This is a genomic window from Pseudomonas sp. GW823-FHT02E01 (assembly GCF_058797535.1).
Genome location: NZ_JBXAJS010000014.1, coordinates 1 through 109,244, shown reverse-complemented (window position 1 = coordinate 109,244; position 109,244 = coordinate 1). Strand labels below are relative to the sequence as shown.

Below are 109,244 nucleotides of genomic sequence, written 5' to 3'. Positions count from 1 at the left end.
ACTTACGCCCAACCGGTCCTGGCCGGCATCGACCTGACGCTCATGCGCGGGGAAGTGCTGGCGCTGACCGGCGAGAACGGTGCGGGCAAAAGCACGCTTTCGAAGATTATTGGCGGGTTGGTCACGCCGACCACCGGCCAGATGCAGTATCAGGGGCAGGACTACCGTCCGGGTAGCCGGGCTCAGGCTGAAGCGCTGGGTATCCGCATGGTCATGCAGGAACTCAATCTGCTGCCGACCCTGTCGGTGGCGGAAAACCTGTTTCTCGACAACTTGCCCGGCAAAGGCGGCTGGATCAGTCGCAAGCAGTTGCGCAAGGCCGCCATCGAGGCCATGGCTCATGTCGGGCTAGACGCCATCGACCCGGACACCCTGGTCGGCGAGCTTGGCATCGGCCACCAGCAAATGGTGGAGATCGCCCGCAACCTGATTGGCGATTGTCATGTGCTGATTCTCGACGAGCCGACCGCGATGCTCACTGCCCGCGAAGTCGAAATGCTGTTCGAGCAGATCACCCGCCTGCAGGCTCGCGGCGTATCGATCATCTACATCTCCCATCGTCTCGAAGAGTTGGCGCGGGTCGCGCAACGCATTGCCGTGCTGCGCGACGGCAACCTGGTCTGTGTCGAGCCGATGGCCAACTACAACAGCGAGCAATTGGTCACGCTGATGGTCGGCCGCGAACTCGGCGAACATATCGATATGGGGGCGCGCAAGATCGGCGCTCCGGTGTTGACGGTCAAGGGCCTGAGCCGGTCCGACAAGGTTCGCGACGTGTCGTTCGAAGTCCGTGCCGGAGAGATTTTCGGGATTTCCGGTTTGATCGGCGCGGGGCGCACTGAATTGCTGCGTCTGATCTTCGGTGCGGATATCGCCGACAGCGGCACGATTGCCCTGGGTGCACCGGCGCAGGTCATCAATGTGCGTTCGCCAGTGGATGCGGTCGGGCATGGCATCGCGTTGATCACTGAAGATCGCAAGGGCGAAGGTCTTTTGTTGACGCAGTCGATCGGCGCCAATATCGCCTTGGGCAACATGCCCGGCATCTCCGGCGCGGGCTTTGTCGACAACGATAAGGAGCGCGCCTTGGCCCAGCGTCAGATTGACGCCATGCGCATCCGCAGTTCCGGTCCGGCACAACTGGTGTCCGAGTTGTCCGGCGGCAATCAGCAGAAAGTCGTTATCGGCCGTTGGCTGGAGCGCGATTGCTCGGTGTTGCTGTTCGACGAGCCGACCCGCGGCATCGACGTCGGCGCCAAGTTCGATATCTACAACCTGCTCGGTGAATTGACCCGCCAGGGCAAGGCGCTGGTGGTGGTCTCCAGCGACTTGCGCGAGCTGATGCTGATCTGCGACCGGATCGGCGTGCTGTCGGCAGGAAGCCTGATCGATACCTTCGATCGCGACAGCTGGACCCAGGATGAGTTGCTCGCCGCTGCTTTTGCCGGCTACCAAAAACGTGATGCGCAGCTCGTTGAAGCCGCGCCTAGGGATCTTCCATGAATACCGCTTCTTATGCCGGCAAACGCAGTGGCAATTTCTACGGCCTGGGCACCTATCTGGGGCTGGCGGGTGCCTTGTTGGCGATGATCGTGCTGTTCTCGGTGCTGAGCAGTCACTTCCTGTCGTACGATACTTTTAGCACCCTGGCCAACCAGATTCCGGACCTGATGGTGCTGGCGGTCGGCATGACCTTTGTGTTGATCATCGGTGGCATCGACCTGTCGGTAGGCTCGGTGCTGGCGCTGGCGGCCTCGACCGTGAGCGTGGCGATTCTTGGGTGGGGCTGGGGCGTGCTGCCGGCGGCGTTGCTGGGCATGGCCGTCGCGGCGCTTGCCGGTACCATCACCGGCTCGATCACTGTGGCGTGGCGGATACCATCATTCATCGTGTCCCTGGGCGTGCTGGAAATGGCTCGCGGTGTGGCGTACCAGATGACCGGTTCGCGTACGGCCTACATCGGCGATGCGTTCGCCTGGCTGTCCAATCCGATTGCCTTCGGCATTTCGCCGTCGTTCATCATTGCGTTGCTGATCATTTTCGTCGCCCAGGCCGTGTTGACTCGCACGGTCTTCGGTCGCTACCTGATCGGTATCGGCACCAACGAAGAGGCCGTGCGGCTGGCGGGGATCAATCCAAAGCCTTACAAAATCCTGGTCTTCAGCCTGATGGGGTTGCTGGCCGGCGTTGCCGCGTTGTTCCAGATTTCTCGCCTGGAAGCCGCCGACCCGAATGCTGGCTCCGGTCTTGAATTGCAGGTGATCGCGGCCGTCGTGATCGGCGGGACCAGCCTGATGGGCGGGCGCGGCTCGGTGATCAGCACGTTTTTTGGCGTCCTGATTATTTCCGTGCTGGCCGCGGGGCTGGCGCAGATCGGGGCAACCGAACCGACCAAGCGCATCATTACCGGTGCGGTGATCGTGGTGGCGGTGGTGCTGGATACTTATCGCAGTCAACGCGCAAGCCGGCGGACCTGAGTCATGGCGACTATCAAAGATGTGGCAGCCCTTGCCGGCATTTCCTACACCACGGTTTCCCATGTGGTGAACAAGACCCGCCCGGTCAGTGAAGAGGTGCGGATCAAGGTCGAGGCGGCGATCAAGACCCTCGACTACGTTCCCAGCGCCGTGGCCCGCTCACTCAAGGCCAAGACCACGGCAACCATCGGCCTGTTGGTTCCGAACAGCCTCAACCCGTATTTCGCCGAACTGGCCCGGGGTATCGAGGATTACTGCGAGCGAAACGGTTACTGCGTCATCCTGTGCAATTCCGACGACAATCCGGACAAGCAGCGCAGCTACCTGCGTGTGCTGCTGGAAAAACGCATCGACGGCCTGATCGTCGCCTCGGCCGGCGGCGACAGTGGCCTGGCACAAGGCCTGAAAGGCGTCCGCACGCCCATGGTGATCGTCGACCGCGGACTGGGCGGTGTCGATGCGGACCTGGTGCGCATCGACCATGAATACGGCGCGTATCTGGCGACCCGGCACCTGTTGGAGTTGGGGCACCGGGATATCGCCACGATCAGCGGGCCGCAAAGCACCAGTGTGGCGCAGATGCGTCTGGCGGGTTATCGCAGGGCCTTGAAGGAGGCGGGCGTCGAAGTCTCTCCCGGGCGCATGCTGGAAAGCGATTTCACCAGCACCGGCGGTTACAGCGCTGCCGCGATTCTGCTGGAAAGCAATCCGCCTACCGCCGTTTTTGCGGCCAACGACATGATCGGCATCGGTGTGCTGAGGGCCGCCGCCGAGCGCAATATTCGCGTACCGAGCGAGTTGTCGGTGATCGGCTTCGACGATATCCAGATGAGTCGGTATGTCTACCCGTCGCTGACCACGGTCGGGCAATCGATCCTGCAGCTCGGCGAAATGGCTGCCGAAGTGCTTTTACGCCGAATCGCCACGCCGGGTCTGGCGACCGATCAGCGGATCGTGACGCCGAGTATCGTCATGCGTGAATCGACGGCGCCGCTGGCCGGCGTGTTTGCCCAATTCCGTTGAAACAAAAAGCCGTTGAAAACAGAAAGCCGCTGAATCAAAAGCGCCGCCGAAACAGAATCGATGAGTAGCAATGTATGTCAGCAAAAGTAGTGGTAATTGGCAGTTTGAACATGGACCTGGTGACCCGGGCCCCGCGCTTGCCCAAGGGCGGTGAAACGCTGATTGGTCAATCGTTTACCACCGTCTCCGGTGGCAAGGGTGCCAATCAGGCCGTAGCTGCGGCGCGGCTGGGAGCCCAGGTGTCGATGATCGGCTGCGTGGGCAATGACGCTTATGGTGAGGCACTGCGCGGGGCGCTGTTGGCCGAGCAGATCGATTGCCGGGCGGTGAGCACCGTTGACGGTTCCAGCGGCGTGGCGTTGATTGTGGTCGACGACAGCAGTCAGAACTCCATCGTGATCGTCCCCGGTGCCAACGGTGCATTGACCGCAGAAACCATTGACCGTTTTGATTCGGTGATCCGTGCGGCGGACGTGCTCATCTGTCAGCTGGAAGTGCCCGATGCGTCTGTTGGCCATGCGCTCAAGCGCGGCCGCGAGCTGGGCAAGACAGTCATCCTCAACCCGGCTCCGGCCAGTCGTCCACTGCCATCGGACTGGTACGCGTCCATCGATTACCTGATTCCCAACGAAAGCGAAGCGTCGGCCCTGAGCGGACTGTCAGTGGACTCCCTGGACACCGCACAAGCCGCGGCAACCCGCCTGATTGCCCTGGGCGCCGGCAAGGTGATCATCACTCTCGGTGCACAAGGTTCGCTGTTTGCCGATGGCCAACGCTTCGAACATTTCCCCGCGCCCGTGGTAAAGGCTGTGGATACCACGGCGGCCGGCGATACGTTCGTCGGCGGTTTCGCTGCGGCACTGGCCGCGGGTAACGATGAGGCGCAGGCGATCCGCTTCGGACAGGTGGCCGCGGCGCTGTCGGTCACCCGTGCCGGCGCGCAGCCTTCAATTCCCGCCTTGAGCGATGTACAGGCGTTTAAAACCCCATGAAAAAGACACCTCTGCTCAACATTGCGCTGTCGCGACTGATCGCTTCATTGGGACATGGCGACAGGGTCGTCATCGGGGATGCGGGGCTGCCGGTTCCTCCGGGCGTTGAATTGATCGACCTGGCCCTGACCCATGGCATTCCGGACTTTGTCAGCACCTTGAAGGTCGTGCTCAGTGAAATGCAGGTCGAAAGCCATGTGCTGGCTCAGGAAATCTTCGATAAAAAGCCGTCGGCCCTGGTCACGCTGGAAGCGCTGGATGGCGAAGGCGCGTTGGGTCGGCGTGAGTTGCTCACCCATGAACAATTCAAGGTCCTGAGCCGACAAGCCAGGGCGATTGTTCGTACAGGCGAATGCCAGCCGTACTGCAACATTGTGCTGGTCGCCGGGGTTACGTTTTGACTGGCTGGCCGCGTTTTGATGTCCCTGGCACAAGGCGTGCGCCCCGCATCGCTATGCTCAGTAACTGCACCCACTGCTCCGGAGCCTGCTGCTTTTGACCCTGACGACCGCAACCAACGCCCAGGCGGCACCAAAGATCGACCTGATCATCGACACCGATCCGGGGGCTGACGACGTCGTTGCCCTGTTGTTCGCCCTGGCGTCGCCGGACGAACTGAATGTCCGGGCATTGACCACCGTTGCCGGCAACGTTCGCCTGGACAAGACCTCACGCAATGCGCGGCTGGCCCGGGAGTGGGCGGGGCGCGAAGAGGTGCCGGTCTATGCGGGGGCGCCCAGACCCCTGATGCGCACACCCATCTACGCCGAGGACATTCATGGCAAGGAAGGGTTGTCGGGCATTGACGTGCATGAGCCCAGGAAGGGGCTGGCCAAGGGCAGCGCCATCACCTATCTGATCGATACCTTGAAATCTGCCGAGCCCCACAGCATTACCATCGCCATGCTTGGCCCGCAGACCAACCTGGCCCTGGCGTTGATCCTGGAGCCGGGTATCGTTCAGGGCATCAAGGAAGTGGTGGTCATGGGTGGTGCGCACTTCAACGGCGGCAACATCACGCCGGTGGCCGAGTTCAACCTGTTCGCCGATCCGCAAGCGGCCGAAGTGGTGCTCAACAGTGGCGTGAAGCTGACCTACCTGCCGCTGGATGTGACCCACAAGATCCTTACCAGCGAAGCGCGCCTGAACCAGATTGCCGCGCTGAACAACAACGCCAGTCGTCTGGTGGGCAGTATTCTCAATGAGTACATCAAGGGCGACATGGAACACTACGGCCTTCCGGGCGGCCCGGTGCATGACGCCACGGTTGTCGCTTATCTGCTCAAGCCGCAATTGTTCAGCGGTCGTTCGGTCAACGTGGTGGTCGACAGCCGCGAAGGACCGACCTTTGGACAAACCATCGTCGACTGGTATGACGGCTTGAAAGCGCCAAAGAACGCCTTCTGGGTAGAAAGCGGCGACGCCCAGGGCTTCTTCGATCTGCTGACCGAGCGCCTGGCCCGCCTGAAGTAAGCTTCATCTCCCGCAGGTGCTTGCCTGCGGGTTTTACTCCCTCGTACTAACCGCTTCGGTCTTTTGGTCCGATAGATGTTTCTCGAAAATCTGCTCGATGAACGATTGGGCGGCTTCGGTTCCAAGGTCCCTGACCAGAAGGTCGATACCGATAATGGCGAGCTCTTCCGTGCTGCTTGGGCTGTAGGAGCTGTGGCCGTCTTGCCACTTGGCCTTGATGGCAGCGTCGATGCTTACGGTGGTCATGATGGCACTCGGGAGGTCGGGGAAGTCTGAGTGCCGAGTTAACCATTTTGCGGGGCTTTTGACACGTCGACTTAGGCATGAAAGGAGGGCTGTGCGACACTTGGTCTCTGACGAATATTCAAGGAACGCGCTGTGCAGATCGATTTGAACTCCCCGGATGGCCTGACCCTCGAGGCGGTGCGTCAGTTGCTGGCCGGCGCCAGTGACGATGAGCACACCCAGTTGCGGGTCACCAAGGGAGGCATTGCCTACATCTCCTCGGGTGTCGTGGGCGGTACCGATATCGACGGGTTGTTGTTCCGGCTCGAAACCTGGGCCAAGGGCTCCGGTTATGTCGGGCGGGTCGCGGCCAGCGATGAAGTCTGGGTCATGCAAATCTTCAATGCCTTGAAAGAGAACTGGCCCAATCCTCCTTACGACTACATCGACGTCTATTGAGCGTCGTTCATATTCAGTCACGATTCAGTGATTAAGGGCAGGGCGACGCTCAGGCAGAATCGCGGCTCGTCCGGATCATGGGCAGGGTGCCAGCGCTCCCTGTGAAACCAAACGCCAGTCTGGTTGTCGCACGATCTCAGCTTAATCATTGAATAAGGAGGCTTCATGCCTTGGAAGCTCGCGTCATTGGGTACTTTGTTGGCCGTTGCCACGCTGGCCGGTTGCAGCACTCCCTCTACGGAGTCGGCAACAACGGATGTTGCGACGACTGACACGGGTCACAGTCGCTGTGAGGCAAAGGCTGCCGAGTTCACCATCGGCAAACAGGCATCGCCGCAGCTGCTCGAGCAGGCGCGTACCCGCGCCGGGGCGCAAAGTGCACGGTTCCTGCTGCCAACCGATATGGTGACGCTGGAGTACCGTTCCGATCGCCTGAACCTGAACACCGATGCCAGCCGGGTAGTGACCCGCGTCAACTGCGGCTGATCGTTCGACTTTTGTTTCACCCATAAAAAACCCCGTCACATGGACGGGGTTTTTTTAGTGCGCCTGGAAATTACTCTGGGCGGACTTGAGCAGCTTGCATACCCTTTTGGCCTTTCTCAGCCACGAAGGAAACAGTCTGGCCTTCTTTCAGGCTTTTGAAACCGTCGCTTTCGATAGCTTTGAAGTGTACGAACAGGTCGTCACCGCCACCTTGAGGAGTGATGAAGCCGAAGCCTTTTTCATCGTTGAACCATTTAACGGTGCCGGTTTGGCGATTAGACATGGTGTATCTCCAAGAAACATATATTTTCAGTAGTACTGTGCTGCTCAGGCCAACTGGGCACACCCGAGTATCATAGTCGAAATGTTCGGTTTGGGAGCCCCCCGGACGCACTGTTTGCCAATCAGACGTTTTTTCTTTGTGTCCTTTAGCGGCTGAAAGCCCCGTTCTATAAGGCTTTCGGCCGAAAGTTAAGGCAATAAAAAAAGCTGAAAAACCTGAATAAATTGTACGAAAGGTCCTGTTTCAGCGGCTTTTTAACAGTATTTCAGGGGCTGAAAGCGTGGGGGCGGGCTTATTTTTGCTCTGTTTTGGTGGCCTTGCAGGCTGCAATTTTGCTCAGTGCCTGCTGCTTCAATGTGTCGCTGGCCGTGTTGTTCATCAGGGCCTGAATGTCGGCGGCAGGGTACGATTTGATGGCATCGGCACCGCAGGCGCAGTGGGATTTTGCTGCCGGCGTACCAATCTTCTCGGCAGCGGCAGGAACGCACTGAGCCATGTATTTCTCTCGTTCGCCTTTTGGCCATTCTGCATGGGCGGCAAGTGGCAGGAGGAGAATGACGGGGGCGACTACGGCGAATAAACGATTCAGACGCATGCTGAGATACTCCTTGTGGGTCAGATATCTTGTTATCTGAGGGCGATAGTGCGCTTCAAGTTCAGCACTCTGGCATAAAAACAGCCAATTTACCCTGCTGCAAAACCTGCGCACCGTGGCAACCGTTCATCTGTGCTAGCATGCGTGGCTCGGGCGTTTGCAAGCTCCGATGGACCTTCAGTCCCGGTGGCGGCAGATGCACGATTAACCCTGATTTGAATCCCAGTCACTCTGGTTCGGTTTCCCGGTTGGCCGCAAGGCTCCTGCCGCTGTAAGGCAGGCGTTCGTCATTGAATGGCCTGGACCGGATCTTGTACTGGCTCATCCCAACCCACGTGACCTTTGGTAGGGGTCACCACTAGGAGAGGAGGCGCCATGCCAACTATTACTCTTCCCGACGGCAGTCAACGTTCATTCGATCATCCGGTTTCCGTAGCCGAGGTCGCCGCATCCATCGGTGCAGGCCTGGCCAAGGCCACCGTTGCCGGCAAGGTCGATGGCAAGCTGGTCGACGCCAGCGACATCATCGACAGCGACGCGTCGCTGCAAATCATCACGCCAAAGGATGAAGAGGGGCTGGAGATCATTCGCCACTCTTGCGCCCACCTGGTTGGCCACGCGGTCAAACAGTTGTACCCGACCGCCAAAATGGTCATCGGTCCGGTCATCGATGAAGGTTTCTATTACGACATCGCCTTCGAGCGTCCTTTCACTCCGGACGACCTGGCGGCCATCGAACAGCGCATGCAGCAGCTGATCGAGAAAGATTACGACGTGATCAAGAAAGTCACTCCGCGCGCCGAAGTGATCGAAGTGTTCAAGGCCCGTGGCGAAGACTACAAGTTGCGCCTGGTCGAAGACATGCCGAACGAGCAGGCCATGGGCCTGTACTACCACGAAGAATACGTCGACATGTGCCGCGGTCCGCACGTGCCGAACACCCGCTTCCTGAAATCCTTCAAGCTGACCAAACTGTCCGGTGCCTACTGGCGCGGCGATGCCAAGAACGAGCAATTGCAGCGCGTCTACGGCACCGCATGGGCGGACAAGAAGCAACTGGCGGCTTACATCCAGCGCATTGAAGAAGCCGAAAAGCGCGACCACCGCAAGATCGGCAAGCGCCTGGGCCTGTTCCACACCCAGGAAGAGTCGCCGGGCATGGTGTTCTGGCATCCGAACGGCTGGACTTTGTACCAGGTGCTCGAGCAGTACATGCGCAAGGTTCAGCGCGACAATGGCTACCTGGAAATCAAGACGCCGCAAGTCGTTGACCGCAGCCTGTGGGAGAAATCCGGGCACTGGGCCAACTACGCCGACAACATGTTCACCACCCAGTCGGAAAACCGCGACTACGCGATCAAGCCAATGAACTGCCCTTGCCACGTGCAAGTGTTCAACCAGGGCCTGAAAAGCTACCGCGAACTGCCAATGCGCCTGGCAGAGTTTGGTGCGTGCCACCGTAACGAGCCATCGGGTGCCTTGCACGGCATCATGCGCGTGCGCGCGTTCACTCAGGACGACGCTCACATCTTCTGCACCGAAGAGCAGATGCAGGCCGAGTCCGCCGCGTTTATCAAGCTGACCATGGATGTCTACGCCGATTTCGGCTTTAAAGATGTCGAGATGAAGCTGTCCACTCGTCCGGAAAAACGCGTCGGGTCCGACGAGCTTTGGGATCGCGCCGAAGCTGCGCTGGCCGCAGCCCTTGATAGCGCGGGCCTGCCGTACGATCTGCAGCCGGGCGAGGGTGCGTTCTACGGTCCGAAGATCGAATTCTCGTTGAAAGATTGTCTCGGTCGCGTCTGGCAGTGTGGTACCCTGCAGCTCGATTTTAACCTGCCGGTCCGTCTGGGAGCCGAATTCGTCTCCGAAGACAACAGTCGCAAGCACCCGGTGATGTTGCACCGGGCGATCCTGGGGTCCTTCGAGCGTTTCGTCGGAATCCTGATCGAGCACTACGAGGGTGCATTCCCGGCGTGGCTTGCTCCGACCCAGGCAGTGGTGATGAATATCACTGACAAACAGGCTGATTTCGCCGCCGAGGTTGAAAAAACCCTCAACGAAAGCGGATTTCGTGCCAAGTCTGACTTGAGAAATGAAAAAATCGGCTTTAAAATCCGCGAGCATACTTTGCTCAAGGTTCCTTATCTCTTGGTTATCGGAGATCGGGAAGTCGAGATGCAGACTGTCGCTGTGCGTACTCGTGAAGGTGCTGACCTGGGCTCGATGCCCGTCGCCCAGTTCGCTGAGTTCCTCGCCCAAGCGGTTTCCCGGCGTGGTCGCCAAGATTCGGAGTAATTATTATTAAGCGTGAAATGAGACAAGATAAACGAACTGCACCGAAAGCCCCGATCAACGAGAATATCTCGGCACGCGAGGTTCGGTTAATTGGGGCTGAAGGTGAACAGCTCGGGATTGTGTCAATTGAAGACGCGCTTCTTAAGGCTGAAGAGGCCAAGCTGGATCTGGTGGAGATTTCCGCCGATGCAGTACCACCTGTTTGCAAACTGATGGACTACGGCAAATCGATCTTCGAAAAGAAGAAGCAGATTGCTGCGGCCAAGAAAAACCAGAAGCAGATTCAGGTTAAAGAAATCAAGTTTCGTCCAGGGACGGAGGAAGGGGATTACCAGGTAAAACTGCGCAACCTGGTACGTTTCCTGAGTGACGGGGACAGGGCCAAGGTATCCTTGCGATTCCGCGGCCGTGAGATGGCCCACCAGGAGCTGGGGATGGAACTCCTCAAGCGAGTTGAAGGTGACTTGCTCGAGTACGGTTCGGTCGAACAGCATCCTAAGATGGAAGGACGCCAGCTGATCATGGTCATCGCCCCGAAAAAGAAGAAGTAATCAACAGGGCACGGCAGGCCTTCTGATTATGTTTATCAACTGAATGCGGAGTATCCGAACATGCCAAAAATGAAGACCAAAAGTGGTGCTGCTAAGCGGTTTCTGAAAACTGCTAACGGTATCAAGCACAAGCACGCTTTCAAGAGCCACATCCTGACCAAAATGTCGACCAAGCGTAAGCGTCAACTGCGCGGTAGCAGCTTGCTGCATCCGTCTGACGTGGCAAAAGTCGAGCGCATGCTGCGCCTTCGTTAATTTTAGTCAAGAATAGAGGAAGTAACTCATGGCTCGTGTAAAGCGTGGCGTCATTGCCCGTAAGCGTCACAAAAAAATTCTGAAACTTGCTAAAGGCTACTACGGCGCACGCTCCCGCGTATTCCGTGTTGCCAAGCAAGCGGTAATCAAGGCAGGCCAATACGCCTACCGTGACCGTCGTCAGAAAAAACGTCAGTTCCGCGCTCTGTGGATCGCTCGTATCAACGCTGGTGCTCGTATCAACGGTCTGTCCTACAGCCGTTTCATCGCCGGCCTGAAAAAAGCGTCCATCGAGATCGACCGTAAGGTTCTGGCTGATCTGGCAGTGAACGAAAAAGCGGCGTTTGCTGCGATTGTCGAGAAAGCTAAAGCCACCTTGGCTTAAGTACCCCCGACAGTCACCCGGCCTCGCATCTGTGGGGTCAGGTGTTAAACGTCATAAATAGGGGAAGAGCCTTCAAGCTCTTCCCCTATTTTGTATCTGGAGTCTGTACATGGAAAACCTGGATGCGCTCGTCTCTCAAGCTCTAGAGGCTGTGCAAAGCGCTGAAGATATCAATGCCCTGGAGCAAATCCGGGTTCACTACCTTGGCAAGAAGGGTGAATTGACTCAGGTGATGAAGACCCTGGGGAATTTGCCGGCAGAAGAGCGTCCGCAGGTCGGTGCGCTGATCAACGTTGCCAAGGAGCGTGTCACAGAGGTCCTTAATGCGCGCAAGGCATTGTTTGAAGAAGCCGATCTGGCTGCCAAACTCTCCGCCGAGTCCATTGACGTGACCCTGCCTGGCCGTGGTCAGACCTCCGGTGGTCTGCATCCGGTTACCCGTACTCTGGAACGCGTCGAACAGTTCTTCACCCGTATTGGCTACGGCATCGCCGAAGGCCCTGAGGTCGAAGACGACTATCACAACTTCGAAGCGCTCAACATCCCCGGCCACCACCCGGCCCGGTCGATGCATGACACCTTCTATTTCAATGCGAACATGTTGTTGCGCACCCATACCTCGCCGGTACAGGTCCGCACCATGGAGTCGAAACAGCCGCCGATCCGCATCGTCTGCCCAGGCCGTGTATACCGCAGCGACTCCGATATCACCCACTCGCCGATGTTCCACCAGGTCGAAGGCCTGCTGATCGATCGCGACATCAATTTCGCCGACCTCAAAGGCACCATCGAAGAGTTCCTGCGGGTGTTCTTCGAAAAGGAACTGGCGGTGCGTTTCCGTCCTTCGTACTTCCCGTTCACCGAGCCGTCCGCTGAAGTCGACATGGAATGCGTGATGTGCAGCGGTAAAGGCTGCCGCGTCTGCAAGCAGACCGGCTGGCTGGAAGTGATGGGTTGCGGCATGGTTCACCCGAACGTGCTGCGCATGTCCGGGATCGACCCGGAAGAGTTCTCGGGCTTTGCCTTCGGCATGGGCGTAGAGCGTCTGGCCATGCTGCGTTACGGCGTGAACGACTTGCGTCTGTTCTTCGACAACGACTTGCGGTTCCTCGCGCAATTTCGCTAGTCGTAACGAATTCTTAGGAGAGCAGGATGAAATTCAGTGAACAATGGCTGCGTGGCTGGGTTAGCCCGCAGGTAAGTCGCGACGAGCTGGTTGCTCGTCTGTCGATGGCCGGTCTTGAGGTCGATAGCGTTACGCCGGCCGCCGGTGTTTTCAGTGGCGTGGTCGTTGGCGAGGTGCTGAGCACCGAGCAGCACCCGGACGCCGACAAACTGCGCGTGTGCCAGGTCAGCAACGGTTCGGAAACCTTCCAGGTTGTTTGCGGTGCGCCAAACGTGCGCCCGGGCCTGAAGATTCCTTTCGCCATGATCGGCGCCGAGCTGCCAGGCGACTTCAAGATCAAGAAAGCCAAGCTGCGTGGCGTCGAGTCCAACGGCATGCTGTGCTCGCAAACCGAGCTGCAGGTCGGTGAAGGTAATGACGGCCTGATGGAGCTGCCGGCCGATGCGCCGGTGGGCGAGGATTTCCGCGTTTACCTGGACCTGGAAGACGCCAGTATCGAGGTCGATCTGACCCCGAACCGTGGTGACTGCCTGTCCCTGGCCGGTCTGGCCCGTGAAGTGGGTGCCCTGTACGCCGCTGCGGTGGTCCGTCCGGTGGTGGCTTCGGTTCCTGCCGCCCACGACGAAGTGCGCTCGGTAGAAGTGCTGGCGCCCGCCGCGTGCCCACGTTACCTGGGGCGTGTGATCCGTAACGTCGACCTGTCCAAAGCAACGCCGCTGTGGATGGTCGAGCGTCTGCGTCGTGCCGACGTGCGCAGCATCGACGCTGCCGTCGACATCACCAACTATGTGATGCTGGAACTGGGTCAGCCGCTGCACGCCTTCGATCTCGCTGAAATCAACGGTGGCATCCGTGTGCGCATGGCTGAAGAGGGCGAGAAGCTGGTGCTGCTCGACGGCCAGGAAGTCAGCCTGCGTAGCGATACGCTGGTGATTGCCGACCACTCCCGCGCACTGGCAATTGCCGGCGTCATGGGTGGCGAGCACAGCGGTGTTTCCGCGACCACACGTGATGTGTTCCTGGAAAGCGCCTTCTTCGACCAGATCGCCGTTGCAGGCAAGGCCCGTTCCTATGGCCTGCACACCGATGCATCCCATCGCTATGAGCGTGGCGTGGACTGGCAGCTGGCCCGCGAAGCCATGGAGCGCGCGACTGGTTTGCTGCTGGAAATCACCGGTGGTGAAGCGGGTCCGATCATCGAGACCGTCAGCGAACAGCACCTGCCGAAAATTGCTCCGATCACCCTGCGTGCCCAGCGTATTACCCAGATGCTGGGTATGGAAATGGATTCGGCTGAGGTGGAGCGTCTGCTCAACGCCTTGGGCCTGACCATTACTGCCGATGGGGCAGGGCAGTGGCGTGTAGAAGTTCCAAGCCATCGCTTCGATATCAGCCTGGAAGTAGACCTGATCGAAGAACTGGCACGCCTGTATGGCTACAACCGTTTGCCGGTTCGTTATCCGCAAGCGCGTCTGGCGCCGCAAGCCAAGGCAGAAGCTCGTAGCGACCTGCCTGAACTGCGGCGCCTGCTGGTTGCCCGTGGATATCAGGAAGCAATTACCTATAGCTTCATCGATCCGAAACAGTTCGAACTGTTTAATCCGGGTGTGGAGCCGTTGCTGCTGGCCAATCCGATCTCCAATGACATGGCTGCCATGCGTTCGTCGCTGTGGCCGGGTCTGGTCAAGGCGCTTCAGCACAACCTGAACCGTCAGCAGGATCGCGTGCGTCTGTTCGAAAGCGGCCTGCGTTTCGTTGGCCAGCTTGAAGGTCTGAAGCAAGAGCCGATGTTGGCGGGTGTCGTTTGCGGTAGTCGCCTGCCGGAAGGCTGGGCGCAGGGTCGCGATACCGTCGACTTCTTTGACGTCAAGGCAGACGTGGAAGCGGTGCTGGGTTTTGCCGGTGCCCTGGATTCGTTCACTTTCGTGCCAGGCAAGCACCCAGCGCTGCACCCGGGTCAAACCGCGCGCATCGAACGTGACGGTCGTCTGGTCGGCTTCATTGGCGCTATCCACCCTGAATTGTCGAAAACCCTCGGTCTCGACCGTCCGGTCTTCGTCTTCGAGTTGGTTCTGGCGGAAGTGGCGTCGGGCAAAATGCCAAAATTCCACGAGTTATCGCGCTTTCCTGAAGTGCGTCGTGACCTTGCACTGATTGCGCACAAAGACGTTGCAGCCACGGCTGTACTGGACGTAATCCGTGAAAATGCAGGCGAATGGCTGACAGACCTCAGGCTATTTGACGTGTATCAGGGTAAAGGCATTGATCCTGATAGAAAAAGCCTCGCAGTCGGCTTGACCTGGCAGCATCCATCGCGCACTCTTAATGACGATGAGGTGAATACCGCAACGCAAAACATCCTCACCTCGCTCGAACAAAGGTTGAACGCCACGTTAAGGAAGTGACGTATGGGGGCTCTGACGAAAGCTGAGATGGCGGAACGTCTGTATGAAGAGCTGGGCCTGAACAAACGGGAGGCCAAGGAATTGGTCGAACTGTTTTTTGAAGAAATCAGGCACGCTCTCGAAGACAACGAACAAGTCAAATTGTCCGGTTTCGGCAATTTCGACCTTCGGGACAAACGCCAGCGGCCTGGCCGCAATCCGAAAACGGGGGAAGAAATCCCGATCACGGCTCGCCGTGTGGTCACCTTTCGTCCAGGGCAGAAGTTGAAGGCCCGAGTTGAGGCTTATGCTGGAACCAAGTCATAACGACGAGCTCCCCGTCATCCCGGGCAAACGCTACTTCACCATTGGTGAAGTCAGCGAGCTGTGTGCGGTAAAACCACACGTGCTGCGCTACTGGGAGCAGGAGTTTCCTCAACTCAACCCTGTCAAACGCCGCGGAAACCGCCGGTATTATCAGCGCCAGGACGTGCTGATGATCCGGCAGATCCGCGCGCTCCTTTACGATCAGGGGTTCACCATCGGCGGAGCGCGCCTGCGTTTGTCCGGTGATGAAGCCAAAGACGACACCACCCAATACAAGCAAATGATCCGCCAGATGATCGCCGAGCTCGAAGATGTTCTGGTGGTACTCAAGAAATAAATTCTCGCTTTTAAATACTTCCAGTTTTCAAAAGCTTGCGATATATTCTTGAGCGTTCCTCGAGATGGGGGATGGGTTTCACGCCTAGTCGGGGCGTAGCGCAGTCCGGTAGCGCACTAGCATGGGGTGCTAGGGGTCGAGTGTTCGAATCACTCCGTCCCGACCATATTTTTCAATGACTTAGCCCAACTCTAGCCAGTTGGGCTTTTTCATTGGTGGGGACTTTTTCGGGACTTCATCCTGTTTTCCTCTTCAGGATCGTCAGCACCGGGCCCCGTGAGTCGGTTGCTGATACCATATTTGCAGCTTCAATCAGATGCCCGAGTTCAGCGCCCGAGTAGTGGCTGGTGATGCTGCCGTTCTTGTGTCCCAGCAAGGCCTTTCGATCTTCCTGTGTGACGCCTGCCGCCCGAAGGCGACGGCCAAACGTGTGTTTCAAGTCATGCACCCTGATGGATGCATACCCAGGGTGAGCGGGGCGAAGGTTTTCCTCCTGCCAGAGTTTCGCCGCTCTCACCCGCGCCTTCTTCCAGGCTGAGTCATTCATACGATGCATCGCGTTGCCGTTGTACGGAAAAACCCAGTCCTTGCTCTGACCGCGCTGCTTATCGATGATCGATTTCGCCACGCTGTTCAGTACGACCAGTCGCTCATCGCCATTTTTCACACCTGACCGCTCGTTTCGGCCGCCAAAGTCGGACGGAATCAGGAATACGATGGTGCCGAGTTCCGGTACCGAGATTTCCCAATCCCACCTCAATTTGCAGACCTCCTGCTCTCGACAGCCTGTGTTCACCTTGAACAAGGCCATCGTTTGCAGATGCGCCGGCAATTCCCCGAAAAGGATTGATTGCTCTTCCCATGTCATGGGGTAGGGCTCACGCACCTTTTTCTTCAGGTCCAGCTTGGCCAACATCGGCACCGAATCAAGCCAGGGCCTGCGCTCTTCATCCCGCCACTTCCTTGCACAAAGCGAAAGAACCCGAATTACCCGCTCGATCGAGATGTTGATCGTTCGAGGCGCCACCGGCTTCAACTGCTTCCCGTCCGGCAACACCATTCCCTTCAAACGATCCCTCACGAACGGTTCAAGTGCCTGGTCATCGATGTGCGTCAATGGCAGGTCCTTGAGGTACGGATGGAGGTGCTTCAGGTGATGCGCCGTCAACTTGATCGAGGGTTGGTCCTTGCTCTCGATCAGAAACCTTGTCGCCGCTTCCTCCCAAGTTCGGGTGCGGCGGACGCCGTACACCTTCTGCTGTCGAAGTTGCTCCAGCCGGTGAATCAGGTACTGCTCGGCTTCTTGCCGGTCACCAGTTCCAGTGCTCTCTCGAAGGCGCTCGCCTCGGAACACTTTGTCGATTTGCCAGACTCCACCTTTCTGGTAGAGGCCAGAGATCGCTTTTCTCGCCATGGTTTACCTCCTTTGGCTTCACCCTGGCGCTCGCTGCGAGGGCGATTGTTGTCCTGATTCACGGTCTTTTCAATCGACTTGCTCTCGATGTAGGCGTCCGCCCATTCGTCGAGCTCGATACGATCAAACGCCACGCCCTGTTTCCCGATAGGGAATTCACGAACGTTTGGCCTGACCGTTTTGTTGAATTCGTCCCGGCACATGCCGAGATAGCCTGGTGCATCCATGAATCGGATGAACCTCGGCGGGATGCTTGAAACCTTTGCTGCTGTTGCGTTACCCATGGTGGGATTCCTAAGGCGAATGCCACCGTCGCTCGCCATTCATCGGCAGGCCGGTAGGTGGATTGTGAAATCAGATAGGGGGCGTCAGGCGAGCTGAACGGGTGAGCTACGGTTTATTGGTTCGCCCCGCCAGTTGCGTACACGCTTTCTCCCCTGAAGATAGCTGACGGGGTGAACACCCATCACCGCGGCCCCTTGTAGCTGTAGACGTAGGCGAACCAGGCGAGGGCTGGCTCTGCGAGCAGGATCATGGCGTCACCCTCCGGCCCCAGACACAGACAGGACCATCCTCAGCGTCATGAATGGAGAGGATGAACCAGCCTGGTTCGGTAGGGTGCTGGATCTCCCAGGCCGAGCAATCGACCTGACCGTCATTCATGTAGGCGTCGAACACGTCGGCGTCGACGTCGTTTTCCATGTGGGTGACCTTCGTTTCCACTTGGTGGCGCAGGCACCATTCTTGGAACTGTGCTTCTGTGATTTCGTCGTCGAACTCCGAAAGGTAGTCGGGGTGGGACCACCAGCCATCAACATCGCGTTCAGCAGGCTGCGGCTGGATCAAAACATTTTCTTCAGGCATGACTTCGTCCTTGCCGCCATAGCGGCTGACTTTGAAGAGGGAGGGAGTTAGATCGGGCCAGTCATAGCCCGCGTTGAATTATTTACTGCGCATACACTCAACCGTATAAGGGGCAATCGTCTCTCAATGGTGGTGCGTACCACTTAGGGAAAGAAAGCATGACATCCGTCGACCAATTCAGGTTTGATTCGTACAAGCTGCTTCTTGAGTTGGACGCTGCAACGACGAGCATGATGATGCTGGTTTCCTCGCGACATGCCTCCGGGCCTGAGTGGGATATAGCCACTGAAAGGCACCGCTATGCTTACGAGGCCTGGAGTTCATTTCTTAATGAACCGGTCGACAAGCCGGATGCCTGAGATCACAGGATGCCACCTCAGTCGGCTCATCCTGCACTCTCCATCGATACCAGATCATGGGTATTCACAACCGGCATGCCGTCCTGTAGTTCTTGGCGTAGTGCCTGCTGAACTGCCTCGACAACCCGGCGTAGGTACGTGAACTTGTGGTTTTCTTCGACAGCCTTGCCATCGATGGAGTAATGCCATTCTTCGCCGAACAGCTCGGTCAACAGCCTGCTGTGGTGCCAGCATTCGTTCAAACTCTCGATACTGCGCAGAGCTTCGATGTCGTGCCAAAGCTCGCGCGCTTCTCCTTTGCTCAGCTCGCCAAGCTCCCAGTCATGGCGCCCGGTCTGTTGCCGTCGGCGCTGGACGATGCACTTCTTGGCGAAGGCATGCAGCGCATTACCGCTGAACACGGTGGAACTGATACCGCGATCCAGGCAGTTCAGGACGTAATCCCAGCCGCAATCGGCGACGAACTCGGCGACAGTGCGCGGCCCCATTCCGTCCCAGTAGGCGTTCCAGCTCTTGCCCCAGCAGTTGATCGTGATCTTGCCCTGGGCGGTCTGGTAGTTCGGGTTGGAGTCGGTGGGGCAGTCCCGGCGACCGAAGTCCTCGAGGAACACCGTGATCGGGTCTAGCCGTGGCGCGCCGGTGATCACCAGCTTCGTGACTGTCGAGCGCTCAACCTGTATCAGCTCAGCCGTTTTGTTTTCTGTGGGCATGGGGCGTCCTTTGCCGGGGCATGCCCGGGCGGTGGAGGGGTGGGAATCGTCTATAGTTAGGGGTCTGCCAATGGAGGTAGATATGGAATGCCTAATTTGCGATGAGCCTGCTTCGGACGTCGATGTTGGTGATGATTACCAGGAAAGAGCATGCGCGAAGTGCGGACACTATCGAATTACCCATACAGCGCTTGTTTGGATGGAAACCCATGGCTGGCGATTCGACGTGAAGCTGACTCGGGCCTGGCTCGCACATCAACAGGGCTCGGGGCTGATCCCAACTATTGATTCGCAGCAGGCTAGCGTTCTGATCCAGGTTTAAGCTGCCGCCATGCCTCTATCATCTTCCTTTCTCGCCGGCTGGCGTGATTCGTAAATTGGGTTGATGATTTGCACCTGGCGCATACCTGACGGTGACTGCGATGAGTACAAAAACCGATGTGGAAGCGATAAGGCTGATCGGTGAAGAGGTTGTGCGGTTGCTCAGTCTTCCGCCTGAAAGGCTGGAGGCAGATGCTCGCGCAGGTCTTCGCCTGATCGCCGATCTCGCGCAGTGGCGAGTGATTGCCTACGGACCTGAGCCAGTCCTTCAGCGCAATAGGTGAGGGCGGGTCAGTCGTGCAAGTGCTCGCGCTTGCCTGTTTTCTGATAGTGCTGATCCTGGATCGTGATCTGCTGGTCAATAGTGAACATCGGGTTGCAGGTGGTGCAGTGACCGGCAATTTTGATGGCCTGATACGAAAGTGAAATCGAGGCGTAGTCCCGGTAACAGGAGGGGCATTTGTTAGCGTCGACGCAGCAGCAAGTGAATGCATCGTCTTCATCGTCGTGATGCTTCTTGCAGACCGGGCATTCGTACAACTCAATGATGTCTGGCCGGCAACACTCCATAGCGCCATCCTCGTCGTCGTGGATTTCGCGACAAGCGCCGCACTGGTAAAGCGCCCTGATTTCCAGATCCATGGTGTTCTCCAATGCAGGCGCCGCCCTCCGTGACCGGATGCGACAGTGGGGTGATGGTTTTTTGATCTACGCTTCATTAGATAACAATTGAGTATTTCGCCGTGAAGAACCAGCCTGAAGAGAAATCTGAAGTTCGGCGAAAGAGAGTTATTGGTGAAGCTATTGGGCTCACTCCCAAGGAGATGGAGCGCTTTGTCACTTGCATCCAAAGGAAGGGCGAAAGCAACGAATACATCATTTACTTTGATCTAGACACTCCTGCGCTTGTGCTTTCCAGAGTTATTGGTCTGCAAGACGGGCTGTTCGTCCACACGCAGCCAATCGATTTTGATGGGCTGCCACCAAGCAGCATTTAATTTTTCTGGGAGCCGGTCTCTGCGAACCTCTCAAGCTGTCGCGACCACTTTTCAGAAACTACGATTTCAGGTCGCGACATGCTGGCAAAGCGGGCGGATTCCTCCGGAGGCGCGGCGGCCAGGTTGATCAGGAACGTCGTCACCGTCTCCTGCCATTCCTCGAAGTCGTGCCGCTCGCCCAGAATATGAAGTGCATCATCTAATGCCTTCGACACAATCAACGATCGCTTCTCGGCGCCAATCCGGCCCAGTAAGGCTTTCTCCTTGGCGCGCTTGTCCCGCTGAATATCCGCGTTGCTCTTGGCCATGACCTGCCTCTTCAATTCCGTGGGCCGGTAGATCCAGCCATGTCTGTCTTCGACGCTGGCGCACTTGGTTGCTGATGCTTCTCATAGTGCCCTCTGCTGATTCCAGACACCCACGGTGTCGAACACCTGGGCGGCTTGCTCTTCAGTCAGCGATATTTCGGCGGGAATGGCGATCCAGCCCGAAGCAACCCGATGATTCGGATTGCTCTCGGCGACCAGGTCTTTGTAGGTGACCTCGATCGCGTCTTCGAGGTGCGCGGCCAGATAGTTGCCTTGGGGAGCAACCTCTACTGATTTAGTGTAGCGGTGCCCTTGTTGATCGCGACACTGGACGCTGACATAGATCGTCCAGCGGTGGGCAATGTCGCAGACTGCTTCTGCCATGCGCTGCCCTGGCGGGATGCTCTTGCAGCTCTTTCTGTTGATCATCCCTTGGCGTCCGCTGGGGTCGATGTGGACCACCGCGACGTGATTGGCATTGAGCAGTGCCCGGCTCGCTCGCTCTAACCGGGTACGCATGTTATTAGGCTTTCGCTTTTTCATAGCGTCACTGCTATCTGGCGATTGGCCTTTGCTTCGAACTGCATGGCAAGGACGTGAGCGGCCTTGTAGGTACCACTGAAGGCGCAAGTCTTGCCGGTGGTGAGGTCTTTAATCTGGTACATGCCGAAGCTTCCGCCGGCGATTTGGTAGCGCACCGGTTTGGCTGGGGCTGGTTGTCCAATACGGGCGAAGTACCCGACCCGGACGGCACTTGATTGTTGCAGCGGCACACCGAGGTCATCGATGCGTTCTTGAAATGATGGATGCATGGTTGATCCCTCGGAGTAGGTTAGGTGTATTCATCAGCAGTCCGACCACCTGCTGGTGGCCATTGGGCAGGGAAGGGGGCTGATGGATAAATTGCAGGCGTAAAAAAGCCCGATCGGAACCGGGCCAATGTTTGCGTCACAAAGACCTGCTTAAGTGATCGCAGGTGGTTCCATCGCGCACTTCGACAAACCCGCCTGAATGCGCTGGGTGATTTCTTCTCGATGCACCTGGACATCCTTCGGTGCGCTAGTTCCGATACGTACCTGTTTGCCGCTGACACCCAGCACTGTGATCGTGATGTTGTTGCCTATGTTGATGCTTTCGCCTTCTTTGCGAGTCAAAATCAGCATTGTCCATTTCCTTGCGTGAGTAGGTTTCCCAATGCCGCCTTGTAAGAAGCGGCATCAGTGAAACGTCACTGCATTACGCGGATTTCATTGCGTGGGAACCACGCGCCGTCGAGCTTCACCATGCAGCCAACAATGGCGGCGTAGCGAGTCTCTCGGTCTGTCTGGAAGCCGTAGTAAGAGCAAGTGGCCCACGAGGCAAGACCGCTCAGCAACATGCAGCCGACGATCAGTGCCAGCAGGATCAGCAGAACCTTTGTCGCGTACCTCACGCCTCGATACCGTAGTCAGCCAGGCGCAGACCGAAGTGCATGCCTATTTCCTTGAGCACCACCAACTCTGCTGGCTCGATCTGACCATCAGCCTGGGCAACGGCAAGAATGTTGACGAAGGCTTCCTCCGCGTCGGCCGGAACGTTTTTGATGTCGGCCAGTTCCCGCTTGATCGCCAATCGACCTACTTGAAAATTGGCGTTCAATGGACCTGTAAAACGATTGATGGTTTCGGTGATCTCGCTGCCGAAATGCGTCAAATTCGGGTTGGAGCGAATCAACTCATCCAGCTTAGAAACCTCGCTGGCTTCAATCTCTCCGTCGGCCGCGGCGACCAAAAGGCCGCCACCGACAATGGCCTGCATCAAGTCGCGGTTAACGACCTTCTTCATTTCGGCTTGGGCATTGCCGACTTGTTTGCCGAAGAGTTTTTTCATTCCGAACATGGTGTTTCCTCTGGTGGGATTGCATCCCGCTGCACCCTGTCGCCAAGGTGCAGTAGTGATGCTGTCCGTCCTATTGCCGCCGGAGGAGCGGGGCGCATTGCTTGCCGGGTCATTCACACGGTTCTGGCGTTTCACCATCGAGCAGCCGTCCAGGTTATTCCTAGCGTGGGCAGGCCTTCGGGCCTGTCTGTTCGCCGGTCGCCGGTAGAGGCAATGCGGTCTGTTGTTTGTTGCGCTGATTGTTAAAGAGTGGCGAGGCTTTCGCTGCTGAGCCGGTTATGTGTCGGCATGGGTAAAATATAGGCGTACACATAATTTGAGTCAATGGGTAAACCCATAAAATTCCTTGTGGGCGTAAAAAAGCCCGCTAATCGCGGGCTCCTTCTATAGGTCGGCGTATTTCTGCCAGCCAATCTTCACGCTGTCTTCTTCTAAGCGCTCGACAGTGATCCCGTCAGTCTCCTCAAGTTCTTGGATCACTCGTTCCCATGCCGCGGGGGATTCGTCGGCGCGTCTGGCAATCTTGATTGTCCGTACCTTTTGCACGTTTGGATCGGACACCAGGCGTTGAATACGACGGCCGACTTGTTCGTAGTTGTTAAGCGTGTGGGTAATGCCGGTAGCGCCATGATTCATTCCTGTCTTCCTTTGTTTTTCATTATGGATAGACAGTATTTAGTTCCAGATAAGGCAGCAATCCGGAAAGAGCGCGTTTGTACTCTTTCGGGTTTAGCTCGAAAAAAAGCCCGCTGAGTGCGGGCTTGTTCATCACCTGAATAGCAGCGAGCGGCGTACTAGAGCTTTCCGGTCATACGCACTGCTACTCCAATGATGCGGCAGTTTTCATCACACTCGACCATTTTATAAGCTGGGTTCAGCGGCTTCAGATAACGAATGCCGCCATCTTCCACCAGCTTCTTGAATGTCGCCTCGTTGCTCGCGGGTAATTTGGCAATAACAAGCTTGCCAGGTTTCACATCAGCCTCGGTGTCTACCAGGATCATCATTCCTTCAGGAACGCTGACGCCTGCGGGGGCGGTCATAGAATCGCCTTTTACCTCAAGCCAAAAGGCAGGTCCTTTGGAGTCGTAGTCAGATACTTCATATCTGTCTGAAAAACCGTCGGGGTATGGCTGCACCGCTTCCTCCCAACACCCGGCTGAAACCCAGCTGATCACTGGATATCGATAAAGCATCTGAGGTTGAACCACGTCTTTTACGTTGGGCTGTTCGGTATTGTCTGAAACCATCGGGCCAGACCCACTCTCAATCCAAATGGCGGAAACCCCACAAGCCTTCGCAATGGACGCGTTATAGGAGGAGCGTTGTGATCTCCCCCGTTCGAGATCAGAAATAGATGCCTGATCGATTCCCACGAGCTTTGCTAGCTCAGCTTGGGTAAACCCGGCGTGCCGTCGAGCGGCCTTGATTCGTTCTTTATATTCCATCTTTCGATTATTACTGGCGAACCCATATCGTTGCAAAGTGGTATGCCCATGATCTACGATATGGGTATTCACATAAGTGGGCGTAGTATGAAGACCATTTTCAAAGACCTTGTTGCCTTCTTCGGGACGCAGGAGGCCACAGCAGAAAAGCTCAAAGTCGATCAAAGCACAGTTTCTGGCTGGGTCCGGGGTAAGCACGGAATGTCTCCTGTTATTGCCAAACGGGCAGAAGCCTTGACCGACGGGAACTTCAAAAAAGAGGACCTTTGCCCTGCTTTTCCATGGGCCGAAATGGTGGCTTGAATCGATATTCGAATCGCTCCAGCCCCTTGAGAAATATTTTGATACCGGTAATGGCTTAACGCTACGCGAGACGAACTGAGGTTTTCGCAATGGAACATTTCGAAAGAACACTGCATCGGGAAGTAAAGGCTGATGGCGGCACCGCCCTAGCAAAACGTATGGGCGTGAATGAGACCAGGTTGCTTGACTGCGCCAATCCGAATCGTGAGGCGCATCGGATGAATCTAGAGATGTTCGGCCAAGTGCTCACCCATCTCTCTGTCGAGTCCCGGGCGATTGTTCTCAACGCGCTACTCGATGAGTTCGGGTACTCGCTGGTGGCGAAGGAAGTTACTGAGGTGAGAACCCTTCCTGCCGCGCTAGCACTTGTTGGAAAGGAGTTCGCGGATCTGACGGTCGCTGTACATAACGCGTTGGTAGATGGCCGCGTAACACAGATCGAGAAAGCGGGGATCTGTAAAGAAATCGCGCATGTCCGGCGCGAGGTTGACGCCATTGAGGCAGCAGTGAAGGTCGCCTAAATCACAGGTACAAAAAAGCCGACGGAGAAGGTCGGCTGATTCGCAAAACTAGAGAGCGGCGATTATGCACAGCCACATTGTCTTGAGCAATACCTCCGATGTCGTGACACGTTTCAGTGAATCGCAAAGCGTGTCATGTCACACCATGTCTTCACGCGAGATCGCCGAGCTGACTGGCAGCACGCACGACAACGTCCTGAAAACAGTCCGGGGACTCGTTGCCAAGGGTGTCGTTTCGTCAAACGACACCCCCTACGTCCACCCACAAAACGGTCAGATCTATCGCGAGTTCTTGCTATCTCAACGTGACACCTTGGTGGTGGTCTCGGGCTACAGCGTCGAACTGCGCGCGAAAATTATTGATCGCTGGCAGGATCTCGAAGCCCAGTTCAGTCAATTTCAGATCCCGGCGACCTACGCCGAAGCGTTGCAGGCAGCCGCTGACCAAGCAAGGGACAACCAGTCGCTGCGATTGGTCATTTTCGATCAGGCACCAAAAGTTGCCGCGATCAAACATCTGGCGGCGGCCGGTGGAGCGATCTGCATCACCGACACTGCCAAACAGTTACAGATCCAGCCTGCGAGGTTGTTCGCCTGGCTTGAGCAGCATCGTTGGATTTTCCGCTGCAAGGGCTCCAAACGCTGGGTTGCCTTTCAGCCACGCATTACCGCTGGCTACATGACTCACAAAGTCACAGCCCTGAGGCCTGATCCGGAAACCGGCATCAAGCGAGCTACATTCGACCCAATGGTCACTCCGAAAGGCCTTACCCGTCTTGCTGAGCTTTTGCAGGAGGCCAAGTAATGGCCGGCGATTGGATCAAATTCGAACTCACCACCCTGGACAAGCCTGAGGTCTGCCAGATTGCTGACTTAGCCGACATCGACCCGGATGCGGTAGTGGGCAAATTGATGCGTGTATGGGGTTGGTTCGACCAGCAGACGGAAAACGGTAACGCTCCGAGCGTTAGCAAAAAGTTACTCGATCGGTTAGTGGGCGTTATCGGTTTTTGCGAACACATGAAGACGGTGGCATGGATGCATGAAGTAGATGGCGTTATCAGCCTGCCGCATTTCGAGCGTCACAACGGGAAAACCGCCAAAAACCGGCTTCTCACAGCCAAAAGGGTAGCCAACCACAAAGCAGCTAACGCCAAAGGTAACGCTCCAAGCGTTAGCAATGCGTTACCTAAAGAAGATGTAGAGAAGAATAAAGATCAACACAACACTCCAGGCGCGAGCGATCGTTCGGCGGCAGTCGAGATGTCGCTTGAGTGGGTGCCTGATCAACAGCTCTTGCAGGCATACGCACTACGGATGGCCCTACCGTTGACGACGTTCACCGCGGAGGCCACGGCTGCTTTCGTTTGCCATTACACCGCCAGTGGTCGTTTCGAGACGCAAGCAGCCTGGGTCAGCCTGCTCGTGAAGTGGATCAAGCGTGATGTTGCCCAAACGGCCAGTTCCAACATTCGGCAATTTCCCGTAAAGCAGGTCAACGGCCCGGATTTCGACGACACGACCTGGTCTGATGATCTGGGTGATTTGTGATGAGCCAAGTCAAACACGTCCCCCAGAGCGCCAACCAGTTGCTGAGCAAGATGGGCAACCTGCCGCCTGTGACGCTGGAGCAACCGAAACAATTGCCCCCTGGTACCGCTGACGTCGTTAACGCACTGTTCAAGGAATTGCAGGCGATCTTCCCCGCGTGGAAGCAAGCTTGGCCAGATGATGAAGCCCTACGCGCTGCAAAACGTAGCTGGGTGAAGGCATTCATTGCAGCCGGGATCAATACCCTCGAGCAGATTCGGTACGGCTTGCAGAACTGCCGACAGCACGGCGGCGATTTCGCGCCGAGCGTCGGCAAGTTTGTGAAGTGGTGTCAGCCAACGCCTGAAATGCTGGGCATTCCTTCGCACGATAAGGCCTTCCGTGAAGCGCTGGTCAATTTGGACCCGAGCCGAGCATTTTCCCGCGAGTGGTCGCACCCGGCGGTACGTCATGCCGCGCTTCAATGCGAGATGCATAACCTCAACAGCCTGGTTTCCGAGAAGGCCAGCAAGGTCTTTGATCGCGCTTATGACATCACCATCCGGATGTTGGTCAGCGGACAGCCGCTTGAAGACATCGCCATTGGCATCGGCCACGACTCGCAAAAGCCCGAAATGCAACTCGCGGAAGAGTACGGCGAGGCGCGGTTGTTGATGACTATGTCGCAACAGTCGATCCCGCTTGACGGCAAGGTCGCCCGCGTCCAGTTGCTGGCTCGTTTTGCCAGTGACCCGGGAAAACGCGAACAGCAAAACGCCTCGCTTCCACGTGCTCGCTTGAACTCCCTCCCTGATCCATTCAATCCCACAGGTGGCTTCTGATGAATGCAGCCAAGCAACAAAACATGCTCGCCGGGCAATCTTCACTTGCCCGTAAGGTGTTCCAAGTCGTGCCAATCCAGGAGCGTTGGAGTGCCCACGACATTTTCAATTCGTTGATGGTTTCCGAAGCCACGGGGGCCCAGTTCCCGGCTGTCCGTCGCGGCTTGGGTGAGTTGAAGGAGGCAGGTCTCATTCGCGAACCCGTTAACGGGCATTTCCAGCGTACTGCCATCACCATCAAATTCCCGAGAGAGCAGAGCATGTCAAAAGAAACCAAGCCGGCCGTCATTGCCATCAATAAAGCCGAGGTCAGTGCTCTGGATACGTTGGCGGTGCTGTCTGGTGAGGTCATCAGCTTTGCCGAGGAGGTCGGGCAGCGCATGAAAAAGCTGGCTGCACGTATCGAGGAGGTGGCGCTTTCCGTCGAGGCGGAGCGCGAGACCAACGCTGACGCACTCGAAAAATTCAAGCTGCTGCAATCTCTGCTGAAGGGGGGCTAATGGGCAAGCGCATGGTAATCGGTTCGGATATGCCTGATCGCCGCCTGGCTGTACCGAACCCGGCGAACTATCGGTTCGCCGTGTTCTGCTGCTCGTTCAAGATGGATATGGGCAGCACCCCCGACCACGCTTTGGCGCTGTTCGTTGACCAAGCAATGGCCGAACGTTACGGCGCCTGGCTGTGGCCGACCACGTTCCAGGTTGTTGACCTTGAAGATCCCTCTGGTACCCGACAATGACGGCTTTGATCAAAACCCTAACGGTGAAACTGTCTGATGCCGAGATCGAGCGCAATGCCAAGAAGTTGCATGTCCGCGATCTACGAGATGCCAGTCACCCGGCATTGCACTTTCGTTTTGCGAAGAATCGTTCCCGTGGCTCCTGGTACCTGCTCAGCAAACGCACCTGGCACCGTATTGGCGGCTTCCCTGATCTGAGCACCAAGCAAGTGGTCACGGCACTGCCCGCAGTACGTTTGCGAGTGGCTGCCAATGAAGGTTCGGCGCTGTCCAAGTGGGTCACGACCAGCGAGCTGTTGGGATGGTACGCCGAACGCATGTCCCGTGATCGCAGCCTTTCCAGCAAGCGCAAGAGCACTGCCGCATCGGCCATCACACGCCACCTGATACCGCGTCTGGGTGATCTGCCTCTCAGCGATATCAACAAAGCCATGCTCGACAGCGAGCTGATCTGGCCTCTGCAGGAAAACTACTCAGCGGGCTATGTGCAGCTGGTGTTTAAGCTTCTGGTTCAGGCGATGCGTCAGGCGTTCAAACTTGGTTTTATCAGCGCTAACCCGATGGTGGGAATCAAATTCAGCGACTTCAGCAAGACGAAAGTCGGAGCCAAGCCTGGTCGGCTACGCGGCGTTCAATTGCCGCAGCTACTGGAGCAATTGTCCCTCGTCATGTCGACTGCCCCTTCCGACGCCATGTTGGCGTTGATGATGCTTTGTCACGGCTCGCGCATTGGTGAAACCCGGCAGACACGCTGGTCGCATATCAGTTTGGCTGAGCGCGAGTGGTTCATTCCGGCCGAGCACACCAAGACTGGCGTCGAGCATCACCTGCCGCTGACAGACCAGGTGCGCGAGACTCTGATCCGCTACCGCGAGATTCAGCAGGCCAAAGGGTACGACGGTCAGTTTTTGTTCCCGGCACGCCATGGCAAGGCTCTCAGTGAAGGGCAGGCCAGTGCTGTCTTCACCCGGTTGGGGCAGGGTGAGTGGACCAGCCACGACCTGCGCAAGTTGGCCCGTACCGGCTGGGCTGATCTCGGCGTTGATCACCTGATCGGCGAGCTGCTGATCAACCACGCCATGGGCCACAACGTGAAGGTGTACATCCAGTCGGACGTCATGAGTCGCAAGCTCGATGCCTTGGAGCAGTGGCACGTTCATCTAGACCAGAAGGGGTTTGCCCTGATTCACGGGTTGACCGGTGTTAGATCCGGAGATTCCGGTAATCCTCTGGAGGCCTTGCAAAACAAGGCCTGCGAAGCCCTTCAAGAAACAACCATAGGAGAGGATTTAAAACATGCAGAAAGGGCAGGGGCTTGGTTTTAAGAGGCCGCGGATCGAACTTGGACCTTGCCCGACCTGCAAGGGCAAAGCGGTAGTGAAAGGGCTGTTTTATGAGTTGATTTGTACTGCTTGCAATGGCTCAGGTTGGGTTATTCGGGGTAGCAGGTTGGTGCTTTCTTCGGACGAGTTGGTGACGCAATTGAGCTTCAAATTGCAGCAGGCTCAGCGAGAGATTGAAGCGCTCCAGCGTGGCTCGTCGATACCTGGCCCGGCCGAGTACTACCAACAGAACAACCGTCGCGGCGCTGGCGGATCAAATTACACAGGGGATTGAGAGCATGATGATTCGAAAACCAGCCGGCCGACCATTGGGCGATACCGAATACCTGCTGGAACAGTGGGGATGGTGGCGGATGGATGGGGCAGGCGTTCCCAACTACATTTCACCGACATTTGCGCTAATGCGTCAGGCGATACCGCAGGTGTCTGCGAGCAAAAGCTATTGCATTACAGATGAATGGGCTGGCGCTATTGATCACGCAGTTGCGCGCCTCTCACACCGTGATGGACAAATGGGCGACATTATTTGGCTCTACTATGGTGCTAAATGGCCAATGGTACGGGTTGGCAAGCACTACGGTATAAGCGAAGGGAAAGCGCGGGAGCTGGCGAGAGCAGGGGCGGCATGGATCGATTGTGCTGTCAATTCAATGCGGCAAGCTGCCTAATCTATCAGTCGATTTCTGCCTGTCCCCACCGTCTGCTACGGGTTGAAATGTCGGGTCACCCAAAAAGGGCAAAGTGATGCCTTGACCTTGCCACTGTGGCAAGGTCCAAACTTGAAATAGGGACGGCCAGAAGTTGCTCGTAACCTACGTACTCCTCTCTACAACCGCTACCGTCCCTACCTCTCACTCAGGAGTGTGAGTGGCAGAAGGGGCATGGCTGGGCCGATAAGGCTTTGGCCCTTACCTCCAGGCTAAATCCGCAGTCGCTTGCTCGGAGCCTGCCACTTACCACGGTCGTGGAACAGGAGAGCTGCCATGCGTAATGCCATAACCTACACCGCCCTTGCTGTCTTCATCGCTCTTGGAACCGCAACTGCAGGTTTTGCCGAAGAGGCCAAGCCCCCGACTGAAGGCAGTACCGAGGCAACCAAGGGTGGGGACATGCACCTGATGGACGGCCACCAGATGCCGATGATGGACATGCAGGAGATGTCCAAGATGATGAAAAACTGCAATGCCATGATGGAGAACATGAACCTGCACATGGACAAGGAGGCCCCGAAGGGCAGCCACAAGGCGCAATAGTGGACTGTGACAAATCGGTGTTCAGCCCGAAAACGATTGCAGCTGGCAGGCCCGCCAATGCAAGTGCCCACAGAAATGCCGCACGACTGTCCGGTACATGCCCCCGTTTCTTGCCAGTGATGTTGGGCGTAAAGGACTGCACGATTTCGTAACCGGGATAAAAACCGCCCATTACTGGACGCGTAATACACTGGCGATTTCTCTTGGACCTTCCTAAAACCGCATCAATGTTGAGGGGCGGTAAAATAGACTGGGCTATTCTGAAAGTCTGCTTTTGGCTGTGGATTCAACCGCTTGATGCGTCGCCGGAACCTCCCCGTTGTACTCACTAATCCTGAATGAGAAGTTGTATGAAACTGACCCTAATTGCAGTTGCAAGCACCGTAGTTGCGATGTCTCTTTCTGCTCATGCAGAGGAAATGCCGTGCAAAATGGAAAGTATGGAAGGCATGCAGATGAAGCAGGAAATGCCGTGCATGAAAATGGACGGTATGGAGGGCATGCAGATGAAGAAGGAATCGAAACAGACTCCGGTAGCCGAAGCCGAGGGGACGATTAAGGCGATCGACACTGCGAAGCATACTGTGACCATCTCCCACGGCGCTGTTCCAGCGGTGCAATGGCCGCCGATGACCATGGCCTTTTCGGTAACGGAAGATCAGTTGACAGGGCTTACAACCGGAGACCGTGTATCGTTTTCCTTTCTGGTAGAGGGTGGCAGAGCCAAGATTGTTTCCATAAAAAAATGAAATAGTGATGGTGAAGGTAGCCGGTACGTTTTGTTGTGCCGGCTTTTACCATCCGCTATGCACGAAAACCAGTAATTCAGTGATGCAGCAGGAATGGCCGCTTTTGATTCCTGCCTGTCTCGTAGGGCTGCATCGAAGTTGGGTTAAATTTCGCTTTTATTTCGGAAAAGCCTTTTCCGCGCGGGATAGATTTGCTTTTATAGCAGCGTGTGTTGCTGTCAACGCAGCGAGACGCCTTTTAAGAACCCGACTACTGAGTCGGGTTTTTTGTGCCCTTTTACAAGCCCTGCCATCGAGCAGGGCTTTTTCGTTTTCGGCCCCGTTACACCCATCGCCTCAAGCTGGGAGTGCTGCGGGAGCCGGATCTATTGCACTCCCCAAAAAGGGAGGAATCCGGATGACAAACATGCCCGACAAACCAGACACATGGCTGCTCGTTATCGCATGGCTGGGACAGCATGCGCCGACGATCTACGCCGGAGCATTGTCATTCGTGGTCGGTGCCTTGCGGATCATTTACGGCGGTGGCACGCGTCGACAGGCGTTGCTTGAAGCTTCGCTGTGCACGCTGATCACCATTGGCTTGATTCCGTTACTGGAGTACTTCGGTTTACCGCAGAACTTCGCTACGGCTGCGGGTGTGTTCATCGGATTTCTTGGCGTGAAGAAGATCGCCGATCTGGCTGATCGGTTCGCAGACTTCAAGTTTCCTAAATCGGATTCGGCTCCATGAAGCGCTGTCCTTGGGAGCTGCCTTTTGTGCTTCTGCTGGCCTACGCCGTGACGGACTACATCCACTATGGTGATTCGCCGGCATGTCAGCCGCTCGCCGCTCAATCATTCAATCGTGAGATTTAGAGAATGGCTTACACCCAATACGAAACCGTCGTCGCCAACACTCCCGAGGAGTTGACGGCCAAGCTGGCTCAGGCCATTGCCGAAGGCTGGCAGCCTTACGGTAGTCCTGTCTCCATCACTGAAGGCTTTCAAGTGCTTCAGGCTGTAGTGAAGGGGACAAACAACGCAGCCGGCACGCCAGGTGACATCACGTCTGAAAACATCTCGGACGCCTCGGATGTCGGTAAGGCCGTATTGGTGAGCGTCGATGCCGCGGCTGCACGTGCCGCTATCGGTAGTGGGACTTCGAACTTTTCCGGTAGCTACAACGACCTGACCGACACACCAGCCTTTCCCGTCGAGGGTGATGCCGCGCTGCTGGAGGCCGGCACCGACCTCATTGCACATACCTGGTCAGCCAAGATGATCCACGATGAGGTTGCCCGCCAGATTGCGGCGATATCCGCATGAGCCATAAACAAGCGGTCTCATCACACGAAGGAGTCGTCATAGTCGACTGCCTCCGTTTCAAACGTAGTCAGTCACTTTGGCAGGCGGCAGGGGCCGGGGACCCTGGCAACTTCCAAGGAACACGGGGCATAAGACTCGCGCAAACGCGTTAGCGGCACCCCACCAAAGTTAGTTAACTGGTTAACTCCATTGGTTAACTGGGCTGAAAGCCTTGTGGGCTGCGGCTTAGAGGGTAGTTAACTAACGAATTAGCCTGGTTAACTCAGCTAGCTGTCGGGTCGGCTGAAAGTCAGGCGGGCCTTGGCTTTCAGCCCGGTTAACTAAGGCAGTTAACCAAGAGTTAACTAAGCGATTGAAAAAACGGCAATGAGTTTGGCTGAAAGCCAGGCAGGCCGTAGCCTTGATGTGGTTAACCTATGAGTTAACCGACTAATTTACTCGGTTAACTCTTGGCCCCGCCGGGTTAACCGTAAGGCAGAGACATGACAGCACTCACCAAAGCGGAGTTCGCCACTCGCCAAGGCTGGTCGAAACCCTATGTGTCGAAGTTGGCTAAGAGCGGCCGCTTGGTTCTGATGGCGGACGGCATGGTGGATGTTGAGGCAACGGATCGACTCCTGTTCAGCACGGCGGATCCGAGCAAAGCCAATGTGGCGGCGCGGCACGAGCGCGAACGAACTCAGCGTAAGCCGGAGGGGAATACCCCGGAACCACCCACCGAACATGAGACTTCACCTTCTGTCTCGCATCAGGCGTTGTCCCCCGGCGAGGGCATCCCAGACTTTCAGGAGTCCCGTGCCTACCGCGAGTTTTATGAATCGCGCCTGACTGAGAGCGAGTTTCACAAGAATCGCGGCGCCCATGTCGAGTTGGAGGCTGTGAAAACGGCGGCGTACACGACCGGGCGGATGTTGCGCGATCTGTTGCTCGGCATGCCGCCACAGTTGGCGCCCGAACTGGCCGCCATGAGTGATCATTGGCAAATCGAGAAGCACCTCACTGCCGCATTGCGCCGGGTGCTGGACGATGCCGAACGGATGTCCTCGACAGACCTCATCCATTCTTTGACTGCAGCGAGTTAATCCATGTCAGCGGAAATGCCCGACGGTGCAGCGGTGTACCGGGAGGCGTATTTCCGCGGGCTGCGACCAGAGCCGGATGTCTGGATCGATCAGTGGGCTGACGAGTTCATGCGCATCCCGCGTGATGCGGGGGCTGCTGAGCCAGGGCAATACCGTACAGCGCGAACACCGTATGCCCGTGAGCCGATGCGTTGTCTGTCACCAGCACATCCGTGCAAGCGCGTGGTGACCATGGTGGCCTCGCAGTTGATGAAAACGCAGATCGCCTTGAACTGGATCGGTGGGCTGATCCATATGGCGCCGTCAAACATTCTCACACTGTTGCCAAGCCTGGGGTTGGCCAAACGAGTCTCGTCGCGCATCGGCAAGACCATCAAGGCCACCCCGGTGCTGCGCGAACGCGTGGCGGCCAACCGTTCAAGGGATGCGCGCAACACCATGGACACCAAAGAGTTCGAAGGTGGTTCGCTGTATGTCACCACTGCCGGCTCGGCGGCGAACCTGTCGGAGTTGTCGGCCCGCTACATCTATGGCGATGAAGTGGATCGCTGGGTGGTGGACGTTGGCGAGGAGGGCGACCCGATTGAGTTGGCGGAAACCCGCGGAAGTACGTTTGGCCGTAACGCCAAGTTCTACTTTTCCAGTTCGCCGACGATCCGGGGCGCCTCGCGCATTGCTGATCTGTTCGAGACCAGCGACCAGCGTTTTTACTACGTGCCGTGCCCAACCTGCGGGCACATGCAAGTCCTGGAATGGGAGCGCCTGCATTACTCGGCAGATTGCCAGCTGGCGCACTACGAGTGCGCCGGGCCGGACTGTGATGTGCTGATCGAGGAGCACCATAAGGGCGAGATGTTGGCCAAGGGCGAGTGGCGCGCGCATGCCCAGGGCGATGGCGAAACCGTCGGCTTCAACCTCAATGCGTTGTACTCGCCACCCGGTTGGACGGGTTGGGCGGCGCTGGCCAAGCAGTTCGAGAAGGCCAAAACCGCCATGTCCCGCGGCGATCTCGAACCGATGCAGGTGTTCTACAACACCCGTCTGGCCAAGGTTTGGGACAGCGCGCAAGAGCAAACGAAAGCGGATGTGCTGATGGCTCGGGCACGCTTGGAAACTTACGGGCTGGGGTCAATGCCGTTTGCCGTGCTGATGCTCACGGCCTCGGTCGACGTTCAAGCCAACCGTCTGGAGTTCATGGTGGTCGGGTGGGGCGCCGGCATGGAGCGCTGGATCATCGACTACCAGGTGATCTGGGGCGACCCCTCCGACGACCGCACCTGGTCGGTGCTCGATGACAAACTGAAGGCGCGTTACCCGCATCCGTGTGGCGCAGAACTGACGATCCGGGCCGCCGGCATCGACTCCGGCGGTAACCACACCGACGAGGTGTACCAGTTCTGCCGACTGCGGCGTTGGCGCAACATCTTTGCGGTCAAGGGGGCGAGCAAGCCGGGTCGTCCGGTGATTGCCCAGCGACCATCAATGATGGATGTCACCTGGAAAGGCCTGACCGAGCGCAAGGGTGTCGAGCTCTGGTTCGTCGGTACCGACACCGCCAAAGACTGGATTTACAACCGCTATCCGGTGGAGGACGGTCCTGGTGCGCTGCACTTTGCCAATGACCTGCCAGATGATTTTTTCGCCCAGTGCGTCGCCGAGCGCAAGGTGACTCGCTACGTCAAAGGCTACAAAAAAATCGAGTGGGTCAAGGGCAAGGCTGAGCGCAACGAAGCCCTCGACTTGATGGTGTACAGCTTGGCGATGGCGCATTACCTGGGGCTGAACCGCTACAAGGAGCATGACTGGGAGCGGGTGAGAAATGCCCTGATTCAGGCGGCGCCTCCGGGCGGGAAAGCCGTGTCGGCCGAGCGTATCAGCAACCCCGCGACACCCCAGCAGCAACCGGCTGATCCCGTACCACCAGCGGCCAAGCCGGCAGCAGCACCGCTTCCAATTGCACGGCCCCCACAGCGTCGAAGTTCCAGCAGCGGCTACCTCAAAAAAAGACGCTGAGTGAAAACGCGCAGCCGCTATCCACGTTGTCTTTTTACTTTAGAGCGATCCCCATGGCCTTTACCCAACAGCAACTCGATGCGGTCGAGAAGGCAATCGCGCGCGGCGAAAAGATCGTGCGCTACGCGGATCGCAACGTCGAGTACCGCGACATCGACGAACTGCTCAGGGCGCGCGACGAAATTCGTAGCTCGCTGATCGCGGCGGCCGGTCCTCGGTCGCGCATCGTACGGCTCTATCATGGAGGCAAGGGACTGTAATGGCTCGTCAATTTTCAAGCTTGGGCCGCAGCGGTTTCCTGATCCCGTCGAACATCAAGGCTAGCTATGAAGGGGCTGCCGAAGGGCGCCGCTCTGCCAGTTGGGATGCGCCCGACGCTGGCTTCAACAGCATTGCCATTCCGGCGTTACGCAACCTGCGCTCACGCTCACGGGCGGCAGTGCGCAACGACCCCTACGCCTTCAACATCATCGATAAACGGGTCAGCAACCTGATCGGTACCGGCATCACGCCGCGGCCGAAAACCCAGGACGATGACCTTCGACATCTGTTGCAGGAGCTCTGGGCCGACTGGACTGAAGAGTCCGACGCCGATGGCCTGACCGACTTCTACGGACAGCAGGCACTGATCGCCCGGACGGTGGAAACGGCCGGTGAATGTTTCGTCCGCCTGCGCCCGCGTAGCCTCGACGAAGGGTTGGTGCTGCCGCTGCAACTTCAAGTGTTGGCGCCCGAGTTTGTCCCGCACGACAAGTTCGAGATCGCACGTAACGGCAACATCATTCGTGCCGGCATTGAGTTCAGTCCGGACAACCGCCGGGTCGCGTATTGGATGTACCGCTCGCATCCCGGTGATGCCTCGTCGTTGAACAGTGGCTACAACCAACTGGTGCGTGTACCGGCCAGCCAGGTGTTGCACATTTTTGAGCCGGTCGAACCGGGTCAGTTGCGTGGGCTGCCGCGTTTATCGCCGGTGCTCAAACGCCTGCGGAGCCTGGACAACTACGACGATGCGGTGTTGTTCCGCCAAGAGGTGGCCAACCTGTTCGCCGGCTTCATCAAGAAGCCGTCACCGGACGACATCCAGACCCCGGTAGACCCGGTGACCGGTGCGCCGCTGAACCTCGCCTCGGATGGTTTCACGCCCATGGTGGCGTTGGAGCCCGGGACCATGCAGGAGTTGTTGCCGGGGGAGGAAGTCGAGTTTTCCACGCCGCCGGATGCCGGCAACAACTATCCCGACTTCATGCGTCAGCAATTGATGGCCGCGGCGGCCGGCGCCGGGATGCCGTACGAAATCCTCACCGGCGACATGCGCGAAGTGAACGACCGAGCGTTGCGGGTGGTGCTCACCGAGTTCCGGCGTCGACTGGAGCAGCTGCAATTCGGTGTGTATGTGCACCAATTGTGTCGCCCGGTGCGGGCCGCGTGGATGGACATGGCTGTGCTCAGTGGCGCCGTGTTGTTGCCGGACTACGCCCAGCGCCGCCGCGAATACCTGCGTACGCGCTGGGTGCCACAAGGCTGGGCTTATATCCATCCGGTTCAGGATGTTCAGTCGCGCACGATGGAAGTTAACGCGGGCTTTGCCTCGCGCAGCGAGATGGTCCTGCGCACCGGCTACGACGCCGAAACGGTGGACGAAGAAAACGCCGCCGATGCCGAGCGGGCTCGGGGCAAGGGCCTCAATTACAGCACGCTCGTCGAACTGCTTCAGGCGTTCGACGACAAGGAGCAAGCATGAGTAAGAAAACGCCTCCGCGTATTTACAACAAGGCCGGCCAGCAAGTGCCGGTGCAGGACAAAAGTTGGTACGCCGTGCACGCCAGCGGCGAAGCCACCGAGCGCGTGATCGAAGTCTTTGTGTATGGCGAGATCGGCACCTGGGGCATTACCGCCAGTCAGTTTATGCAGGATCTGCGCGCCATCGATGACGGCGTGTCACCGGTGATCGCGGCGTTCAACAGCATCGGCGGCGACCTGTTCGACGGGTTGGCTATGCACAACACGTTGTCACGGCTGGGCGAGCGTTGCACGGCACGCATCGATGCCTTGGCCGCGAGCGCGGCCAGTGTCGCGGTGTGCGGTGCGCACAAGGTGGTGATCGCGTCGAATGCCATGCTGATGATCCACAACCCATGGACCTATGCGGCCGGCGATGCCGACAGCTTTCGCAAGGTGGCCGATGTCCTCGACCAAACCATGGAGGCGATCATCGCGGCCTACAAGGCCAAGGCACCGGACATCGATGAGGCGGAGTTACGAGGTTTGGTGGCCGCCGAAACCTGGTTGACCGCCAGTGAGGCGGTGGCTCTGGGGCTGGCCGATGAGGTGGGCGATGGGGTACAGGTCAAAGCCTGTCTGGGGCAGGGCGGGGTAATGCAGCGTTACCAGCACACCCCCGCTGAATTGTTGGCCCAGCTCGATGAGGCGCCCGAGCCGGCTCCGGAGTTGGAGACACCTGCGCCCGCGCCCGTGGCCGACTCGGCCAAGCTCGCGTTGCTGATCACTCAGCGTTGTGCCGAGTCAGGGATCAGTAACCTGGTCGCGCCGCTGCTCAGCTCGACCCAGCTTGAAAGCGAAGAGATCGTCCAGGCGGGGCTGACTCGGGCCAAGGCGGTGCATGACCTGTGTGTCGCGGCACGATTGCCAGAGCTCAGCGCCGAGTACGTGACAGCGGGACTGGACGCACCTGCAGTACGCGCGCGGCTGTTCGACAAGATCGTCAGCAGCGGTAACGGTTTCGAAATCGACAACAGCGTGCCGCTCAACGATGACCCAGCACCGAAGGTGCAGGCGAAACAACCGGATCCGCCCTCGATCTGGGCAGCCCGTCAGGCCGCCCATGCGGGGCAATCCAACAGTGCAAAAGGAGCACGAGCATGACCGTAAAGTACGAAACGCTACACGCTGGCGAGTTTCTGCTCTCCGAAGGGGCCGGGAAGATCTCTCGTGAATCCATTCTGGTGGCCGCTGGCCCCGCGTTGAATGCCGGCCAGGTACTGGGACTGGTCACCGCGACCAATGAGTTTGCGCCTTACAATCCCGCCGCCATCGATGGCACTGAAGTGGCGACGTGCATCCTGTACGGGCCACTGGGCGAATCGACCGAGGAGCGCCGCACTAGTGCGGTGGTGCGACTGGCCGAGGTCAGCGAGGTGCATTTGACCGGTTTCGATGCTGATGCCGAGGTCGCTTTGGCGGCTCAGTTTGTGATTGCCCGCTAAGTCCGTTCCCTTTTTTCCCAACCCCGCCTTGTGCGGGGTTTTGCATTTCTGGAGAGTCTTTTCATGGCCGATATTGGCATTTTTACCGACGATGTTTTTTCTGTGTCCTCGCTGACTGCGGCGATCAACGAACAGGAATACCTGCCGGGTCGCATCAGCGGCCTGGGCCTATTTCGCGAGGAAGGCATCAGCACCCTGACTGTGCAGATCGAAAAGGACGGTAACACGCTGGCGCTGGTGCCGGCGGGTGAGCGCGGTACCTCGGGTTTGGTCGTGGGTGCAAGCAAACGTCAGATGATCCCGTTCAATACCGTGCACCTGCCGCAGCGTTTCACCATCAAGGCTGACGAAATTCAGGGTATTCGCGCCTTTGGTACGACGACCGAACTGCAGGCGGTGCAAGGCGTAGTGAACACGCGCCTGAGCAAAGCCAAGCGTCAGCTCGACGCCACTCATGAATTCCAGCGCATGGGCGCGCTGAACGGCCTGGTGCTGGACGCGGACGGCTCGACGGTCCTGCTGAACATCTATCAGGCGTTTGGTGTGGAGCAACAAAGCTTGTCCATGGGCCTGAACGACTCGGCGACGAAGATCCGGGTCAAGTGCGGCGAAGCGCTGGACATGCAGGACGATGAATTGGGCAGCGTCACCAGTTCGGGCGCGCGCGCGTTCTGCGGCAAGAATTTCTGGAACAAACTGATCACGCACAAATCGGTAGAGGAAACTTACCTCAATACGATCCAAGCAGCGGAACTGCGTGGAGATTCACGTGATAGTTTCGAGCTGGGCGGCATTGTCTGGGAGCGTTATCGCGGGCGAATCGCTGGGGTGTCGTTCATCCATGACGATACAGCGCTGTTGATTCCCGAAGGCGTACCGGATCTGTACATCTCCTGCTTTGCTCCGGCGGACTACATGGAGACCGCCAACACCCAAGGCCTGCCGTATTACAGCAAGCTGGAACCATTGCCGTTCAACAAGGGCATGGCCGGTGAAGCCCAATCCAACCCGCTGCACCTGTGCACGCGTCCACGGGCGCAGATTCTGCTGACGCTTTGACCATGGCTTTTCGAGACCTGGTCGAGACGATCGACAGTGTAGTGTTCGACACCCTGGCTGAAGTTGGCTACATCGAAGGTCGGCGTGTATTGGGCATGTTCTCGGCGCCCTGGTTGCAGCCCAAGATAGGGCGCCTGAACACCGGCCTGCGCGATCCGTGTTTTCACATTCGGGTTGCCGATGCCGCAGGCGTGGAAAAAACGCAGACGGTGCACATCGAATTGCCCGCACTAGACGGTGGCGGCGAGTACACCCTGACTCATCTGGAACCGGCGGGCGATGGTCTGGTGGCCTTGTCTCTGAGGTTAAAAGCATGAGTGCCGTTCCGGTGACGCTGCAGCTTTCTGCCAACGATATGCAGGCCTTTGAACAGCTGGCCAAGGTGATGCCCAAGGCCGTTGCTGCGGCGCAACGACGGGCGATCAACAAAACGTTGGGCTGGTTGGCCACGCACATGGCGCGCGATGTCAGCAAACAGGAGCGGATTGCCGTCCGCGCGGTACGTCAGCGCCTGCGCAGCTATCCCATCAAAGGCCAGGGTCAGTTGGGCAAACTCTGGTTCGGCACCAACCCGATGGAAGCTAGCCGGATAGGGAATCCCCGTCAGGGTAAGGCTGGTGTTTCGGTTGCGGGGCGGCGTTACCAGGGCGCGTTTTATAAACGCGTCTATGGCAACAAGGCGGATATCTGGATTCGCACCTCCAGCAAACATTTCAATACGGACGACTATCCCGGCGGCGCGTCCGCAGCTGGCGGCGCGAGTTCGGGCTGGATTGCGGAAAACGACAATCGCTTTCCGCTGGCCAAGGCCAAGGTCTCGCTCGAAGACGTTGAAGGTCCGTTTTACACCTGGGCTAACAAGGCCGACGAGCGTCTGCTGGTGGTGTTCAAGCAAGAGATGAACTTCGAACTGCATAAATACCTGAAAGGGAGCGCCCGTGTCTGATCCTGCCTTTTCGTTGGATGCGTTGTACGCCGCCATCGAGGAACACATCCGCCAAGCGTTACCGACGGTGCGCTTTGTCGCGACCTGTCCAGACATTCAGGATCGGGTGGCACTGCCGGCGGTGTTCCTGGAACCGGTGGAATTTGAACCCGGGCAAGACATCGGCACCGGTGAAACAGTGCTGATCCAGCGCTTTGAAGCACGGATCATTGTCGCGCCCGAGTTGTCCCGCCATCAGCAACTGGGTGCCCAGTTGGCGGCACAGATCGCGGTGCTACTGCGAGCGCAGACCTGGGGACTGGATAACGTCGAACAGGCGCAGTTCGTTGCCTCGCGTCAGGACTGGACCAAGCCGGAGCTGGATGGCTACACCGTGTGGATGGTGGAATGGACCCAGCAGATCTACCTCGGCGAAGTCGAGTGGCTTTGGCCCAACGAGCCTCCCGGTACGCTGTACCTGAACGTCGATGGCTGCACCGGTACCGGCAATGAAGATCACTACTTTCAACCGGAGGATCTGGCATGGGATACACCAGCGCCGAACACGACCGGATGATCGCCGCCATGCTGCTGCCCTGCGTGGTGGTCGGCGTCGATCTCATGGCGGGGCGGGTGCGGGTCAAGGCCGGGACCTGGGTCAGTGCCTGGGTGCGCTGGCATAGCCTGGCCGCCGGTAAGGCCCGTCATTGGCGTGCGCCGAGTACGGGGGAGCAGGGCGTGCTGTTCAGCCCCAGCGGTGATCCGGCCATGGGCACCTTTATCCCGGGGTTGTATGGCAACGCCGGGACGCCACCGGACAACCGCGATCACGTCGAGGCCTGGCATTTCGACGATGGCGGCTCACTGGTCTACGACTGGCAGGCCGGCAGCTACAGCATTGCGCTGCCCGAGGGCAGTCGCGCGACCATCACGGTCGGTGGCTCGCAGTTTGAAGTGACGCCGGAACAAATCCGCGTTGTCGCCAGCCAGATCACGCTGGTGGGTGAAGTCAGCATCGACGGTGCGTTGAGTGTGTCCAGCGACATCAGCGGCGCCGGCACAATCATGGATGCCGGCGGTAACAGCAGCAACCACTCGCATTGAGTACACATTCACTTTCAGCCCGCCGCGTGCGGGTTTTTTTATACCTGGAGTAAATCCATGACAAGCAAAACCAAGGAAGTATCAGCCGCCAGTGAGACGCCCGCGCCGGCCACGCTGAGCGTCTTTCGCGACACGCTGTACACCTCGCGGGTGCTGGTCCTGCTGGACGCCGAGCGCACCTTGAAAGTCGAAAGAGGTCAGGTCGCGGTGGCCTCGGATGACACGGTCGCGCTCGAGTATTTGCGTGGCCGCAAGGATTTTGTCGCGGTCGAGGGCTGATCCCATGATTGGGATGATCGGACTGGACCGCCGCACCGGCCAACTCATTTCCGGCCTCGATCACCTGCGCCAATCCATCGAGGACATCTTGTCCACACCCTTGGGCAGCCGGCGCATGCGCCCGGAGTACGGCAGCAAGCTGCGGCGCTTTGTCGACCTGCCGGTCAATGACGGCTGGAAAAGTGCGGTGCAGGCGGAGGTGGCCAGCACGCTCGGGCGTTGGGAGCCACGGTTGAAACTCGGCCGGGTGCGCGCCGTGGCCATTCTCGACGGGCGTATCACCTTTGAGCTGACCGGGCAGTACCTGGGCAGCGACGTGACTTTGGAGGTGTCCGCATGACCATGGAACTGGCGGCCCTGCCGCCGCCGCAAGTGCTCGAAGACCTCGACTTTGAAGTGGTCTACCAGGAGAAGCTGGAAGCCTTCCGCCTGAGCATGGGCGATAACTGGAGTGCGGAGCTCGAAAGCGACCCGGTGCTCAAGCTGATCGAGCAGGCCGCGTATGGCGCCTTGCAGAACCGGGCGCGGGTCAACGACGCGGGCAAGGCCTTGCTCTTGGCCCATGCCGAGCGGGCCGACCTCGATCACCTGGCCGCCAACGTCAACCTGCAGCGTCTGGTGATTCAGGCGGGAGATCCGAGCACGGTGCCGCCGACGCCGCAGGTGCTCGAAGAGGACGATGCCCTGCGTGAGCGGGTGCAGCTGTCGTATGAGGGGCTGACCACGGCTGGACCGCGTAACAGCTACATCCTGCACGCGCGCAACGCCTCGGGTTTGGTGGCCGATGCCACGGCGGAAAGTCCGTCTCCGGCCGTGGTAGTGGTCACCGTGCTCAGCCTGGAGGGCAGCGGCGCCGCCTCGCCGGAACTGCTGGAAGAGGTCCGGCTGCACCTCAATGACGAAGACGTGCGGCCGGTGGCCGACCGCCTCACGGTGCAGAGCGCTGTGGTCATCGACTACCACATTGAAGCGGTGCTGTACCCGCAGGCACCGGGGCCGGAAAACGAAGCCTACCTGGCCGAAAGCCAGAAACGCCTGAGCGAGTGGATCAACCCGCGCCGCCGCCTGGGTCTCGAAGTGGCGCGCTCGGGGATCGATGCGCAATTGCACGTTCCCGGGATAGCCCGGGTTGAGCTGCTGGGCTGGACTGACATCAAACCGAGCAAGGCCGAGGCAGCCTACTGCACCGGCTACACCGTGACGCTGGGGGCCTGACATGAGCAGTCAGTTGCCGCTCAACAGCACGCCGCTGGAGCTGGCTGTGGAAGCGGCCAACTATGAAAACACACTGATTCCGCTGCGCAGTTTGTACAACGCCGATACCTGCCCTGAACACCTGTTGCCGTATCTGGCGTCGGCCTGGTCGGTGGACCGCTGGAACAACAACTGGACCCAGGAGGCCAAGCGCACGGCCATCCGTTCGGCGTACGACGTGCATGCACGTAAAGGCACCATCGGTGCATTGCGTCGGGTGGTCGAGCCCTTGGGCTATCTGATCGACGTGGTCGAGTGGTTCGACACCGTGCCGGAAGGCGTGCCCGGCACGTTCGCTCTGGAGGTGGGGTTGAATGACGCCGGCATCACCGAGGAATTGTACGAGGAACTGGCGTGGTTGATCGACGACGCCCGCCCAGTCAGCCGGCACATGACCAACCTGGCGCTCAGTCTGCAGACCGAGGGGGCGCTGGGCATTGCCGTGTGCGTGCAAGAGGGCGAAGAGATCGACGTGTACCCGCCGGCTCCGCAAGATATCGACGTGACCGGCTCTTTTGGCCCGGCGCTCTGCGTCGATGAAACCGATACTTTGGACGTTTATCCCTATGATTGATAAAACCAGTCAGTTTTTTGCCATTCTCACGGCGGTCGGTGAAGCCAAGCACGCCAATGCCATCGCCATGGGGCTGGACTGGATGTTCACCGAGATGGGCTTGGGGGATGCCAACGGCACTGACCCGATTCCCGATCGCCTGCAGACCCAGCTGATCAACGAATGGCGCCGGGCGCCGATCAACCAGATCCGGGTCGATCCGGCCAATCCCAACACGGTGATCACTGAGCAGATTATTCCGCCGGAAGTGGGCGGTGAGTGGATTCGCGAGATCGGCCTGTACGATGTCGACGGTGATCTGGTGGCGGTGGCCAACTGCGCGCCGAGCTATAAACCATTGCTGGACCAGGGCAGTGGCAAAACCCAGGTCGTGCGGATGAATTTCATCGTCAGCAGCTCGGCGAACATCGTGCTGAAGATTGACCCGGCGGTGGTGCTGGCCACGCGTGAATACGTCGACCTGGCGATCAGTGAGGCGCTGGCCAAGCTGGATCACAAACAGTCAGCGCGGGTGGCGGCCACGATTCCCATCACCCTGAGCAATGTGCAGACCATCGATGACGTGGCCGTGGCCGCCGGTGATCGCGTGCTGGTGACCGCCCAGGCAGAGACCCAGAACAACGGTGTCTATGTCGTCAGTGCCGAAGGTTGGACGCGGGCTGCCGATGCCGACAACAGCCAGGAAGTGACCCCCGGGTTGTTTATCCACGTCGAGCAGGGCACGAACAACGGCGACAGCCTCTGGCAGTTGGTCACCGACGCGCCGATCACCCTCGGCACCACCGGTTTGCAGTTTGAAATGATCGCGGGTGGCAGTGGGGGCGGTGTGGGCACGTTTCGCAGTGTCACCGTCGATGCCCTTGGGCGTGTGATCGCTGGCACCAACCCGACCACCTTGGCCGGCTACGGCATCACCGATGCAATGGCGGTCAGCGAAAACCTGGGCGATGTTGCGGATGTGGTCGAGGCTCGGAATAACCTCGGGCTGGGCACCGCCGCGACCGCTGCTGTGCAGGTCCATCTGCACGATGAAACGCCTGATGCGCTGATGAAGGTCGGAGCGTTCGGCTGGGGCGGGCCCGCCTATGCGGTCAGTGATGTTGACATCGGTGGCTTGAACGCGGAGACGGCCCTCTATTTCATCAGCAATGGCATAGGGGGGCCAGGTGGCGGGATCTATGAGGGTTGGGTTCGCGTTTCGGCGATTACACCAGGTCAATACGCCTTCCAGGAGATTTATGGGAATGCCGACCACACCCTACACCGCCGGGCCTTGACTGCCGGTGTTTGGGGCGAATGGGAAAGCATATGGGACTCAACCAATCTGGTTAAACAAATCTACCCCCAAGATGACACGCCAGGCCGTGTATTGCTCACGGGTGCTTATGGTATCGGTCACGGGGGGATTGTCCTTCCCGACGGCACTGATCTAAACACAATCACCACTGTGGGCATTTACCGGGTGAACACCAGCCTGAACATGCCTGCCGGCGGACAATTCTCCCCCATGCTGGTTGCAGTCAGTCAAGACACCCTTTGGCAACAAATCACCAGCTATAACTCCGGTACAACCTATACCCGAGGCGCAGTTCAGACCCCAGAGGGATATGAATTCAGTGAGTGGGTAACGGGTTGGAACACTAGCAACTTTGACCCTGCTGCGTACCAGGCGGCACTGGGTTTCACTCCCGTGCAGCAAGGCGGTGGCGCGGGTCAGGAGTCGAATAAGGTCTACATTGGTTATCGACCCGCCTCGAGCGACGTGGGTTTACAGGTTGATGCATCCGACTTCGGGAAGATCTGGACCGAAAGCAATTTTGATCCTGCTTCCATATTTGCCGTCCCTATCGGCGTGCCGTTTCCATGGCCAACCGCTACGCCACCCGACAAATGCGTTTTGATGGGGGGGCAGCCGTTCAATATCGAGTGGTACCCGGCATTGGCCGCCGTGTATCCCAGCGGCTTCCTGCCAGACATGCGCGCCGAGTCGATTCGTGGTCTGGATGGCGGGCGTGGAATCGACCCCGACTCTGGGCGCGCCGTGTTGAGCCTTCAACTCGACACGCTACAAAACATGACGGGTGAACTCAGGCTACAGGACGATGATTCGATGTTGCTGGTGAATACCGCGACCGGCGTATTTACGGCTACTGGTTACATGACGAGTGATATACCCGCTGCACCACGAGTCAGTACAACGGGCAACATGTCTGTAACTTTCAATCCTTCAGCCGTCGCCCGTGTGAGTACGGAAACCCGCATGCGCAACGTGGCTTACAACTACATCTGCAGGATGTATTGATGACTACTTTAGTGAATGGTTTTTTTGATGAGAGTGGGTGGATCGAGGTTTACACGTTCAGCGAAACCACTGGTGAATACCTCGGCCAACACGAAATCTATGTGAGCAGTGGCTGCGGTCTCCCGGCTGGCGCAACGCTGGATGAACCACCACAAGCTTCGGAACAACAGGTGGTCGTTAGGCAGCAGGATGCATGGGGTGTCGTGCCCGACTACCGTGGGGTGGCTTACCGCACCACTGATGGTACCGAGGTGACGCATTCGATGCCTGGTGAACTGCCGGCCGAGCTGACGACCTTGCCTCGACCGAGTGCGGCCTATGTCTGGGATGGTATCGTTTGGGCGCTCGATGCCGCACGCGACCTGGCGCTTCAGAGCCGCCGAGAAAAGTCATGGATCGAAAACGAACTGCACTGGGCTGGCAGAGAGATCGACAAGCATCTGGATGCCGACCCGGCCGCGCTCAACACGGAGCTGGCCTGGCGCACCTACCGTAATGAACTGCGGGCTTGGCCAACTTCGCCTGACTTTCCAGGCATTGATAAACGGCCACTAAAGCCGGATGGGCAGACCCGCACCGCATCCTGACGCCCCGCATTACCGGGGCGTTTTCTTTTCCGTTACGCGTCACGTCACTCACAGCCTCGCTTATGCGGGGCTTTTTCGTTTCTGGAGCATCACTCTATGAGTTTCTTTCACGGCGTCACCGTGACCCTGGTGGACACCGGCGCCCGGCATATCGCCACCCCGTCTGCGTCGATCATCGGCCTGTGCAACACCTTCACCGTGGGGCCGCCGGCCACGGCTGCCGCTAACGAACTGCTGCTGATCACCCGCGAAAGCGAAGCAGTCGCCGCCTGGGGCCCGGATGCGGCAATCACCCAGGACTGCAAGGCCATTTTCAAGCGGTCCAAGGCGGTGATTGTCGCCGTCGGTGTGCCGGTGTTGGAGGATCCGGCTGAGCAGCTGTCAGCGATCATCGGTGGCGTTTGGGCCGATGGTAGCCGGACCGGCATGCAGGCGTTGCTCAACGGTAAAAGCAAGTTCAACGCCCAGCCACGGTTGTTGGTGACGCCGGGGTACTCGGCAACGTTGGCGGTGGCCACCGAGCTGGTGGCGCTGGGCGACAAGATGCGCGCCATGGCCATCCTCGACGGGCCGAACACCACCGACGAAGCGGCGATCGCCTATGCCGAAAACTTCGGCAGCAAACACGCGTACATGGTCGACCCGGGCGTGCAGTTCTGGGACACCGGAACCAGCGCTACCGTCAACGCACCGGCTTCGGCCTGGACCGCCGGCCTGTTTGCCTGGACCGATGCCACTTACGGTTTCTGGGCCTCGCCGTCGAACAAGGAGTTTGTCGGCATCACCGGCACCACGCGGCCGATCGAGTTTCTCGACGGCGATGCGTCCTGCCGGGCCAACGTGCTGAACAACGCAAACATCACCACGATCATCCGTGATGACGGGTACCGGCTGTGGGGCAACCGCACACTGTCCAGTGACCCGAAATGGAAGTTCGTCACCCGCGTGCGCACGCTGGATATCGTCATGGACGCCATCCTCTACGCGCACAAGTGGGCCGTCGACCGCTCGATCACCGCGACCTACGTCAAGGACGTGACCGAAGGCCTGCAGGCGTTCATGCGCGACCTGAAGAATCAGGGCGCGATCATCAACTTTGAGGTCTATGCCGACGAAGAGCTGAACACCTCCAGCGAACTCAGCGACGGCAAGGTGTACTGGAACATCCGGTTCACCGATGTGCCTCCGGCCGAAAACCCGAACTTCCGCGTGGAGGTGACCGATCAGTGGATCACTGAAGTGCTGGACACCGCTGCCTAAGGAGGCCGCTCTATGATTCCGGAAGTGCTCTACAACACCAACCTGTTCGTGGACGGCATCAGCCTGCAAGGCGATGTCCCGAGCCTGACCCTGCCCAAGCTGACCCTCAAAACCGATGAGTACCGCGCGGGCGGCATGGATGCGGCGGTGGAACTCGACATGGGGATGGAGAAGCTGGAAGCCAGCTTCCTCACCAACGGCGTGCGTCGTGAAGTGCTGAAGTTCTTTGGTCAGTCCGACCTGACCGGGTTCAACGCCTCGTTCCGCGGAGCCTTTAAGGGCCAGAAAGGTGTGGTCAAGTCGGTGGTCGCCACCCTGCGGGGCAGCCTCAAGGAAGTCGATCCGGGGGATTGGAAACCGGGTGAAAAAGGCGAGTTCAAATACGCCGTCGCCGTGACCTATTACAAGCTGGAGATCGACGGCAGCGTGATGTTTGAAATCGATCCCCTCAACTCGATCCGCGTCATCGATGGCGTCGACCAACTGGCCGCCGTGCGGTCTGCCCTAGGCATGTAAGGAGCACCACCATGAGTAACGCAAAAGACAATGTTCTGCCCAAGTGGCTGCAACTGGGCGATGGCATCGCCACCGTCATCTTATCCAAACCGAGCGAGGCCAATGGCATCAAGGTCGACAAGCTGACCCTGCGCGAGCCGACGGTGCGCGAGATGCGCGCTGCCACCCTGCAGGGCGGTAGCAACGAAGAAGAACAGGAGATGGTTTTATTCTGCAGCCTGGCGAGCATCGGCCGTGCGGATCTGGAGGGGCTGCTGATGCGCGATTACCGTCGTTTGCAGACCGCCTATTTTCGTCTGGGAGCAGACGACGGGGTTTAACCCCCGCCTGCAAAAGGCTCTGGCCAAACGCCTGGCTGTCGAGCTGAATTTTTCGGCGGCCGAGATTCAGGGGCTGTCGTTTTCCGAGATGGTCTGGTGGCTCACGGATTGAGCCCACCCGTCGCACGTAGGTGATAAGCATGGCGAACAAACTCTCGCTCGGGCTGGTGATTGGTGGCGCCGTCGATTCTTCGCTCGGCGCCGCCTTTAAGAACGTCAGCGGCGAAATGAAAAAGCTCGAGGCGCAAACCACCCGTGCCAAGGGCTTGCAGAAAGTCATCGGCGAGACCATGCGTCTGCGCGATGAATGGAAAAAGGCTCACGACAGCGGGACGGCCAACTCCGATGCCTTGCTGCGCAAACTGGAAACTAACACCAGCAGCCTGCGCAAGCAGGGGGTCGAAGTCGGCCGCCTGCGTCAGGAGTACCTGGCGCTGGGCAAGGTGGTGCGCAGTGCCGAGTTCAAGGCCAAAGGCATGGAGCAGGTGCAGGAGGGGCAAGAAAGCCTGCGCAGTGGAATCGGCACGGCGGTGGCGGGTACGACGCTGGCCGCTGTACCGACCAAGGTCAGCGCAGACTTTCAGGCGATCATTCGTGACATCGCGATCAAGTCCGGTACCGCCAATACTCAACAGGAAGTGAACACCGCCCGCGACATTGTGCAGACTTCGAAAGACACTGGCATGGCTAACACCCAGGTGGCCGAGCTGGTGAACCAGCTGGTCGGTGGAGGCATGGATCTGACCCAAGCGCTGAAGTACGCTCCGGTGGCTGCCAAGTTTGCAGTCGGGCAGGGCGCGTCGGGCACCGACACGGCGAAGATGATTCTGGCGATGCAAAACAACGCCAAGCTCACTGACCCCAAGAGCATGGAACAGGCCCTGGCATCGGTGGCGCTGCTGGGCCAGCAAGGCAGCTTCGAGGCGGCCGACATGGCCAAATGGTTTCCGGAACTGCTGGCGCAGATGGCCAGCAGCGGCATCACCGGTCAGGACGCGGTGACTCAGTTGGGCGCCATGCTGCAGGTGCAGATCAAGAGCGCCGGCAGTGCCGATGAGGCGGCGAACAACCTGAAAAACTGGATTGCGAAAATCGGATCGGGGGAAACGGTCAAAGGTTATGCCGATGCCGGGATCGACTATCAGGGCTCGATGAACGCCGCCATTGGCAAGGGCCTGTCGACCTTTGAAGCCAGTTTTGAACTGGCTCGCCGGTATGTGGAAAAGACCGATCCGAAAAAGGCCAAACAGCTGGATCAGGGCCTGACCAAAATCAACCAGGAGACCGACCCGGCCAAGGCGCAAGCGATGGCCGATGCCCTGGCCGCGACCCTGCGCACTGGTGACGTGTTTGCCGACATGCAGGTCAAGACCGCGCTGATGGCGTACACCCAGAACAAAAAACTGTATGCGGACCTGAAAAGGGACGCTTCGGACCCCAACGGTCAGCGCAAAGACATACTCGACAAAAACCTGAGTGAACGGCGCGAGGCCTCGTCACAACGCTGGGCCGAAACCGGTCAGGCGTTCAACGATTCGCTGCGAGCGATCGGGGATGCCTTGCGTCCGGCGACAGATGCGCTGGCCACCGGCATTGGCGCGGCAGCCCGTGGCTTGACCGCCTTGTCTGAGGAGACGCCCAAGGCGGTGCTGGGCCTGGCTGCACTCACTGCTGGAGCGCTGGTGCTGGGCAAGGCCTGGGCCGCGCTGAAGATCGGGCGGGGGTTGGTGAATATCGCCCGTGGTTCGGCCGGCGACCGGTCCAACATCGTCCAGCGGGTATTCGTGACCAACGCGAATGACGGCGATGACGATGGGCTGGATCACAGCAAAGACGGGAAGGGCGGAAAGGGCAAAGGCCCTGCAAGTCGGATGTCCCGTGGCATGAAAGCGGGCGGGGCGCTGGCGGTGGCCGCTGCCGGCTTCCAGGTGGTGGACACTTACCAGAACGCGACCACGCGCGATGAGAAGGTCGAAGGCTACGGCGAGGCGGCAGGTGGCCTAGCCGGTGGCTTGGCAGGTGCAGCGGTCGGCGCGGCCATCGGGTCGTTCATTCCGCTGCTCGGAACCGCGATAGGCGGAATGATCGGTGGCGCGCTCGGCGCGTGGGGAGGCGGTGACGTGGGCGCGACCATGGGCAAGGCCTTGTTTGGCGGGCCGGACACGCCGACCAAAGCACCGATCGGCATCTTACCCATGGCCGCCGGCCAAGGGGTGGGCGCGGTCGTGCGTGCCATGGAAAACGCCCCCGCCGCGCCGGTCACGGCGGCGGCATTGATGTCGAGCACCGCAGCCAAGACTCCCGAATGGCCGAAGGTCGATCAGCAATTCACCTTCGCCCCGGCCCCGGTTTTTCAGGTACAGGGCGATGTGAAAGACCCGGCGCAGTTCGTTCAGGAAATGATGCCGTACCTGCGGCGCCAGTTTGACGACTTCGCCCGGGAGGCACGTGACCGCCAGTTGTTTGATGCGCCCCATGTGGGCTAAGGAAGTGTTATGGCGGATGAAAAAAACTACCTGGAGCACTTGCAGGGTGGCCTGAAGTACATGGTCGACGCCGGTGAAGCCGGCCGCACGGACATCGAGTCAATGACCGGACCCATGAATGGCGCGCTCAATGAAATCAGCGGGGCGGCCGATGCGCTGGAAGGCTTGCCCTTTCTCAGCGAGGACCTGAGCGACAAGACCCGCCGTCTGCAAAGTGCAATTAACTCGGCGCAGGCCAAGATCGGCAAGGTGGCCAGCTACTACAACCAGACCCAGCGCGCCCTGTCTCAATTTGATGAGCACTTTTCCGCGTTGACTGAGCAGATTGGCCGCTTTGGCGCGGCGTTCAACAAGGTCGCCGGCAAGGCCAATGCCACGCTGGGCAACATATTCCCCACGGAATGGTTTGCCGGCGACATGTCGCCGATTCCCGATGCGGTGAAGCCATTCCCGCATTTGCTGATCCTCTACCCGCTGAAAGCCAATGAGCGGCCGTACTACTTCAATCTGGACACCGCGGCGTTTGATGAGCTGCGACGGCAGACGTCGTTTCGCTGGGCCGCGCAGGAACGTCTGACCCGGCGCCCGGCTCAGCAGGCGGTGGGCCTGGGTGAGGAAAAAATCACCATCAAGGGCGCGATCTACCCGAGCTTTAAAGGTGGGCTGAAGCAGCTGGATAGGCTGCGCAGCATCGGTGCCAAGTTGCTACCGCTGAACCTCACCACCGGTTACGGCGAAGTGCTGGGCAACTGGTGCCTGACCAATATCGACGAGGAACAAAGCGCGTTGCTGCCCGGGGCGATCCCGCGCAAGCAGGGCTTTTCATTGGAGTTTGTCCGTTATGGCGATAACTTGCAGAACGGCTGATGGGGATCTGCTCGATACCCTGTGCCACCACTATTACGGCCACCTGAACCGCAGCGTCGAGGCGGTGTTGGCCGCCAATCAGGGCCTGGCCGATGAGCCGCAGCCGTTCCGGGCCGGCGTACTGATCACGCTGCCGGACCTGGTGGTGGAGACTGACAGCGTGATTTCACTGTGGGATTGATCCCGTTACCCAGCCCGCCGCGTGCGGGCTTTTTCTTGTCTGGAGTGCCGACATGCAACCGCTATTTCGCATCGTCGCCGACGGTGCCGACATCACCACCTTGATCAATGATCGGCTGGTGTCGCTGCAGTTATCCGATCGGCCCGGGATGGCTTCGGATTCGTTTGAGCTGCGCATTGATGACCGTGACGGCGCGGTGTCGCTGCCCGTGCGTGGCGCGAGCATCGAGGTCTACCTGGGTTATGCCGGCGCCGACCTGACGCGCATGGGCCGCTACACCGTGGACGAGGTGGCGGTTTCCGGCCCGCCAGACACGTTGGTGATCAGCGGCAAGGCCAGCGACATGCGCGGCAGCGGCAAGACCACGCGCAGCGGCAGTTGGGAGGACGTCAGCCTGGCGCAGATCGTCGGTGACGTGGCCGCGCGCAATGGCTGGCAGCCATCGTGCCCGGTCAACACACGGGTGCCGCGCATGGACCAGCTCAATGAATCCGACTTCAATTTCATCACCCGCCTGGCCAAGAAGCACGACTGCACCGCCAAGGTGGCCGATGGCAAGCTGCTGGTCCTACCGCGACAGGGCGGGCAAAGCGCGAGCGGCAAGGCCTTGGCTGTGATCACCCTGCAGCGCAATGATGTGACCCGCTGGCAGTTTCGCTTGAGCGACCGCAGCACCCACCAAGGCGTAAGCACTCAGTATCAGGACCCCGCCAGTGGAGAGCTGCTGATCTCGCACCTGGACAACCCCAATGTGCCGGAAGGCTTGCCGCCGGTGCACACCGACCGCCATCTCTACCCGGACAGAACAGCCGCTGATGAGGCCGCGAAGGCGCGTCTGGCGGCGTTCAATCGTTCCACCGCCTCGGTACGTCTGGATCTGCCCGGGCGTACCGACCTGTTTGCCGAAAGCATGATCAAGGCGCAAGGCTTCAAGCGTGGGCTCGATGGTGAGTACCTGGTGGAGTCGGTGGATCACACGTTCACTCAATCCGGGTGGACCGTGTCCGTAGAATGCAATGGAGGCAAGGAGGGCAAAGCCAAGGCGTCAGGCAAGCCGCAGAAAGAAGTGCTTGAAGTAGCCGATTGATTGCCCGGGCGTGTGAGTCGCCCCAGGTCAAAGAAGGTTTAACACGGAATTAAAAGGAGCGGCCAGACTGGTTGCGTCAACATCCAGGCTGGCCACTGTCCCCGCAGATTGTCCCTGCAAGTCCCGCCAAGGCTCCTGCTCTGTGCACAAAGCAGAGCGAGCCTAGCACCTGTTTATTTATACAGTAAAGGTCTTGCTATCCATGTCTTCACCCATCATCCCTTGGATGGGCGGCAAACGCCGCCTGGCCGATCGTCTCATCCCGCTCTTCCCGCCCCACGAATGCTATGTCGAAGTCTTTGCCGGCGGCGCTGCGCTCTACTTCATGCGCCCGCAGGCCGCGCCCGTCGAAGTGCTCAACGACATCAACGGCGACCTGGTGACCCTGTACCGCGTGGTGCAAAACCACCTCGAAGAGTTTGTGCGCCAGTTCAAGTGGGCGCTGAGTTCCCGGCAAGTGTTTGAATGGCAGAAGATGACCCGCGTCGAAACCCTCACCGACATCCAGCGCGCCGCCCGTTTCTTCTACCTGCAGCACCATGCCTTCGCCGGTAAGGTCTCCGGGCAGACTTTCGGTACCGCGACCACCACCCCGTCGATCAACCTGTTGCGCATCGAGGAAAATCTTTCGGCCGCTTGGCAACGCCTGTCCGGCACCTACGTCGAGAATCTGCCTTGGCTGGAATGTGCCGAGCGGTACGACCGCGCCCATACCTTCCACTACATGGATCCGCCGTACTGGCAGACCGCAGGCTATGGGGTGGATTTTCCGTTTGAGAACTACGAACGCATGGCCGACTTTATGCGCCGCTGCAAGGGTAGGGTGATGGTCAGTATCAACGATCACCCGGAAATCCGCCGGGTGTTCGAGGGTTTTCATTTCGAGACGCTGGATATCCGCTATACCACAGCCAACCAGCGCCAAGGCAAGGCCGAAGTCAGCGGTGAACTGGTGATCATGAACTGGGAGCCAGCAGCGTTGGGAGGCCTGTTTTGAAATGTCTGCTTTCGACTGCGGACATTTGAAAGAATTTGAATCGCGCCACTCGGAAAATAATCCACTTCCGTCCTAATCACGTTTCGACAATGATTCAATGATGCGGCATTGCTCGATCACACCACCCTGACAACAGACGGTCAGACGCTCCAGTTCAGTCTCCAGACCCTGCAAGTCGCGAATACGCATTCGCACCTGCTCCAATTGTCCTTCGACCTTTGCGTCTACCCCGGCACAGGAAGCATCACGTCGATCAGCAAAGCCCAATAATTCACGAACGTCATCCAGGCTGAATCCGAGTGAACGACTGCGGCGGATGAACAAAAGTCGGTCGCGCCCCTCATCGGTGTAGAAACGATAGCCTGATGGCGATCTGCCGGCTGAGGGCAACAGCCCCAGTTGTTCGTAATAACGGATGGTTACCGCTTTGGTATCGGTCGCTTTTGCCAGGGCGCCAACCGTGTATGTGGCCGCATTCATTTCGCTTGACCTTATAGTCGCTAGAACCCTCATTCTACCCAGATCAGGCGATAAGCAAATCCGTGCGCGCACACTAACCACGTCTAAAAAAGGCATTACCCGATGCAATCCTCACATCAACAGCCTCAATCCAGAGGTTGGGCGCTCCTGCTCTGTGCCTGGCTGCTGGCTCTTGTTTCAACCATCGCCGTGTTGTTCGTTGGTGAAGTCATGGGGCAGGAGCCCTGCGTGCTTTGCTGGTTTCAGCGTGCCTTCATGTTTCCTCTGGTGCTTGTGCTGGGTGTGGCTTGCTGCATTTCGGACACAGGTGTCTGGCGGTATGCATTGCCTTTGACCGTTGTGGGGTGGTTTGTCGCCCTGTATCACAACCTGCTTTATTTCGGACTGATTTCTGAAAGCATCCAACCCTGTGGGGCCGGCCCTTCATGCTCCGGGTCTGACATGACAATCCTCGGCGGCGTGCCGTTGCCTTTGTTATCGCTGGGTGTATTCAGCCTGCTGATCCTTCTTCTTGTTCTTATCCGCCGGAGATTTACCCAATGAGTCGACGCATCATCGTCCTAACTGTCAGTGTCCTCGCCGTGATCGGTTTCGCGGTCGCTGCATTCTTTTATGAGCGCGCCTCCACGGTGCCCCAGGCGACTGCACCCGTGCAGGAAGCTGGTGCTCTGGTGCGTTTCAATTCGCCAAGCTTTGGCCCTGCCAAGGCACGGGTCACCATTGTCGAATTCTTCGATCCGTCGTGTGAGAGTTGCCGCGCCTTCTATCCCATTGTTAAAAAGATGATGTCCAAGCATCCGGGCGATGTTCGGTTGGTGCTGCGCTATGTGCAACTTCACGTCGGTTCTGAAGAGGCGATCCGGATTCTGGAAACCGCGCGCAAACAAGGCGTGTTTGTGCCGGTACTGGAAGCTGTCCTTGAGGCTCAGCCGCAATGGCATGACGACGCCAAGGCTATGGCGGCATGGGACGCTGCCGGTCAGGCAGGCCTGGATGTGGCCAAGGCGCGCGAGGACATGATGTCTCCCGAGATCACAGCAACCATTGAACGAGACGCCGTCGATGCGAAAAAGGTTGGTGTAAGCGGTACGCCCACCTTTTTTGTCAACGGTAAGCCATTGACCAACTTCGGTGCCCAGCAGCTCTATGACCTGATTTGGAGCGAGATCAACCAATCGCGATAAGCACAGTTAGTGATGCTAAGAACGGGTCAAAGCGCTTCACGAAGTGCTTGACCTTATAGTGACTATAGGGTGTTCACTCTTCGTCATATCCTGCTGGGAGTGCCTTATGAAAAGCTGTTGCGGTGACAAGCTAACACCTGAAACTCAGGCCGGCGTTGAAGTTTTTGATCCGTCCGCGGGTTCGGGTTGCTGTGCACCTGCCGCTACGGCTAGCGCTCCCGGCGTAGCCAAAACTCATTCCACGAGCAGCTGTTGTGCTCCGAAAGCCGCAGACTTGATTTCGGCCCCGTCCAAACCAGAAGACGCCAGTTGCTGCGCTCCTGCGCAAGACGGCGGCAAATCATGCTGCGCTAGCAACACTGCGTCGTCCACTCTGCATGCCCTGGCCGAACCGAGCAAACCTGTCGCGTCGGTCGACAACGATCTTTTTACTGAAGTGGGCTGCTCTCCATCTGATTCAAAGTCACTTGCGGGGGAGGAGCTTCAGGCGTGGGCCGGGGATGCGACTCGCTTCAGCAGTTTCCGGATCGCACAAATGTGCTGCCCTTCCGAGCAGACCATGATCGAGGGCAAGCTCGCTCGAATGAGCGGGATTCAAAAGCTCGAGTTCAACATGATGAACCGCACGCTGGGTGTCTGGCACGAACTGCCGGATACCTTGGGTATTGAAGCGGCTGTGTCATCGCTTGGCATGCACGCGGAACCGTTGACTGCTGATGGCAAGATATCTAACTCCAATGCAGCGCAAGCCGAGTCGCAAGCTCCAGCACGTAAAAGTAGTTGGTGGCCGTTAGCGCTGTCCGGTACTGCAGCGGCAGGTGCGGAAGTCTTGCACTTCACCCAGTCGGCCCCGGAATGGGTGATTGCCGTCGTTGCCTTGTTCGCCATCGCGCTCTGTGGGCCGACGACGTACAAGAAGGGCTGGATTGCGCTCAAACACCTGAACCTGAACATCAATGCCTTGATGAGCATCGCGGTAACCGGCGCCGTGTTGATCGGGCAGTGGCCAGAAGCGGCGATGGTCATGGTGCTGTTCACCATTGCCGAAATGATCGAGGCGAAGTCGCTGGATCGTGCCCGTAATGCCATCAAAGGCTTGTTGGATTTGACGCCGGAACGAGCAACTGTCCATCAGGTCGACGGCTCGTGGCTGGAAGTCGATGTGAAGACAGTCGGGATCGGGGCTTTGGTTCGGGTGCGTCCCGGTGAGCGTATTGGCCTGGATGGTGACGTCGTTTCTGGCACCTCTACCGTCAATCAGGCACCGATCACGGGGGAAAGCCTGCCCATCGAGAAGGCGGTCGATGATCCTGTCTATGCCGGCACCATCAATGAATCCGGTTCCTTCGAGTACCGCGTAACGGCCGAGGCCAACAATACGACGCTGGCCCGGATCATTCACGCGGTGGAAGAAGCCCAAAGTTCACGGGCACCTACCCAACGGTTCGTCGACAGGTTCGCCAAGGTTTATACGCCGGGGGTGTTCTTCTTCGCCCTCGCCATTGCGCTCTTGCCACCCTTGTTCATGGGCGGGGTATGGACGGATTGGATCTATCGCGCCTTGGTGCTTCTGGTCGTGGCTTGCCCATGTGCATTGGTCATTTCCACACCGGTGTCCATCGTCAGCGGGCTGGCCGCAGCGGCCCGTAAAGGCATTTTGGTCAAGGGCGGTGTCTACCTGGAAATTGGCGCCAAGCTGAGTTTTATCGCACTGGATAAAACCGGCACCATCACCCACGGCAAGCCGGTTCAAACCGATTACCTGCCACTGATCGAACCTTCAGACGTTACACCTCAATTGCTTGCCGCCAGTTTGGGGGCTCGCTCGGATCACCCGGTGTCGCAGGCCATCGCCAAACACGAAGGGCTGGATGCCTCAACGTTCAAACAGGTGGAGAGCTTTGAAGCCATTCCTGGACGTGGGGTGAAGGGCTTGATCGGGGGGCAGCTTTATCACCTCGGAAACCATCGTCTGATCCAAGAGCTGGGCCTCGGTACGCCGCAACTGGAAGCCTCACTAAATCGACTGGAGCGCCAGGGAAAAACGGTCGTGGCATTGACCAGCTCCACTCAGGTCTTCGCCTTGTTTGCCGTGGCCGACACCGTGAAGGACTCAAGCCAGACCGCGATCAAGGACCTGCACGAACTGGGCATCAAGACCATGATGCTGACTGGCGATAACGCACATACGGCTGAGGCCATTGCTCAACGTGTTGGCATTGATGAGCCGCGAGGTAACTTGCTGCCTGCCGACAAACTGGCGGCCATCAGTGAGTTGCAGAGCCGCAACCACGTGGTGGGGATGGTCGGTGACGGGATAAACGATGCACCGGCGCTGGCGAAGTCCCAGATCGGTTTCGCTATGGCGGCTGCTGGTACGGGAACCGCCATTGAAACGGCCGACGTTGCGTTGATGGATGATGACCTGCGCAAGATTCCGGCCTTTGTTCGCCTGTCACGGCAGACCGCCTCGATCCTCAAGCAAAACATCGGATTTGCCCTCGGCATCAAGGCCGTGTTCCTGGTGTTCACCCTGATGGGGATGGCCACCATGTGGATGGCGGTCTTCGCCGACGTCGGGGTCAGCTTGCTGGTGGTGCTCAACGGGCTGCGATTGCTGAAGAAGTAGCGTTGGAGGTCGACATGAAAGAGGTTTTGCGTAGCGCGATAACCGAAGCGTTCCATGAGGCTGGGCTCGCTATGAGGGCCCAAGACTTTCAGGCGGCTTACTGTTGGTTAGAGCGTGCGCATATCCTCACCCAGCGTATGCCGCTGGCTCACGCAAAATCTCATTGGCTGATGCTGAACCTGGGGTGGCTGACGAAGGATTGGCGGGAGGTTGCAGGTCAGCTTCCTCGTATCCTTGCCGCGTTGTTGTTTTCCAGGATTTGGGTGCCCGTCGGCAACACGGGAAGAGCGCGTGTCAGTGCTTTTTCCGTCATGCCGCTGTCCGCCGAGCTAGAGGAACTATTACGGGAAGACTAGCGAAACCCAGTGACTCTTTTCTCCACAATCCTGAAACTCAGGTGCACAGATGTTCCCTGGACTTAATGGCAAACCCTTGAAATAGAAGGGTTTGCCATTTTTTGGTCTGTCCGTTCATCAGGTCTCGCTCCGTCGTGTATGACATGCAATACCATGCGTACTCGGCTTACGGCTGTCTCTCCTGCTCAGGATTTCCTAGGAGTTGATTAGAGGATTCCTGAAGGGAGGGCGCAGGCCTTCCTATTGCTAGGGAGTTTGCTGTGATGTGCCGCCGGATCAAAATGCAGGCCGACGTAGATCGTTATGTGAAACAAGGTCTGGGACAGGGAGAGCGAGAGAGCTATCAGCCCTGGCTGAGAGTCCAGGATGTCCCATCCCGTGGACGATCTCATAAGGTCCTCGGTTCGATCGTTGACCGCGTTTACCACCTACTTTCAGATCTCGAATACGCCTTTTGGCTGCAGCTGGATTTTTTCGAGCATGTCGTCGATATCCGGGAGCAATTTCCACTGTTTCCCGTACCCGCGCTTCAGGCTATCGCCTCTTCCAAGGGGATTAAATATCCCGTGTAGCTTGGTACAGACGTCCCCCTTTGTGATGACCACAGACTTTGTGATCACCATCCGCGAGCCAGATGGCTCGACTAGGCTGGTTGCGCGTACGGTCAATCCGCACCAAGAAGTCACTAGTGGCGAAGACCTATTACGGACGTGGGAAAAGCTCGAGATTGAAGAAGAGTATTGGAGGGTCCAAGGGGTAAACTGGAGTGTTGTGACAGAAGACAATCTTCCTACCACTGTGACCAGAAACCTTGAATGGTTGAGGAAGGGGGGACCTATTCACGATCTATGGGAATGGGGAGGGTGGAGCTGTCGGTAGAAGCGTTGGTTTCGCTTGCTCGTGAAATTAATGGCAGTAAGCGCTACTGTATTGGTCGAGAGTGGTTCTACCTTGATGTCGAGGTCAGTGGCGCTGAGCTTAGGCTGCTCACGGAGCGAGGGGGGAAGCCTGCCGCGCTCCTCTCATTAAATGTCGTTCGTGATGAGCGCGGTCGGTTTCCTGCCGGGGGATGGGTCAGAAGCGGCTTTCAGACTGACTTTTCTCATGATTGCATTTTCGAGACGAGTAACACGCTCTACCTGCTTCAGGGCAGAGGGTTGTCACCCAGCGGTCTTCTCCCTGAGTGCTGTGGACTAGGCTTACCACAGCGGAGCCGCGAGGCCCGCTCTAGTGTGGGTCTCGGGTATGACGGAGGTAACGGCACCGCAAGCATGCAGCACATCGAGAAGGTGGAAGTGGCCCCTGGCACCACGGTTAACTTCGCATCAGGCGGCTATGACTTGATGCTGATGCAACGCCGGTAACCGGTGGTCTTGGGCGATAAGGTCGAAGTCACCTTGCAATTCGAGGACGGCCAGAGCTTGCCAGTCACCTTCACAGCGGTGTCGCCGGTCGCGCAATGAAATCGAGCCAAAAAAATCACCAATCCCCTAGCATTCCCCGGAGATCCACCCTATGAGCCGACGTTTCGACGTACTCGAAATCGTCTTTATCGCCTTAATAGGAATTGCTGCGGCGGTCCTCTACTTCGACCGCCAGATTTCAGAAGAAGAGGAGGCTTCTGCTGCTTCCGCTGTGTCCGCCACTGAAGAGCCTGCCACACTGGTACGCTTCCATTCGCCAACCTTCGGTCCATCCAACGCGCCGGTGACCATAGTCGAATTCTTCGATCCCTCCTGCGAGTCCTGCCAGGCTTTCCATCCGTTCGTCAAAGAGATACTCGCCGAGAACCCCAACGACGTCCGCCTGGTCATGCGCTACGTGCTGTTCCACAAGGGTTCCGAAAAAGTGGCGCGGCTCCTGGAAACCTCGCGCAAGCAGAACCTATACCCACAGGTACTCGAAGCGGTGCTCGCCGCGCAGCCGGAATGGCATGACGACCCGCAAGTGCTGAAAGCCTGGGAAGCCGCCGCCAGCGCGGGACTGGACGTGGAGAAAGCTCGCGCCGAGATGGGTTCCCCTGCCATCGATGCTGTACTAAAGCGCGATATGGAAGATGCCAAGAAGATCGGCATTCGTGGCAATCCAACCTTCTACGTCAACGCCCAGCCGCTGGTTGAGTTCGGTCCGGAACCGCTGCGCAATCTGGTGCTGTCGGAAATCAAGCAAGCGAGGAACTGACACCATGGACTGGCTGGAGCACCGTGTACCGCCGCCCTTGGTCGCCATCCTGTTCGGGGGACTGATGTGGTTGATTTCACCCCAAGCTGCAACTGCCGGCTGGCACCTAGGCGCCGCGATTGCCGTGCTGCTGATGGGGGCAGCCGTGTGCCTGGCCGGCGTGCTGTCGTTCCGCCTCGCCAGAACCACCGTCAACCCGCTGAGGCCGGAAACGGCCTCAGCCCTAGTCAGCTCTGGCATATACCGCCATACGCGAAACCCCATGTATCTGGGGTTTGCCATCGCCTTGGTGGCCTGGGCGTTCTACCTCGCCTCACCCGTTGCCCTACTGGGCGTGGTCGGGTTCGTGCTCTACATGAATCGATTCCAAATTGGTCCGGAGGAGCAGGCACTGGCGAGCCTGTTCGGTGAAGACTTCGCCGCTTATCGCACGCGCGTGCGTAGGTGGCTGTAGGGCTAGTGCAGGCCGCTACCTTCTCCACCAATGTTGATTCGTGAACGCCTCTGGGGCCGATAGCTCATACAGTTCGTGCCGAGCTTCCGATCAGTCATGTTTTTTGGCCGGTAGGCAGAAGCCGCCGTGAACCTGAAAAGGCGCTGCTATAAGTCCGGAATCCACAGGGGGGGACGCACATGCACGCTGCAGCATTCTGGGGGAGCTACAGGGCGACGGAAGAGGCACGCGAGATTGCGCCCACGCAGCCATTTAACTTGCTGCGCTGGTTCTCGCTGATCAGTCTGGCAATCACCGTGTCCGTGGCACTGGCCATTGGCCCCATTTCCACTCACTTCCTGGTCAGCGAGAGCCTGGAGCGAGACGCCATGCTATCGGACAAAGCGCTCCTGCAGAACTAGCTCTTAGTGACCCACCGCCAGAGCTGGATTTACCAAGACGTTCCAGCTATGCCGGGATGCCGGCAGATCATTGCCGAATTGTTGCTGGCCTGCTGCCCATTCTGTTGGGCAGCGGAACTGGCAGTGAGGTCATGAGCCGCATTACTGCACCCATGGTCGGCGGCATAATCACAGCGCCTTTATGGACTGCCGCTATGACACTGGAATATTTTCAGTTGACATAGGGGAGGTCCGAAGCCGGAACACACACGGCTCAGAAAATTTATTTCTGACCTTCACCGCGCCTCAGGCCAGACGAAGACAGTGTCAATTGCGGTCAATTAACGTCTCCCTCCACTTGCTCGAACCTCAGGACGAGGTCTGGGCGAGTTAACCCAACCCCCCCCCCAATACTGGGGAAAAGCCCCCAATTTCATACTTCTGACCGGTGCCCACCGGACCGATCTCGATCGACTCCAGGGCTTTGCCTTTAGGAAATTTTCTTCATGTTTCCTGGGTATCGTCACAGCTGGCATGGACTATGCGTCAGTCCGGCACGACTCTAACGATCACCACAGCGACCACCGGAGGACCACTCAATCTGGGTACGGCGACGATGACGCTTGCAGCCACTGGAGCACGCTGGCGGATCTCGGTCCTCACCACCGGCAACGGGCCGTAGGTGACCCCGACCGTGGCGATCAACTTCTCCTCCGGTCGGTCACGGCGCCCATTTCGGTCCGCTGATTTGTATCACCTTGCACGCCAGCCCGTACAGGTGGGGTGGAAGGCATTCATCAGTACTCTGCACAGGACGCAAATCATGATCACTTCACGCTGGACCATGTTGATCAAACTCCTCCGCCTGCTGCTCTTGTTCACCTTGTGCATCACGCGCTGGTCGGCCGCCGTTGCCGAAGACAGTGACCCGAGCACACCTTGGGGACGGGACTACTTCCCCAATACAGAGCTGGTCAATCAGGACGGCCAGAAGGTGCGTTTTTTCGATGACCTGATCAAGGACAAGGTGGTGGCGATCAACTTCATCTTCACTTCCTGCACCGACTCCTGCCCGCTAGAAACCGCACGCCTGCTCCAGGTACAGAAAGTCCTCGGTGATCGGGTCGGCAAAGATGTATTCCTCTACTCAATCAGCATCGACCCGGAAACCGACACGCCGGAAGTGCTCAAGAAATACACTGAGAAATTCAGAATCGGTCCCGGATGGCAGTTCCTCACCGGTAAGAAGGACGACATCACCGAACTGCGTAAGAAACTGGGGCTGTTCATCGACGGCATCGACAACGGCCGCAACAAGGACCACAACCTGAGCATGATCATCGGCAATCAGAACACCGGCCGCTGGATGAAATCTTCGCCCATGGAGAACCCCTACATTCTGGCCGATCGCCTGGGCAATACCCTGCAGAACTGGAAACAGGCCAGCAACAGCACCAGCCCCCAGGATTATGCCAGTGCCCCTGAAGTACGTCCGATAAGCGCTGGCGAACAGATCTACCGCACACGCTGCTCGTCCTGCCATACCTTGGGGGATACCGAGAACGCCGGAATGCGCAGCATCGGCCCAGACCTGATCGGCGTCACCCGCCAGCGCGACCCGCAATGGCTGAAGCGCTGGATCAAGGAGCCCGATCAGATGCTGGCCGAGAAAGACGTTCTCGCAATGCAGTTGTATGAGCAATACAACCGCATCGCGATGCCCAATCTGCGCTTGGGCGAAATAGATACTAATGCCGTGCTCACCTATCTGGCAGAAGAAACCGAGCGGTTGCGGCCTGAGGTGCGGGTGGTGCAGGACACTCATGACGAATCTCATCAGCATGCTGGCCCCAAGGTTCAGCAACAGGGTAATTAAACCCAGTGGTGGTCGGTGCTCATGTGACTTTTTCGCTAAAGGGCTCGAGGTTTACGTCGAGCCCAAAGGGGCTCTAGTATGACACCTCGAGTAAACCAAAGAGCCGGGGTCGCTGCCTTATCCGTTCAATGCTTAAGCGGCTGTGTGACCTTGCTGCGCAGGAGCGAGGAGTCTCCTCGACGGTACATAGGTATCCCTGGGGTGCCTAGCTGGCCATCGGCAGTAGATGGTGGCGCGCTTTGGAAGAAGTGAGTTCATTCAAGGTTGCGTACGCGGCAGTGAAAGGGCTGCTGAAGTAGCTTCAGAATTTCAAACCACCGGTAATTGCCAGTGATCCCTTGTATTGTAATCATGAACGTCTTAAGCAACGGCGAGTATGAATCTGATCTCAGCTCCCAGGATTGATTCTGTGTGCCTGGCGTGACGGGCAGCAGACGACCCGAAGCTTCCGTTGGTCAAAGGCAGAAGTTGGCCGACTGCTGCCTGGCTTGAAGGCGACTTCGAGACGATGGTCAGGGCATAGGTTGGAGGCTGGTTTTGATAGTCGTGACCACACGGTTACGGCCTTCGTGTTTAGCGTGATACAGGCGTTGATCGGCTGTACGCAGAATTGCCTCGATGGTGTCGCCATCGCGACCGGATTGCGATACGCCGATGCTCACTGTGACCACGGTTGAGCGCTGCAGGCCATGAAAAGAACTATTTGCAACGGTGCTTCGCAGACGCTCAGCGATTTCGTGCGCGCCTTCAAGTGAAGTCTGAGGTAGCAGTATCATGAATTCCTCCCCGCCCACTCGGGCTACACCGTCATATGGGCGGATCGAATCGAGGCATTTCTCCACGAAACTCTTCAGGATGTCATCGCCAACCTGATGCCCGAAGCGATCGTTGATGGATTTGAAATTATCCAGATCGAGTGCCAACACGGAGAACGGCGCACCGCCGCGTTTGGTCCGGCCAATTTCGACTTCGACCCGCTCCATGAACCGACGCCGATTCTCAGCGCCGGTCAGTGGATCGGTCGCCGCAAGGTGTCCGAGTTCTTGATTGGTGCGCTGGAGTTCCTGCAGGGCGCTCTCGGTATACGCCATCGCTTCGGCAAGACGCACCATCAACTCCTCTTGGCTGTAGATCTTCGAGAACGACCGCGTGGTGAGGAACGCTTGCACTACCCCATAGCTCAACATGAAGAATCCACCGGCGAAGATCGCATGAGCGAACCACCACATATGGTTCCACGGACGTGCAAGGATGAAGGCAAGAGAGGACAGCGCGAACGCGGTGACCGAGATGATAAAAATGGTCATCAGCGGCGAACGGATACGGCGCAGCAGGAGTATTGTCACGGTCAATGTGGAAAAAACGAGGGCACCACCTTCCATTGATAGGCGCACCGCAAGATTGCTGGCGATCGGCGAATTCGCGACGTACGCCACTGCCACGTCAACCAGCAGGAACAGTCCTATCCAGGTCAACCACGGGCGGGCCTTCATTCGTTGGTCCGCGGCAACAGGTGGGCGGTGGTACGACAGCAGTCCGACTAACAGCAGAATCGACATGACCAGGCGAGAGGCCGGTCCATAAAGCAGGAAGAGCCAGATATTGTGGTGTGCTAGCCCGGTGAACGCACCATGCAACGCATAGATCAGTACAAAACCGAGAAACCCAAGCGTCATCCATCGTAGCAGCGGATCTCCCGATGACTGATAGCAGCGCCACGTTACGTACGTAACAAACAAGCCGGCCAGGGTAGCTGTCGTGATCGCAACTAAATGGAGCAGGTGGTTATCGAATGTAAGCGTGGGGTCCTGAAAAAAGTATAAGTAGCCAATCAGATAGGCCGGAACTAACGCAAATCCTGCGAGCAGCAAGTAGGCGTAAACCTTGACCATGTGACGAACGGCTTCAGGTGGCTCGTCGGTGGCGATGAGATTGTTCATGGTTCCCTCCAATGTTAAATCCATTCAGCCAACATCGGTCCGGTGTTGGAGCCGCCCACCTGCCAACGGTCCCTCGCATCATTACGCAAATATGGGATGGACCAAATTATGGCATTTCAATATTAGACTCCTTGCCAATTTCTGCTGCACAAACACGTAAAAATGAATCGCCCCTGGTTTCCTGGACGCCTGCGAATGACCACAGCCGATTGTTGCCTGGCACGAAGGCCCAGCTTTTCTACTGTTTTTCTGCAAATTATCTACATCTGTATCTCTGCAAGAGCCCTGCGCAGCGGTACATCGTAGGCATGGTCGGCAGGACGCCGGGAAGGGGCCGAAAAAGTGTGGGGACTTTTTCGGGGATTTGCTATTTTCGATTGAGCGCCGTAGGGCACCGTTTGCAGCGAGCGCCAGTAGAAGACTCAGTAAATGCTGGGGATTGCGCCCATTTTCAAGCATGGGGTGCTAGGGGTCGAGTGTTCGAATCACTCCGTCCCGACCATTATTCCTGAGTAAAATCAGACACTTAAGCCGATCAGCTAGATCGGCTTTTTTGTGCCTGCGCAAAACCTGCACAAAACTGGCGCAAAACTACTCGGTGATTTCGCTGATATTCAGGTCCGGAATTGCCTCGGACCAGACGATTTCCTCGTGGTCCCGCTGGTAGTTTTTGGTCATGCCTTCGCTCGCATGACCAGCGATTTTCTGTCCATCCTTTCCGGCTTTTTTGTACAGGTGCAGCGACAGCGCGCACACTTCGTGAAAGCCCGGCATCTCTTCTTCTTTCCATCCTGCGTAGCAGTTCGACGCCTCCCGGGCATTCTTTGAATGCTCGCGTCAAATACCTCTCTTCAACCTTCGTCCAGTGATCTTTGTGCTGCGCTTGTTTCTGTTTACGGCGTTCGGGCTGGCGCTCGCTGCGAGGGCGATTGCTGTCCTGATTTGCGGTCTTTTCAATTGCCATGGCTTCGATATAGACGTCCGCCCACGGGTCGAGCTCAATCCGGTCGAAGCCAACGCTCTGTTTTCCTATGGGAAATTCGCGAACGTTCGGCCGGACAGTTTTTTTGAATACATCCCGGCACATTCCCAAGTAGCCAGGTGCATCCATGGCTCGGATAAAACGGGGAGGGACGGGCGCGACTTGGGCCGCGCTTCGATTGGACATAGAGATTCTTCGCCCGCCGTTCACCGGTAGGGTTTGTGGTTTAATGAGATACGTTCTTAAAGGAGTTGATGCTATGGAAAAGGCGTTTCGAAATCCGTTGTTTTTAACTGGGCTGCCACTGGCGATCTGCGGCGTTGCTATCACCGCGCCCGATCTTTGGATTCCTGGGTTGGTACTGATGATTGCAGGTTGGGCAAAGGGAAATAAGCGACCCTGACTTTACCGTCGCGGCCCCTTGTAGATGAGCCAGAGCATGTAGAGCGGGGCTGCTATTGGTAAGAGGATCATGCCGCCACCCGCGCTGCCACGATCTCATCGATGAATCCCTGCGGACGTTTCGCAGTGAACTTTCCCTCCCTCTGGGGAACGGACACTATCGCCGACTTCGAGGGCGGCACTGACCTGATCAACCCTAGCGCCAGCGGATTGACCTTCGCGAATCTCACTGTTGGAGAACAGTTCGGCGAGGCCGTCATAACCGTCACTGGCCAGCCGGGTGTGGGAAGCATCACGTTGACCGGCGTCCCACAGGCAGCCATCACCGAGGCGGACTTCGCCTTTACCTGAGTAATCAGCGCATGCTCACGCCGGGTGATGGCGTGAGCATGCCGAGGAAAAGGGGAGGTATTTCCTTGCTCCGAATGTGCTGTCGGGCGTGACTGGCCTGAGTCACACCGACGTCATCATCACCGCGAGCGTCATCTTGATGAATTCTCCATTTTTATCGATGGCCTTCAGGGCGAGTTGGTTTTCGCTGATCCTGAACAGCAGGGAAGGGAGCAGGTCAGTATTTGGCATCTGCTCTTCCTTCCATCTCGCGTAGCAATTTGCCGCTTCCCACCGGCAGGCTGTATGTGGATTAGTGGATTACGCTGTAAAGCAGGCAACGTGAGAACACAAACGGTCTCTCATCATGGATGGATCAAGATGAAACTGATTTTGGTTGTGCTTGTTGTTGGTCTGTTGGCTTGGAAGCTTTCCCCTGAATTACAGTCCTGGGCTGAAGCTCGGCTATCGAGTCCTCAAAGAATCTCCGTGGTCTTGACTGCGCCGAAGCCTGTTTCGGCTCCAGTCAACTGCGACGGACGCAAGTATTGCTCGCAGATGACGTCGTGCGCAGAGGCCAAAAATTTTCTGCGTAATTGCCCAGGAATGAAAATGGATGGCGACAACGACGGAGTACCCTGTGAGTCGCAGTGGTGCCGGTGACTATTCGCAGTTCACCGGCAGGCTAGTAAGTGGGTCGTGGAAATCTGATGAAGGGCGTAAGGCACGCTTTGAAGGAGAGCTACGTTCTATTGGTTCACCTCGCCAGTTGCATTACACGCACTCTCCCCGGAGGTGACTGGTGGCAGCGGTTGCGATGATCTATGCCTGAATTCCTATGTCACCCTGTGCAGCTTGTAACGCTCGCTCCTCGGTCAGCGGCGTTAAAGTTGGTTGCGCGTTGCTGGCATGCAAGTAAAGAAAGTAGTGCCCTGAATCGTCCAGCAATACCCGGCACAATTCTGATGGCCGAAAGTTGTTACCGATATAAATACTTTCCTTGAGGATCTCGAAAGATTTGATCCCATGCTGTCGCATAGTCGTTTCAAAGGCTTGGTAAAGACCCTCTCTGCGGCGTAGATTGTTTCGAGCATTTAGCTTGAAAAAAATCACCATCAGCACGGCATAGCTGATAAGGAGTATCACAAGGGCGCTAGTCCGCATGCGTGGAGCTCCATGTCCTCTCAATCGCTGTGCATTTCAGTGTAGGCGCGTTCCTGGTGGAGTTTAAGGGAAGGCACGCATCAAAAAATTCTCATAAGGGTCAGGCGAGTCTTTTTCGGACTCGCCCAGCTTTGGCTCGGCAACAGGTCTCACCGGGCTTGGCGATTGGCTGGTTGATAGTGACGGTCCAGCCATACGGTCTGTGCGTTACAGAATTCGCGCACGATGCAAGAGCGCTGCCGTTGAGTCAGGTCGCGCGTGCCAGGATGGCCTGCGCACGGCCAATGACAGGCGCGTCGACCATTTGCCCATCGAGCACGAATACACCTTCACCCGAACTGGCGGCGTCCATGATGCGTTGTGCCCAGAGCAGTTCCTCCAGACCGGGTTTTAGCGCTTGATGGATAATCGCCACTTGGCTCGGATGGATACATAACGCGCCACCAAATCCCATGTCGCGGGCAAACTGAACGGTCCTGTGCAGGCCGACGGTATCCTGTATGGAAGGAAACACGCCATCCAGCGCCGGAGCGAGGCCGGCCACCCGAGTCGCGAGCAGTACTGCGTATCGAGCGTGACTCAGGATCTCTTCGGCGGCAGGGCTGCCGGTGGTCAAATTCAGGTCCAGGCCCAGATCAAGGCTTCCGAATGACAAGCGCTCAACGCCCTGGGCCTGGGCAATCGCTTGGAGTTCGGCCAGGCCCTTGGCGCTTTCGATGATGGGCCAGATCGGTTTTTGAGTATTGGCGCCCGTGAGAACGTGCTCCGCGCTTTCTGCTTTCGGTAGCAAAATACCGATCACGCCGGCGTGTCGTCGACAAAGCTCCAGATCCGCCACGTGGGCCCAGTGATCCGGGGCATTGACCCGCACCAGAATCCGGGCTTGCGGATTGTCACTCAAGAAGCGCTCCAGGTTATCCCTCGCCTGTTCCTTGAGGTTCTCCTGTACGGCATCTTCCAAATCAACAATGACCCGGTCCGCACCGGTAGCGATGGCTTTGGGTATGCGCTCCGGACGAGTGGCCGGGACAAAAAGGGCGGAGCGAACAATGGAGGTATTCATGGTGTTTCTCCCGCGCTGAACTCGACTTCGCCGGTCTGCGCCATGCCGTCCTGATTACCTGCCCAGAGCTGTGCCTTGCCGCTATCAATCAGGCGTCCGCCGACCTCGAAAGGCTGAGGCGAAATCAAGGGACGGACGCCACGGAAGGTGAAGCGCTTCAAGTGGGCGTTCGGGTGCGCTTTGGTAAAAGCGCGCAAATTCAGCGTGGCGATCAAAGGACCATGCACCACCAATCCCGGGTAACCCTCGGTCTCTGTGACGTATGGCCAGTCGTAGTGAATCCGGTGGCCATTGAAGGTGACGGCGGAGTAACGGAACAACAAGGTCGGGGAAGGGACGACCAGGTCCCGCCATTGGCCTTCCGGGATCGCCTCGGTGCCGCTCAGTTTGGGTGGAGTGGGTTCCCGATAGACAATGTCCTGCTCATCCTGCAGGGCGCGTTTGCCATCCTGAAAATACTCATGGCGCACCGTGACGAACAACAAGGAACCCGTGCGCCCGTACTTCTCTTCGACGTTGAGAATGGTTGACACACAGGTCACGTCAGCCTCCACCTTCAACGGCTGGTAAAACTCAAGTCGACTACCCGCCCACATGCGGTTGCGGTTGTGGGCGGGCGGCAGGAATCCCCCGAGCGCCGGATGACCGTCCGGACCCAGTTCGTCGGCGGTAACCGGTTCCTGAAAAAACGCCCAGTGCCACAAAGGCGGCAGCGATTCACCCGACCGGGGTGCCGGCTCGCCCAACGTCGCGGCAATACGTTTGACCAAAGTAAAACTGATCCGGTCCTGGCTTTCCTGACGACGTCCAATCCAGGCTGAAAAATCGGAACTGCTCATATTTATCGCTCCTGTCAGTCGGCAATCAGGCCAGGGCGGCCATTTCTGGAATCGCTTCAAACAAGTCCGCCACCAGGCCGTAATCGGCCACCTGGAAGATCGGCGCTTCTTCGTCCTTGTTGATCGCAACGATCACTTTGGAGTCTTTCATGCCGGCCAGGTGCTGGATCGCGCCGGAGATACCGACGGCGATGTACAGCTGTGGTGCAACGATCTTGCCGGTCTGACCGACCTGCATGTCGTTGGGAACAAAACCTGCGTCGACCGCGGCGCGCGATGCACCGACGGCAGCGCCCAGCTTGTCGGCCAGGGCGTACAGGTGTTTGAAGTTGTCGCCGTTCTGCATGCCGCGACCGCCGGAAACGACGATCTTGGCAGCGGTCAGTTCCGGACGATCGGACTTGGCCAGTTCTTCGCCAACGAAGCTGGAGATGCCAGCATCGTGGGCAGCGCCAACAGCTTCAACGGCAGCAGAGCCACCTTCAGCTGCAACCGGGTCGAAACCGGTGGCACGCACGGTGATCACCTTGACCGCAGCGTTCGACTGAACGGTAGCGATGGCGTTACCGGCATAGATCGGACGCTTGAAGGTGTCGGCGCTTTCTACCGAGATGATCTCGGAGATCTGGTCAACGTCCAGTGCAGCGGCAACGCGCGGCAGGATGTTTTTGCCGTTGGAAGTAGCGGCAGCCAGGATGTGGCTGTAGCCCTTGCCCAGCTCTGCAACCAGAGGAGCGACGTTTTCCGGCAGCTGGTGCGCGTAGGCAGCGTTGTCAGCTACCAATACTTTGCTCACGCCAGCGATTTTCGCAGCGGCTTCAGCCACGGCACCAACACCCTGGCCAGCGACCAGCACGTGGATGTCGCCACCGATTTTGGCGGCAGCAGCAACGGTGTTCAGGGTGGCAGGAGCCACAACCTTGTTGTCGTGCTCAGCGATTACCAAGATAGTCATGATTAGATTACCTTCGCTTCGTTTTTCAGTTTCTCGACCAGTTCAGCCACCGACTTGACCTTGATACCCGCGCTGCGTGCAGCCGGCGCTTCGACTTTCAAAGTCTTGTTGGTGGAGGCGGTGGAAACGCCCAAAGCATCCGGAGTCAGCACTTCGAGAGGCTTCTTCTTGGCTTTCATGATGTTTGGCAGAGACGCATAGCGCGGCTCGTTCAAACGCAGGTCGGTGGTGACGATCGCCGGCAGTTTCAGGGAAACTGTCTGCGCGCCGCCGTCGATTTCACGGGTCACAGCTACACTGTCGCCGCTGATTTCGACTTTCGAAGCGAACGTGCCCTGACCGTAGCCACTCAATGCAGCGAGCATCTGGCCAGTCTGGTTGTTGTCGCTGTCGATGGCCTGTTTGCCAAGGATCACCAGCTGAGGCTGTTCCTTGTCGACAACAGCTTTCAACAGTTTGGCAACAGCCAGGGAAGTCAGGTCTTCGGCGGACTCGACGAGGATGGCGCGGTCGGCACCCAGAGCCAGCGCGGTGCGCAGTTGCTCTTGAACGGTGGACGGGCCTACGGAGGCGACGACGATTTCAGTCGCAACGCGCCCTTCTTGTATAGAGAGTTCTTTCAGGCGTACGGCTTCTTCCACGGCGATTTCGCAGAACGGGTTCATCGCCATCTTGACGTTGGCGAGGTCGACGCCAGAGTTGTCCGCTTTCACGCGAACTTTCACGTTGTAATCGACCACTCGTTTCACAGCTACCAGGATCTTCATTGGGCAGTGTTCTCTCGAAAAACTTTGATCGTTGCCGTCAGATGGCACCGGTGGCACGCATTTGTTCAATGCGCTCTGCCCCCAGTCCCAGCTCCTTGAGCACTTGTTCGGTGTGTTGGCCAAGTCCTGGCACGGCATCCATGCGAGGTTCGAACGCACTGTTACTGCCGGGCGGGACCAGGCTCGGAACGGGGCCAGCAGAGGTTTCGACTGCTCGCCAGCGATCACGGGCCTGAAGTTGTGGATGGTCCCAGACGCCTTGCATATCGTTCACCCGGGCGTTAGCGATTTGCGCGTGGTCCAGGCGATCAATCACCGCATCGAAGTTGAGCGTGGAGAACGATTCAACGATCAATTCCCGTAGCACATTGCGGTTTTCGACACGTTTGAAGTTGGCCGAGAAACGCGGGTCTTTGGCCAACCCGGGCGCAAGCAGCACCTTCTCGCAAAACAACTGCCATTCACGCTCGTTCTGCAAACCCAGCATCACCGTGGTGCCGTCACCGACAGGGAAGGGACCGTAGGGGTAAATGGTGGCGTGTGCAGCGCCGGCGCGAGGGGGCGGAGGAGCTCCGTCATAGGCGTAGTACATCGGGTAGTTCATCCACTCGACCAAGCTTTCGAGCATCGAAACGTCGAGGTGGCTGCCTTCACCGGTGCGTTCACGCAACAACAGCGCAGACAGGATGCCGGTGTAGGCGTACATGCCGGCCGCGATATCGGCAATTGAACAACCGGCCTTGGCCATTTCTTCCTCGCCCTGGCCGCCGGTGACCGACAGGAATCCGCCTTCACTCTGGATCAACAGATCGTAGGCTTTCTTCTTCTCGTAGGGGCCACCGGCGCCATAGCCTGAAATGTCGCAGACGATCAGGCGCGGAAAACGCTGGTGCAGCACCTCGAATGACAGCCCCATTCGCGCGGCCGCACCGGGCGCCAGGTTCTGCACGAGCACATCGGCGGTGGCCAGCAAACTGTCCAGCACGTCGGCGGCACAATCCTGCTTCAGGTCGAGGGTCAGGCTTTCTTTTGAACGATTGGTCCAGACGAAGTGCGAGGCCAGACCGTTGACGCGTTGATCGTAGCCCCGGGCGAAATCGCCTGTGCCTGGACGTTCGACCTTGATCACCCTTGCGCCGAGATCGGCCAGTTGTCGGGTACAGAAGGGCGCTGCAATAGCGTGCTCAAGGCTGACGACGGTCATGCCATCGAGCGGACGGAGGCCTTTGGGCTGACTCATGATGGTATCTCTCTTGTTATCAGAAAGAGCGCGGCAGCTCGAGCAGGTGTTCGGCAACGTAGGACAAGATCAGGTTGGTAGAGATGGGCGCTACCTGATACAGACGGGTTTCGCGGAATTTGCGCTCGACGTCGTATTCGCAGGCAAAGCCGAATCCACCGTGGGTCTGCAAGCAGGCGTTAGCCGCTTCCCAGGACGCTTTCGCTGCCAGGTACTTGGCCATGTTGGCGCTGGCCCCGGCGTTGATGCCGCTGTCGTATTCTTCGCAGGCACGCCAGCGCATCAGGTCAGCCGCTTCGATTTCGATGTGGGCTTCGGCGATGGGGAACTGCACACCCTGGTTCTGCCCGATAGGGCGCCCGAACACCACACGGTCTCGGGCATAAGCACTGGCCTTTTCGATAAACCAGCGACCGTCGCCAATGCATTCGGCAGCGATAAGAGTGCGTTCGGCATTCAGCCCGTCGAGGATGTACCGGAAGCCTTTGCCTTCCTCGCCAATCAGGCTGTCAGCGGGGATTTCCAGGTTGTCGAAGAACAGTTCGTTGGTTTCGTGATTGACCATGTTGGCGATCGGCTGCACGGTCATGCCGTTGCCGATGGCCTCGCGCAGGTCGACCAGAAAGATCGACATGCCTTCGGACTTTTTCTTCACCTCGGCCAAGGGCGTAGTGCGCGCCAGCAGGATCATCAGGTCGGAATGCTGGATTCGCGAGATCCACACCTTCTGCCCGTTGATCACGTACTTGTCGCCGCGTTTGATCGCGGTGGTCTTGATCTTGGTGGTGTCGGTGCCGGTGGTGGGCTCGGTCACGCCCATCGATTGCAGACGCAATTCACCGTTGGCCAGTTTCGGCAGGTAGTAGCTTTTCTGCGCCTCGCTGCCGTGACGCAGCAGGGTGAACATGTTGTACATCTGCCCGTGAACGGTCCCGGAATTACCGCCGCAGCGGTTCACTTCTTCGAGGATCACCGAGGCCTCGGCGAGCCCAAGGCCGGAGCCGCCGTATTCAGCCGGGATCATTGCCGCCAGCCAACCGGCGTCGGTCAGGGCCTTGACGAAGGTTTCCGGGAAGCCTTTTTCTTCATCGATTTTGCGCCAGTAAGCGGCATCGAATTCTGCGCAAAGAGCGCGTACGCCCTCGCGGATGGCATTGAGTTCTTCAGCGTTGCGGTCGGTCATTATTATTCTCCTCGACACGTCACGCACGGCCGTTGCCCTGCGTGATCGGGTCCGGGCAAAGAGCAATCAGATCGGGTTGAAACCCAAGGCGGCACGAAAGCGATTCTTGATGTAGTGACCATCGCGCGGCGGCAGCACCCGTGGCGGGTTTTCCGCTTTGATCTTGATCGTCGCCAGCTTGACGCCGTCGCGGGTGACGAAGCGCTCGCGCAGGTCATGTACGCCTTCCATGTCGCGGATTTCATCGGTCCAGCTGAAGCCGCAGGTCTGCGCGACCTGGTCCAGGGATATACCAAAACCCGCGTGGCTGACTTGCATGCCGGTTTCGCCAAAGTGACCGTTATCCAGCACGGCGATGGTCAGGTTGGCGGGTTTCTGCAGCGCGACGGTGGCCAGTGCGCCGAAGCCCATGAGCAGCTCACCGTCACCGGTGACCACCACGACCGACTTGTCCGGCTGGGCATTCGCCAGGCCCAGGCCGACCGTTATTGCGCTGCCCATGGCAGCCCAGAGGTAGTAATTCAGATCATGGTCACCGGCGGCCATGACGTCATAGGACGCGGAGCCCAGGCCGGTCACGACCAGCACGTCTTTGCGGTCGGCCAGCAAGGCCTTGACCACTTCGCGGCGGCACAGTGTGTGGTTGGCGCTTACTTGACCCATTTCTTTTCTCCAATCAGGCGCTGGCCGAGCAGCAGGGCAGTGGCGGAATCACCGTTGAAGGCCATGGTCGCGGCACCGTGCAGCAGCGGGGCGACATCTTTCGGATCGTCCGCGCGCCAAGTCATGACTTTCATCAGGTTCAGGGAAGCTTCGGTGGCCTGACCCATCGGGTTCTGCCACGCGTTGAATTCGGCCCAGTCACCGCGCATGGTCACCACCATCAACAACGGGAAACCGGCACAGGCCTGAAGTGCCAGGGTGTTGATGCAGTTACCGACACCGCTGGATTGCATCAGCAGGGCGCCACGCTCACCACCGAGCCAGGCGCCGGCGAGGTAACCGATGCCTTCTTCTTCGGTGGTGAGGACAACGGCCTTGATGTCCGGGTCGGCATACGACATGCGGATGGCCGCCGAGTGACCTGCATCCGGTACGAAGACCACGTGTTTGACGTCGTGGGCCTTGAGCACTCGGAATACATCCTCCTGCCAATCCTGTCCCACGGTTTGTTCAGCTTCTGTTGACATGCCCATCTCCCAAGCAGTGCTGCTTTTGTGTTTTCACACATTCTGGGAGTGCTGAAGGAGAACGACGACTACCGTTTTTGTCTTTGAGATATGCCCGTTTTATATCGCTGGACGGTGAATGCGTGGCGCAGCGGCGAACTGCGATAACCACAAAGTATGGAAAGGGCAAAGGTGCTGATCCTGGGCGCCTGGCCATAGCATTTGGGCATATCAGCTAGAGCGTGATCCGCTCTTATTGACGGGGTGGGGCTAGGGTAGTTTTCGGCTACGTGGTTACAGCGCGTAACCGACGCAACTACAACAATAAGTAGGGGGCACACCTAATGAAAAACAGGCTACCGGCTGCGGCAGGCATTCTGATCGCCATGCTATTGGGGATCCTTATCGGCTACATGATTTTCCTGAACTTCCCGGACAAAGCGGCGGCGACCAGAGTCGCCGGTTACATCTCGATCGTCTCTGACATTTTTCTACGCCTGATCAAAATGCTCATTGGCCCTCTGGTGTTCTCGACCCTGGTGGTGGGCATCGCACACATGGGGGATGCCAGCGCTGTCGGCCGGGTGTTCGGCAAGGCACTGGGCTGGTTTTTGACGGCCTCGTTGATCTCGCTGTCGGTGGGGCTGGTCATGGCCAACCTGTTGCAGCCCGGGCATAACCTGGGATTACCGTTACCAGACATCACTAGCGCCACCAATCTGCAAACGGCGGTGTTCACCCTCAAGGATTTCATGACACATCTGGTGCCCAAATCTTTCGCGGAGGCCATGGCCACCAACGAAATTCTTCAAATCGTGGTGTTCTCGATATTCTTCGGCGTTGCGCTGGCCTCCCTGGGCAAGAAGGCCGAGGGCCTGGTGAATGTCATCGAAGACCTGTCCCACGCGATGTTGAAGGTTACCGGTTATGTGATGAAGCTTGCTCCGCTGGCGGTGATGGCGGCCATGGCCGCGACCGTTTCAATTAACGGCCTGTCTATTCTGGTCAAGTTTGCCGTGTTCATGCGCGACTTCTATCTCGGGCTGATTGTGCTCTGGGTGATGCTGGTGTTTGCCGGCTGGATGTTCCTCGGGCGGCGAGTGTTCAAACTGGTGGTGCTGATCAGGGAAGCGTTCCTTCTGTCTTTCGCCACGGCCAGTTCCGAGTCGGCTTACCCGAAGATTCTTCATGCGCTGGATCGTTTTGGGGTCAAGCGCCGAATCTCGAGTTTCGTCATGCCGATGGGGTATTCCTTCAACCTTGACGGCTCGATGATGTACTGCACGTTTGCCGTACTGTTCATCGCTCAGGCCTATGGCATCGAGATGTCCATCGGCACGCAGATCACCATGTTGTTGACGTTGATGCTGACCTCCAAAGGCATGGCCGGCGTGCCCCGGGCTTCGTTGGTGGTGATCGCCGCGACGCTGACCCAGTTCGATATTCCCGAAGCCGGTTTGCTGCTGATTCTGGGGATCGACACCTTCCTCGATATGGGCCGCTCGGCCACCAACGCGGTGGGCAACTCCATCGCCACGGCTGTGGTGGCCAAATGGGAAGGCGAGTTGGTGAGTGAGGATGAGGCCGAGCGAGACGCCGCCGCGCTGGACGCTACGGGTGGCGTGGGGGAGAAACCGCTGACTGTCTGACCCGTGCCGAGAAAAACGAAACCCGGCGATGGCCGGGTTCGTTCAAATACACTTGGGTTAACGCAGGGCGCTACAGAACGCGCGGATGGCCTCGCAGGCCTTGAGCAATGAAGCATCATCCAGGGCATAGGCAATGCGAATGTAGGGGCCGAGGCCAAACGCGCTGCCATGCACCACCGCCACATTCGCTTCGTCAAGCAATGCGTGGGCGACATCTTCATCGGTGAGCAGCGCTCGACCGCCCGCTGAGGTTCGACCGATCAGCCCCGCGCAGGAGGCGAACGCGTAAAACGCCCCGGCTGGGCTGACGCATTCAAGACCAGGTGTGGCGTTCAAAAGCTCCACCATCAAATCGCGACGCCCCCGAAAAGCGGCACGGCTTTCGCGGATGAAGTCCTTGGGGCCCTCCAGTGCGGCGAGTGCGGCCTGCTGCGAGATCGAGCTTGCACCCGAGGTTTGCTGACCTTGCAGTTTTTCCATGGCCTCCAGCAGCCAGCGTGGCCCGGTGGCAAAACCGATACGCCAGCCGGTCATGGCATAGGCCTTGGAAACACCGTTCATGGTCAGGGTTCGCGTGGCGAGCCGTGGTTCAACCTGGGCGAGGGTATGGAATACTTGATCGTCGAAGATCAGGTGTTCGTAGATGTCATCGGCCAGAATCAACACGTGAGGGTGTGCCAACAACACCTGCGCCAAGGCTTGAAGCTCATCCCGGCTGTACACTGCGCCCGTCGGGTTGGACGGCGAGTTGAGGATCAGCCAGCGGGTCTGCGGTGTGATCGCCGTGGTCAGTACCGCGGGCGTCAGCTTGAATCCGGTATCGGCATCGCAAGTGACGATTCTGGTTTCACCACCACACAGTTGCACCATCTCCGGATAACTGACCCAGTAAGGTGCCGGCACGATGACTTCGTCACCCTCATTGAGGGTCGCGGCCAGGGCGTTGTAGATCACCTGCTTGCCACCGTTGCAGACAAGGGTGTCTTGCCAGGTAACGTCCAGGCCGTTCTCACGACGGAACTTGGCGGCCACCGCTTCTCGCAGTGAACGTACACCGGCGACCTGGGTGTAGCGGGTGTGGCCGTGTTCGATGGCGTGAATGGCCGCTTCACGTACATGTTCGGGTGTATCGAAATCTGGCTCGCCGGCGCACAGTGAAATGATCTTCGCACCTTGCGCCCGGCGCTCAGCCACTCTATCGATTATCCGATAGGTCGCGGAAGGTTGCGCACAGGCCAGGCGTTGGTTCAGACGTTGGATATCAGCGCTCATGCGCGGGTTCTCCATTCGGTAAGGTTCATCAGTTCCAGGGTCGAGCGACCTTCGGTCAATGCTTGCATCATCAGCGCTTCCTTGTTCGCGCGAGCTTCGCCTTCAGCGAGGGTACGTGCGGCATCCGACTTGGGAATGATGATCACGCCATCATCGTCGGCTACGACCAGGTCACCGACCGCCACGCCTACGCCATTGAAATTGAATGGCTGGCCCACGGAGGGCGCGCTGACCTTGACGGTGCCTTTGACCGAGATGCCGCGCGCGAATACTGGAAACTGGCGCTTCTTCAGCGCCGCGATATCACGAACGCCCCCATCAATGACCAGGCCGACCACGCCTGCCGCTTCGGCTGCCACGGTCAGCACTTCACCCCAGTAACCGGCGATGAAACTTCCCGTACCCACCACCAGAACGCTGCCGCGAGGCACGCGTTCCATTGCCAGGTGCAACGACAGGTTGTCACCCGGCGAGCACTCCAGTGGGTAGGCCGGCGCGGCGATGAAGGCACCGTCCCAGACGGGACGGATCGCGCTGTCGACCGCACAGGGCAGATGGGACGCTTCATACAGTGTCGAGCTACCCAGGACTTTTGCTCGTTCGTGGAAATTCAACGGGAGGGGGAGCGTGTTCATCAGACTTTCCTCTGCAGGTGGTGGTAACCCAGTGCGGCGCGGGCTTGCTTGAGGGATTTGCCTTGAGCGATCAGGGCTCGGATATCGGCTTCGACCGACTCGATCTGGCGGGCGCACGCGGCCACTTCAGCTGCCCGGGCGCGAGGCACAATCACCACACCGTTGGCGTCGGCCACCACGATGTCACGGGCACACACCCGGGCCGTGCCGACGGACACTGGCTGATTGACGGATTGAACCTGCACGCGGTCCTTGCCAGTGCGCATGAAACGGCCCTTGCTGAAGACCGGATAACCGTCACCCAGGGCCTTGTTCACGTCTCGGCAAACACCATCGATGACGGTGGCCGCGATCTGCCGGCTGCCGGCGTACTGGGTCATGATGTCGCCCCATACCGTGCAGTCGGTGCGGCCACCGTTGTCGATCACCACGACGTCACCGGGGAGCACGTCTTCGATGAAATCGCCCACAGTACCAGGAGGCACGCTGGCCGAAACGTACTGCACGGTGAAGGCAGGTCCGACGATGACCTTGCGGTAGTTGTCCAACGGTGCCACGCCCAGGCATTGGCCGGGCAGGCCGAGTTTGTCCAGGGCATCGGAGACGCCAGGGGTGTCCAGGCCCTCAAACAGGGCGACAAGTGCCAAGTCTTCAATAGTCATCAGGAACGCTCCACCTGGATAGCTTCGAACTGGGTGTCATGCATCACTTCGGCCACTGAGCGGCCGCTGCGAACCGCTTCCACCATGCCGTCCTGGCGACGGGTAATGCGCTCGCCAAGATCGACTACCTTCTCGATGTAAGCCTGGGGCACAAACACCGTTCCGCAGTTATCGGCGATGACATAGTCGTCTTCGCTGACGTCGACGCCCGCCACATTGATCGTCACGGCGGAATCGATCTGCACCACCCGATTGCGCGCGCTGATCATGGTGACGCCACGGCCATATACCGGGTAGCCAATCGACTCGCTGCCATCGATATCGCGACTGAAGCCGTCGATGACCGTGCCGCGCACCTGTTTGCCGGTCGCGGCGTTGGCGAGAATGTCGCCCCAGCAGGAAATGCCTTCGATACCGCCGGCAATGACCAGCACGCGGTCGTCGCTGTCGATCTGCTCCACCACCGGGGTGATCAGATGCGCGGTGGGCACGCTGTCGGATTTTGGCGCCAGCAACACGGTACTGGCGCGACCGACGATCTTCGGGCAGTTCCAAAGCGGGCGTAGTCCCACGGTGGCACCAGCCAGGCCGAGGAAGTCGAGGGCGTCGGATACCGTGTTGGTATCCAGCGCTGCCAAGCGATCCAGCAAACTCTTGTTGTTCATGGGGTAGCCCCTGTGGTGACGGAGGCGGCCAGTGTCGACGAGGAGATTTGATAGGTATATTACTAATTACAGAAGCGTTAGATACGCTAAACCTATGGAATAATCATGATCAATTTCCGTCTGATCCGTCACCTCTGGCTGTTCCTGGCCGTCGCCGAAGAGCAGAATTTCGGCCGTGCGGCCAAGCGGCTTGGCATGTCTCAGCCTCCCCTGAGCGAGCAGATTCAGGTGCTGGAGCAGGCACTCAAGGTCCAACTGTTCGAGCGCTCGCGACGCGGGGCGAAACTGACCCCCGTGGGGGCGGCTATCCTGCCGGCGGTGCGTAAATTCGCCGAGCAACTCGAGCGCCTGGAACTGGCGGTGGAGGAGGCCGTAGCAGGGCAGTCGGGGATGTTGACCATCGGTGCCATCTCCACGGCCATGTTCGACGTACTGCCCGGTCTGATCGAACAGATGAAAGACGATTATCCGCACCTGACCGTATCCGTGCGGGAAATCGACAGCGTAGAGGCCGTTCCGGCACTGGAAGCCGGTGATATCGACCTGGCCTTCGCCCGTCTGGACGGTGATCTGGGCACCTCGATCCAGTCACTGCCGTTGCTGGAGGATCGTCTGGTAGTGGCGTTACCCAGTGACCACCCATTGGCTGCACGAACACGTATCAGTTTGTCCAGCCTGGCCAACGAACCTTTGGTGATGTTTTCGCGAAAGGTCAGCCCGGTCTATTTCGACTACTTGATCGCAACCTGCCGAGCCAGCGGTTTTTCCCCGCGGGTGCTGCATGAAGTGCGTTCGGTCGCTTCGCAAATTGCCTTTGTCAGCTATGGGCAGGGCATCGCCCTGGTACCGGCATCCTTGAAAAAAATGGCACCGGATAACGTGGTATTTCGATCATTGAGTCAGAAGCTTAACGTGGTGACGACGGCGGTCGCCTGGAATGCCGATCGGCCCAATCCGCTCATAGCGGAAGTGATTGCGCGACTGCGGAAAAAGGCCTGAGCCGGACAAGAGCAGCGAGTGGGCAATCAACGATAGGTTTGGCGTATGGAAACGTTCCACAATTAGGAATTTACATAAGACTCGAACCGGCTGAAATTGGGCCTGTCGCCGATGACCTGTTTCGGCGGCAGTCCTATCGTCCAAGGAGTCATTTTCGTGACCGCATCCGAAACGTTCACTCATACGCAGCTCCCTTTGACCGTTGAGGGAGTCCAGCTGAACGTCGCCGCCATTCATCGAAATGGCAACCTGACGCCGATTGTGTTCCTGCATGGTTTTGGTTCCACCAAAGAGGACTACGCCGACATCGTGCAGCACGCAGAGTTCGCCGGGCACCCCTTCCTCGCCTACGACGCACCGGGCTGCGGGGAGAGCCAGTGCAGCGACCTTTCCAGTATTTCGATTCCTTTTCTGCTGCAGACCGCATTACAGATGCTGGAGCATTTCGGTATCGAGCGCTTCCACCTGGTCGGCCACTCCATGGGCGGACTGACCGCACTGATGCTGGCCCATCAGTTCCCGGAGCGGGTAATCAGCTTCGTCGATATAGAGGGTAATATTGCTCCGGAAGATTGCTTTCTCAGCCGGCAGATCGACGATTATCCAAGCGATGATCCAGAGAAGTTTTTCACGGCTTTCATCGAGCGTGCCCGGCAGGCCCCGGCATACGCCAGCGCACTCTATTCGGCGAGCCTCAGGCACAAGGTGCGTGCCGGGGCAGTGCGGGGGATATTCCGGTCGATGGTCGACCTTTCCGATAACGCCGACCTGATGAGCAGGTTTCTCGGCTTGAAGTGCCCGCGAATGTTCATGTACGGCGAGCAGAACACTTCACTGTCCTACCTTTCGCACATCGAGGCCCAAGGCGTACGTTTGGCGCCAATTCCGGCCTGCGGCCACTTCCCCATGTACTCCAACCCGATCGCGATGTGGAAACAGATCGCCGATTTCCAGACCGGCAGTCGAACCGGGTAAGTCCGATCGCCCCGAGCGCTCCCCGATGTAGGGCGGGAGCCTGACAGGGGGCTCGCGGTCGCTATTCAACGCGTTTCATCTCACATGCCTGCCACGGCGATGTGTGAGGGCGCGTGCATGCCTGTAATCCATAACAACAAGAGGTTCAAATCATGCTCGAAGTCATAAACAGCTTTCTTTCCGGAAAGCTCCTGATCGTGCTCATCGTAGGCCTGGGTGGCTATTTCACGATTCGTTCACGCTTTGTCCAGTTTCGCCATTTCCTGCATATGTTCGGAGCCTTTCGCGATAGCGTGCAGAAGAGTGCCGGTCAGATCAGCTCGTTCCAGGCCTTGATGCTTAGCCTGGCGGGTCGCGTAGGGGCGGGTAATATCGCCGGGGTCGGGTTGGCCGTGACGTTGGGCGGGCCAGGAGCGGTGTTCTGGATGTGGGTGACCGCGCTGGTAGGCATGTCCACCAGCTTCTTCGAATGCAGCCTGGGGCAGTTGTACAAACGATGCGATGCCAAGGGACAGTTTCGGGGTGGGCCGTCGTACTACATCCAGTACGGACTGAAGCAGGCGTGGCTGGGCAAGGTCATGGCCGTGTTGCTCCTGGTGACTTTCGGTTTTGCCTTCAACGGGCTGCAATCCCATGCCGTGACTCACTCGCTGAACAATGCGTTCGGCTTCTCCACGACCTACTCCGGTATTGCGATTGCCGTATTGCTCGGCCTGGTATTCATGGGGGGCATCAAGCGCATCGCTGCCGTCTCGGACCTGTTGGTGCCGGTCAAGACACTGGCCTACATTGGCGTGACCGTTTATGTGATCGTGCTTCAGTTCGACCATGTACCGGGCATGTTGATGACCATTTTCAAAAGTGCCTTTGGCCTGGACCAGGCGTTCGCCGGCCTGGTTGGCAGTGCCATCGTCATGGGCGTCAAGCGCGGGGTGTTTGCCAATGAGGCGGGCTTGGGCAGTGCGCCCAACGTAGCGGCCGTGGCGAAAGTAGATCACCCGGCGGCTCAAGGAGTGGTTCAAGCTTTCAGCGTCTTCCTGGATACCTTTGTGATCTGTACCTGCACGGCGCTGCTGATTCTGTTGTCGGGTTTTTACACGCCAGGCTTCGAAGGCGATGGCCTGGTACTGACACAGAACGCACTGGCGGCAGTGGTCGGGGACTGGGGGCGCACGTTCATTAGCGTGGCATTGGCTCTGTTTGTTTTCACGTCGATCCTCTACAACTACTATCTGGGCGAAAACAACCTGCGCTTTCTACTGGGCGATAAACGCGCTGCGGTGATGACCTATCGGGGCCTGGTGTTGCTGTTGATCCTTTGGGGCGCCGTGCAAAATCTGGGCACGGTGTTCGCCTTTGCCGATATCACCATGACGCTGTTGGCTTTCGTCAATCTGATCGCCCTGGCGCTGTTGTTCAACGTCGGCATGCGCTTGCTGCGTGACTATGACCGGCAGCGCAAGGCCGGCATCAAGACGCCGATATTCGACTCCAGCCAGTTCGCGGATCTTGATCTTGACTTGCAGGCATGGCCCCATCGAGAAAAGGTCGGCAACAGCATTCCTGAATCTGCACCACAGGTAGCACCTGCCTCTGCCATGCGCTGATGAAAAAAGGGCCCATGACAAGTCATGGGCCCTTGAAGGTCATCTGGAGATCCTCCGTCAATCAGACTCGCGCAGCATGGGGCTTTACACGTCCCTTCAAACCGGTACGTTCTTCAATCTCACCTGAGCCACTGATATAGCCGTAACGCGACAGGTTGGGCATCAGCATCGCGGCGATGAAGGTGATGGTCACGACCGCCGCTACGTAGAAGAAAAAATACTCCTCGATGCCCTGTGAACGAAGCGACAACGCCACGTATTCGGCGGTGCCCCCAAATGCCGCATTGCCCACCGCATAGGGAAATCCAACCCCCAATGCACGTACGGCAGGTGGGAACAGTTCGGCTTTGACGATCCCGGCAATCGGCGTGTAGAGCGACGCAATGGCCAGACCGCCAAACACCAGCACGAATGCCATGAACGGGTTGCTGACCGACTGCAGCGAGTACAGCAGGGGGATCACCAGCAACATGGCCAGCCCGGAGAACATCAACATGTGCGCCTTGATACCGATGCGGTCGGCGAGCAAGCCGAACAGCGGCTGGCAAAGCATGAAGCCGATCAGGGCCGCCGTCATGATGAAGCTGACCGTTTCCGGGCTGAAGCCGGCGGAGATCACCAGGAACTTCTGCATGTAGGTAGTGAAGGTATAGAAATACAGCGAACCGCCGATGGTGAACGCCACCACCAGAGCAACTGCGCGTTTGTGTTTGAACATGCCGCGCAGAGAGCCGGCATCTTTGCGGCTCATGTCTTTCTTGTTGGCGGTTTCATGCATGGCGCGACGCAGATACACCACCACGACCGAGCTCAGCGCGCCGATGAAGAACGGAATCCTCCAACCCCACTCGCGCAACTCTTCACCGGTCAGGGTTTGTTGGAGAATGACGACGGTCATCAAGGCCAGCAGCTGACCGGCAATGATGGTGAAGTACTGAAACGAGCCATAGAAACAGCGACGACCCGGTGTCGCGATTTCGCTGATGTAGGTGGCGCCGGTGCCGTATTCCGCACCGACCGACAGGCCCTGAATCAGCCTGGCAACCACGAGCAGGATCGGCGCCGCGACGCCTATGGTTGCGTAGGTCGGCATGACGGCGATCAGCAGCGAGCCGGCGCACATCATGAACACCGAGATAATCATCGAGACCTTGCGGCCGCGAGTGTCAGCGATCCAGCCGAATATCCAGCCACCGAGCGGGCGCATGAAAAAGCCGACGGCGAAGACGCCCGCGGTCGCCAGTAGCTGGCTGGTCGTGTCGCCCTTGGGGAAAAACGAAGCGGCGAAGTAGATGGCGGTGTAGGCGTAAATGAAAAAGTCGTACCACTCCACCAGATTGCCCGAGCAGGCACCCATGATGGCCTTGACGCGGTTCGGCGCTCTCATCGCAGCGGTTTGGGCTGCGTGGTCTTTGGCGTCTGTGATTGATGCGGACATGTGATTCACCCTTTTTTCAAGGCGAGGGGAGACGAGGAGCACGCTGATGCGCGTCCGACGTGACTGGCTCGTTGGGTTTTGGGTTTAACGAAAAGGCGTGAACCCGCTCACGGCCGGATTTCCGTAGAGAAGGGAGAGGGTGGATGCACGAGCGTGGCGAACGGTAGTGGCCCGGGGAAATCGGACAGGTGAGACAAAGCATTGAACATCATGGCGCGAGCCCTCGAATCTTATTCTTGTAGTGAGTCGAGCGCTCTTTGGCGCCGACGTTGATTGCACGCTACCGCAGAGTCAGGAGGGTAATAAGCCGTCAGGCAGGCCTAACTGATATACCTGAATTTTATAGCTTGGCGTGCAGCCCCGGCGGGCCGGGGGATACAGCCGGCTTGAAAGTCCTGGGGCCGCACGACACGGTGGTTGCGGGGCATTCCAAGGTGCGTAAATGCGATTACACTCACAGCACTTTCGCCGCATATCGCGCCGAGCCCGATGCTGACTGGCCTGGTAATGGATGTCGTTCAACTCAAAACCCTGATTCATGTTGCCGAGCTGGGCAGTCTCAGCAAGGCCTCGGATCGTCTTCACATCGCGCAACCGGCACTTAGCCGGCAAATTCGATTGTTGGAAAAGGAGCTCGGCACCTACCTGTTTGATCGACATGGTCGAGGCATGGAGATCACCGACGCCGGACGTGAAGTGTTGGCACATGCCACCCGAATCATGGAAGAAATGGAGTCCATTCGAAGTTCTGTTGTAGGCGCAAAGTCCTCTTTTCGGGGAACGGTCGTCATCGGCACGACGCCGACGGTCGCGGAAATTATCACTGTTCCATTGGTACGCAAGATCAAAGAGGCGCATCCGAATCTCGCCGTCAGGTTTTCCTCAGCCTTCAGCGGTTATCTGCTCGATTGGGTTCAGCGTGGCGAATTGGAGCTGGCGATCTCTTACGATCCCCATCCTTTGCATACGCTGCGTATCGTGCCGGTGATGATGGAAAATCTGCTGCTGGTCGGTCCCGCCAGCGCCAACCTGCGTCTTGATACGCCGATATCGTTCGAGTCATTGGCTGAGCAGCAATTGGTATTGCCAAGCGCTCGACATAGCCTTCGCGTGATTCTGGATGATTGTGCACGTCAAGTCGGGATCAAGCTCAAGACCAGCGTTGAAGCCGACTCCTTCGGCGCCATGATCGATCTGGTCCGTAATGGTTTCGGTTTGACCGCTTTGCCTTTGGCATCGATTTACGCGCAGGTCGACGCTGGCGTGCTCAGTGCAGCCCCCTTGGTCGACCCCGTTCCCATGCGCAAACTGGTTCAGGTTTTTCCGGCCGACAGGCGGGTCAGTCCGGCCGCCAAATTTGTCGGGGATGCCTTCATCGAGATTGCCGCCGATCTGGTCAATCGCAAAATCTGGGCTGGACACATGCTTTGAGCCAACGGTGAGCCTGTTAGCTGCGAGTGCCCCGCCCCCATACAAATCGCCCAATTATCCGTAGTTGCGCAGCTGCTCACGAGTTCCGCTTTGCTCACCACTGATGACACTGTCTTGAACCAACAAACGCGACTGCCTGGCGTATTCGGCATTTTTATTTTGGGGATGCTGCAAGTTCTGGTCTGGGGAGGTTCGTTCTTCCTGATGGCCGTCATGGCCGATCCGATCATGAAAGAGACCGGTTGGGCCAGCCAGTGGGTGTATGGCGCACTGTCTCTGAGCATTCTGGTTTCCGCGATGCTGGCACCGTTGACCAGCCGGCTTATCGCCCGGTACGGCGGCCGCCCCATCCTGGCCAGTAGCGGGCTGGGTGTCGCTATCGGGTTGTTTCTGATGGCCATCTCGACCTCGTTGCCGATGTTTCTTTTGTCTTGGGCAGTGATTGGCGTCGGTATGGCGCTGGGGCTGTATGAAGCGCTATTCGCGGCTTTAGGTTCTCTGTACGGGGAGCGGGCGGGCAGTGCGATTACCGGGATCACGCTCATTTCAGGGTTTGCGACAACGCTGTCATGGCCCGCGGTAGCGCTGGTCATCGAGCACGTTGGCTGGCGCACGACATGCTTGGCTTATGGGGCGTTATTGGTCATTGCCGTGGCACCGCTTTATCTCTGGGTACTGGCGCGGGGCACGGGACCCCTCACAAAAAGCCAGGCAGTGAGTGATGAAAGTCTCTCAATAGACCGGCGGATCTACCTGCTGCTCACGCTGATCTTCGCGTTGGGTGCAGTGATCATGACGGCGATGTCGGTCCAGCTGATTTCATTGTTGCAGGGGCAGGGTTACTCGCTTGCAGCCGCTATCGGACTGAGCGCGTTGCTGGGGCCGAGCCAGGTAGGATCACGTGTTCTACAAGTGTTTTCGCGAAAGCGACACCCTCTCTGGACGACGTTGATCTCTGTGGTATTCGTGGCGATCGGTCTGCTGTTTGTGACCCTCTCTGCGACAATGACCGCACTGGGTCTGGTGATCTATGGCGCGGGTAATGGTTTGCGGGCGATCGTTCGAGGACTGCTGCCATTGGCCCTCATGTCGCCTGCCCATTATGTTTTGCTGATGGGGCGCATGGCTCGGCCTTCGCTCATTGGACAAGCCTTGACTCCCCTCGCGGGCGGGTACCTGTTAGATACCTGGGGCGCTGGCGGTGTGCTTGCGGGCCTGAGTTCGCTGGCGGTATTGAACGTTCTGTTGGTCTTGTTGCTCATTCGGTTGGTGTGGAAAGAACAGCGTTGACCCTGCGACAGGGTCAGCCGTGCAAGCTGCTCAGATGCTCGAACAACCTGGCCGCATCAGGGGAAATTTTTGCAGAAAGTGGTTGCGCCCCTCGATCCAGTGCATCAGTAGTGAGTCGCCTGGCCTACCGCAACAAGCGATAGGCAATGGGTTCGATGTAAGCCGACTGCAGGTCCCGCTCCGGGATCTCCCAGATGATTTGCTTTGGCGGCGTTTCTTTGAAGGCTGGGCTGTTGAGGTAGCTGTTGGCAGCGCCGGAGAATGCTCCACCGTCTTTGGCGAAGTTGCCTACGGGGGCGCCCAGCGCCTGCTGCACAAACCCTGCGAAGTTGGAGTTGCGTGAGAATGAAGTGCCGATGAGCGCGGTGTTGGGGAGTTCGGCATCGCCAAAGAGGTCTGCCTCCGTGTCAGGGCTGGCGGCTGACGCAACGGGAAGTTCGTGGGTGCTGGTCTGGGCGACCATTTCGGGTGCGGGTTGCCATTTGAGCGGCAGCCAGTCGATGCCCGCCAGATGGACCAGATCGCCAGATCGCACCGCGAGCGGGGCATGACTTTCGTTGAACGACCTGCGTGGCGTTGCGCTGATGCCCAGGGTCTTCAGTCGCTGCGCGATAGCCTCGGCCGCCGCCTTCGCGCCGGGCTCGCTCCAGTGCGTATCGGTGCGCAACCAGGCACTGGCCCCCAGTGGCGTCAGCGCACCGGTGAGGTCCAGATTCGCCACGCCAGCCACATCCAGCTTCGAGGTCCAGGCCTGGATGCGCCCTTCGTGAGTGGCTGGGCGGTGCAGTGCGCAACGCTGCCCGGAAGCGATGCGGCTCTTGTCTGGAACGATGACCACCAGCAGGCTGATGCCACGTTGGGAGAGCTGCTGCTTCAGATCAATCACTGCCTGGACTTTGGCATCGGCATTGCGCTGTGCTTGATGATTGACCTTGAGCTCATCGGCCAAAAACAACCAGTCAGGACAACCCGAGCGAACCCTTGGCCCGCTGTCACTGAGCAGAAGCCAGCTGACACCGCGCTCCAGCTCGGCGAAGGTCGTGGGGAGTTGAGCGTTCGACAGTTCCCTGGCGATCCGATGAGTGATATCGCCGTCAAAAAGCTGCGGGGCCAGCACTTTATCGGGCAACAGCGAGATCTGCCCTGAGACGATCAGACGGCCAGAGGACAGCAGCCCGACGAACAGGAATATCAGCAACGCCACGCCTGCCAGCCGACTGTTGCGTGTCGCCAGCTCATCTGGCTGAGTGGGTGGCGGGGTGTGCTTTGGGGTCGTCATCAGAATTGGAAGTACAGGAAAGGTACGGTTTCGCGACTGGCGATCAGTGCGAACGACAGCATGAAACCGGCGATGGGCCAAAGGGCTGCGGCGTAAAACGCAATGCCGCCCAGTCGTTTCTCACAGTAAGGGCGCAGCAGTGGTGCGATGACACCGAACACACCCAGCAAGCCTGCAAGGCCGTGTACCGGGCGCAGGGTCACGGACAGTTCATCACCGAGGGCGATGCCCTGCAGACCGAACTGTCCGGCATACAGGCTCAGAGCGCTATGAAAATCGGGGGCGCGGAACAGTGTCCAGGCCAGGCACACAAACAGTAGAGTCAAGCCATGGGACAGCACCGGCGGTACAGAGGGCAGGGTGGAACGGCTCCAGGCACGATCAACGCATAACGCGAGGCCATGGGCACAGCCCCACAACAGGTAGTTCCAGCTATCGCCACCGTGCCAGAGGCCGGCGATGGCCATGATCAGGAACAGGTTGCGGTAGGTTTTCCAGGTGCCGTTGCGATTGCCACCCAGCGGAATGTACAGATAGTCACGTAACCAGCTGGACAGCGACAGGTGCCAGCGGCGCCAGAAGTCCTGGATGCTGTTGGCCAGATACGGACGGTCGAAGTTCTCGGGAAAGTGAAACCCCAGCATCAGTCCCAGCCCGATGGCCATGGCACTGTAGCCGGCGAAGTCGAAGAACAGTTGCAAGGAATAGGCAAGGCAGCCGATCCAGGCGTCAGAGAAACTTGGGTTCTGCACATTGAACGCCACATCGACCACGGGCGACAGGGTGTCGGCCACCAGTACCTTCATGCTCATCCCGACCATGAACCTGCGCGCACCCAGCGAGAAATTCTGCAGGTTGAAACAACGTTGATTCAGCTCGCGCCGAACCCAGTCATAGCGAATGATGGGGCCGGCGACCGAATGGCCGAACATCGAAATATAGGTGGCGTAGTTAATGAAGCTGCGTTCGACCGGCACGGTGCGGCGATGCACATCCACCAGATAGGAAATCGCCTGCAATACGATAAACGACAGCCCGGCCGGCATGATGACCCGCTGCCAGTCCAGGGGCATGGCGCCGTACCAGGTGGCGGCATCGATCAAGGTGCTGGCGACGATGTTGGCGTACTTGTACCAGCACAGCACCGCCGTGTTGAGCACGATCAGCGTTGCGAGTAGCCGTACGCGGCCCTTGCTTTCTTCCCGTAAGGCGTCAATCAGCAAGCCGCCGACCCACGCCGTGATCGTCAGCGCCACATGCACCGCGAGGAACTGTGGGCTCAACCAGCCATAGAACAGCCAGCTGCCGATCAGTAGCGTGACGTTGCGCCAGGCGGTTGGGCACACTGCATAGGCACACAGGAACAGCGGCAGGAACAACGTCAGAAACTCGAGAGAAGCAAAAACCATGGTGGTGGCGCGATCCGATCAGTGGGCCAGGACGTCAGTCGCGAGCAACAGGTAAGGGCCATTTGCGCCAGGCAGCAGCACGACGCTGTAGCGCTCGCCGGCCTTGAGCTGGCCCAGGTCCAGCGGGGCACCGACGTTGGTTTGGGCGCAGACCAATTGAACCGACAGGTTGACCGGGTTGATCGCTCGGCGTTGCACGCTGCCGTCGGCCACCTCCTTGAACAGGTCGGCGTTCTTCCCCGCAGCGCGCAACCCGGCCTGGGTGCACGCAGGATCGGCGCTGATAAACGCCAGCGAGGCCCTCAGGCTATTGAAGTCGTCGGGTTGCTCACGGATGACGACCTGGCGGATACCTTGTGCGCTATCCGGCAAGGCGATCACGCTGGCGAATTCGCCTGCCGCCACCTGGATGTCCAGCGGCTGGCTCTTGCCGTTGCGTTCCAGGGTGCCCTTGATCGGCTGGTTGGCGGGCACGGGCAAGTAGTCGGACACAGCATGGGTGCCTTCGAGTTTGAGGCTAGCCCGCGAGCCTTCGGCCAGCAGTTGCAGGGGGTGGTCGGCGGCGTTGATAAAGCGCAGGAAGGCCGAGTCCTGATCCGGGCCCGTCGGGTACAGGGCAATGTCGCCAGCCTCGGCGTGCAGGCTCAGCATCAAGGGCGCGAACAGTGCCCAGCTGAATGCGAATCGGGTCATTTACCGGCTCCTGTGCTGCTGATGCGGTCGGCGGGCAGTTTGGCCACGGCATCACCGATCGCATTGCCCCAGGATTGATAACCGGCGACGGTGAAGTGCTGGCCGTCGGTGGTGATCCACTGTCCGGGTTTGGAAAACGTCAGCGAATCGATGTAGGTGCAAGGCGCCACGTTCGCGGCCAGAAACTGCGACATCAACTGGGTGCGGGCATCATTCTTCTGGTACATGCCACCGGCTTTGCCCCAGGCCGGGCCCACCCAGGCGCAGCGGGTCCCGGTGGCTGCGATGGCCTTGGCCAGGCCGGTGACGCTTTGCCATGCCCAGGCCTTCGGAAACACCGGCTTGTCATAGGACGCCATGGTGTCGCCGATGACCAGTACCACCAGGTCGGGCTTGTCGGCGGCGATCAGGTCCTGGATCGGTGTGGTAGTGGCGTCACGGCCCTTGATCACGATCTTGTCGTTGCCTTTGCGCTCGGCACCGCAGTCGACCTTCTTGCTGATCAGCCAGTCGCCGGCGCTGGCGCCGCAGGCACCGATGGAGTGGACCTGGGCGCCTTGGCGCGTCAGGTTGTCGTGCAGCGGTTCCAGCAAATGGTCCGCAAGGCTCATGTGGCTCTCCCCAAGGACAAGGAGAGTCAGACCGGCAAGGGCAGAAGTGGGCATCGAAAGCTCCAGAATGATCAGTTGGAATAAGGCGAGGTGTACGGGCTGACCGGCAGGCTCATGGGGCCGCTGATCTCCTCGAACTGGTAGCGCAAGGACAGGGCACCGCTGATTTGTTGGTAGTCGCGGGCGTTGTCCAGGCCCAGATTGGCGCCCAGCAGGAAGTTCGAAGCGACCTTGTATTCAGCCGCCGCGGCGACGCTGTAGCCGATCCCGGTTTTGTTTTGCCCGGCGTAGCGCAGGCCCGAGGCCGCCTGCAGGGCTTTGTCGGTCGGGAAATAGTCGACGCTGTCCTGCTCGAAATGCTGCACGCCGACCGAACCCTTGACTTGATACGTCAAGCGCCCGGTGCGTTGTGCCCAGGTCACCGGCACGCCCAGGGCGAAGAACGTCTGCGGGCTGAAATAGCCGCCGTGGCCGTAGGTGAAATAGTCCTGGTTGTTGGCGTAGCTGATGCCGGTCATGCTCAGGCCGACGGTCAGTTTGCTGTCCGTTGCGTTTTGCAGGTACCAGTACACACCGCTGCCCAGTTCACTACGGCTGTTGGACTCGACATGGTTGCCCAATAACTGGTGCCAGGAGGCGTAGCCATATACGCCGACTTCGTTGTCGTCGAAGCTCAACTGGCCGCGCCCGCCATTGGCGGTCACTCCGCCCCAGGACTGCCCGCTGCGTTTGTCCGTGGTGCCGGCAAACGAGGTGACGCTGTCAGTCACCGGACGCCGGGAAACGCTCACGCCGTAACGGACATTAGAGGTGTCGCTGATGGGGCGATCAACGCTGATGCCGCCGGTGGCTGTGCTGTATTTGAAGCCGAGGGGGGTGGTGCCGAGATCGGCTTTGAGCCCATCCGCGGGCCGTTGAATGGCGACGGAAAGGCCGACGCCCTCGGCTTTTTGCGAACCGACGCTGCCGCTCTGCGCACCATTGCCAAAACGCGACAACGCCTCGCTGCTGGCACTGCCGGCGTTCAGCGAGACCGGCGTCACGCGCAGGGCGACGCGGCTTTCATCCAGCGGAATATTGATTTCCAGCGGTGTTTCAATGTCGGTCAGTTTGCTCAGTCCCGACTCACTGTCGTTGCTACGAATGCTCACGCCCTGGGTGACGTAGGCACTGCGCTCCTGGAGGATTTTATTCAGTGCCAGTTGTGCGGGACTGATGTCCTCGCTCACCAATGCTGCGCGTGGCAGCTGCGACTCGAATGGATTGCTCGCCTGCTGCGGCCTTGGCGGGGCATCGACGCCGAAAGGGGTGTGGGACGTCATGCGGCCCGGCATCTCTTGAACCGGTGGCGGGATGGCTGCCAGTAAAGTGTCGCGACTGACTTCGTTACGTGAGCCCGACACCCCGGCAAAAGGGTTGGGCGCCACCGTCGAACCGGCCAGTTGGCCGCCCTGGCTTCTGCGTTTCTCGCTCTGTTCGATGGCCACGGCCTTGCGCAGCAGATCGGTGGCCGTGCCGGTTTTGCCCATGTTCTGGTAGAGACGTGCGGCCTCGGTCAGCGTTTGAGGGTTACCGGATTCGGTCTTGAGCAGCTGTTGCAGCGCCTGTTCGGCAAAGGCCGTGTCATGTGCCAGCACCGCCGCGTCGGCAGCACCCAGCAGCAGTTGCGGGTCGTTTGGTTGGCGCTGTAACAGCGGTTTGTAGAGTTCGAGGGCTTTTGCCGTGTCGCCATTGGCCGAGTACATCCGCGCCAGGGCCGCGACGGCAGCGCTGTCACCGGGACGTTGTGCCAGTGCGGGCGCCAGCGTGTCATAGGCATTGGCCAGATCGCCGCGTTCACGCAGTTGGTCAGCCTGGCGGATGCGATAGAGGTAGAGCAGGTCGTCGAAACGCTTGCGAGCCGGCGCGTTCAAGGGCCTGTTCTGAAGATCGCGCAGAATCTCGTTGACCTGGGCATCTTCTCCGGATTTAAGCAGGACGGTGGCGTATTGCAGGATGAAATCCGCCGAGGGCGCCGTGGTGTGTTGCAACTGGCCGCGCATGAGGGTCAGTGCGCGAGTCGGTTCGCCGATGTCGACATAGGCCGAAGCCAGGCTCGCTGTGCGATCCGGACTGTTGTTGGTCATCGGCTGAATACGATCGAGCAAGGTCAGGGCTTCCTGGCGCTGTCCGCGTTTGCCCAACTCTATCGCCTGGCTGAGTTGCAGGTTGAGGCTGACATCAGCGGCCAGCGCTTGCATGTCCGGGGTGCGCTGGTCGGGGCGCAAGCGTCCCAACGTTGTCTGTGCGGCTTTCCACTCACCCATCTGGACCGACAGCAAGGCGCTGACGTAAAGCGCATCGGCATTGTCGGGATGGGCCTGGAGCATGGCGTTGATCAGGTCCCGGGCCTTTTGCGGTTCGCCCATCGCCAGGTTCAGGCGGGCCAGGGCGAAACGCGTCCAGATGTTGTCCGGTTCGTAGCGCAACGCGTCTTGCAAGGCGTTGCGCGCTGCGGGCAGGTCGTTGCGTTGTTCGGCGAGGGCGGCCAGTTGCGTCGCACGCAAGGCTTTCAGACGTGCGGACTGGCCGATCTTTGCCTGCCCGGTGGCGGGCAGGCTGTTGATCAGTTGCAGCGCTTCATCGTTCTTGCCGCTCTTGAGCAGCACGTTGACCAGCCCTTCCTGTGCTCGAGGGTCGTCGCGGCGCAGGTTCAATACCTGGCGATAGTTGCCCTGAGCGTCATCGAACTGACCCGCGCTGGCCTGAATATCCGCCAGGGCGAGGCGAGCGTCGACCCCGTTCGGAGTCAGGCGCAGCGCCTGGTTTACCAGGGCCTGTGCCTGGGCTGACTGGCCTTTGGCCTGGGCGTCCCCAGCCTGCTGCAACGCAGACCAGTAGCGCACTTCGTTCAGTGCGGCTTGCCACTGGCTGCCGTCAGGTTGTCGCGTGGCCTGAACCAGGAGCTTTTCCGCTTCGGCCAGTCGGCGTTGCTGCTGGCGAACAACCCCAAGACCGCCCAGCGCGTCGGCATCATCGGGTTGGGTTTTCAAGCGCGCTTGAAAAGCCTGTTCGGCGGTAGCCTGATCGCCTGCCTTGAGCGCCTTCAGGCCGCGCGCGACGTCGGCGGGCGGTTGCCATCCCTTACTGGCCGTCGTTGCTACTACCTGTTGCTTGCCCTTGTCCATCTGCGCCCGAATTTCCACGTCATCCGGATGCGTCTTGAGGTACGCCTCGAACAACGGCACTTGTGCCGGATTGGGTGGACCGATCCAGGTCAGCGCCAGGCGCCAGCTTTCGTCGGCATCACCGGCAATGTCGGTACGCTGGGTCAGCGCGGCCAGGGCGCGGATACCTTCGGCACGGCTGTCTTCATGGCGCACCAGATGCTTGGCGTAAAACAGCGCGACGATCGAGTCATTGGGCATTTCTCGTTGCAGGCGCTGAAATCCGCTGCGTGCTTCAGGCCAGTCAGCCTGATTGAAGGCAAGGTTGTTGTAATACTCGCGGCCGATCGTGCCTTGAGGCGGACGGCCATCGAACAGCGAGCGAAACTCGGCGGTCGCCTTGTCACGCTCACCGGCATCGACGAGGCGCCGAGCCTCTTCCAGGCGCTGCTGGCTCTGCGGTTGTGCCAGGGCGATGTCCTGCGCCAATTGCAGTGCTTGCCGAGGCGCTGGCTCGATGGCTTGCAAGCGGGCCAGGTATTGCTGCGCCTGTTGTGGCTTGCCCTGTTGCACGCCGATCAAGCCCAGGCCATACAGTGCGTCAACCTGGACCGGGTCCAGCAGCAGGACTTTCAGCCAGACTTCCGCAGCGCGTTGAGGGTTTTTGTGCAACTGCCAGTACTGTCCTTGCTCGACGAGTAATGTCTGTGGCGTCGGACTTTGAGCGTGGGCAGCAGCCGTCCATGCGCTCATGGCGGCGATGACTAGCGTGCGGTGGTGCGCGTGCATGCGGTCTCCCAGGAGAGTTTCAGCGTTCCGTCTTCCCGGAATCGGTAATGTTTATCTGCCCAGCCGAGCGCGAACAGGCTGAGCATCAAGTCGTAGTAACGCGGCGGACCGACGTCGGCATCAGGCCTGGCCAGTGCCTCGCGCAAGGCGAGTTCCACGCGGTGTCGCTGCTGATCGGCCAACCCGGGTTGCCCCTTGACCTGAAGGTAGGGAATCAGCGCAGCCCGGAATCCGAACGGGCTCTGACCCCGGGCACTGCCGTGGCGAACCTCGACTGTTTCCGGGGGGGAACCCGTCGCGACAGTGCTGCGGGCCATGCCGTCCAGCCGTTTGAGCAGCAGCGCTGCCAGCGGCTCGGAGGTATCACTCATGCCCAGCCAGAGGTACACCCGAATGGCGTCGTAGCTGCCCGTGTCGCCGTTGATCGGGTCGCTGACGAAGGCACCCGATTGCGTTGAAGTGCCTTGATAACCGACCCAGTCGGCGACGAAGCCGTGGCGGCTGGATTGGGCGATCATCGTCGCGGTGTTGTGGGCGATCGCTTGCCAGGGCCCGGACGGTGCTTCCTTGGCCAGCCGCCGTAACAGCGGCAGTGGCAGGTAGCTGGGGTTCAGGCGCCAGAGTGCGTCCGGCTGGACGAAGCCCTGTGGTCCAGGCAATACCATCGGACCCAGCCCGGGCAGGTTGACGACCAATTGCGCTTCGATCGTCGCCATCAGGTGCAGGGCGTCCTGGCGATAGTCCGGCCGATCCCACAGGCGTGCGGCTTCGAGCAGGGCGTAGGCGATCCACAGGTCGGCGTCGGCGGCCGAATTGGCGTCCTGCAGGCGCCACTGACCGTCCGTGCCTTGCCCCCATAACCAGCCCGGCAGGCGTGTGGCGATGTCTGCGCCGGCGAGATTGACCGAGGTCCAGCGCCAGAGCGTGTCGAAACGTGGCTGATCGTTGCCGATCAGTGCGAAGAGCATGCCGTAGGACTGCCCTTCAGAGGTGCTGTGATTGCTCTTCAGGCTCGATTCCAGAACCCGGCCGTCGTCCTGGACGAAGCGCGTTGCGTAGGTTTGCCACAGTGGCCAGGCTGGCGACTCGCAGGATTTTGCGGCTGCTGTTGCCGGCGCCAGCACGGCAAGCGCAAGCACAGCGCTCAACCTGCGCGCGTTACCGCGCGGGCCCTGGCGAAGTGAAGCACCCCGGCTGCTCATGGACGACACAGGCCTGCGCGGCTCATTGGCCAAGACGACGTTTGGCCCGTAAGCGCAAGGCCAGATAGGCCATGCAAGCAAGCAGCAGGACCCCGAGGAGGGTGAACAGCATGAGCGCAATTACGTTCTGCGAGAGGTACCACTGCAGATAGCGCAACGGACCCAGGCGCCCGACGTAGTAATCTTGTTCGGCGACCAGCGATTCGACATGCTTGCCCCTGACCACCACCAGGCTGCCTTGCAATTGCTGGGCATTTTCTTCGCTGCTGAGCAGGGCGTTGGTCACGTCGGCCAGGCCGTCGGGCCTTGTGCCGGCGATAAACACCACGCTGCGGCCACTCTTGAGCGGCGATTCGAATCCGGTCAGATAAGCACTGCCGTCCTCAGCGCTAAACCTGAAGCTGCTGCGCGCTTCGCGTAGATTGGTTTTCGTATCCGGGCTGATCCAGTTGCGCAGGCGCAAGGGCAGGTCAGACAGTTCAAAGTACTGCGCAGCGTCTTCGCCCTTGGCAGGAAGAAGGCTTTGCCATTGCTGCAGCAGCGGCTGATTGTTGCCCGAGGCGAGCACCAGCAAATCCCGGTCGCTTTGCTCGACCACCTGATCGGCGTGGACCACCTTCACGCCGGTGGCCGGATAACCGGTGGAGTCGCCGAAGCGGCCCAGCAGGGTCAGATAGGCGCTCAGATCGGCCGGGCCTGGCTCGTTGGGCAGGATCACCGATGTTTCAGACAGGTCGGCCATGCGGGTGAACGGGAAGCCACTGTCCTTGAACACCCCGAGGTTGGGCATGGCCATGAAATGTTCGTACTGGCTGAGGTCCAGGGTCGAGTCCGGGTCGATCACACCGCGCATGTTGTCGATGATGATGTCGCGGCATTCGCCCTGTTTGATGTAGTCATACATGAAGCGAAATTGCAGGCGCGATTGCAGCGCGACTGAATTGAGTGGCAACAGCATGCGCGACGTGCGGGCCAGGCTGTCGTCGGTTTTGAGCATCGACAGCAGGCTGTCGCTGTTGCCCAGTTTCTCGATCGAAGGCAGGTCGATCGACTTGATGAAGGTGTCGTTGAAACTGATCAGCAACGAAGAGTTTGTGGAGACCGGTTGCGGCGTATAGCGGTATTTCAGGTCAAGTTGCGCACCAGGCTCACGCCAGTTGAACAGGTCGGGTGGCAAGCGCAGCGCCACCGTCATTTGTCCCGGGTTGTAACCCGACACATTGAGTTCTGCGGGCTTGGCCAGCTCACCCAGGCGAACCGGGCGATCGGAGGGCAGCCAGTTTGGCGCGTCGTACGGTTGGCGTGGCTTGAGCGAGTCGATCCGGTCGATCACCACGCTCTGCCCGGAAAAGGCCGAGCCACCGAGGGCGAGCGCTGTCGCGGCGACCTTGAGATCGGCGCCATCGCGCCCGGAGACGATCAACAGTTTGCCCTGAGCATCATTCGGGTTGCTCATGAGGGTCAATGTCGGCCCCGTGGCCTCTTTGATCGGCAAACCACTCAAGGTCGTTGATTCGTTACCGATGACAAACACCACCGCGTTGCCCTTGGCCGGCAGGCTGGTGAGGCTGGCGGGGAAGGTTGCGCCACGGTAGCTGGCCAGGGCGCCAAACCAGGACGACAGGATCCCGGCGGCCTCAAGTTCAGGACCGCCCGGGCGCGCGGCGAACACGAAGGGCAGCTTCAGGGGCGAGGCGTCCCGACGATCGAACAGGGGAAGCGGCAGAGCGGACAGGTCGTTGGGCTGTTTAATCGACGTCACCTGGAGGCTCAGCTGGCTCTCATTGCCGATCCTGGCCCAAAGGCTGGAGTGCAAAGGGTCTTCACATTGCATCGTGTAATGACCGATGAACTGCAGGCTGAGCCGATTGAATTCGGTGATGGTCTGCGGCGGAATCTGCACGGTCCGGGTCTGCAATTTACCGGCCTCTTCCTTCGGGAGGGGCAGGCTGGCGGCCACTTGATCGTTGATCAGCACGTTGATTTGCGAAAGGTCGGCCAGCAGCGCCGGTGAGTAGCTGTACTGCAGCGTGACCTGTGCAGCCGTGACGACCTCATCGGCGCGCACATCGAAATTCACACTGTCGGTCGCCTCCACGCCTTTTAGGGTCATCGAATAGCTTTTGCCCAGCTCCTTGAGGGTGCGGGTATAGCTGTTGCCCGGGGCATCGGTCACGGGCAACGATGCGACCGGCAACACCGCCGGCTCTGTGGCGCTGATTTGGGCGGCAGCACTCAATGCCCAGCCGTTCCAGCCCACTAGCGAGCAGGCGATCAGCATGAGTGAGCGACGAGGAAGAAAGGTCCGGCGAGTGGAAGGCTTCAAGATCGTTGCGTGTCCGCGGTGGAGTCGATGGGTGATGGAGTGTCGGGGCGTTTGCGCAGCAGCGCGTGGCTGTCCTTCAGGCTTGCAACGAACAAGCGCAGGATGGCGCGTAAGCCAATGCTGCTGACCTCGCGCAATGCCGACATGGGCGCGTCGAGGCGGCCGTTACCCCAGGTATTGGCCCAGGTGTCTGCCCGTGAAAAGGTCAGTCGCACCAGTTCGCTTTGCTGGCGCAGGGTCAGGCCCTCGAATTGCACGCCTGCCACGCCGTCGTTGTTGAAGATCGTTGTTGCGGGAAAGAGGCTTGAAGGCGGCGTGCGCAAAATGCACAGCCGCAGCTTCTCATCGACGCTGAGCTGCACCTGCGGTGGCAGTGCCAGACCCACGCCGTTTTGTGAGAAGTCCTGAGTTTTGCAATCGAACCAGGTGCCGTCTTCGCGGTAGACACGCACGGGCAGGTCAGCGGGCACCCTGGGTTCGTTGCGTACCTGGGAGGACTCAGTGGCCACCGCTACGGCGGTGCTGACGATGATGATGTTGTACACGGTCCAGGCCAGGTTGATCAGCAGGGTCGTGACCTCGGCCGAATCACTCCCGACCAGCTTCATCACGCCAATCACCAGACCGATCATGTTCAAGGTCAGCAGCACGATGTAAGGCCGTGCAAGCTTCCAGTCGAAATAGTCCTTCTCGATGGTGCCGCCCTTGTCGGTCACATTGAACTTGCCCAGCGAAGGGCTGATCAGGGCCAACAGTACTGGTCGCATGATGTACCAGGCCAAAACCGACTCATACACTTCGTTCCAGAAGGAATGGCGGAAACGCCCCTGGATGGCGGAGTTGGTCAGGCTGGAATGGAAAATATGCGGCAGTACATAGACCGTGACCATCAACGCCGAGGCATGGAAAATCTGCGCGTCGAAAAACAGATAGGCCAAGGGTGCGGTCAAGAACACCAGCCGGGGCAGGCTGTAGAAAAAGTGCATCATGGCGTTGAGGTAGCAGATGCGCTGCCCCAGGTTCAGACCTTTGCCAAATAGCGGATTGTCGGTCCGAAAAATCTGCGCCATGCCTCGCGCCCAACGTATGCGCTGGCTGATGTGTCGGGAAAGGCTTTCGGTGGCCAGGCCCGCCGCTTGTGGAATGGCGAGATAGGCCGTATTGAAGCCACGGCGATTGAGCTTGAGTGCCGTGTGCGCATCCTCCGTCACGGTTTCGGTGGCGATGCCGCCGACTTCCAGCAAGTGAGTCCGCCGGATGACCGCGCAAGAGCCGCAGAAAAACGCTGCGTTCCACAGGTCGTTGCCGTCCTGCACCAGGCCGTAGAACAACTCACCTTCATTGGGTACCGAGCGAAAGGTATCGAGGTTTTTTTCGAACGGATCGGGTGAATAGAAGAAGTGCGGTGTTTGCAGCAACGCCAGGTTCGGGTCCTTTGAAAACCAGCCCATGGTGATCTGCAGGAAGGAGCGGGTGGGCACGTGGTCGGCATCGAATATGGCGATGAACTCGCCGTCGGTGACTTTGAGTGCTTCGTTGAGGTTGCCGGCCTTGGCATGGTCATTGTTGTCGCGGGTGATGTAGTTGACACCAATCTGCTGACAGAAAGCCTTGAATTCCTCCCGGCGTCCGTCATCGAGCATGTGCACCCGCAGTTTGCCCTCGGGCCAGTCGATGGCCTGAGCGGCAAGCACCACCAGTTTGACGATGCCCAACGCTTCGTTATAGGTGGGAATGAAAACGTCTACCGTCGGCCATTCAGCGGGCGGCTGTTGCAGAAACTGCGGTTTACGATGCAGCGGCCAAGCGGTCTGTACGTAGCCGAAGACGAGGATGAGCAAGGCATACAGCTCGGCCAGCACCAGCCCGTAGCCAAATACGGCATCCTGCCAATTGTCGAAGCCCAGGGTGTCGGTCAGGCGCCAGTACATGTAGCGCAGCGAAGCGATCAGCGAGAGGGTGATCAGCGTCAGGATCGCCAGACGCCCGGCTTGCTTGCGGATGATCAGGCTGGTGGCGAAACAGACGGCAGCAAACGCGGCCTGGGAATACAGGTTCAGCGGCGCGGTGAGGATACCCAGCACCAGCAATGCGGCGAACAACCCGGCTGAGAGCTTCAGGCCTTGGCGCCAACGCTTGGGCCATCGACTGACGTGAGCCTGGAAAGTGTCCAATAGCTCCTCCAGCCACCACGCCTTCGCAGGTGCCTGATTCAGCCGGGCGGTCATGGCGTGCCCTGCAGGCTGGAAGCATCCGCGAAAAGCAGGGCATGGACCGCGCCTGACAGCGAGAGAATATCCTGACAGCCAATGCTCTCAGGTGCGTACTGCAGCAGGTCCCGACCATAGGCCAGCGACTCGTTGAACTGGTGATCGAGGCGAATCGTCCCGATCAGGTTGGCGCCGAGCCGCCGCCGAAACAGCACGCCCATGTCCCTGCAGAACGAACGCGAGTCATCCCGTTGGTTGAGCACATACCGGTGCCGCTGCGCGCGTCTTGGGCTGGTTTCCAGCCACTGGGTCATAGTGTCCAGTGCCAGGTAGGAGGCCGCGTCGGCCACCGTCATTACCAGCACCAGATCGGCGGCGTCGAGTGCCTGTTGCGAATAGACGGTCGCACCCGAAGGAGTGTCCAGGATCACGGTATCGTTTTCGCTGAGGTTCATTGACGCAAGGTGCTGATTCAACCAGTCAGAATCTTCAAGCATCAACTGCTTGAGCAATCGGCGGTCGTTCACCTCGCCAGTGCCGAAGGGCAGGCACTCGCTGTCGCTAAAGCCCGGCAGGCGATGAGCGCCCCAGTCTGCGTGCTGTTCTTTGAGCTGGATCAGCCCGGGAACCTGCCGGGTGATACCCAAGTGGCCGGACAGCGCGTTCTGAGGGTCCAGATCAATAGCGATGGTACGCCCGCCAGGGCGCCGAAGGGTTTTTGCGAGGCCGGCGGCGACGGTGCTTTTACCCACTCCACCATTCGCCGAAACGATAGCAATGACCTTCGCCTTGGTCCGCTTGCGAGTTATTTCTGGTAGACCGTCCCGACGAACCTGGTTGAGTTCACGCAACAGGTCGCTCAATCGCTGACGATCGCACGTAGCAGAACTCGCAGGTGGTTTGGTCAGGGGAGGTGATATGGGTGAAGGTTGCGAGAGGACAACATTCTTCACAGGCTCGACCAACGCGCCAACCAATAAAGAAGGCTGTGGCTCGTCCATTAGAAATACAGGGGGTGTTGGTGTTGGGGGAGGCAAGGCCACCGACGGTTCTGGCTCAGCGAGTGCTGGTGTAACCGGGTCGTCTTTGAAATCTTTGTAGTTCGGTTGTATTTCCTGGTAACTCTCCGCATTGGCGCCAAAACGTGTAAAGAGTTTCGCAATATCGTCTACATATTTCATGCGTTGTACCAGTTATGAAATAACTCAGAAACTCAGCATTCCATTAACTTTTAAAAGTTGATGCGTCGTCTTGGTGTTGGCAGAGTGCCATTAATCTAGGGTGTCTACGTCTTAGTGTCAACGAATGTTATAAGAAGTCAGCGAGACTAATTGATGTTGGTCTGACTGTTATTGGGAAGGGGTGTTATTTGTGGAAAGTGTGAGTGTTAGAGTTTGTCCAGTAATCACTGTTCAATAAGGTGTAACAGGATGAAAGGTAATGGGGGTACTTGTCCGGATAAATAACTTTCGGTGCGATGGAGTGTGAATGTTGATCGCCTTCGATGAGAAGAGTGATGCGCAGGATGGTCCGTTTTTACTGGGCTTGAAGATGGGTAAATTGAACCAGGGATGAGTATTGATTAACTGTATGGGGTGCCAGGGAGCGAGTTTCAATCACTCCGTCCCGACCCTGTTTTTCAATGAATTAGCCCAGCCTGAGAAGGCTGGGCTTTTTCGTGTCTGAAAATTACCCCTATTTATACCGGCCCTAGCGCCGATCCAGCCAAACCGTTTGTGCATTACAGAATTCACGCACACCGAAATGCGAGAGTTCACGGCCAAAGCCACTCTTCTTCACGCCACCAAAACTGACACGCGGATCGCTGGCGCTATAGCCGTTGATGAACACGCCGCCGGTTTCAAGTTCGCTGGCCATCTGCCGGGCGAGTTCAACATTGCGCGTGTAGAGGGTGGCGGTGAGGCCGAACTCGCTGTCATTGGCCAAATCCAGCGCATGGGCTGCGTCTCGGGCCGTGATGATTGAGGCCACCGGACCAAACAACTCCTGTTTGAATGATGTCATCTGATCGGTCACGTCGCCGAGTACAGTGGGCTCATAGTAGTTACCAGGGCCTTCAGCCTTCTTTCCACCCATCAGCAACGTCGCGCCTTCTTTTAGTGTGTCGCGCACCTGTTGATCCAGTTCATCGCGCAGATCGAAGCGAGCCATCGGGCCGATATAGGTGGTGGTAGCCAGTGGATCACCGACAACCAGTTGTTGGGTGGCCTCGACGAACTTGCGGGTAAATTCCCGGGCAATGCCTTGCTCGACTATCAGTCGTTTGGCTGCGGCGCAGACTTGTCCGGTGTTTTGATAGCGCCCGATCACGGCGGCTTTTACCGCCTCATCGAGGTCCGCGTCGTCGAGAACGATAAACGGGTCGGAGCCGCCCAGTTCCAATACGCATTTCTTCAGCGCGGCTCCGGCCTGAGCACCGATGGCCATGCCCGCTCGCACGCTACCGGTGAGGGTGACGGCCGCGATGCGTGGATCGGCGATCGCCTTGGATACACCGTCCGGGGTGACGTTGATGACCTCGAAAACACCTTCGGGGAAGTCCGCTTGCTTGAAAGCGTCCAGCAGCAGATAGGTGCTGCCCATGACGTTTGGCGCGTGCTTGAGCACGTAGGTATTGCCGGCGAGCAGGGTGGGGACCGCGCCGCGCAGGACTTGCCAGATGGGGAAGTTCCACGGCATCACGGCGAGAATCGGGCCCAGGGGACGATATTCAATGCATGCCTTGCCGCCTTCAACCAGGGTCGGTTCCGGGCTCAGCATGGCGGGGCCGTGTTCGGCGTACCACTGGCAGAGCTGCGCACATTTTTCGATTTCACCGCGGGCCTGAGCAATCGGCTTACCCATTTCCTGGGTGATCATGTTCGCCATGGCCTGTGCATTGTTGCGCAAGGCCTGACCGAGGTTGATCAACAGTTGCGCGCGCTGTTCAACCGGTTTGCCGCGCCAGGCGCGAAACCCGGTAGTGGCCCGCGTCAGCGCGGCCTGTAATGCCGAATCGGATTCGAAAGGATAATGGCCGATCTGCTCGCCCGTGGCGGGGTTGATCGAAATGGCATGGGTAAGGCTGGATACGTTGGTCATGGCACCGTCCTGCGAGGTAGGAATGTGCTCAGGTTATGGGGCTATATGTTTTCTGGAAACTGAATAATACTGAGCGTAACGTTCACGTTTGGAGAATGGCTTGGATCTGGTTCAGCTCGAAATTTTCAAGGCTGTCGCCGAGCACGGCAGCATCAGCGTAGCCGCCCAGCATATCCACCGGGTGCCATCGAATCTCACGACCAGAATCAAACAGCTTGAACTGGACCTGGGTGTGGATCTGTTTATTCGTGAGAAGAGTCGCCTGCGCCTGTCGCCGGCCGGCTGGAGCTTTCTGGATTACGCTCGACGTATTCTCGACCTGGTTCAGGAGGCGCGCGCCACCGTGGCGGGTGAAGAACCGCAGGGAGCCTTCGCCCTGGGTTCGCTGGAAAGTACTGCAGCGGTACGTATTCCAGAGCTATTGGCCGCCTATAACCAGAAGCACGCCAAGGTCGAACTGGACCTGTCCACCGGCCCCTCCGGGACCATGATCGATGGAGTGCTGTCCGGGCGGCTGGCCGCTGCATTTGTCGATGGTCCGGTGTTGCATCCGGCGCTGGAGGGTGTGCCTGCATTCGAGGAGGAAATGGTCCTGATCGCCCCCCTCAACCATGACCCGATTCATCGGGCCAAGGATGTGAATGGCGAAAACATCTATGCCTTCCGCTCCAACTGTTCCTATCGCCATCATTTCGAAAGCTGGTTCGCCAATGGCGCGGCGGTGCCCGGCAAGATTTTCGAAATGGAGTCCTATCACGGCATGCTGGCCTGCGTCAGCGCCGGTGCCGGCCTGGCGCTGATGCCCCGCAGCATGCTCGAAAGCATGCCTGGATGCACGACGGTCAGTGTCTGGCCGTTGTCGGAGTCGTTCCGCTATTTACGCACCTGGCTAGTGTGGCGCAGAGGAACCGTGTCGCAGAGCCTGACGATGTTTGTGCGCTTGCTTGAGGAGCGTGGTGTGGTGTTGATCGATAAATAGCGGAAAGTTAACGGTCTGTGCCGAAAAACCGGATAATGGCGGCCAAATCGTTTAGCTCGTAATTCTGGTAATCGCACATGGAAATCAAGGTCAACTTTCTCGACAACCTTCGACTTGAAGCCAAGTTCGACGACTTCACGGTGATTGCCGATCAACCCATTCGCTACAAGGGCGATGGCTCGGCACCGGGGCCGTTCGATTACTTCCTGGCTTCGTCGGCGTTGTGTGCGGCGTACTTCGTGAAGCTGTATTGCGAAACTCGCAATATCCCCACCGAAAATATCCGCCTGTCGCAGAACAACATTGTTGATCCGGAAAACCGCTACAACCAGATTTTCAAGATTCAGGTTGAATTGCCGGCGGACATTTCCGCCAAGGACCGTCAGGGGATCTTGCGCTCCATCGACCGTTGTACGGTAAAGAAGGTGGTGCAAACCGGGCCTGAGTTTGTGATTGAAGAGGTCGAAAACCTCGACGCCGATGCCCAGGCGTTGCTGATGCCGCACTCGACCAGCGAGGCGGGCACCTACATTGTGGGCAAGGACCTGCCGCTGGAGCAAACCATCGCCAACATGTCGGGCATCCTGGCTGACCTGGGCATGAAGATTGAAATCGCTTCGTGGCGCAATATCGTTCCCAATGTGTGGTCGCTGCACATCCGCGATGCGCACTCGCCAATGTGTTTTACCAACGGCAAAGGCGCGACCAAGGAAGGCGCGCTGGCATCGGCACTGGGCGAGTTTATCGAGCGGCTCAACTGCAACTTCTTCTACAACGATCAGTTCTGGGGCGAGGACATCGCCAACGCGGCGTTTGTGCATTACCCGGACGAGCGCTGGTTCAAGCCTGGCCCGAAGGACGAACTGCCGACTGAAATCCTCGACGAGTACTGCCTGAAGATTTACGACCGGGATGGCGAGTTGCGTGGTTCGCATCTGTACGACACCAACTCCGGCAACACCCAGCGTGGCATTTGTTCACTGCCGTTTGTGCGCCAGTCGGACAATGAGGTGGTGTACTTTCCGTCCAACCTGATCGAAAACCTGTTCCTGAGCAATGGCATGAGCGCCGGCAACACCCTGGCCGAAGCCCAGGTGCAGTGCCTGTCGGAGATCTTCGAGCGCGCGGTCAAACGCGAAATCCTCGAAGGCGAAATGGCCCTGCCGGATGTGCCGCAGGAAGTACTAGCGAAATACCCGGGGATTCTGGCTGGTATCCAGGCCCTGGAAGAGCAGGGCTTCCCGGTGCTGGTCAAGGATGCATCGCTGGGCGGGGAGTTCCCGGTGATGTGTGTGACCTTGATGAACCCGCGTACCGGTGGCGTGTTTGCCTCGTTCGGCGCGCACCCAAGCCTGGAAGTGGCGCTGGAGCGCAGCCTGACGGAGCTGCTGCAAGGCCGCAGTTTCGAAGGCCTGAACGATCTGCCTCAGCCGACCTTCGAAGGTCAGGCGGTGACTGAGCCGAACAACTTCGTCGAGCACTTTATCGATTCCAGCGGTGTGGTCTCGTGGCGCTTCTTTAGTGCAAAACCGGATTTTGAATTCGTTGAGTGGGATTTCTCCGGTCAGGGCGAAAACTCCAATACCGAAGAGGCCGCGACCCTGTTCGGCATTCTCGAAGACATGGGCAAAGAAGTGTACATGGCAGTCTATGAGCACATTGGTGCCAAGGCCTGCCGCATTCTGGTGCCGGGTTACTCGGAAATTTATCCGGTAGAAGATTTGATCTGGGATAACACCAACAAAGCGCTGCAGTTCCGCGCTGACATCCTGAACCTGCACAGCCTGAGCAAAGTCGGCCTGAGATCGCTGGCCCAAGGTCTGGAAAACAGCGAGCTGGATGACTACACCGACATCACCACTTTGATCGGCATCGAGTTCGACGACAACACGCCTTGGGGCAAGTTGACGATCCTGGAGCTGAGGCTGCTGATTTATCTCGCCTTGCAGAAGTTTGATCAGGCCAAGGATCTGGTGGAAGCCTTCTTGCAATACAACGACAACACCGTCGAGCGCGGCTTGTTTTATCAAGCTGTGAACGTCGTGCTGGAAATGCAGCTGGACGATGATCTGGAACTGAGCGACTACGAGGTCAACTTCCGCCGGATGTTCGGCAACGAGCGGATGGACGCGGCGATAGGGTCCGTGGATGGCAGTGTGCGATTCTATGGTCTGACGCCGACGAGCATGAAACTTGAAGGGCTCGACAGGCACCTTCGCCTGATCGAAAGCTACAAAAAGCTGCACATGGCGCGGGCGAGGGTGTCGGCTTTGTTCAACTGATAGCGATAACAAAAAAGCACCTTGGGTGCTTTTTTGTTTTTTGGCGGTCAGTCAATCGTCTGTGCGCGTGGGCTGATTTTTTGGCTATGGCATGGGTTGTGGCTGCCTATGGGGAAGCTCTTCTATATAGAGGGGCGTTCTAGCTCCTCTATATAGGCGTCATTTGGGTCGTTTTGCTGCATTCTGCAGGATATTGATAGAAAACCCGAATCAGTGCTTGACGGCAGATTATAGATGTCTATAATTCGCCCCACTTCAGGCGCAGTCGAAACGGAAAACTCCTTGGTAAACAAAGAGTTACGCAGTTTTCGGCAGCAGGTTGCTTCAGTTCATCG

General features: G+C 58.6%; 120 protein-coding genes, 1 tRNA gene and 3 pseudogenes (1 of these 124 running past the window's edge). 78 read left to right on the top strand and 46 right to left on the bottom strand.

All coding sequences use genetic code 11. The features are described from left to right. The 6 genes from AC1RDQ_RS26465 to AC1RDQ_RS26440 all read left to right on the top strand — a co-directional run. Nucleotides 1-1,503, top strand: partial view of a sugar ABC transporter ATP-binding protein gene (locus AC1RDQ_RS26465; protein WP_492588562.1) — the 3' portion only. 51 nt of this gene lie to the left of the window's left edge; only the last 1,503 of its 1,554 coding nucleotides appear in the window; the start codon falls outside the window, past its left edge; the stop codon is at nt 1,501-1,503. Then, nucleotides 1,500-2,477, top strand: coding sequence for an ABC transporter permease (locus AC1RDQ_RS26460; RefSeq protein WP_489340151.1), 978 nt, complete (start codon nt 1,500-1,502; stop codon nt 2,475-2,477). Before AC1RDQ_RS26465 ends, AC1RDQ_RS26460 begins: the two co-directional genes overlap by 4 nt. A gap of 3 nt (nt 2,478-2,480) precedes the next feature. Beyond that, entirely contained in the window at nt 2,481-3,500 is a 1,020-nt protein-coding gene (locus AC1RDQ_RS26455; RefSeq protein ID WP_492588561.1) for a LacI family DNA-binding transcriptional regulator, read from the top strand. A 74-nt stretch (nt 3,501-3,574) separates the two neighbouring features. After that, complete coding sequence (gene rbsK / locus AC1RDQ_RS26450) at nt 3,575-4,492, top strand: ribokinase (RefSeq protein WP_057715543.1); 918 nt, start codon at nt 3,575-3,577, stop codon at nt 4,490-4,492. Continuing rightward, nucleotides 4,489-4,893, top strand: a complete 405-nt coding sequence (gene rbsD, locus AC1RDQ_RS26445) for a D-ribose pyranase (protein WP_057715542.1) — start codon at nt 4,489-4,491, stop codon at nt 4,891-4,893. Before rbsK ends, rbsD begins: the two co-directional genes overlap by 4 nt. Nucleotides 4,894-4,957: 64 nt before the next feature. Continuing rightward, a complete protein-coding gene (locus tag AC1RDQ_RS26440) occupies nt 4,958-5,965 on the top strand; it encodes a nucleoside hydrolase (protein WP_492588572.1) in 1,008 nt (335 codons plus the stop codon). Nucleotides 5,966-5,998: 33 nt separating this feature from the next. Here the strand turns inward: AC1RDQ_RS26440 and AC1RDQ_RS26435 are convergent, their stop codons facing one another. Next, nucleotides 5,999-6,211, bottom strand: a complete 213-nt coding sequence (locus tag AC1RDQ_RS26435) for a hypothetical protein (RefSeq protein ID WP_057715541.1) — start codon at nt 6,209-6,211, stop codon at nt 5,999-6,001. Nucleotides 6,212-6,343: 132 nt separating this feature from the next. On the opposite strand from AC1RDQ_RS26435, the gene AC1RDQ_RS26430 reads away from it, so the two are divergent. After that, on the top strand, nt 6,344-6,649 hold the full coding sequence (locus AC1RDQ_RS26430) for a hypothetical protein (protein ID WP_007975706.1): 306 nt from the start codon (nt 6,344-6,346) through the stop codon (nt 6,647-6,649). A 165-nt stretch (nt 6,650-6,814) separates the two neighbouring features. Beyond that, nucleotides 6,815-7,135 (top strand): I78 family peptidase inhibitor, encoded by a 321-nt coding sequence (locus AC1RDQ_RS26425; protein ID WP_008047240.1) that lies wholly within the window; start codon nt 6,815-6,817, stop codon nt 7,133-7,135. A gap of 70 nt (nt 7,136-7,205) precedes the next feature. On the opposite strand, the gene AC1RDQ_RS26420 is transcribed toward AC1RDQ_RS26425, so the two are convergent. Both AC1RDQ_RS26420 and AC1RDQ_RS26415 read right to left on the bottom strand, forming a co-directional pair. Continuing rightward, nucleotides 7,206-7,418, bottom strand: a complete 213-nt coding sequence (locus AC1RDQ_RS26420) for a cold-shock protein (protein ID WP_003179963.1) — start codon at nt 7,416-7,418, stop codon at nt 7,206-7,208. Between the two features lie 292 nt (nt 7,419-7,710). Beyond that, a complete protein-coding gene (locus tag AC1RDQ_RS26415; protein WP_218496530.1) occupies nt 7,711-8,013 on the bottom strand; it encodes a hypothetical protein in 303 nt (100 codons plus the stop codon). A 375-nt stretch (nt 8,014-8,388) separates the two neighbouring features. Between AC1RDQ_RS26415 and thrS the strand changes: the two genes are divergently transcribed. The 9 genes from thrS (at nt 8,389) to AC1RDQ_RS26370 (ending at nt 15,842) form a co-directional block, all read left to right on the top strand. After that, nucleotides 8,389-10,311, top strand: coding sequence for a threonine--tRNA ligase (thrS, locus tag AC1RDQ_RS26410; protein ID WP_090454263.1), 1,923 nt, complete (start codon nt 8,389-8,391; stop codon nt 10,309-10,311). Next, nucleotides 10,311-10,862, top strand: coding sequence for a translation initiation factor IF-3 (gene infC / locus AC1RDQ_RS26405; RefSeq protein WP_172435703.1), 552 nt, complete (start codon nt 10,311-10,313; stop codon nt 10,860-10,862). Before thrS ends, infC begins: the two co-directional genes overlap by 1 nt. A gap of 60 nt (nt 10,863-10,922) precedes the next feature. Then, a complete protein-coding gene (gene rpmI, locus AC1RDQ_RS26400; RefSeq protein ID WP_002553160.1) occupies nt 10,923-11,117 on the top strand; it encodes a 50S ribosomal protein L35 in 195 nt (64 codons plus the stop codon). A gap of 28 nt (nt 11,118-11,145) precedes the next feature. Next, complete coding sequence (gene rplT / locus AC1RDQ_RS26395; protein WP_007905879.1) at nt 11,146-11,502, top strand: 50S ribosomal protein L20; 357 nt, start codon at nt 11,146-11,148, stop codon at nt 11,500-11,502. A 109-nt stretch (nt 11,503-11,611) separates the two neighbouring features. Further along, on the top strand, nt 11,612-12,628 hold the full coding sequence (gene pheS, locus AC1RDQ_RS26390; protein WP_007975711.1) for a phenylalanine--tRNA ligase subunit alpha: 1,017 nt from the start codon (nt 11,612-11,614) through the stop codon (nt 12,626-12,628). Nucleotides 12,629-12,654: 26 nt separating this feature from the next. Further along, nucleotides 12,655-15,033: a phenylalanine--tRNA ligase subunit beta gene (gene pheT, locus AC1RDQ_RS26385; protein ID WP_057715538.1), complete on the top strand. Its 2,379-nt coding sequence runs from the start codon at nt 12,655-12,657 to the stop codon at nt 15,031-15,033. Between the two features lie 3 nt (nt 15,034-15,036). Further along, nucleotides 15,037-15,339 (top strand): integration host factor subunit alpha, encoded by a 303-nt coding sequence (gene ihfA, locus AC1RDQ_RS26380; RefSeq protein ID WP_002553164.1) that lies wholly within the window; start codon nt 15,037-15,039, stop codon nt 15,337-15,339. Then, the gene (locus AC1RDQ_RS26375) at nt 15,320-15,676 is read left to right on the top strand and encodes a MerR family transcriptional regulator (protein ID WP_003179985.1); all 357 of its coding nucleotides are present in this window, start codon (nt 15,320-15,322) and stop codon (nt 15,674-15,676) included. The genes ihfA and AC1RDQ_RS26375 overlap by 20 nt, the downstream gene beginning before the upstream one ends. Before the next feature lie 89 nt (nt 15,677-15,765). Further along, nucleotides 15,766-15,842 (top strand) — tRNA-Pro (locus AC1RDQ_RS26370). 69 nt (nt 15,843-15,911) lie between these two features. Here AC1RDQ_RS26370 and AC1RDQ_RS26365 read toward each other — a convergent pair. From AC1RDQ_RS26365 to AC1RDQ_RS26355, 3 genes are all read right to left on the bottom strand, one after another. Further along, on the bottom strand, nt 15,912-17,030 hold the full coding sequence (locus tag AC1RDQ_RS26365) for a tyrosine-type recombinase/integrase (RefSeq protein ID WP_492588571.1): 1,119 nt from the start codon (nt 17,028-17,030) through the stop codon (nt 15,912-15,914). Beyond that, complete coding sequence (locus tag AC1RDQ_RS26360; protein ID WP_492588559.1) at nt 16,961-17,374, bottom strand: hypothetical protein; 414 nt, start codon at nt 17,372-17,374, stop codon at nt 16,961-16,963. The genes AC1RDQ_RS26365 and AC1RDQ_RS26360 overlap by 70 nt, the downstream gene beginning before the upstream one ends. Nucleotides 17,375-17,621: 247 nt before the next feature. Then, nucleotides 17,622-17,954 carry a hypothetical protein gene (locus tag AC1RDQ_RS26355; protein ID WP_492588557.1) on the bottom strand — a complete coding sequence of 111 codons (333 nt, stop codon included), beginning with the start codon at nt 17,952-17,954 and terminating at the stop codon, nt 17,622-17,624. A 158-nt stretch (nt 17,955-18,112) separates the two neighbouring features. On the opposite strand from AC1RDQ_RS26355, the gene AC1RDQ_RS26350 reads away from it, so the two are divergent. Next, nucleotides 18,113-18,313, top strand: coding sequence for a hypothetical protein (locus tag AC1RDQ_RS26350; RefSeq protein WP_492588556.1), 201 nt, complete (start codon nt 18,113-18,115; stop codon nt 18,311-18,313). Nucleotides 18,314-18,339: 26 nt separating this feature from the next. Here the strand turns inward: AC1RDQ_RS26350 and AC1RDQ_RS26345 are convergent, their stop codons facing one another. Both AC1RDQ_RS26345 and AC1RDQ_RS26340 read right to left on the bottom strand, forming a co-directional pair. Next, nucleotides 18,340-19,023, bottom strand: coding sequence for a phiTE_072 family protein (locus tag AC1RDQ_RS26345; protein ID WP_492588555.1), 684 nt, complete (start codon nt 19,021-19,023; stop codon nt 18,340-18,342). A 612-nt stretch (nt 19,024-19,635) separates the two neighbouring features. Beyond that, nucleotides 19,636-19,986 carry a hypothetical protein gene (locus AC1RDQ_RS26340; RefSeq protein ID WP_492588554.1) on the bottom strand — a complete coding sequence of 117 codons (351 nt, stop codon included), beginning with the start codon at nt 19,984-19,986 and terminating at the stop codon, nt 19,636-19,638. Between the two features lie 101 nt (nt 19,987-20,087). Here AC1RDQ_RS26340 and AC1RDQ_RS26335 point away from each other — a divergent pair, with 101 nt between their 5' ends. Next, on the top strand, nt 20,088-20,342 hold the full coding sequence (locus tag AC1RDQ_RS26335) for a hypothetical protein (RefSeq protein WP_492588552.1): 255 nt from the start codon (nt 20,088-20,090) through the stop codon (nt 20,340-20,342). On the opposite strand, the gene AC1RDQ_RS26330 is transcribed toward AC1RDQ_RS26335, so the two are convergent. The 8 genes from AC1RDQ_RS26330 to AC1RDQ_RS26295 form a co-directional block, all read right to left on the bottom strand. After that, nucleotides 20,339-20,650 (bottom strand): hypothetical protein, encoded by a 312-nt coding sequence (locus AC1RDQ_RS26330; RefSeq protein ID WP_492588551.1) that lies wholly within the window; start codon nt 20,648-20,650, stop codon nt 20,339-20,341. The two genes, AC1RDQ_RS26335 and AC1RDQ_RS26330, sit on opposite strands and share 4 nt — an antisense overlap. 81 nt (nt 20,651-20,731) lie before the next feature. Continuing rightward, the gene (locus AC1RDQ_RS26325) at nt 20,732-21,193 is read right to left on the bottom strand and encodes a hypothetical protein (RefSeq protein ID WP_492588550.1); all 462 of its coding nucleotides are present in this window, start codon (nt 21,191-21,193) and stop codon (nt 20,732-20,734) included. Beyond that, complete coding sequence (locus AC1RDQ_RS26320) at nt 21,190-21,462, bottom strand: hypothetical protein (RefSeq protein ID WP_407516854.1); 273 nt, start codon at nt 21,460-21,462, stop codon at nt 21,190-21,192. Before AC1RDQ_RS26320 ends, AC1RDQ_RS26325 begins: the two co-directional genes overlap by 4 nt. A gap of 150 nt (nt 21,463-21,612) precedes the next feature. Beyond that, nucleotides 21,613-21,813 (bottom strand): carbon storage regulator CsrA, encoded by a 201-nt coding sequence (gene csrA / locus AC1RDQ_RS26315; RefSeq protein WP_492588549.1) that lies wholly within the window; start codon nt 21,811-21,813, stop codon nt 21,613-21,615. 65 nt (nt 21,814-21,878) lie between these two features. Continuing rightward, the gene (locus tag AC1RDQ_RS26310; protein WP_492588547.1) at nt 21,879-22,082 is read right to left on the bottom strand and encodes a hypothetical protein; all 204 of its coding nucleotides are present in this window, start codon (nt 22,080-22,082) and stop codon (nt 21,879-21,881) included. After that, the gene (locus tag AC1RDQ_RS26305) at nt 22,079-22,528 is read right to left on the bottom strand and encodes a tellurite resistance TerB family protein (protein WP_492588546.1); all 450 of its coding nucleotides are present in this window, start codon (nt 22,526-22,528) and stop codon (nt 22,079-22,081) included. Before AC1RDQ_RS26305 ends, AC1RDQ_RS26310 begins: the two co-directional genes overlap by 4 nt. 384 nt (nt 22,529-22,912) lie before the next feature. After that, nucleotides 22,913-23,164, bottom strand: coding sequence for a DUF1654 domain-containing protein (locus AC1RDQ_RS26300; protein ID WP_492588545.1), 252 nt, complete (start codon nt 23,162-23,164; stop codon nt 22,913-22,915). Nucleotides 23,165-23,322: 158 nt separating this feature from the next. Then, complete coding sequence (locus AC1RDQ_RS26295; RefSeq protein ID WP_492588544.1) at nt 23,323-24,174, bottom strand: LexA family protein; 852 nt, start codon at nt 24,172-24,174, stop codon at nt 23,323-23,325. Between the two features lie 194 nt (nt 24,175-24,368). Between AC1RDQ_RS26295 and AC1RDQ_RS26290 the strand changes: the two genes are divergently transcribed. From AC1RDQ_RS26290 to AC1RDQ_RS26245, 10 genes are all read left to right on the top strand, one after another. After that, nucleotides 24,369-24,800 carry a phage regulatory CII family protein gene (locus tag AC1RDQ_RS26290; protein WP_492588542.1) on the top strand — a complete coding sequence of 144 codons (432 nt, stop codon included), beginning with the start codon at nt 24,369-24,371 and terminating at the stop codon, nt 24,798-24,800. Nucleotides 24,801-24,864: 64 nt separating this feature from the next. Continuing rightward, nucleotides 24,865-25,605, top strand: a complete 741-nt coding sequence (locus AC1RDQ_RS26285; protein ID WP_492588541.1) for a phage antirepressor KilAC domain-containing protein — start codon at nt 24,865-24,867, stop codon at nt 25,603-25,605. After that, entirely contained in the window at nt 25,605-26,351 is a 747-nt protein-coding gene (locus tag AC1RDQ_RS26280; RefSeq protein WP_492588540.1) for a DnaT-like ssDNA-binding domain-containing protein, read from the top strand. The genes AC1RDQ_RS26285 and AC1RDQ_RS26280 overlap by 1 nt, the downstream gene beginning before the upstream one ends. Continuing rightward, nucleotides 26,351-27,172 (top strand): replication protein P, encoded by an 822-nt coding sequence (locus tag AC1RDQ_RS26275; protein ID WP_492588539.1) that lies wholly within the window; start codon nt 26,351-26,353, stop codon nt 27,170-27,172. The genes AC1RDQ_RS26280 and AC1RDQ_RS26275 overlap by 1 nt, the downstream gene beginning before the upstream one ends. Next, nucleotides 27,172-27,672: a hypothetical protein gene (locus AC1RDQ_RS26270; RefSeq protein ID WP_492588538.1), complete on the top strand. Its 501-nt coding sequence runs from the start codon at nt 27,172-27,174 to the stop codon at nt 27,670-27,672. Before AC1RDQ_RS26275 ends, AC1RDQ_RS26270 begins: the two co-directional genes overlap by 1 nt. A gap of 29 nt (nt 27,673-27,701) precedes the next feature. Further along, entirely contained in the window at nt 27,702-27,911 is a 210-nt protein-coding gene (locus AC1RDQ_RS26265) for a hypothetical protein (protein ID WP_492588570.1), read from the top strand. Next, entirely contained in the window at nt 27,908-29,236 is a 1,329-nt protein-coding gene (locus tag AC1RDQ_RS26260) for a tyrosine-type recombinase/integrase (RefSeq protein ID WP_492588537.1), read from the top strand. The genes AC1RDQ_RS26265 and AC1RDQ_RS26260 overlap by 4 nt, the downstream gene beginning before the upstream one ends. Then, nucleotides 29,208-29,528, top strand: a complete 321-nt coding sequence (locus AC1RDQ_RS26255) for a hypothetical protein (RefSeq protein ID WP_492588536.1) — start codon at nt 29,208-29,210, stop codon at nt 29,526-29,528. Before AC1RDQ_RS26260 ends, AC1RDQ_RS26255 begins: the two co-directional genes overlap by 29 nt. A 4-nt stretch (nt 29,529-29,532) precedes the next feature. Continuing rightward, complete coding sequence (locus tag AC1RDQ_RS26250) at nt 29,533-29,922, top strand: antiterminator Q family protein (RefSeq protein WP_492588535.1); 390 nt, start codon at nt 29,533-29,535, stop codon at nt 29,920-29,922. 315 nt (nt 29,923-30,237) lie between these two features. Further along, nucleotides 30,238-30,507, top strand: a complete 270-nt coding sequence (locus tag AC1RDQ_RS26245) for a hypothetical protein (protein ID WP_492588573.1) — start codon at nt 30,238-30,240, stop codon at nt 30,505-30,507. Here AC1RDQ_RS26245 and AC1RDQ_RS26240 read toward each other — a convergent pair. Next, nucleotides 30,503-30,661: pseudogene (locus AC1RDQ_RS26240) on the bottom strand (organoarsenical effux MFS transporter ArsJ); the annotation flags it as partial. The gene AC1RDQ_RS26245 and the pseudogene AC1RDQ_RS26240 overlap by 5 nt on opposite strands. Before the next feature lie 196 nt (nt 30,662-30,857). On the opposite strand from AC1RDQ_RS26240, the gene AC1RDQ_RS26235 reads away from it, so the two are divergent. The 28 genes from AC1RDQ_RS26235 to AC1RDQ_RS26100 all read left to right on the top strand — a co-directional run bounded on the left by AC1RDQ_RS26235 (nt 30,858) and on the right by AC1RDQ_RS26100 (nt 54,684). Next, nucleotides 30,858-31,256: a copper-binding protein gene (locus AC1RDQ_RS26235; RefSeq protein WP_492588534.1), complete on the top strand. Its 399-nt coding sequence runs from the start codon at nt 30,858-30,860 to the stop codon at nt 31,254-31,256. Nucleotides 31,257-31,653: 397 nt separating this feature from the next. After that, the gene (locus AC1RDQ_RS26230) at nt 31,654-31,989 is read left to right on the top strand and encodes a phage holin, lambda family (RefSeq protein ID WP_492588532.1); all 336 of its coding nucleotides are present in this window, start codon (nt 31,654-31,656) and stop codon (nt 31,987-31,989) included. Between the two features lie 128 nt (nt 31,990-32,117). Next, entirely contained in the window at nt 32,118-32,564 is a 447-nt protein-coding gene (locus AC1RDQ_RS26225) for a DUF1737 domain-containing protein (RefSeq protein WP_492588530.1), read from the top strand. Nucleotides 32,565-33,046: 482 nt separating this feature from the next. Then, nucleotides 33,047-33,646 carry a terminase small subunit gene (locus AC1RDQ_RS26220; protein ID WP_492588528.1) on the top strand — a complete coding sequence of 200 codons (600 nt, stop codon included), beginning with the start codon at nt 33,047-33,049 and terminating at the stop codon, nt 33,644-33,646. A gap of 3 nt (nt 33,647-33,649) precedes the next feature. Continuing rightward, nucleotides 33,650-35,659, top strand: a complete 2,010-nt coding sequence (locus tag AC1RDQ_RS26215; protein ID WP_492588526.1) for a phage terminase large subunit family protein — start codon at nt 33,650-33,652, stop codon at nt 35,657-35,659. Nucleotides 35,660-35,712: 53 nt separating this feature from the next. After that, nucleotides 35,713-35,919 carry a phage head-tail joining protein gene (locus tag AC1RDQ_RS26210; protein ID WP_027923826.1) on the top strand — a complete coding sequence of 69 codons (207 nt, stop codon included), beginning with the start codon at nt 35,713-35,715 and terminating at the stop codon, nt 35,917-35,919. Next, nucleotides 35,919-37,403 carry a phage portal protein gene (locus AC1RDQ_RS26205; protein ID WP_492588525.1) on the top strand — a complete coding sequence of 495 codons (1,485 nt, stop codon included), beginning with the start codon at nt 35,919-35,921 and terminating at the stop codon, nt 37,401-37,403. Before AC1RDQ_RS26210 ends, AC1RDQ_RS26205 begins: the two co-directional genes overlap by 1 nt. Beyond that, complete coding sequence (locus AC1RDQ_RS26200) at nt 37,400-38,545, top strand: head maturation protease, ClpP-related (RefSeq protein ID WP_492588524.1); 1,146 nt, start codon at nt 37,400-37,402, stop codon at nt 38,543-38,545. The genes AC1RDQ_RS26205 and AC1RDQ_RS26200 overlap by 4 nt, the downstream gene beginning before the upstream one ends. After that, entirely contained in the window at nt 38,542-38,886 is a 345-nt protein-coding gene (locus tag AC1RDQ_RS26195; protein ID WP_492588522.1) for a head decoration protein, read from the top strand. The genes AC1RDQ_RS26200 and AC1RDQ_RS26195 overlap by 4 nt, the downstream gene beginning before the upstream one ends. Before the next feature lie 63 nt (nt 38,887-38,949). After that, complete coding sequence (locus AC1RDQ_RS26190) at nt 38,950-39,945, top strand: major capsid protein (RefSeq protein ID WP_429522409.1); 996 nt, start codon at nt 38,950-38,952, stop codon at nt 39,943-39,945. 2 nt (nt 39,946-39,947) lie between these two features. After that, on the top strand, nt 39,948-40,262 hold the full coding sequence (locus AC1RDQ_RS26185; protein ID WP_492588520.1) for a head-tail joining protein: 315 nt from the start codon (nt 39,948-39,950) through the stop codon (nt 40,260-40,262). Further along, a complete protein-coding gene (locus AC1RDQ_RS26180; RefSeq protein ID WP_492588519.1) occupies nt 40,259-40,891 on the top strand; it encodes a phage tail protein in 633 nt (210 codons plus the stop codon). Before AC1RDQ_RS26185 ends, AC1RDQ_RS26180 begins: the two co-directional genes overlap by 4 nt. After that, nucleotides 40,884-41,447: a hypothetical protein gene (locus AC1RDQ_RS26175; protein WP_492588518.1), complete on the top strand. Its 564-nt coding sequence runs from the start codon at nt 40,884-40,886 to the stop codon at nt 41,445-41,447. Before AC1RDQ_RS26180 ends, AC1RDQ_RS26175 begins: the two co-directional genes overlap by 8 nt. After that, nucleotides 41,414-41,974 carry a phage baseplate assembly protein V gene (locus tag AC1RDQ_RS26170; protein ID WP_492588517.1) on the top strand — a complete coding sequence of 187 codons (561 nt, stop codon included), beginning with the start codon at nt 41,414-41,416 and terminating at the stop codon, nt 41,972-41,974. The genes AC1RDQ_RS26175 and AC1RDQ_RS26170 overlap by 34 nt, the downstream gene beginning before the upstream one ends. Nucleotides 41,975-42,031: 57 nt before the next feature. Next, entirely contained in the window at nt 42,032-42,253 is a 222-nt protein-coding gene (locus tag AC1RDQ_RS26165) for a hypothetical protein (protein WP_492588516.1), read from the top strand. A gap of 13 nt (nt 42,254-42,266) precedes the next feature. After that, the gene (locus AC1RDQ_RS26160; RefSeq protein WP_043302559.1) at nt 42,267-42,593 is read left to right on the top strand and encodes a GPW/gp25 family protein; all 327 of its coding nucleotides are present in this window, start codon (nt 42,267-42,269) and stop codon (nt 42,591-42,593) included. Further along, nucleotides 42,590-43,468 carry a baseplate assembly protein gene (locus AC1RDQ_RS26155; protein ID WP_492588515.1) on the top strand — a complete coding sequence of 293 codons (879 nt, stop codon included), beginning with the start codon at nt 42,590-42,592 and terminating at the stop codon, nt 43,466-43,468. Before AC1RDQ_RS26160 ends, AC1RDQ_RS26155 begins: the two co-directional genes overlap by 4 nt. Nucleotide 43,469: 1 nt before the next feature. Continuing rightward, nucleotides 43,470-44,081, top strand: coding sequence for a phage tail protein I (locus tag AC1RDQ_RS26150; protein WP_492588514.1), 612 nt, complete (start codon nt 43,470-43,472; stop codon nt 44,079-44,081). Further along, entirely contained in the window at nt 44,074-46,383 is a 2,310-nt protein-coding gene (locus AC1RDQ_RS26145; protein ID WP_492588513.1) for a phage tail-collar fiber domain-containing protein, read from the top strand. The genes AC1RDQ_RS26150 and AC1RDQ_RS26145 overlap by 8 nt, the downstream gene beginning before the upstream one ends. Then, nucleotides 46,383-46,970 (top strand): hypothetical protein, encoded by a 588-nt coding sequence (locus AC1RDQ_RS26140; protein WP_492588512.1) that lies wholly within the window; start codon nt 46,383-46,385, stop codon nt 46,968-46,970. Before AC1RDQ_RS26145 ends, AC1RDQ_RS26140 begins: the two co-directional genes overlap by 1 nt. Before the next feature lie 96 nt (nt 46,971-47,066). Continuing rightward, nucleotides 47,067-48,230 carry a phage tail sheath subtilisin-like domain-containing protein gene (locus AC1RDQ_RS26135; protein ID WP_407516829.1) on the top strand — a complete coding sequence of 388 codons (1,164 nt, stop codon included), beginning with the start codon at nt 47,067-47,069 and terminating at the stop codon, nt 48,228-48,230. 12 nt (nt 48,231-48,242) lie between these two features. Continuing rightward, entirely contained in the window at nt 48,243-48,746 is a 504-nt protein-coding gene (locus tag AC1RDQ_RS26130; RefSeq protein WP_322617139.1) for a phage major tail tube protein, read from the top strand. Between the two features lie 11 nt (nt 48,747-48,757). After that, nucleotides 48,758-49,066, top strand: coding sequence for a phage tail assembly protein (locus AC1RDQ_RS26125; protein WP_008020753.1), 309 nt, complete (start codon nt 48,758-48,760; stop codon nt 49,064-49,066). Between the two features lie 140 nt (nt 49,067-49,206). Next, complete coding sequence (locus AC1RDQ_RS26120) at nt 49,207-51,552, top strand: phage tail tape measure protein (protein WP_492588511.1); 2,346 nt, start codon at nt 49,207-49,209, stop codon at nt 51,550-51,552. A 9-nt stretch (nt 51,553-51,561) separates the two neighbouring features. Continuing rightward, on the top strand, nt 51,562-52,419 hold the full coding sequence (locus tag AC1RDQ_RS26115; protein ID WP_492588510.1) for a phage tail protein: 858 nt from the start codon (nt 51,562-51,564) through the stop codon (nt 52,417-52,419). Beyond that, complete coding sequence (locus tag AC1RDQ_RS26110) at nt 52,394-52,600, top strand: tail protein X (RefSeq protein WP_492588509.1); 207 nt, start codon at nt 52,394-52,396, stop codon at nt 52,598-52,600. Before AC1RDQ_RS26115 ends, AC1RDQ_RS26110 begins: the two co-directional genes overlap by 26 nt. Before the next feature lie 52 nt (nt 52,601-52,652). Further along, the gene (locus tag AC1RDQ_RS26105) at nt 52,653-53,687 is read left to right on the top strand and encodes a phage late control D family protein (RefSeq protein ID WP_492588508.1); all 1,035 of its coding nucleotides are present in this window, start codon (nt 52,653-52,655) and stop codon (nt 53,685-53,687) included. A gap of 202 nt (nt 53,688-53,889) precedes the next feature. Continuing rightward, entirely contained in the window at nt 53,890-54,684 is a 795-nt protein-coding gene (locus tag AC1RDQ_RS26100) for a DNA adenine methylase (protein ID WP_492588507.1), read from the top strand. Nucleotides 54,685-54,756: 72 nt separating this feature from the next. Here AC1RDQ_RS26100 and AC1RDQ_RS26095 read toward each other — a convergent pair whose 3' ends face one another. Continuing rightward, on the bottom strand, nt 54,757-55,164 hold the full coding sequence (locus AC1RDQ_RS26095) for a MerR family transcriptional regulator (protein ID WP_492588506.1): 408 nt from the start codon (nt 55,162-55,164) through the stop codon (nt 54,757-54,759). A 102-nt stretch (nt 55,165-55,266) separates the two neighbouring features. Here AC1RDQ_RS26095 and AC1RDQ_RS26090 point away from each other — a divergent pair, with 102 nt between their 5' ends. From AC1RDQ_RS26090 to AC1RDQ_RS26045, 10 genes are all read left to right on the top strand, one after another. Further along, the gene (locus tag AC1RDQ_RS26090) at nt 55,267-55,707 is read left to right on the top strand and encodes a disulfide bond formation protein B (protein ID WP_492588505.1); all 441 of its coding nucleotides are present in this window, start codon (nt 55,267-55,269) and stop codon (nt 55,705-55,707) included. Then, nucleotides 55,704-56,348, top strand: a complete 645-nt coding sequence (locus AC1RDQ_RS26085; protein ID WP_492588504.1) for a DsbA family protein — start codon at nt 55,704-55,706, stop codon at nt 56,346-56,348. Before AC1RDQ_RS26090 ends, AC1RDQ_RS26085 begins: the two co-directional genes overlap by 4 nt. Before the next feature lie 535 nt (nt 56,349-56,883). Next, nucleotides 56,884-58,977 carry a heavy metal translocating P-type ATPase gene (locus AC1RDQ_RS26080; protein ID WP_492588569.1) on the top strand — a complete coding sequence of 698 codons (2,094 nt, stop codon included), beginning with the start codon at nt 56,884-56,886 and terminating at the stop codon, nt 58,975-58,977. A 14-nt stretch (nt 58,978-58,991) separates the two neighbouring features. Further along, nucleotides 58,992-59,333: a DUF3703 domain-containing protein gene (locus AC1RDQ_RS26075; protein ID WP_492588503.1), complete on the top strand. Its 342-nt coding sequence runs from the start codon at nt 58,992-58,994 to the stop codon at nt 59,331-59,333. A gap of 366 nt (nt 59,334-59,699) precedes the next feature. Further along, the gene (locus AC1RDQ_RS26070; protein ID WP_492588502.1) at nt 59,700-60,212 is read left to right on the top strand and encodes a TnsA endonuclease N-terminal domain-containing protein; all 513 of its coding nucleotides are present in this window, start codon (nt 59,700-59,702) and stop codon (nt 60,210-60,212) included. Further along, nucleotides 60,149-60,697, top strand: coding sequence for a copper chaperone PCu(A)C (locus AC1RDQ_RS26065; protein ID WP_492588501.1), 549 nt, complete (start codon nt 60,149-60,151; stop codon nt 60,695-60,697). Before AC1RDQ_RS26070 ends, AC1RDQ_RS26065 begins: the two co-directional genes overlap by 64 nt. Nucleotides 60,698-60,848: 151 nt before the next feature. Then, nucleotides 60,849-61,514 (top strand): DsbA family protein, encoded by a 666-nt coding sequence (locus tag AC1RDQ_RS26060; protein ID WP_492588499.1) that lies wholly within the window; start codon nt 60,849-60,851, stop codon nt 61,512-61,514. A gap of 4 nt (nt 61,515-61,518) precedes the next feature. Then, nucleotides 61,519-61,968, top strand: a complete 450-nt coding sequence (locus AC1RDQ_RS26055) for a methyltransferase family protein (protein ID WP_492588498.1) — start codon at nt 61,519-61,521, stop codon at nt 61,966-61,968. A gap of 179 nt (nt 61,969-62,147) precedes the next feature. Continuing rightward, on the top strand, nt 62,148-62,369 hold the full coding sequence (locus AC1RDQ_RS26050) for a hypothetical protein (RefSeq protein ID WP_492588497.1): 222 nt from the start codon (nt 62,148-62,150) through the stop codon (nt 62,367-62,369). 802 nt (nt 62,370-63,171) lie between these two features. Then, the gene (locus AC1RDQ_RS26045; RefSeq protein WP_492588495.1) at nt 63,172-64,224 is read left to right on the top strand and encodes an SCO family protein; all 1,053 of its coding nucleotides are present in this window, start codon (nt 63,172-63,174) and stop codon (nt 64,222-64,224) included. A 512-nt stretch (nt 64,225-64,736) separates the two neighbouring features. Here the strand turns inward: AC1RDQ_RS26045 and AC1RDQ_RS26040 are convergent. The 3 genes and pseudogenes from AC1RDQ_RS26040 to AC1RDQ_RS26030 form a co-directional block, all read right to left on the bottom strand. After that, the gene (locus AC1RDQ_RS26040; protein ID WP_492588493.1) at nt 64,737-66,164 is read right to left on the bottom strand and encodes a GGDEF domain-containing protein; all 1,428 of its coding nucleotides are present in this window, start codon (nt 66,162-66,164) and stop codon (nt 64,737-64,739) included. A gap of 591 nt (nt 66,165-66,755) precedes the next feature. Then, a pseudogene (locus AC1RDQ_RS26035) lies at nt 66,756-67,077 on the bottom strand (site-specific integrase); the annotation flags it as partial. Next, nucleotides 67,075-67,332, bottom strand: a pseudogene (locus AC1RDQ_RS26030) (hypothetical protein); the annotation flags it as partial. The pseudogenes AC1RDQ_RS26035 and AC1RDQ_RS26030, both read right to left, overlap by 3 nt. 73 nt (nt 67,333-67,405) lie before the next feature. Here AC1RDQ_RS26030 and AC1RDQ_RS26025 point away from each other — a divergent pair. Further along, the gene (locus AC1RDQ_RS26025) at nt 67,406-67,549 is read left to right on the top strand and encodes a hypothetical protein (RefSeq protein WP_492588492.1); all 144 of its coding nucleotides are present in this window, start codon (nt 67,406-67,408) and stop codon (nt 67,547-67,549) included. 101 nt (nt 67,550-67,650) lie between these two features. After that, nucleotides 67,651-67,899, top strand: a complete 249-nt coding sequence (locus AC1RDQ_RS26020; RefSeq protein ID WP_492588490.1) for a hypothetical protein — start codon at nt 67,651-67,653, stop codon at nt 67,897-67,899. 102 nt (nt 67,900-68,001) lie between these two features. Here AC1RDQ_RS26020 and AC1RDQ_RS26015 read toward each other — a convergent pair whose 3' ends face one another. Beyond that, nucleotides 68,002-68,130 (bottom strand): hypothetical protein, encoded by a 129-nt coding sequence (locus tag AC1RDQ_RS26015; RefSeq protein WP_256353585.1) that lies wholly within the window; start codon nt 68,128-68,130, stop codon nt 68,002-68,004. Nucleotides 68,131-68,259: 129 nt separating this feature from the next. On the opposite strand from AC1RDQ_RS26015, the gene AC1RDQ_RS26010 reads away from it, so the two are divergent. After that, complete coding sequence (locus AC1RDQ_RS26010; RefSeq protein WP_492588489.1) at nt 68,260-68,541, top strand: excalibur calcium-binding domain-containing protein; 282 nt, start codon at nt 68,260-68,262, stop codon at nt 68,539-68,541. Between the two features lie 159 nt (nt 68,542-68,700). On the opposite strand, the gene AC1RDQ_RS26005 is transcribed toward AC1RDQ_RS26010, so the two are convergent. The 9 genes from AC1RDQ_RS26005 to AC1RDQ_RS25965 form a co-directional block, all read right to left on the bottom strand. Then, nucleotides 68,701-69,042 (bottom strand): hypothetical protein, encoded by a 342-nt coding sequence (locus tag AC1RDQ_RS26005; RefSeq protein WP_090454654.1) that lies wholly within the window; start codon nt 69,040-69,042, stop codon nt 68,701-68,703. A 247-nt stretch (nt 69,043-69,289) separates the two neighbouring features. Next, nucleotides 69,290-70,105, bottom strand: coding sequence for an HpcH/HpaI aldolase/citrate lyase family protein (locus AC1RDQ_RS26000; protein WP_492588487.1), 816 nt, complete (start codon nt 70,103-70,105; stop codon nt 69,290-69,292). After that, the gene (locus tag AC1RDQ_RS25995) at nt 70,102-70,944 is read right to left on the bottom strand and encodes an HTD2 family dehydratase (RefSeq protein ID WP_492588486.1); all 843 of its coding nucleotides are present in this window, start codon (nt 70,942-70,944) and stop codon (nt 70,102-70,104) included. The genes AC1RDQ_RS26000 and AC1RDQ_RS25995 overlap by 4 nt, the downstream gene beginning before the upstream one ends. A gap of 25 nt (nt 70,945-70,969) precedes the next feature. Beyond that, entirely contained in the window at nt 70,970-71,899 is a 930-nt protein-coding gene (locus AC1RDQ_RS25990; protein ID WP_492588485.1) for an electron transfer flavoprotein subunit alpha/FixB family protein, read from the bottom strand. 2 nt (nt 71,900-71,901) lie between these two features. Then, complete coding sequence (locus AC1RDQ_RS25985) at nt 71,902-72,666, bottom strand: electron transfer flavoprotein subunit beta/FixA family protein (protein ID WP_492588484.1); 765 nt, start codon at nt 72,664-72,666, stop codon at nt 71,902-71,904. Nucleotides 72,667-72,703: 37 nt separating this feature from the next. Next, nucleotides 72,704-73,906: a CaiB/BaiF CoA transferase family protein gene (locus AC1RDQ_RS25980; protein ID WP_340317117.1), complete on the bottom strand. Its 1,203-nt coding sequence runs from the start codon at nt 73,904-73,906 to the stop codon at nt 72,704-72,706. A 19-nt stretch (nt 73,907-73,925) separates the two neighbouring features. Next, nucleotides 73,926-75,089 carry an acyl-CoA dehydrogenase family protein gene (locus AC1RDQ_RS25975; RefSeq protein ID WP_340317115.1) on the bottom strand — a complete coding sequence of 388 codons (1,164 nt, stop codon included), beginning with the start codon at nt 75,087-75,089 and terminating at the stop codon, nt 73,926-73,928. 66 nt (nt 75,090-75,155) lie between these two features. Then, nucleotides 75,156-75,752, bottom strand: coding sequence for a thiamine pyrophosphate-dependent enzyme (locus tag AC1RDQ_RS25970; RefSeq protein WP_429521191.1), 597 nt, complete (start codon nt 75,750-75,752; stop codon nt 75,156-75,158). Beyond that, complete coding sequence (locus tag AC1RDQ_RS25965; protein WP_340317111.1) at nt 75,740-76,279, bottom strand: thiamine pyrophosphate-binding protein; 540 nt, start codon at nt 76,277-76,279, stop codon at nt 75,740-75,742. The genes AC1RDQ_RS25970 and AC1RDQ_RS25965 overlap by 13 nt, the downstream gene beginning before the upstream one ends. A 323-nt stretch (nt 76,280-76,602) precedes the next feature. On the opposite strand from AC1RDQ_RS25965, the gene AC1RDQ_RS25960 reads away from it, so the two are divergent. Continuing rightward, nucleotides 76,603-77,907 carry a dicarboxylate/amino acid:cation symporter gene (locus AC1RDQ_RS25960; RefSeq protein WP_340317109.1) on the top strand — a complete coding sequence of 435 codons (1,305 nt, stop codon included), beginning with the start codon at nt 76,603-76,605 and terminating at the stop codon, nt 77,905-77,907. Between the two features lie 57 nt (nt 77,908-77,964). Here AC1RDQ_RS25960 and AC1RDQ_RS25955 read toward each other — a convergent pair whose 3' ends face one another. Genes AC1RDQ_RS25955 through AC1RDQ_RS25940 form a run of 4 tightly spaced genes read right to left on the bottom strand, consistent with a single transcriptional unit; the run spans nt 77,965 to nt 81,141 of the window. Continuing rightward, nucleotides 77,965-79,179, bottom strand: a complete 1,215-nt coding sequence (locus tag AC1RDQ_RS25955; RefSeq protein ID WP_492588482.1) for a pyridoxal phosphate-dependent aminotransferase — start codon at nt 79,177-79,179, stop codon at nt 77,965-77,967. After that, on the bottom strand, nt 79,176-79,814 hold the full coding sequence (locus tag AC1RDQ_RS25950) for an RraA family protein (RefSeq protein WP_492588481.1): 639 nt from the start codon (nt 79,812-79,814) through the stop codon (nt 79,176-79,178). The genes AC1RDQ_RS25955 and AC1RDQ_RS25950 overlap by 4 nt, the downstream gene beginning before the upstream one ends. Further along, a complete protein-coding gene (locus AC1RDQ_RS25945) occupies nt 79,814-80,476 on the bottom strand; it encodes an RraA family protein (RefSeq protein ID WP_492588480.1) in 663 nt (220 codons plus the stop codon). Before AC1RDQ_RS25945 ends, AC1RDQ_RS25950 begins: the two co-directional genes overlap by 1 nt. Beyond that, nucleotides 80,476-81,141, bottom strand: a complete 666-nt coding sequence (locus tag AC1RDQ_RS25940) for an RraA family protein (protein ID WP_492588479.1) — start codon at nt 81,139-81,141, stop codon at nt 80,476-80,478. Before AC1RDQ_RS25940 ends, AC1RDQ_RS25945 begins: the two co-directional genes overlap by 1 nt. A gap of 105 nt (nt 81,142-81,246) precedes the next feature. Between AC1RDQ_RS25940 and AC1RDQ_RS25935 the strand changes: the two genes are divergently transcribed. The 3 genes from AC1RDQ_RS25935 (at nt 81,247) to AC1RDQ_RS25925 (ending at nt 84,722) form a co-directional block, all read left to right on the top strand. After that, the gene (locus AC1RDQ_RS25935) at nt 81,247-82,140 is read left to right on the top strand and encodes a LysR family transcriptional regulator (protein WP_492588478.1); all 894 of its coding nucleotides are present in this window, start codon (nt 81,247-81,249) and stop codon (nt 82,138-82,140) included. Nucleotides 82,141-82,296: 156 nt separating this feature from the next. Next, entirely contained in the window at nt 82,297-83,115 is an 819-nt protein-coding gene (locus tag AC1RDQ_RS25930) for an alpha/beta fold hydrolase (RefSeq protein ID WP_492588476.1), read from the top strand. A gap of 152 nt (nt 83,116-83,267) precedes the next feature. Further along, complete coding sequence (locus AC1RDQ_RS25925) at nt 83,268-84,722, top strand: alanine/glycine:cation symporter family protein (RefSeq protein WP_492588475.1); 1,455 nt, start codon at nt 83,268-83,270, stop codon at nt 84,720-84,722. Between the two features lie 61 nt (nt 84,723-84,783). Here the strand turns inward: AC1RDQ_RS25925 and AC1RDQ_RS25920 are convergent, their stop codons facing one another. After that, nucleotides 84,784-86,160 carry an MFS family transporter gene (locus AC1RDQ_RS25920; protein ID WP_429521183.1) on the bottom strand — a complete coding sequence of 459 codons (1,377 nt, stop codon included), beginning with the start codon at nt 86,158-86,160 and terminating at the stop codon, nt 84,784-84,786. Nucleotides 86,161-86,649: 489 nt separating this feature from the next. Here AC1RDQ_RS25920 and AC1RDQ_RS25915 point away from each other — a divergent pair, with 489 nt between their 5' ends. Beyond that, nucleotides 86,650-87,591 carry a LysR family transcriptional regulator gene (locus tag AC1RDQ_RS25915; protein ID WP_191625425.1) on the top strand — a complete coding sequence of 314 codons (942 nt, stop codon included), beginning with the start codon at nt 86,650-86,652 and terminating at the stop codon, nt 87,589-87,591. A 165-nt stretch (nt 87,592-87,756) separates the two neighbouring features. Further along, nucleotides 87,757-88,881 carry an MFS transporter gene (locus AC1RDQ_RS25910; protein WP_349736850.1) on the top strand — a complete coding sequence of 375 codons (1,125 nt, stop codon included), beginning with the start codon at nt 87,757-87,759 and terminating at the stop codon, nt 88,879-88,881. Nucleotides 88,882-89,005: 124 nt separating this feature from the next. Here the strand turns inward: AC1RDQ_RS25910 and AC1RDQ_RS25905 are convergent, their stop codons facing one another. The 10 genes from AC1RDQ_RS25905 to AC1RDQ_RS25860 all read right to left on the bottom strand — a co-directional run bounded on the left by AC1RDQ_RS25905 (nt 89,006) and on the right by AC1RDQ_RS25860 (nt 105,648). Next, nucleotides 89,006-90,160, bottom strand: coding sequence for an alginate O-acetyltransferase AlgX-related protein (locus tag AC1RDQ_RS25905; RefSeq protein WP_492588473.1), 1,155 nt, complete (start codon nt 90,158-90,160; stop codon nt 89,006-89,008). Continuing rightward, nucleotides 90,160-91,569: an MBOAT family O-acyltransferase gene (locus tag AC1RDQ_RS25900; protein ID WP_492588471.1), complete on the bottom strand. Its 1,410-nt coding sequence runs from the start codon at nt 91,567-91,569 to the stop codon at nt 90,160-90,162. Before AC1RDQ_RS25900 ends, AC1RDQ_RS25905 begins: the two co-directional genes overlap by 1 nt. 18 nt (nt 91,570-91,587) lie before the next feature. Next, nucleotides 91,588-92,262: an alginate O-acetyltransferase AlgF gene (locus AC1RDQ_RS25895; RefSeq protein WP_492588470.1), complete on the bottom strand. Its 675-nt coding sequence runs from the start codon at nt 92,260-92,262 to the stop codon at nt 91,588-91,590. Further along, the gene (locus AC1RDQ_RS25890; RefSeq protein WP_057715532.1) at nt 92,259-92,927 is read right to left on the bottom strand and encodes an SGNH/GDSL hydrolase family protein; all 669 of its coding nucleotides are present in this window, start codon (nt 92,925-92,927) and stop codon (nt 92,259-92,261) included. Before AC1RDQ_RS25890 ends, AC1RDQ_RS25895 begins: the two co-directional genes overlap by 4 nt. Nucleotides 92,928-92,944: 17 nt before the next feature. Then, nucleotides 92,945-96,808, bottom strand: a complete 3,864-nt coding sequence (locus AC1RDQ_RS25885) for a cellulose synthase subunit BcsC-related outer membrane protein (RefSeq protein ID WP_492588469.1) — start codon at nt 96,806-96,808, stop codon at nt 92,945-92,947. After that, nucleotides 96,784-98,010, bottom strand: coding sequence for a cellulose synthase complex periplasmic endoglucanase BcsZ (gene bcsZ, locus AC1RDQ_RS25880; protein ID WP_492588467.1), 1,227 nt, complete (start codon nt 98,008-98,010; stop codon nt 96,784-96,786). The genes AC1RDQ_RS25885 and bcsZ overlap by 25 nt, the downstream gene beginning before the upstream one ends. Before the next feature lie 22 nt (nt 98,011-98,032). After that, complete coding sequence (gene bcsB, locus AC1RDQ_RS25875; RefSeq protein ID WP_492588466.1) at nt 98,033-100,336, bottom strand: cellulose biosynthesis cyclic di-GMP-binding regulatory protein BcsB; 2,304 nt, start codon at nt 100,334-100,336, stop codon at nt 98,033-98,035. Continuing rightward, the gene (bcsA, locus tag AC1RDQ_RS25870) at nt 100,333-102,564 is read right to left on the bottom strand and encodes a UDP-forming cellulose synthase catalytic subunit (RefSeq protein ID WP_492588465.1); all 2,232 of its coding nucleotides are present in this window, start codon (nt 102,562-102,564) and stop codon (nt 100,333-100,335) included. Before bcsA ends, bcsB begins: the two co-directional genes overlap by 4 nt. Further along, nucleotides 102,561-103,727 (bottom strand): cellulose biosynthesis protein BcsQ, encoded by a 1,167-nt coding sequence (bcsQ, locus tag AC1RDQ_RS25865; RefSeq protein WP_492588464.1) that lies wholly within the window; start codon nt 103,725-103,727, stop codon nt 102,561-102,563. The genes bcsA and bcsQ overlap by 4 nt, the downstream gene beginning before the upstream one ends. Nucleotides 103,728-104,256: 529 nt before the next feature. Beyond that, on the bottom strand, nt 104,257-105,648 hold the full coding sequence (locus tag AC1RDQ_RS25860; RefSeq protein ID WP_492588463.1) for an aldehyde dehydrogenase family protein: 1,392 nt from the start codon (nt 105,646-105,648) through the stop codon (nt 104,257-104,259). A gap of 100 nt (nt 105,649-105,748) precedes the next feature. Between AC1RDQ_RS25860 and ptrR the strand changes: the two genes are divergently transcribed. Together ptrR and AC1RDQ_RS25850 are read left to right on the top strand one after the other, a co-directional pair. Beyond that, nucleotides 105,749-106,627: a putrescine utilization regulator PtrR gene (gene ptrR, locus AC1RDQ_RS25855; protein WP_150812772.1), complete on the top strand. Its 879-nt coding sequence runs from the start codon at nt 105,749-105,751 to the stop codon at nt 106,625-106,627. A gap of 77 nt (nt 106,628-106,704) precedes the next feature. Continuing rightward, nucleotides 106,705-108,909 carry an OsmC domain/YcaO domain-containing protein gene (locus AC1RDQ_RS25850; RefSeq protein WP_150812773.1) on the top strand — a complete coding sequence of 735 codons (2,205 nt, stop codon included), beginning with the start codon at nt 106,705-106,707 and terminating at the stop codon, nt 108,907-108,909. Nucleotides 108,910-109,244 lie beyond the last annotated feature (335 nt).

Coding starts and splice junctions, on each gene's coding strand:
- AC1RDQ_RS25995 (WP_492588486.1), bottom strand. CDS start 70,944: ATGAGCAGTTCCGATTTTTCAGCCTGGATTGGACGTCGTCAGGAAAGC.
- bcsQ (WP_492588464.1), bottom strand. CDS start 103,727: ATGAAATATGTAGACGATATTGCGAAACTCTTTACACGTTTTGGCGCC.
- rpmI (WP_002553160.1), top strand. CDS start 10,923: ATGCCAAAAATGAAGACCAAAAGTGGTGCTGCTAAGCGGTTTCTGAAA.
- AC1RDQ_RS26000 (WP_492588487.1), bottom strand. CDS start 70,105: ATGAATACCTCCATTGTTCGCTCCGCCCTTTTTGTCCCGGCCACTCGT.
- AC1RDQ_RS26265 (WP_492588570.1), top strand. CDS start 27,702: ATGCCTGATCGCCGCCTGGCTGTACCGAACCCGGCGAACTATCGGTTC.
- AC1RDQ_RS26185 (WP_492588520.1), top strand. CDS start 39,948: ATGGCTTTTCGAGACCTGGTCGAGACGATCGACAGTGTAGTGTTCGAC.
- AC1RDQ_RS26245 (WP_492588573.1), top strand. CDS start 30,238: ATGCGTAATGCCATAACCTACACCGCCCTTGCTGTCTTCATCGCTCTT.
- AC1RDQ_RS26135 (WP_407516829.1), top strand. CDS start 47,067: ATGAGTTTCTTTCACGGCGTCACCGTGACCCTGGTGGACACCGGCGCC.
- AC1RDQ_RS26300 (WP_492588545.1), bottom strand. CDS start 23,164: ATGAATCATGGCGCTACCGGCATTACCCACACGCTTAACAACTACGAA.
- AC1RDQ_RS26230 (WP_492588532.1), top strand. CDS start 31,654: ATGACAAACATGCCCGACAAACCAGACACATGGCTGCTCGTTATCGCA.
- AC1RDQ_RS25860 (WP_492588463.1), bottom strand. CDS start 105,648: ATGACCAACGTATCCAGCCTTACCCATGCCATTTCGATCAACCCCGCC.
- AC1RDQ_RS26375 (WP_003179985.1), top strand. CDS start 15,320: ATGCTGGAACCAAGTCATAACGACGAGCTCCCCGTCATCCCGGGCAAA.
- AC1RDQ_RS26305 (WP_492588546.1), bottom strand. CDS start 22,528: ATGTTCGGAATGAAAAAACTCTTCGGCAAACAAGTCGGCAATGCCCAA.
- csrA (WP_492588549.1), bottom strand. CDS start 21,813: ATGCTGATTTTGACTCGCAAAGAAGGCGAAAGCATCAACATAGGCAAC.
- AC1RDQ_RS25950 (WP_492588481.1), bottom strand. CDS start 79,814: ATGAACACGCTCCCCCTCCCGTTGAATTTCCACGAACGAGCAAAAGTC.
- AC1RDQ_RS26040 (WP_492588493.1), bottom strand. CDS start 66,164: ATGAACAATCTCATCGCCACCGACGAGCCACCTGAAGCCGTTCGTCAC.
- AC1RDQ_RS26180 (WP_492588519.1), top strand. CDS start 40,259: ATGAGTGCCGTTCCGGTGACGCTGCAGCTTTCTGCCAACGATATGCAG.
- AC1RDQ_RS25975 (WP_340317115.1), bottom strand. CDS start 75,089: ATGACCGACCGCAACGCTGAAGAACTCAATGCCATCCGCGAGGGCGTA.
- AC1RDQ_RS26095 (WP_492588506.1), bottom strand. CDS start 55,164: ATGAATGCGGCCACATACACGGTTGGCGCCCTGGCAAAAGCGACCGAT.
- rbsK (WP_057715543.1), top strand. CDS start 3,575: ATGTCAGCAAAAGTAGTGGTAATTGGCAGTTTGAACATGGACCTGGTG.
- AC1RDQ_RS26235 (WP_492588534.1), top strand. CDS start 30,858: ATGAAACTGACCCTAATTGCAGTTGCAAGCACCGTAGTTGCGATGTCT.
- AC1RDQ_RS25895 (WP_492588470.1), bottom strand. CDS start 92,262: ATGACCCGATTCGCATTCAGCTGGGCACTGTTCGCGCCCTTGATGCTG.
- AC1RDQ_RS26225 (WP_492588530.1), top strand. CDS start 32,118: ATGGCTTACACCCAATACGAAACCGTCGTCGCCAACACTCCCGAGGAG.
- AC1RDQ_RS26125 (WP_008020753.1), top strand. CDS start 48,758: ATGAGTAACGCAAAAGACAATGTTCTGCCCAAGTGGCTGCAACTGGGC.
- bcsZ (WP_492588467.1), bottom strand. CDS start 98,010: ATGAGCAGCCGGGGTGCTTCACTTCGCCAGGGCCCGCGCGGTAACGCG.
- AC1RDQ_RS26160 (WP_043302559.1), top strand. CDS start 42,267: ATGATCGGACTGGACCGCCGCACCGGCCAACTCATTTCCGGCCTCGAT.
- AC1RDQ_RS26250 (WP_492588535.1), top strand. CDS start 29,533: ATGATGATTCGAAAACCAGCCGGCCGACCATTGGGCGATACCGAATAC.
- AC1RDQ_RS26215 (WP_492588526.1), top strand. CDS start 33,650: ATGTCAGCGGAAATGCCCGACGGTGCAGCGGTGTACCGGGAGGCGTAT.
- AC1RDQ_RS25945 (WP_492588480.1), bottom strand. CDS start 80,476: ATGACTATTGAAGACTTGGCACTTGTCGCCCTGTTTGAGGGCCTGGAC.
- AC1RDQ_RS26015 (WP_256353585.1), bottom strand. CDS start 68,130: ATGCCAAATACTGACCTGCTCCCTTCCCTGCTGTTCAGGATCAGCGAA.
- AC1RDQ_RS26260 (WP_492588537.1), top strand. CDS start 27,908: ATGACGGCTTTGATCAAAACCCTAACGGTGAAACTGTCTGATGCCGAG.
- rplT (WP_007905879.1), top strand. CDS start 11,146: ATGGCTCGTGTAAAGCGTGGCGTCATTGCCCGTAAGCGTCACAAAAAA.
- AC1RDQ_RS26360 (WP_492588559.1), bottom strand. CDS start 17,374: ATGGGTAACGCAACAGCAGCAAAGGTTTCAAGCATCCCGCCGAGGTTC.
- AC1RDQ_RS26330 (WP_492588551.1), bottom strand. CDS start 20,650: ATGGCCAAGAGCAACGCGGATATTCAGCGGGACAAGCGCGCCAAGGAG.
- AC1RDQ_RS26045 (WP_492588495.1), top strand. CDS start 63,172: ATGATCACTTCACGCTGGACCATGTTGATCAAACTCCTCCGCCTGCTG.
- AC1RDQ_RS26220 (WP_492588528.1), top strand. CDS start 33,047: ATGACAGCACTCACCAAAGCGGAGTTCGCCACTCGCCAAGGCTGGTCG.
- AC1RDQ_RS25985 (WP_492588484.1), bottom strand. CDS start 72,666: ATGAAGATCCTGGTAGCTGTGAAACGAGTGGTCGATTACAACGTGAAA.
- AC1RDQ_RS26170 (WP_492588517.1), top strand. CDS start 41,414: ATGGGATACACCAGCGCCGAACACGACCGGATGATCGCCGCCATGCTG.
- AC1RDQ_RS26195 (WP_492588522.1), top strand. CDS start 38,542: ATGACCGTAAAGTACGAAACGCTACACGCTGGCGAGTTTCTGCTCTCC.
- AC1RDQ_RS26110 (WP_492588509.1), top strand. CDS start 52,394: ATGGCGATAACTTGCAGAACGGCTGATGGGGATCTGCTCGATACCCTG.
- AC1RDQ_RS26345 (WP_492588555.1), bottom strand. CDS start 19,023: ATGCCCACAGAAAACAAAACGGCTGAGCTGATACAGGTTGAGCGCTCG.
- AC1RDQ_RS26065 (WP_492588501.1), top strand. CDS start 60,149: ATGGTTGAGGAAGGGGGGACCTATTCACGATCTATGGGAATGGGGAGG.
- AC1RDQ_RS26075 (WP_492588503.1), top strand. CDS start 58,992: ATGAAAGAGGTTTTGCGTAGCGCGATAACCGAAGCGTTCCATGAGGCT.
- AC1RDQ_RS26140 (WP_492588512.1), top strand. CDS start 46,383: ATGACTACTTTAGTGAATGGTTTTTTTGATGAGAGTGGGTGGATCGAG.
- AC1RDQ_RS26120 (WP_492588511.1), top strand. CDS start 49,207: ATGGCGAACAAACTCTCGCTCGGGCTGGTGATTGGTGGCGCCGTCGAT.
- rbsD (WP_057715542.1), top strand. CDS start 4,489: ATGAAAAAGACACCTCTGCTCAACATTGCGCTGTCGCGACTGATCGCT.
- AC1RDQ_RS26090 (WP_492588505.1), top strand. CDS start 55,267: ATGCAATCCTCACATCAACAGCCTCAATCCAGAGGTTGGGCGCTCCTG.
- AC1RDQ_RS26190 (WP_429522409.1), top strand. CDS start 38,950: ATGGCCGATATTGGCATTTTTACCGACGATGTTTTTTCTGTGTCCTCG.
- AC1RDQ_RS25920 (WP_429521183.1), bottom strand. CDS start 86,160: ATGTCCGCATCAATCACAGACGCCAAAGACCACGCAGCCCAAACCGCT.
- thrS (WP_090454263.1), top strand. CDS start 8,389: ATGCCAACTATTACTCTTCCCGACGGCAGTCAACGTTCATTCGATCAT.
- AC1RDQ_RS25960 (WP_340317109.1), top strand. CDS start 76,603: ATGAAAAACAGGCTACCGGCTGCGGCAGGCATTCTGATCGCCATGCTA.
- AC1RDQ_RS26130 (WP_322617139.1), top strand. CDS start 48,243: ATGATTCCGGAAGTGCTCTACAACACCAACCTGTTCGTGGACGGCATC.
- AC1RDQ_RS25965 (WP_340317111.1), bottom strand. CDS start 76,279: ATGTCAACAGAAGCTGAACAAACCGTGGGACAGGATTGGCAGGAGGAT.
- AC1RDQ_RS25890 (WP_057715532.1), bottom strand. CDS start 92,927: ATGCCCACTTCTGCCCTTGCCGGTCTGACTCTCCTTGTCCTTGGGGAG.
- ihfA (WP_002553164.1), top strand. CDS start 15,037: ATGGGGGCTCTGACGAAAGCTGAGATGGCGGAACGTCTGTATGAAGAG.
- AC1RDQ_RS25900 (WP_492588471.1), bottom strand. CDS start 91,569: ATGGTTTTTGCTTCTCTCGAGTTTCTGACGTTGTTCCTGCCGCTGTTC.
- AC1RDQ_RS25955 (WP_492588482.1), bottom strand. CDS start 79,179: ATGAGCGCTGATATCCAACGTCTGAACCAACGCCTGGCCTGTGCGCAA.
- AC1RDQ_RS26155 (WP_492588515.1), top strand. CDS start 42,590: ATGACCATGGAACTGGCGGCCCTGCCGCCGCCGCAAGTGCTCGAAGAC.
- AC1RDQ_RS25915 (WP_191625425.1), top strand. CDS start 86,650: ATGCTGACTGGCCTGGTAATGGATGTCGTTCAACTCAAAACCCTGATT.
- AC1RDQ_RS25905 (WP_492588473.1), bottom strand. CDS start 90,160: ATGACGACCCCAAAGCACACCCCGCCACCCACTCAGCCAGATGAGCTG.
- AC1RDQ_RS25935 (WP_492588478.1), top strand. CDS start 81,247: ATGATCAATTTCCGTCTGATCCGTCACCTCTGGCTGTTCCTGGCCGTC.
- AC1RDQ_RS26325 (WP_492588550.1), bottom strand. CDS start 21,193: ATGAAAAAGCGAAAGCCTAATAACATGCGTACCCGGTTAGAGCGAGCG.
- AC1RDQ_RS25980 (WP_340317117.1), bottom strand. CDS start 73,906: ATGAGTCAGCCCAAAGGCCTCCGTCCGCTCGATGGCATGACCGTCGTC.
- AC1RDQ_RS26455 (WP_492588561.1), top strand. CDS start 2,481: ATGGCGACTATCAAAGATGTGGCAGCCCTTGCCGGCATTTCCTACACC.
- AC1RDQ_RS26005 (WP_090454654.1), bottom strand. CDS start 69,042: ATGCGGACTAGCGCCCTTGTGATACTCCTTATCAGCTATGCCGTGCTG.
- AC1RDQ_RS26420 (WP_003179963.1), bottom strand. CDS start 7,418: ATGTCTAATCGCCAAACCGGCACCGTTAAATGGTTCAACGATGAAAAA.
- AC1RDQ_RS26355 (WP_492588557.1), bottom strand. CDS start 17,954: ATGCCTGAAGAAAATGTTTTGATCCAGCCGCAGCCTGCTGAACGCGAT.
- AC1RDQ_RS25940 (WP_492588479.1), bottom strand. CDS start 81,141: ATGAACAACAAGAGTTTGCTGGATCGCTTGGCAGCGCTGGATACCAAC.
- AC1RDQ_RS26340 (WP_492588554.1), bottom strand. CDS start 19,986: ATGGATCTGGAAATCAGGGCGCTTTACCAGTGCGGCGCTTGTCGCGAA.
- AC1RDQ_RS25850 (WP_150812773.1), top strand. CDS start 106,705: ATGGAAATCAAGGTCAACTTTCTCGACAACCTTCGACTTGAAGCCAAG.
- AC1RDQ_RS25990 (WP_492588485.1), bottom strand. CDS start 71,899: ATGACTATCTTGGTAATCGCTGAGCACGACAACAAGGTTGTGGCTCCT.
- AC1RDQ_RS26425 (WP_008047240.1), top strand. CDS start 6,815: ATGCCTTGGAAGCTCGCGTCATTGGGTACTTTGTTGGCCGTTGCCACG.
- AC1RDQ_RS26280 (WP_492588540.1), top strand. CDS start 25,605: ATGGCCGGCGATTGGATCAAATTCGAACTCACCACCCTGGACAAGCCT.
- AC1RDQ_RS26210 (WP_027923826.1), top strand. CDS start 35,713: ATGGCCTTTACCCAACAGCAACTCGATGCGGTCGAGAAGGCAATCGCG.
- AC1RDQ_RS26270 (WP_492588538.1), top strand. CDS start 27,172: ATGAATGCAGCCAAGCAACAAAACATGCTCGCCGGGCAATCTTCACTT.
- AC1RDQ_RS26290 (WP_492588542.1), top strand. CDS start 24,369: ATGGAACATTTCGAAAGAACACTGCATCGGGAAGTAAAGGCTGATGGC.
- AC1RDQ_RS26050 (WP_492588497.1), top strand. CDS start 62,148: ATGCACGCTGCAGCATTCTGGGGGAGCTACAGGGCGACGGAAGAGGCA.
- AC1RDQ_RS26415 (WP_218496530.1), bottom strand. CDS start 8,013: ATGCGTCTGAATCGTTTATTCGCCGTAGTCGCCCCCGTCATTCTCCTC.
- AC1RDQ_RS26275 (WP_492588539.1), top strand. CDS start 26,351: ATGAGCCAAGTCAAACACGTCCCCCAGAGCGCCAACCAGTTGCTGAGC.
- pheT (WP_057715538.1), top strand. CDS start 12,655: ATGAAATTCAGTGAACAATGGCTGCGTGGCTGGGTTAGCCCGCAGGTA.
- bcsA (WP_492588465.1), bottom strand. CDS start 102,564: ATGACCGCCCGGCTGAATCAGGCACCTGCGAAGGCGTGGTGGCTGGAG.
- AC1RDQ_RS26115 (WP_492588510.1), top strand. CDS start 51,562: ATGGCGGATGAAAAAAACTACCTGGAGCACTTGCAGGGTGGCCTGAAG.
- AC1RDQ_RS26165 (WP_492588516.1), top strand. CDS start 42,032: ATGACAAGCAAAACCAAGGAAGTATCAGCCGCCAGTGAGACGCCCGCG.
- AC1RDQ_RS26320 (WP_407516854.1), bottom strand. CDS start 21,462: ATGCATCCATCATTTCAAGAACGCATCGATGACCTCGGTGTGCCGCTG.
- AC1RDQ_RS26435 (WP_057715541.1), bottom strand. CDS start 6,211: ATGACCACCGTAAGCATCGACGCTGCCATCAAGGCCAAGTGGCAAGAC.
- AC1RDQ_RS26010 (WP_492588489.1), top strand. CDS start 68,260: ATGAAACTGATTTTGGTTGTGCTTGTTGTTGGTCTGTTGGCTTGGAAG.
- AC1RDQ_RS26205 (WP_492588525.1), top strand. CDS start 35,919: ATGGCTCGTCAATTTTCAAGCTTGGGCCGCAGCGGTTTCCTGATCCCG.
- AC1RDQ_RS26105 (WP_492588508.1), top strand. CDS start 52,653: ATGCAACCGCTATTTCGCATCGTCGCCGACGGTGCCGACATCACCACC.
- AC1RDQ_RS26025 (WP_492588492.1), top strand. CDS start 67,406: ATGGAAAAGGCGTTTCGAAATCCGTTGTTTTTAACTGGGCTGCCACTG.
- AC1RDQ_RS26145 (WP_492588513.1), top strand. CDS start 44,074: ATGATTGATAAAACCAGTCAGTTTTTTGCCATTCTCACGGCGGTCGGT.
- AC1RDQ_RS25910 (WP_349736850.1), top strand. CDS start 87,757: ATGCTGCAAGTTCTGGTCTGGGGAGGTTCGTTCTTCCTGATGGCCGTC.
- AC1RDQ_RS26070 (WP_492588502.1), top strand. CDS start 59,700: ATGTCCCATCCCGTGGACGATCTCATAAGGTCCTCGGTTCGATCGTTG.
- AC1RDQ_RS26085 (WP_492588504.1), top strand. CDS start 55,704: ATGAGTCGACGCATCATCGTCCTAACTGTCAGTGTCCTCGCCGTGATC.
- AC1RDQ_RS26285 (WP_492588541.1), top strand. CDS start 24,865: ATGCACAGCCACATTGTCTTGAGCAATACCTCCGATGTCGTGACACGT.
- AC1RDQ_RS26150 (WP_492588514.1), top strand. CDS start 43,470: ATGAGCAGTCAGTTGCCGCTCAACAGCACGCCGCTGGAGCTGGCTGTG.
- AC1RDQ_RS26080 (WP_492588569.1), top strand. CDS start 56,884: ATGTGCTGCCCTTCCGAGCAGACCATGATCGAGGGCAAGCTCGCTCGA.
- AC1RDQ_RS26200 (WP_492588524.1), top strand. CDS start 37,400: ATGAGTAAGAAAACGCCTCCGCGTATTTACAACAAGGCCGGCCAGCAA.
- AC1RDQ_RS26460 (WP_489340151.1), top strand. CDS start 1,500: ATGAATACCGCTTCTTATGCCGGCAAACGCAGTGGCAATTTCTACGGC.
- pheS (WP_007975711.1), top strand. CDS start 11,612: ATGGAAAACCTGGATGCGCTCGTCTCTCAAGCTCTAGAGGCTGTGCAA.
- AC1RDQ_RS25970 (WP_429521191.1), bottom strand. CDS start 75,752: ATGGGTCAAGTAAGCGCCAACCACACACTGTGCCGCCGCGAAGTGGTC.
- AC1RDQ_RS26255 (WP_492588536.1), top strand. CDS start 29,208: ATGCAGAAAGGGCAGGGGCTTGGTTTTAAGAGGCCGCGGATCGAACTT.
- AC1RDQ_RS26100 (WP_492588507.1), top strand. CDS start 53,890: ATGTCTTCACCCATCATCCCTTGGATGGGCGGCAAACGCCGCCTGGCC.
- AC1RDQ_RS26350 (WP_492588556.1), top strand. CDS start 18,113: ATGACATCCGTCGACCAATTCAGGTTTGATTCGTACAAGCTGCTTCTT.
- AC1RDQ_RS25925 (WP_492588475.1), top strand. CDS start 83,268: ATGCTCGAAGTCATAAACAGCTTTCTTTCCGGAAAGCTCCTGATCGTG.
- AC1RDQ_RS26020 (WP_492588490.1), top strand. CDS start 67,651: ATGAATCCCTGCGGACGTTTCGCAGTGAACTTTCCCTCCCTCTGGGGA.
- AC1RDQ_RS26060 (WP_492588499.1), top strand. CDS start 60,849: ATGAGCCGACGTTTCGACGTACTCGAAATCGTCTTTATCGCCTTAATA.
- AC1RDQ_RS25885 (WP_492588469.1), bottom strand. CDS start 96,808: ATGCACGCGCACCACCGCACGCTAGTCATCGCCGCCATGAGCGCATGG.
- AC1RDQ_RS26055 (WP_492588498.1), top strand. CDS start 61,519: ATGGACTGGCTGGAGCACCGTGTACCGCCGCCCTTGGTCGCCATCCTG.